Origin of the sequence: Selenomonas sp. FOBRC9 (genome assembly GCF_000287655.1) — a bacterium.
Classification (GTDB): Bacteria; Bacillota; Negativicutes; order Selenomonadales; family Selenomonadaceae; genus Centipeda; species Centipeda artemidis.
This window is the reverse complement of record NZ_ALJR01000026.1, coordinates 1-100,684: the sequence shown is the minus strand read 5'-3', so window position 1 is coordinate 100,684 and position 100,684 is coordinate 1. Positions and strand designations below refer to the sequence as shown.

The following is a 100,684-nucleotide window of genomic DNA, read 5'->3' as shown; positions in this document are numbered from 1 at the left end:
TCCCGTATACTACGCTCATCCTTATACGCCAAGTGAACGCGGAACTAATGAACGCCAAAACGGCATGGTACGACGCTTTATCCCAAAGGGGACCGATATTGCTTGCCTCACGCCGGACACAATTCAACAGGTAGAGGACTGGATGAATAACCTCCCCAGGAAAATCCTCGGATACGATACACCCAAAGAGCGTTTCGATTCATATGTTGCTCAATTCGCTGCCTCGTAACTTTTTCCCTACTTGTCCCACTTGCTATTGCAATTTAGGCATTCGATTTGATATTGAAATTAGGATTTATGATACCGTTGTTATATATGCTAAAAGCCGCATAGAAAGCTCTTCCTCGCTATGAACTTCAATATCCGCTGTAATTTTTGTATCGTCCGGTTTGATGCGGTGTCGATGGTTGAACCACAGTGTATGCCATCCGGCATGACAGGCACCCGGTATATCGAGGGCAAATGCGTCTCCAACGTAGAGGAGACGCTCTGCGGGAAGATCCAGCCGACGCTCCATCTCTCGAAATATACGTACATCGGGCTTGCGAAAATCATGATCGCCGGAGACGATGACATGTTCTGCGGGAATCCAGTGTGCAAGATTCAACGATTTGATTTTTTCACGCTGATGTACGGAGTTGCCATTCGTGATAACACCCATTTTTACATTCTTTTCCCGTAATGTATCAAGAATATGCTTCATCGTATCGGTGAGACGAATCCGGTATTGAAATTCCACATAACGGCGCTGAAACTCCAACACCTCCTCATCAGTGACGGAGACCCCGTATTCCTGCATAGTCATGCGAAGACGATAGGCATAAAGTGCCTCCATCGACATCTTCCCGGTTTGCGTATCGTCAAAGCGTTCGTCACTGTAGCGACGAAATAAGAGGAACAGATCGTTCGTTGGAAACGGATACCGCGTGCCATAGAGGGATTGGTAGGCACCCAAAAAGGGAATAGACATATCGTATAACGTATCGTCAACATCAAAAACTACGCCATAGTTTTTCATCATATCCTCGCTTTGTATTGAAGAGTCTATCGCTATTATAAATAAAATTATGCCCCCGCGCAATGCGTTAGTGCAGGATTTTGTGCGCCGTATAGGTTTCCACCTTAAGACGGCTGCCGTCGGTGCGAAATACGATTGCCCCGTCATAATCCGTTCGCAGCGTTTTTATGCCTTGTTTTTCGTATCGATCCGCCACCTCCTGTTTCGGATGCCCAAATGTATTATCTCTCCCCACCGAGTATACGGCGTATACGGGATGTACGGCGGCGATAAATTCCTCTGAACTCGATGTATTTGAACCGTGATGCGGAACTTCTAGGACTGTGCTCTGTATGTCCTTATGAAGTGCAAGCAGCTTCGCCTCGTGTTCTTTGACCAAATCGCCGGTAAACAAAAAGCTCGCGCTGCCATAGTGCACACGATAGACATTCGACACCTCGTTGCCGGTTGCGCTGTCCGACGGATCATAGGGCGGCGCGTAGACGGTATCGATAGTGACGCCGTCCACTGTGATTCGCCTTCCCTCTTCCGACTTGCTAAATTTTAACAGCAGTGGATCGCTGTCTCCCATATGCATACTTCTCGCATATTCTGTAACCCCCTCATCCGCAATGAACACGTGCTTGACCGGCATTTTTGCAAGAATCGCATGTGCGCCCGCGGCATGATCCGCATGTGCGTGTGAGAGAAATATATAGTCGAGCTCGCGCACGCCATAGTGCAGCAGATACGGAACATCTACCCGTGCGCCAATGTCAAACGCATCGTCTCTCGTTCCGCCGGTATCAAACATCATCGCATGACCATGCGGCGTAATTAGAAGAACCGAGTCCCCCTGCCCTACATCAATAAAGTGAACCGATAGTTCGGCAGGCTGTGCAATATAGCGAAAGATGAAAAAAATAAGCAGTACGCCGAGGGAGACACCAATAGCCTTTTGTTTCCCCTTGATAAATTCTATCAAGTGGTCACGCAGTTCTTGCGGTGCAAATATGAGCAGCAGCAAGGTGTAATAGGCACATCCGACACCAATCTCCGGCGTCGGAACAAAAATTTTAGAAGCCGGCAGCGCCGCCATAAAGCGTGTCAATTCAAACGATATGCCAAGCAATATGCTGTCAAACGCAAATACAACTTTCCCCGCTAGAGGGATGATCCACGCCGTAATCCCGCCCAAAAGCCCGACGATAATGATGATGTCCACAATCGGAACGACAATAAAATTCGATAATAAAGACGACAGCGACACCTGATTGAAATACCATGCGAGCATGGGGAGCGTCGCGAGTTGCGCTGACATTGTGATGGATAAACTGCCTGCGGCAAATACGGATATCCCTTTCATACGTTGAAACAGTATGGGCGCAATAAAAAGTAGCCCCGCCGTTGCAAGAAAGGACAATTGAAAGCTGATATGGAAAAACAGCAGCGGAGAGACGAGGAGCATCAAGATCCCCGTCACAATCAAGATACGCTGCGCGTCCCGTTCCTGCCCTAGAACAAGTCCGACAAAAGCAATTCCGCCCATAATGCCAGAACGTACGGCAGGCGGCACGAATCCTGCCAATACGACATAGGCTGAAATGACAAAAATCACAGAGATTGCCCGCGCCCATTTGGGAAATTTCAGAATTATAGAGAACCATGCCGTCACGGCGGCAATCAAGCTGATATGGGAGCCGGAAACAGATAAAATATGTATAATTCCCGTTGTGGTAAAGGCTTCTAATAGTTCCGGTCGTATGCCTTCGTATCCTCCAAACAGCATTGCAAAAATCGCCGCTGCATCGCTGTGCGGCATCACCTCCGACATGCGATTGATATAGTGTGTACGCACATCTGCCGCAAATTGGATGATATTCTGAAATAACGAATATTTTTCTGCACGCTGAAAAGAAAGAGAATCTTGGCTTGTGTGAAGCCGCGCTGTAATTCCTTGGCTGTGCAAAAGGAACGCCGTATCTATCTGCCCCGGGTTTTGATAACTGTGCGGTCGGCGCACTGTTCCTTCGGCAGAAATATGATCCCCGATATGCACTTCAGGCAGGTCGTCTCCGGCACGCGCGCGGGAATAAATAAGTATATTCCCTTCTCCGACATGTTCTTCTCCTTTGGAAAATATAGATGTTACCTGTGCCGTATAACGCAGATGAACCCCCCCATCCGGATCTGCGGTAATACGAGGCGGTTCTGTAACGACACCTTCGACCTTGGCATCTTGTCCCGCGTAATTCGAAATATCGGAAGCCGGAAGATCATAGACCGCCGCGAATCGAAGCATCCCCAATACGAAAAAAAGCCCGACGAAGACAATCCATGTCTTTGGGCTTTGCCGATATATCAGGAATATCGCCGCGCCGCTTCCAATCAGCAGTACGGATAAAAAATACGGCAGCGCGGCAGAAAAAGAAATATCAAAATATGCGCTGCAGAAAATACCGAGACAAAGGGAAAATAACAGGGCGATAAGAAACGTGAGCTGATACTGCCCTGTTTTCATATGGTCACCTTGTCCTTTAGTTTTTCAAATTTTGCGTTGCCGATTCCGCGTATCTTTTTTATATCTTCAATCTTCTTGAAGTTCCCGTTTGCTTCACGATACTCCACAATACGTGCCGACATCGCGGGACCGATGCCGGGAAGCTCCTGCAGTTCCTTCTCGTTTGCTGTGTTGATGTTGATCCGCCCGTCTGTATCGTTCCCCGCGGGCACGGCGGTCTTACTGCCGAATTTTTGATTTTCCGGTACGCGTATATGCATTCCGTCTTCAAGCAGCGCCGCCATATTCACGCGGTCAATGTCTGCCGTTTCTATCACGCCGCCGACTTCGTTCACGGCATCGGCGACACGTTTTCCTTCGGGGAGTATAACGAGTCCCGGTTTTTTTACCTCTCCCGAAACATATACGGTCACGGAACGCGGCGGTTCCGGCGGCATGTTCGTCCCCGCGTCAAGCGCCAATGTTTCCTGTTCCGAATAGTAGCCGTACATTGTGCCGCCTATAGCGGCGGCAACGAGAATGAGCAATACGGCAAGGGACTTTTTGAACATGGGCATACGAACATCTCCTAATAGACGTTGCGTCCGCTGAAGATCTCTATCATCTCGCGCCGAAGACTGGTACTGATCAGCAGTCGTGTCTTTGGCGGGATTTCATCGACATCTGTATTAAAGAGATAATTTTGTAATTGCGGCTCCTTGATGAGCATACGCGTATGAAAAAGGCTGGCCTGATAGAGATTGATGTCCACCGCATCGTATTCGTCCAGGGTTTCTTGCTTGATAAACTCTTGGATCGAGGTCATTTTCGAATCCATGAACAGCTTGCGCCCCTGCAGATCTCTCGTAAATCCGCGCACACGATAGTCCATCGTAATGATATCCGAATCAAACTGGCTAATGAGGTAATCGAGTGTTTGCAGCGGCGTGATCTCTCCGCAAGTCGCAACATCGATATCGACGCGGAACGTCGCGATGCTCGTATCCGGATGGAACTCCGGATATGTGTGAACGGTCACATGGCTCTTGTCAAGATGCGCCAGTATCGTTTTGGGCGCTGCGGCGGCTCTGTTGACGGGTTTCTTACTGCCGGATATGACGGCGGCTTCTTCCGCAACCAGCATCGTCACGCTCGCCCCCTGCGGCTCATAGTCCTGCTTTGCAATATTGAGAATACGCGCCCCAATCATATCCGTCACTTGAGAAAGTATCTTGGTAAGTCGGTCGGAATTATACTGTTCGTCAATATATTTGATATAGTCCCGCTGTTCTCGCGCAGATTTTGCATAGCAAATATCATAAATATTGAAACTCAGCGCTTTCGTGAGATTGTTAAATCCATATAGTTTCAGCTTTCCATCCAACGCCGGGATTCCTGCCTTTCCTGTTCAAAAAATAATACACATCGACTGTAACAATATATTTTGATATAGCGGCATACGTCTGCATCATCTAGTTTTTACGATGCGGCGCATGGTCTGCTCTCCATTTCTTAATCGCGTCCAGACGCTCGCGGAATCGTCCTTCGACGCCTTGATCCGTCGGGTGGTAATATGTTCGATCCGCAAGTGCATCGGGCAGACACTGCATATTTGTGATATGTTCCGCCGCATCATGCGCATATTGATAGCCTTTGCCGTAGTCTAGCTCCTTCATGAGTTTGGTCGGGGCATTTCGAATGACAAGCGGTACCGGTTCGGCAAGCATCGTGCGTGCATCCGCTGCGGCAGATAAGTAGGCAACTTCCATCGCATTCGATTTCGGGGCAAGCGAGAGGTAGATCACTGCCTCGGTGAGATGTACGTTGCACTCGGGAACACCGATATACCGGCATGCCTGATATGCCGCGACGGCGATCTCAAGCGCACGCGGGTCGGCAAGACCGACATCCTCCGCCGCAAAACGCGTAACTCGCCGCGCAACATAAAGAGGATCTTCCCCTGCTTCGAGCATGCGCGCGAGCCAGTACACGGCGGCATCGGGATCGGAATTGCGCATCGACTTATGGAGCGCCGAGATCAGATTATAATGTTCCTCCCCCGTCTTATCATAGAGGAGTGACTTGCGGGAAATGCATTGTGCGAGATTTTCTTCCGTCACCGTAACAATGCCGTCTTTTTCCTCCGCATTGAGGATCAGCATCTCAAATGTGGAGAGTGCGCTGCGTGCATCTCCGTTGGCAAAGCGTGCAACCGCAAGCACAGCGTCCTCCGATATGTCTATCTTTTGACCGCCGAGCCCGCTCGGAAGTGCCGCCGCGCGCAATAGGAGCTTTCGAATGTCCTCCGTTTTCAATCCTTGCAGTACGAATACGCGGCAGCGAGACAAAAGCGCGCCGTTGATTTCAAACGACGGATTTTCCGTCGTCGCGCCGATGAGGACGATACTCCCTTTTTCCACAAAGGGCAAAAAGGCATCCTGCTGTGCTTTGTTAAAACGATGAATCTCATCGACGAAAATGATGACACGCTGACCGTAGGAACGCTTTCGCTCGGCTTCCTGCATGACGGTTCGAATGTCCTTGATGCCACCGGACACTGCGGAAAACGTAATAAACTCCGCCTTTGTCCGCGCCGCAATGATCTGCGCCAGCGTGGTTTTTCCAACGCCCGGAGGTCCCCAAAAGATCATTGAAGTAATTTGATCGCTTTCGATGAGGCGACGCAGAATTTTTCCTTTCCCCAGAAGGTGCTCCTGTCCGACAAAATCCTCCAGCGTATGTGGACGAACACGTTCCGCAAGCGGTCGGTGCAGAGCTTGTTCAAAAAGCCCCTGCTGTTCATCCATTTGCCTCATCCTCCAAGCACAGTATATCTCATATTGAATTATCGCATAAAATTAAGTCTTAGGCAATAGAAAAAACGATTCGGAAAAAATTCTCCGAATCGTTTTTATCGTTTCGCAGGCGTTACAGAATAAACCGCGACATGTCGTGATCTCGCGCGATGTCGGCAAGGTAACGATCCACATACGCCGTATCGATGACGATGTCTTTTTCGGTCAGATCGGGTGCATCGAACGACAGATTCTCAAGGAGTTTTTCAAGGAGCGTATAGAGACGGCGTGCGCCAATATCCTCCGTCTGTTCGTTAACCGTCTCGGCAAGCTCTGCCAAACGCCCGATCGCATCGTCTCCAAAGGTCAGCGTAACGCCCTCTGCCCCGAGGAGCGCAGCATACTGCTTGATGAGCGCGTTCTTTGGCTCCGTGAGAATGCGCTCAAAATCCTCTTTGACAAGTGATTTCAGCTCGACACGGATCGGAAAGCGCCCCTGCAGCTCCGGAATAAGATCGGAAGGCTTTGCAATATGGAACGCTCCCGCGGCGATAAAGAGGATATGATCCGTCTTGACAGGACCGTACTTCGTAACAACGGTCGATCCCTCCACGATCGGCAGAATATCCCGCTGGACACCCTCGCGCGATACAGCCGCACCCGAACTGTGTCCGTTGCCGACGGCGATCTTATCGATCTCATCAAGAAACACGATACCGCTGTATTCCGCGGCATATACCGCCTCCTCTGCAACGACATCCATATCGACAAGTTTATCCGCCTCTTCGGCGGTAAATAATTTACGCGCCTGACGGACGGAAACCTTTCTCCTGCGGCGGCGCTTTGGAACAAGAGAACCGATCATCGACTGTAAATTATCGCCGACTCCCTCGAGCGATGATCCGGCGAACATTCCTGCCATGGGACGGGAGGATTCCTCCACATCGATCTCAATCATCTCGTCTTCGAGTTCTCCCGCGTGCAGACGCTTGCGCACCCAGTCGCGTCCGGCTTGATATTTCGGCGGTTTCTGCTTCTCTTCGGCGGGTTCTTCCTCTGCGCCAAAGAGTTTGCCGAGCGGGTTCACCGATTTCTTTGGCGCAGGAACAAAGACGTCGATCAGGCGTTCCTCTGCGTTTTCCGCCGCCTTTTCCTTGACCTCTTCCAGTTTCTCCCGGCGCACCATACGCACGGCTGTCTCTACGAGATCCCGCACGATGAATTCAACGTCGCGTCCGACATATCCGACCTCTGTGAACTTCGTCGCCTCGACCTTGAGAAAGGGCGCACGGACGAGACGGGCAAGGCGGCGGGCGATCTCCGTTTTGCCGACACCCGTAGAGCCGATCATGAGGATGTTCTTCGGAATGATGTCCTCGCGCATATCGGTATCGAGCTGCCGGCTGCGCCAGCGGTTGCGCAGGGCGATGGCGACGGCGCGCTTCGCTTCCTGCTGGCCGACAATATATTTATCCAGTTCTGTAACAATCTCGCGCGGTGTCTGTTCGTTCACGCCGATAGAACTCATGATTCCAGCACCTCCACCGTAATGTTATGATTCGTATAGACACATATGTCCGCCGCGATGGCGAGTGATTCCTTCGCGACGGCAGGAGCGTCCATGTCGCTGTGCAGTGTGAGGGCACGCGCTGCGGCAAGAGCGAAGAAGCCGCCCGATCCGATGGCAGTGCAGTCGCCGTCCGGCTCGATCACTTCGCCGTTGCCCGAGATCATGAGGATGCCGTCCTTGTCCGCGACGAGCAGGAGCGCCTCAAGTTTGCGCAGTACCTTGTCCGTACGCCAATCCTTTGCCAATTCTACAGCCGCCCGCTGGAGGTTTCCACTGTAGGATTCGAGCTTTGCCTCAAATTTTTCAAACAGGGTAAATGCGTCCGCCACCGATCCCGCGAATCCCGCAAGGATCTTTCCGTGATAGAGCCGACGTACTTTGCGTGCGGTCGCCTTCATAATGGCGCGCTCTCCAAAGGTCACCTGTCCGTCTCCGGCAATCGCGACCTTATTCCCCTTCTTTACGGCGACGATTGTGGTCGCATGAAATGTCATGGCGATTCCTTTCCGTTTTCTTGCAGGAAATCATCTAATGCGGCAAGTGCGCGGCGCGCGGTCAGCAGCTTTTTTTCCGGTTTCCGCGTACGGCGCGGCAGATCTTCGAGCGGCGGCAAGAGTCCGAAATTGATATTCATCGGTTGGAAATGTGCCGGGTCACAGGTCGTAATATAATGCGCGAGCGCGCCGTGACACGTTGTCTGCGGAAATACGACAGGTGTCCGATCTGCCGCGATGCGTGCGGCGTTGATCCCCGCCGTAAGGCCGGAAGCCGCCGACTCGACATACCCCTCGACGCCCGTCATCTGTCCGGCGAAGAATAGTGTATTCTCCGAGCGCAGCTGAAAAGTCGGGCGCAGATGCCGCGGTGCGTTGATAAAGGTGTTTCGATGCATTACGCCGTAACGCAGGAATTCCGCATGAGAGAGTCCCGGTATCATCCGGAATACGCGGCGCTGTTCCGCCCATTTAAGGCGCGTTTGGAATCCGACGATATTGTAAATCGTCCCCTCCGCATTGTCTTGTCGGAGCTGAACGACGGCATACGGACGCTCCCCCGTCTCCGGATGCTCCAGCCCCATCGGTTTGAGAGGTCCAAAGAGGAGCGTGTCTTTGCCGCGCGATGCCATAACCTCAACGGGCATACATCCCTCAAAGAAAATCTCTTTTTCAAAATCATGCACATCCGCTTTTTCAGCCGCTGTGAGCGCCTGCCAAAACGCTTCGTATTCCCTATCGTTCATGGGACAGTTCAGATAGGAGGGTTCGCCTTTCCCGTAGCGGGATGCTCGATATGCCTGTGTCATATCGATGCTCGCAGCATCCACAAGCGGCGCCGCCGCGTCGTAAAAGTACAGTGCGTCGTCGCCGAGCAAGGCATGAATTTCATCGGCAAGCGCACCGGACGTGAGCGGTCCCGAGGCGATAATAACAACGGCGTCTTCATCACGCGGAACGGTCTTGATCTCTTCTCGCCGGATGCTGATGTTGGGATGCGCGGTGATTTGCTCCGTAATATATCGGCTGAACCCCCTGCGGTCTACGGCAAGAGCGCCGCCGGCAGGAACTGCGGTTGCGTCCGCCGCTCGGATGATCAGTGAATCCATCCGGCGCATTTCTTCTTTCAGTACGCCGACGGCATTTTCAAGTCCCGCGCCGCGCAGAGAGTTGCTGCATACCAGTTCCGCAAAATCATCCGTCTTGTGTGCGGGAGAGGTACGTCCGGGGCGCATCTCGAAGAGCGTCACCTCTGCGCCCCGACGTGCTGCCTGCCACGCGGCTTCACTGCCTGCAAGCCCTGCGCCGACAACGATGACCTTCTTCATGTATTTGATCCTTTTTTACTGGAGGCGGTACGCTTTGCACGCGTCTTTGTATTCGTGTCCGCACTTACATCGGCATCTTTGCTTGTCTTGGCGTTGGCACGCTCTTTCTGGCGTGCGAGTTCTTTTTCAATCGGGCTGCCGATGCGGGATTCACATTGTTCGTTGCTGCAATAGAGAATGGTACGCCCCGTGCGGTAGCGATGCTTTTGCATGAACGAACCGCAGACCTTGCAGGTCTCCTGCTGCGGCTCGTCCCATGTCGTATAGTCGCAGTCAGGATAGCGGTCGCAGCCGTAGAATGCACGTCCGCGGCGACTCTTGCGTTCGACGATTTTACCGCCGCATTTGGGGCACTGTACGCCCGTATCGCGCAGCAGGGGCTTCGCATTGCGGCACTCGGGGAAGCCGGGGCATGCCAAAAATTTACCGAACCGTCCCTGTTTAACAACCATCATTCTCCCGCATTTATCGCAGGGAATGTCGGTGATTTCCTCGGGCAGATCGACGGTGCCGATGATCTCTTCCGCCTTTTTGAGAGTTTCGTCAAAGGGGGTATAAAATTTTTGCAGCAGTTCGTTCTTGTTGAGCGAACCGTCGGCAACCTCGTCCAGTTCGCCCTCGAGGTTCGCGGTGAACTTCGCATCGACAATATCCTTAAAATATTCGCCCAGCATATCCGTAACGATGAAGCCGAGCTCTGTCGGGCGAAACTGCTTTTCACGGCGTTCCACATATCCTCGTTTTTGTATTGTCTCGATGATGGGCGCATAGGTGCTCGGACGTCCGATCTCCATGTCCTCGAGCGCTTTTACCAAGGACGCGTCGTTATAGCGCGGCGGCGGTTCCGTAAAATGCTGCTCCGGGTCGAGCGCGGTGAGGGAGAGCATATCCCCTGCGGACAGCTCCGGAAGGATCGTATCCTTTTCCTTTTTAGAGCTCTCTGCACCCGCATAGACAACGGTATATCCTTTGAATTTAATCTTCGATCCATGTGCGCGCAGCTGGTAGTCGCCCGCCTCGATTTGAGCGGATACGGTATCGTAGACCGCCGCCGTCATTTGACATGCGGCAAAACGCTGCCAGATAAGCGTATAGAGCCGCTGCTGATCCCGGTTGAGATACGGCTCCACCTCGGACGGCAGGCGCAGGATGCTCGTCGGTCGGATCGCCTCATGGGCGTCCTGTGCTTTTTTCCCGCCGGCGTAGATGTTGGGCTTTGCCGGCACATAGTCCTGCCCGTACTCCTCGCCAATATAGCCGCGCGCCTCCTCGATCGCAAGATTTGAGAGACGCGTCGAATCGGTACGCATATAGGTGATGAGACCGGTCGCACCTTGACGTCCCAGCACAACGCCCTCATAGAGCTGTTGTGCAATCATCATTGTGCGCCCGGACGTAAAGCCGAGCTTTCGTGCGGCATCCTGTTGGAGGGAACTCGTCGTAAACGGCGCCGCCGGTTTCTTGCGGCGTTCGCTCTGCTTGACTTCCTTGATCTTAAATTCCTGCGCGGCGAGATCGTCCGTGACCTTTGTGGTCTCCTCTTCGCTGTGCAGAGACGCCTTTTCTCCACGGATGTGCGTTAGTTCGGCAATGAATGAGCTCTTATCTTTTTTGACCTTTGCCTTGACCGTCCAATATTCTTCGGAGTGAAAGGCTTCAATCTCTTTCTCTCGGTCGCATATGAGGCGTACCGTCACGGACTGCACGCGCCCTGCCGACAACCCCTTGCGGACTTTGCGCCAGAGCAGAGGAGAGAGTTTATATCCGACGATGCGGTCGAGCATACGGCGTGCCTGCTGTGCGTCCACCTGCTCCATGTTGATGGGGCGCGGATGATGGATCGCTTCGGCAATGGCGGGCTTTGTGATCTCATGGAAAACGATGCGGCAGTTCTCCTTTGGATCGACGCCTAGGATAAATGAAAGATGCCAAGCGATCGCTTCGCCTTCGCGGTCGGGATCGCTTGCCAGATAGATCTTATCCGCTTCTTTTGCCTCTTTTTTGAGCGCACGAATGAGATCTCCTTTTCCGCGCACATTGATGTACTTCGGCGTGAACGCATCCTCCACGTCGATGCCGAATTGACTCTTTGGGAGATCGCGCAAATGCCCCATCGAAGCCCTGACGATATAGTTCTTTCCTAAATATCGCTCAATGGTCTTTGCCTTCGCGGGCGACTCCACAATAACAAGCGTTTTTCCCGCCGACTTTTTTTTGTTCGTCTTTTCATTGACTGCTTTTGTCTTGCGTACAGATGATGTCGTAGCCAATCTGTCAGTTCCTTTCGAGGCGCCGATAGGCGTGCATTTCATTTTCTGTAATAATTCCCTTGAGCTGCATCTGAAGGAGGAGCAGCGGAATATTTGCCGTTACGGCATCGGGCAGGCTCTCCAGTATCTCATCCATTGTCAGCGGATGATCGCAGGAGAGCACCTTATAAATACGAGCTTCTTCCGGAGTCAGGCGGTCTTTCACAGGGCGTTTGGGCAAAGGGACGATATTCATATCTTCGAGGATCTCATGAGGAGATTCTACGAGACGCGCTCCGGCGCGGATGAGATTGTGACAGCCGCCGCTCTGCGGAGAGTATATGCTGCCGGGAATCGCATATACGTCGCGCCCTTCGCTGAGCGCCATTTCCGCCGTGATGAGGGAACCGCTGCGCCGCGCGGCTTCAACGACCAAAACGCCCTCAGAGAGTCCGCTGATAATGCGGTTTCGCGCGGGGAAAAATGCGGGGAGCGGCTGCGTTCCCGGTGCATACTCCGAAAGGACGGCGCCGCCTGCGTCGATGATTTGTGCAATCAACCGCCGATTTTCCGGCGGATATGCAATATCCACGCCGCAGCCGAGTACCGCCGCCGTCCTGCCCGCACGCAGCGCCCCGCGGTGCGCACAACTGTCGATCCCGCGCGCGGCGCCGCTGACTACCGTCACCCCCGCCGCGGCGAGCTTATCTCCAAACTCCATTGCGGCGGCTTCTCCATACGGCGTAAACTTCCGTGCGCCGACGATGCCGACGCGTCGCGCATCGGCAAGCAGCATACCGCGATAATACAGCACGATCGGCGGATCGAAGATTTCCTTGAGGATGATCGGATAAAGTTCCTCGTCTATCGTCACCAGCCGAATGCCGCGCTTTTCGCACTGCTCCTCGAGCTGCTGCGGAAGATCGGGGTGCTCGTGTGTGTGATGCGCAAGTTTTTCAGCTAATAGAGAGGAAAGTCCTCCGATGTTTTGCAGGGCCGCCGCATTCATCGACCAAATCTCCTCCGGTGAGGAGACTCTCGTACGCAGGCGGCACATGCGCACGCTCCCGATATTATGACACTGCATCAGCGCCGCTAGGTACCACCGTTCTTCCATGCGATTTACACGCTCCTCATCTTACCGAAAAACATACGGGAATGCAACCGAAAGCATTGATTTTATAGGAATAATATTTTATCGCGGGAACAGTTCGTCTCCAAAAACGTAATAGACCATTAGGAAAATCAGCAGGATGAGAAAGAGATCTGCCATCGTATTTCTCCTATGAAAAAAGAGGGGCTATGCCCCTCCCAAGATTTTGCATCATCACATAATGCGGCGTGCGCCGATATAACATGCGCCCCAGTAGCCGCCGCGCAGATTGTCAATCGCAACCCCGCGGCTCGACGAAGCGTTGATGAAGTTGCCGTCGCCGAGATAGATGCCCACATGTGAAGGTCCGTATTCATAAGTCGAGAAGAACACGAGATCACCGGGAACCATCTCCGCGGAGGAAACCGGATAGCCGACATCATACTGTGCATCCGCCGTACGCGGCAGGTAGATGCCCGCGTTTGCAAAGACGTAGCGGACAAAACCGGAGCAGTCAAATCCGGAGGGCGTTGTTCCACCGAAGGAATATGGAACGCCCAAATACTGCATCGAATCCGAAATTACGCGGCGAACGATATAGTTTGATCCGCGGCTGACCTGCGGCATCGTTTTTCCAAGAAGCGCCTCATAGGTCGAAGGACCGACCATGCCGTCTACGGCAAGACCGTGTGCTGCTTGGAACTCCTTGACCGCCTCTGCCGTCGCGGGGCCAAAATCACCGTCGGCGACAACATCATATCCTACGCTCGAAAGCTGCCCCTGAATCTCGGCAACGTCCGTTCCTTGATCTCCAATTTGGAATGACTCTGCACTCGCAATGGATGCGGAGCAGAGAAGCATTGCGGATAATGCAAGAATCTTAATTTTCTTTTGCAAGCAAACACTTCCTTCCACTAGATGCATTATGATATTGGCTACGAGAAACCAATAAGCCGAGTTCTGTTCCGCCTTGCGGCGGCGACAATCATTTATCTAGGCCGACGGTTGCCCGCAGGCTCAAGCGACTCTACCCGGAAGGTCGACGGGCCGCCTTTGTCCTTCCCTATTTGGTCTTGCTCCATGTGGGGTTTACCAAGGCCGACCGGTTACCCGATCGCCGGTGCGCTCTTACCGCACCTTTCCACCCTTACCGGCAAAGCCGGCGGTTTAAATTTCTATGGCACTGTCCCTAAGGTCACCCTCGCCGGACGTTATCCGGCACACTGCCCTGTGGAGCTCGGACTTTCCTCATGCATCGCAAAAACGATACAGGCGATTGTCTCGGTTTCTCATACCAACGCAGAGATTATACCACATATGGCTGTCAGGTGTCAAAAGTCCCCCTAGCCCTTGTATAATATAGAGAATTCAGAAATCACCGAACATGTTGTCCATATTTCTAAAAAATATTTTAGAAAATTATTTTTCCCATATGACATGAGACCTTCATCTGAGCAGCTTACTCCATATGTGCCGCGCCGACAATCTCGTTGATGTGAGAAATGTCATGTTCTTCCATATAATGGAGAAGTCCGTCGCAGATCTTCATCATGATTGCAGGATCGGTGAAATTCGCGGTTCCAACGGCAACGGCGGAAGCCCCCGCGAGGAAAAACTCTACGGCATCCTCCCATGAAGCGATGCCGCCCATTCCGATGATCGGCACGCGTACGGCACGTGCCACGTCATAGACCATCCGCACGGCAACAGGTTTCACGGCGGGACCCGAGAGCCCCCCTGTGCGGTTGCCGAGCACTGGCTTTCCTGTTTCTATGTCGATGCGCATACCGATGAGCGTATTGATGAGAGAGATCATATCGGCGCCCGCCGCCTCGACCGCGCGCGCCATCTCCGTAATGCTCGTGACATTCGGGGACAGTTTCGCAATGACGGGCTTTTGCACAGTGCGCCGCACTGCCCGGACGACAGAGGCCGCGGCATGGGGATCCGTGCCGAACACAATCCCCCCCTCCTTCACATTGGGACAGGAGATATTGATCTCGAGCGCGGCGACATCCGGCACATTCAGCCGTTCTGCAACCGCCGCATAATCCTCGACGGAACCGCCTGATATATTGACGATCACGTTCATGCCGTAGTGGCGAATGCGCGGCAGGATTTCCTGCAGGAACACATCGACGCCCGGATTTTCAAGACCGATGCAGTTCAGCATTCCCTGCGGCGTCTCCGCGATACGGACGCCGTCGTTCCCACGCCGCGGGTGCAGTGTCGTCCCCTTGACCATTACGCCGCCAAGACGCGAAAGGTCGACAAAATCCGCGAACTCCTCGCCGAACCCGAAGGTGCCGGATGCCGCGAGCACCGGTGTGCACATATCAATGCCCGCAAGCGTCGTATGCAGGCGTTTATCCCGTTCATGATGCGTCATAGTATACCTCGTCGGCGGAAAATACGGGGCCGTCCTTGCAGACCTTGCGTCGCCCGTATTTTGTATCAACGGCACAGGACAGGCATGCACCGAGTCCGCACGCCATATGCCGCTCCAGTGAGACCTCGCAGGGGACATCGTACGATGCCGCAAGTGCGGCGACGCGCTGCATCATGACGGGCGGCCCGCAGACGGCGATGCCGTCATAACTCTCCTTTGCGAGCAGCTCCGGCAGGAGTGTCGTCACGAAGCCTTTCGTGCCATAGGAGCCGTCATCCGTCGTTATAAACACCTCATGAACATAGGGGGCGTAAATATGCTCCCAAAAGAGTTCGTCTTTCGTACGCCCGCCCATCAGCACACTTGCCGTTCCCCGGCTCTCCGCTGCAAAAAAGAGGAGTGGTGACAATCCCATACCGCCGCCGACGAGCAGGGGGCGGCGCAGCTGCGTTCGAAACCCCTTCCCGAGAGGTCCCAGCACGGAGACCCGTGCGCCGGGACGCGCTGCGGCAAGCGCCTGGGTTCCCTGCCCCACTATGCGGTAAATGAGCCGAATCCATCCCTCCGTACGCGACACCTCGGCAATACCGAGCGGACGGCGCAGAATGCTCGTGCCAAGAGGAACGGAGACATCGACGAACTGCCCCGGAAGCGCCTCTGCCGCAATGGCAGGCGACATTAGCGTCATGATATATACCCCTGCACCGGGGCTCTCATGCGCCGCAATGCGGGCTTCCTCGACGAACTTAGGCAAGGTCATCCCCTCCGCCCACATAGTCTTGAAGCGCAAGCGCATAAACGAGACGCCGCTTGCGCATAAATTCCAGCACCCGCAGAACCTCCCACGCCGTATCGAGCGAAGTCAGACAGGCGATGCCGTGTTCGACCGTCGCACGGCGGATCTTAAATCCGTCGCGCGCAGAATGCTTGCCCTGCGTCAGCGTATTGATGACCATGTTGATCCGTCCGCTCTTGATCATCTCGATGATGTCCGAACTGCGCTCATGTACTTTGCCGACCACATCGACGTCGATGCCGAGCGCGGCGATCGCCTTTGCCGTCCCCTCGGTCGCAACGATTTCAAAATCAAATTCGGAGAACGCCTTAGCGAGCTGTTTCATCTCCTCCTTGTCCTTATCCGCGACGGTAAAGAGCAGTCGCCCCTTCGTCGGGATATTGAGTCCCGAGCCGACGATCGCCTTGTACAGCGCGCGGGCATAGTGATAATCGATGCCCATGACTTCGCCCGTGGACTTCATCTCGGGTCCGAGAGAAATATCGACGTCCGTCATCTTTGCAAACGAGAATACGGGAGCCTTTACCGCAACGTATGGACGCGGCGGAATCAGCCCGGAATGGAATCCCATTTCCTTGAGCGAAGCCCCCATCGCAACCTGCGTCGCCACACTGACCATATTGACGTTTGTAATTTTCGAAAGGAACGGCACGGTGCGGCTCGATCGCGGATTCACCTCGATGATGAACACCTCGTCGTGCGCGACGACGAATTGGATGTTCAGCAGCCCCTTGACGTGGAGCGCGACGGCAAGCCGCTTCGTATAGTCGATGATGGTATAGATGACACGGGCGGGAAGCGTCTGCGGCGGATAGACAGCGATGCTGTCGCCCGAGTGAACCCCCGCGCGCTCGATGTGTTCCATGATGCCGGGAATAACGACGTCGACGCCGTCGGAAATCGCATCGACTTCCACCTCCGTCCCCTGCATGTAGCGATCCACGAGGACGGGGTGATCCGGCGTGACCTTTACCGCGCGCTGCATGTAGTCGCGCAGCTCGTCCTCATTGTAGACAATCTCCATCGCGCGGCCGCCGAGCACATAGGAGGGGCGCACCATCACCGGATAGCCGATGCACTTTGCCCCTGCAACGGCATCCTCGAGGTTTGTGACGCTGATTCCCTCGGGGCGGGAAATCCCAGTCTGCGTCAGCACCTCGTCGAACCGCTCGCGATCCTCGGAGCGATCGATGTCGTCGACCGACGTTCCATAGACACGAAGCCCCGCGCGCTCCAAAGCGGCGGCGAGGTTGATCGCCGTCTGCCCGCCGAACTGTACGATAACGCCGTCCGGCTTTTCCTTATCGACGATATTCAAAACATCCTCGACCGTCAGCGGCTCAAAGTAGAGCCGGTCGGAGATGTCAAAGTCCGTACTGACTGTCTCCGGATTGTTGTTGATGATGATGGCTTCGATGCCCATACTGCGGAGCGCCCAAACGGAATGTACCGAGCAGTAATCGAACTCCACGCCCTGCCCGATGCGGATCGGCCCCGAGCCGAGCACAATGACCTTCTTTTGATGCGATACGGCGACCTCGTCCTCGGTACCGCGAAAGGTAGAATAGTAGTACGGGGTCGCGGCTTCAAACTCGGCGGCACATGTGTCGACCATTTTGTAGCACGGCACAATGTTGTTCGAACGGCGCATACTGCGAATCTCATCGATCGTCTTGTGCGTGAGTTCCGCAATCGAAACGTCGGCAAGTCCGGTCCATTTTGCCGCGGCAAGCAGCTTCGGCGTTAGCGGAGACGAGGCAAGCTCATTCTCCATATCGGCGATATGCTTCAGCTTATGGACGAACCATTGATCGATCTTCGTGATCGACGAAATGTCCTCAACCGATAATTTGCCGCGGCGCAGTGCTTCGGCAATGAGAAAAATCCGCTCGTCATTGACGAACGAGAGGTGTTTTTTTATGAGCTCGTCGTCCCATGCGTCAAACCGCTCCATGTGCAGCCGATGGACGCCGATCTCGAGCGATCGTACCGCCTTCAGGATTGCCCCCTCAAAGCTGCGGTCAATCGACATGACCTCGCCGGTCGCCTTCATCTGCGTCCCAAGCGTATGATCGGCGTAGATGAATTTATCGAACGGCCAGCGCGGGAACTTGACCACGCAATAGTCGATCGTCGGCTCAAAGCAAGCCTTTGTCTTTTGTGTGACGGAGTTCACGATCTCGTCGAGCGTATAGCCGATGGCAATCTTCGAGGATACTTTCGCGATGGGATATCCGGTCGCCTTCGAAGCGAGCGCGGACGATCTGCTGACGCGCGGATTGACCTCGATGACATAGTAGCGATCGCTCTGCGTATCGAGCGCATACTGTGCGTTGCAGCCTCCCTCGATGCCGAGCTCCCTGATGATGCGCAGACTGGAGCTCCGCAGCATCTGATACTCGTGATCCGTCAGCGTCTGTGCGGGAGCTACGACAATGCTGTCTCCTGTATGGACACCGACGGGATCAAAATTCTCCATACTGCATACGGTGATGCAGTTGTCACGCCCGTCGCGGATCACCTCGAACTCGATTTCCTTCCATCCCGCAACGCTGCGCTCGATGAGCACCTGCCCGATCATGGAGTAGTTAAGTCCCTTGATAACGATAGCAATGAGCTCTTCTTCGTTTTCCGCGATACCACCGCCGGTGCCGCCCATCGTGTAGGCGGGGCGGACGATAACGGGATAGCCGATCTTATTGGCAAACTCGACGGCGGAATGCACATCCTCCACGATGGTGCTTTCCGGGATCGGCTCACCGAGCTTTTCCATCGTCTCCTTGAACCGCTCCCGATCCTCCGCCTTTTCGATGGCGTCGAGCGAGGTGCCGAGGAGTTCCACACCGTGTTGCTCCAATATCCCCCTCTCGGCAAGCTGAACGGCGAGGTTCAGCCCCGCCTGCCCGCCGAGGGTCGCAAGGAGACCCTCGGGCTTTTCCTTTGCGATAATCTCCGCCAAAAAATCGACGGTGAGCGGTTCGATATAGACGCGATCCGCAATATTCGTATCCGTCATGATGGTCGCGGGATTGCTGTTGACGAGCACGACCTCAAGACCGTCCTCCTTGAGGGAACGGCAGGCTTGGGAGCCGGCGTAGTCGAACTCTGCCGCCTGTCCGATGATGATCGGCCCCGAGCCGATGACCATAACCTTCTTCAAATTTTCCTTGCGCGGCATCGTTTACACTCCCTTCATCAAATCCCAAAACGTATCAAAGAGGTACATATTGTCGTCGGGACCCGGCGCCGCCTCCGGATGGTACTGTACGGAAAATATCGGGAGCGACGTATGCCGCAGTCCCTCAATCGTCTCGTCGTTGACGTTGATATGGGTTACCTCGAGAGGCGTTCCGGCAAGAGAGGCGGGGTCGACCGCATAGCCGTGGTTCTGCGCGGAGATATGTACCTGTCCCGTTGTTAGCGTCTTTACGGGTTGATTGCCGCCGCGATGACCGAATTTCATCTTGTACGTCTTTGCACCGAACGTCAGCGCGAGCAGTTGATGCCCAAGGCAAATACCGAAGATGGGCTTCTTGCCGACAAGTTTTTGAATCTCCGCCACGATCTCCGGAACATCCTGCGGATCTCCCGGGCCGTTGGAGAGGAACACGCCGTCCGGATCTAGCGCGAGGACTTCCTCGGCAGTGGTATGAGCGGGAACGACAGTCACCTTTGCGCCGATACGATTGATATTTTGCAAAATACTGCGCTTAACGCCAAAATCCATAGCGACAATATGCGGAGCATTTGAAACGTCGGTCTCAAGCACATAGACTTCGCGCGTCGTTACCGTATCCACATGATCGTGCGGCAGCTCGATGGCTAGGAGCCGACGAACCTCTTCATCGGAAGCATCGGACGGAACAAGAACGCCCTTCATCGCGCCTGCAGAACGAATATGCCGTGCAACAGCTCTTGTATCTACATCATATAGACATGGAATGTGGTATTTGTGTAAAAAATCTACAAGTGTCCCCTCGGACTGCCAATTATTCGGAAGATCGCAGAGTTCGCCAATGACAAAACCGCGCACAAAGGGCTGCGGAGCCTGCATGAATTTCTCCGCGACACCGTAATTCCCGATGAGCGGATAGGTCATCGTCAGGATTTGCCCGCAAAAAGACGGGTCGGTAAGGCACTCCTGATAGCCCGTCATACAAGTGGTAAAGACGACTTCTCCCACCGATGCCGCACTGCCTTGGAGCAATGTCCCGGGAAAAATTGCGCCGTCTTCTAGGATCAGGTTTCCTTTCATTTAACGACCACACCGTCCTTCATAACGATCTCACCGCCGACAACAGTGAGCACAGCTTTCCCCTTGAGCTTCCTTCCGACAAAGGGGGAATGGCTTCCTCGCGTATAAAACTTTTCCGCCTCCACCGTCCAAAGGCGCTGCGGATCGATGACGACGACATCGGCGGGAGCGCCCTCGTTCAACGTGCCGGCATTCAGCCGGAAGACGCGTGCCGGTGCATAGCTCATGCGCTCGATCACTGTCTCCATATCCATTTTTCCCGTATGAACGAGATCGGTCAGGACGACGCCGAGTGCGGTCTCAAGCCCCGGAAAGCCGCTCGGCGCATAGACATACTCGCGATCCTTATCCTCGCGCTCGTGGGGCGAGTGATCCGTGACAATCATATCGATCGTTCCGTCCGCAAGCCCTGCCACCATCGCATCGACATCCTTCTGCGTACGCAGCGGCGGATTGACCTTCGTAGAGCTGTCGACGGGATTGACGCATTCGTCCGTCATGGTCAGATGATGCGGCGTGACCTCGGTCGTCACGCGCACACCGCGCGCCTTTGCCTCACGCACGATCTGAACGGCACGCGCGGAGCTGATATGCGCCACATGGACGTGCGCACCCGCGTACTCCGCAAGCATGACGTCGCGCGCGACGGCAATATCCTCGGCGACCGTCGGACGCCCGTTAATCCCGAGCATCGCGCTCCGATGTCCCTCATTCATCGCACCGTCCTCCACGAGGGAATTGTCCTCCTCATGGTTGATGATCGCCTTATCAAACGGGACGAGATAATCATAGGCGCTGAGGAGCACCTTTGCCGACGGGTCAAAATGTCCGTCGTCGGAGAACGCGACAGCGCCCGCTTCCACCATATCGCCCAGTTCCGCAAGCTCCCTGCCCTCTTGATTCTTCGTCACGGCGCCGATGATGCGGATATGGATCACCGACACATCCTCGGCGCGCTTTTGCAGACTTCGCACGAGCGCGGCAGTATCAACCACGGGACTCGTATTCGGCATCGTAGCAACCGTGGTATAGCCGCCCGCCGCGCCTGCGCGCGATCCGGAGGCAAAATCCTCCTTTGCCTCCTGTCCCGGCTCGCGGAAATGGACATGCATATCGATGAGCCCCGGGGCGACGATTTTCCCCGTGGCGTCGTAGACCTCGGCATCAGGAGATTTCAGGTTTTTACCGACTTTTTGAATGATGCCGTTTTCGATGAGAACATCGGATACTTCGTTTCGTTTTGAGCCGGGATCAATCACTGTTCCGCCTTTTAAGAGCAGCGTACTCATTCGTGTTTTCCTCCCATCAACGTCAGCGTAAAGAGCGCCATACGGACGGCGACTCCGTTCCTCACTTCTTCTTGAATCCGAGACTGGACATGATAGGCAACGGACTCCGAGATTTCCCAGCCCTTGTTCATCGGTCCCGGGTGGAGCACGATGGCGTCCTTGTTCGCAAGCCCCAGTCGAGCTTCATTCAGCCCGTAGATGCGCGCATATTCGCGTGTCGACGGGAAGAGTCCGCCCTTCATGCGCTCCAACTGGATGCGGAGCACCTCGACGACATCCGCACCTTCCAGTGCGTCCTCTACCCGGTCGTGCACGGTAATCCCCTCTTCTTCGTGCAGGAATCGCGGCAGGAGAGGCCTTGGTCCCGCGATGTGGACGTCCATCCCCATCTTGCGCATCCCCTGTATATCGGAACGCGCCACGCGGCTGTGCAGGACATCGCCAAGGATTGCGACCTTGAGCCCCGCGAGTTTTCCTGCATATTCTTCGATCGTATAGAGATTGAGGAGCCCTTGCGAAGGGTGTGCATGTGCTCCGTCTCCCGCATTGACGATAACCGGTGAAACAACGGATGCCGCATAGGCGGCGGCGCCTTCCGCCTTGTGCCGCATGACGATGGCATCCACGCCCATCGCCTCGATCGTATAGAGTGTGTCGCGCAGACTCTCTCCCTTGACGATGCTGGAGGTTCCCGACGTAATATTCACGACGTCGGCGCCGAGATATTTCCCCGCAAGCTCGAAGGACGTGCGCGTCCGTGTGCTCGGCTCGTAGAACAGCGTGACGATGGATTTCCCGCGCAGTGCGAGCACTTTTTTAATATCGCGCCCGACGATGTTCTTCATCTCCCGCGCCGTGCTTAGAATCAAACGGATCTCGTCTGCGGAAAAATCCTCCAGCGCAAGAATATCGCGCCCTTTCAGCGATAGCTCCCGACTCATATTCGCCCTCCTTCAGCAATAAAAAAGCTCTTCCACGCAAATGCATAGAAAAGCCTGTATTCTAAAAATGGATAAACGGATTGTGTCTTGCATGTCATTGAAAACTCCTTTAAGGCCTCACGGGACCTCTTAAAAGGTAATATCGTTCTTCATATTATACGTTTTTGCAGATGAAAAATCAACTCTATGCGCGATGTCAATTCAAATTTTTTCTGTAAGCCGTTCCGCCAGCAACGTATAGCGGCGCCGCGTCCGGTCGTTACTGACCGCGGTATAGAGTGCGGCACGGTCGCCGACGATGATCACTCTTTCCTTAGCACGGGTTACTGCGGTATAGAGCAGATTGCGCTGGAGCATCACATGATGGGCGCGCACGAGCGGCAGAATGACGACCGCGTACTCGCTCCCCTGACTCTTGTGAACGCTCATCGCGTAGGCGAGAGTGAGAGACGAAAGTTCGTCACGCGTATAGGAGACATCCATGTCCTCTGCGAACCGGACGACAACATGCTCACTGTCTATCCATGAGACCGTTCCAATGTCTCCGTTGAACACGCCTTTCGTATAGTCGTTGCGCGTCTGCATCACTTTATCGCCCATGCGCAGCCATCCGATTTCCGCCTTGTCCGGCGCGGGCGGATTCAGTGCGGCTTGGAGACGCCCGTTAAGCATATCCACGCCGCACGCCTCTCGGCGCATGGGGGAAAGAACTTGTATATCCATGATAGAGGAGCCGCCGCGCTTGCGCAGCAACTGTTCCGAAAGTCGAACGATTTGCGCCGCCGCATCTTCGCTTGAGACCGAGGGAAAAAAGGAGAAGTCCGCCGCGGAAAATGTAGGGATGCGCCCGGCGTTGATGGCATGTGCGTTGAGCACGATCGTTCCCGCACTGTTCTGCCGGAAAATTTCGGTTAGGCGTACGCTCGGAATGACACCCGCACGCAGAATATCCTTGAGAACGGATCCGGGGCCCACCGCCGGCAACTGATCCACATCGCCTACAAAGATGATATGTGTCCCGGGGAGAACGGCAGAGAGAAAATGGAACATCAGCACAATATCCATCATCGACACCTCGTCGATAATGATGACATCTGCCTCGAGCCGCGTCTCGGCATCACGCCCAAAGTGCGTAGCGCCCTCCTCGCCGCCCTGTGCCTCGAGCATTCTATGAATGGTCGCCGCTGGTTTTCCCGTCGCCTCCGAGAGCCGCTTTGCCGCGCGCCCGGTCGGCGCACCGAGCAGAATCTCCAGTCCCTGCTCTTCCAAAATATCTATGATGCTCCGGATGACCGTTGTCTTCCCCGTCCCGGGGCCTCCTGTCAGCACAAGGATTCCGTTCGAGAGGGAGGCGATCACTGCCTCTCTCTGCGCCGCGGCGAGATGTACCTCATGCACTTCTTCCCACGCAGCAACACGTGCCTTGGCGTCATCCATGTGGATATACTCCGCTTCCCGCTGAAGTGTCAGCAGCATCCGTGCGGTGCGTTCCTCGGCTTGGTAGAGGGGCGTCGGGTAAATTAGACGCTCGCCCATCTCATCCACCGCATGAAGACGTCCCGCCTTTACCTCGCACGCGAGGACATCCATCACTTCTGAGCGCGATACACCAAGACGCTGCGCGGCTTTATCGGTCAAAATACGCTCAGGAATACAACAGTGTCCGCCGGATGAAATCATGGACAGCTCATAGGTAATACCGGCAGCAATCCGCTCCGCCGCATTTTTTTCCCATCCGGCGGCGACGGCGATAGCGTCCGCCGTCATGAAGCCGATGCCGTCAATATCCTGCGCAAGCCGATAGGGAGATTTTTCCAGCACCTGCACGGCGAGAGAGCCGTACGCCTTGAAGATGCGCGCCGCATAGCCGCCCGTAATACCGTGATCCTCAAGCCACAGCATAATATCGCGCAGTTCAGATTGGCGCATATAGGACGACACGATTTTTTCCAGCGTCTTGGCGCCGATGCCGGGGACTTCCTTGAGCCGATGCGGCGCCGTCTCGATGATGGCAAAAGATTTCGCGCCAAATCTGTCCACGATGCGCCGTGCCATGGCGGGGCCCACGCCGTCGATGACGCCGGACGCCAAAAAACGCTCCATCCCCGCCGCATTGGTCGGCGCGGCGACGCGCATCCGCAGTGCCTGAAACTGGCGTCCAAAACGCGGATGCGTTACCCAAAATCCTATGAGCCGCACCTCCTGCCCAACCAGCGGCGCGGCGCCCTTGGTCGTGGCGGTGCATTTTCCCTTATTGTCCAAACGCAGACGAAACACAGAGAACGCGCCGTCATTCGATGAAAAAACAATATGGTCGACGGTTCCCGTCAGCTCGTCTTCTTCGGAACGAAATCCAAGGTTTTGCCCGGTGTCCATGTTATTCCTCCATCAATCGTTCCCATCGCGCATAACGCTCGGCAATCTCTCGTTCCTTCGCCGTATATTCCTCGGCAATCGCACCGCTCCGCACAGGATCTGCCTGCGTTTCAGGTCTATTCATCTCGTATTCCAGTCCTTTGAGCTCTGCCTCTGCCATGGCGATCTCCGCTTCCGCACGATCCGTTAGTTCCCTGCGTTTGGCGTCGCTCATACGCGTCGGATACGATGCGTTTGATTTCGTAGCGGTACTCGCTTTTTCGGATTTTGCAGCGGTCGGCGGCTGAACCGCCTTTTTTTCGTCCTTTTCCTCATCGGCGGATGCGGCTTCCGCCTCCGCTTCTTTCTTCATCAGATAGTAGCTATAGTTGCCTAGATACTCGGTAATTTTTCCGTTCGCGAGCTCTAGTGTACAGTTGGCGACCTTATCGAGGAAGTAGCGGTCGTGCGAAACGGCGATGAACGTCCCCGGAAACGCCATCAGCGCTTCTTCCACCGCCTCGCGCGCGGGGATGTCGAGATGGTTGGTCGGCTCGTCCAGCACGAGGAAATTTGCTCCCGTCAGCATGAGCTTCAAAAATGCCACACGCGCCTGTTCTCCGCCGGAAAGCGCGCCGACGAGCCGCAGTACATCGTCGCCGCGGAACAAAAACGCGCCGAGATACCCGCGTGCATGTTCCTCGTCGATACCGAACGTGTAGCAGATTTCGTCCAACACCGTTTTCGCTGGATCAAGCCCCTCGTGCTGCTGAGAGAAATATCCGATTTTAACGCGGCTGCCAATTTTGATTCTGCCGCTTGCTTCCAGCTCTCCAATGAGGATTTGCAGGAGCGTCGTCTTCCCCGCGCCGTTTTCGCCGATGAGCGCAACGCCGTCTCCTTTGCGGATGAGGAGGGAGATGCGGTTCAACACGGGATGATTTTGATAGGAGAACGAAATATCCTCCATCTCCGCCACACGCTGCGCACATTCCGGCGGCGGACTGAACGCGAAGTAGTTGAACGCCGCGGCTGCAGGCGGCAGGACGATGCGTTCCAGACGGTTTAGTTGGCTTTGCCGTCCGCGCGCCTGTTTCGCCTTGATTCCAGCCTTATAGCGTCTAATGTATTCCTCCGTTTTTTTGATATGTGCCTGCTGCTTTTCATAAGCGCTTTGCAGCGCCGCGCGCCGCTCCGTCTTGACGCGCATAAAATGCGTATAATTACCCGTATATGCGGTCACTTCCCTGTGATCAAGTTCGAGGATGCGCGTCGTCACGCGGTCGAGAAAATAACGATCATGCGATATGAGAAGCACGCCGCCGCGATAGTTCTGCAAAAACTTTTCCAGCCATTCGATCATGCCGATGTCGAGATGATTCGTCGGCTCGTCCAAAAACAGGAAATCCGGCTCCCGAAGGAGTGCCTTGGCAAGACAGATGCGCGTCGTCTGCCCGCCGGAAAAATAGCGGACGTTCTTTGTAAGATCCTCCTCGGAAAATCCCAGTCCAAACGCTACACGCCGGATGCGGCTCTCGAATTCATAACCGTCCAGCGCCTCAAACCGTGCGACGAGGTTTCCGTAGGCGCTCAGCTCTTCTTCCGTCGCTCCCGCTGCGATGTGCCGTTCCATCTCCTCTTTTTGTGCGCCGAGCGCGATAATGTCCGAAAACGCGCGCCGAAATTCCTCATACAGCGTGCCGTCCGCGAACTCTGCCTGCTGCTCCACATAGCCGACCGTATCCGCACGGTCGATGAGCACCTGCCCCGCATCGGACTCTTCACGCCCGAGCAGGATGCGCATCAGCGTTGTTTTTCCTGATCCGTTCGCGCCGACCAGACCGACCTTGTCGCCGGGCATCACTTCGAAATTCACCTGTGAGAACAGCGTACGGATGCCGTATGATTTTTCAAGACCGATAACCTTTAGCCGTCCCATATTATTCTTCGATACGCCCCTTTTTCTTGGATGGATCTCCGCCGTAATCTTTCCCTATGATGACAATCGCCTGCCGGTCACCCGCGCCGTCCACCGGCATAATAACGCACGGAAACGGCATGCCGTAAAACAGATCAACATGCGCCTGCGCCGTCATAATCGCAGTCTTTGGACGATCCGAGGATCGTCCCGTCTCTACGCTTGAAATCTGAAATCCTTTCGCGCGCAGTACATCGGCAACCGCCGCCCCCGCACCGTCGATACCGCTAGAATTGATGACCATAACGGAAATATCGTTCTGCTTATCTTCCGTAGCAGATACTTTCGTTTCCTGCGTCTCTTTTGCCTCATTCTTCTGTGCTGATTTTTCCCGGTTTGATTTCTGCTCTGCCGCGCGGCGCGCTTCGATTTCACGATCACCTTCGGCAAGGAGTTCGTCGGAGGACGGAAGTACGTCCTTGCCCGATGGTTCCGTCATTATGCGTAAACGCTCCGGCATATCCGAACGGTACGCCGCAGCGTCAAGCGCTGCCTGCGCCCTCATATCCTCCGGAAAATCGAGTCCATTTTCTTCAAACAACGTTTTGCGCGTTTCCTCAATATCCGGAATCCAGTAGCTGACATCTCCTAGGTAAGCGGGCGTCCCCTCCACCGTCTGCATCTTCAGCCCTTCCGTGCCAACGTCTTGAAACCGCCTGACAGCCGTTATGAGCTGACGCGGCGACAAATCCGTCTCGACCGCATGTGTCAGCTCGTCCATCAGCGCGGCGAGCCGCGGGAACACCTGCGGCGAGATGAGCTGCGCGAAAAACGCACGCATAAATGCCTGCTGACGCGCGATGCGCCCAATGTCCCCCGTACCGTCCCGATAACGCACATATTGAATCGCATGAGCACCGTCCATATGCTGTAGTCCCGGATAGAGATCAATGACGAGCCCTCCGTTATCATCCCACGGATCTTCATAATGCATCCGCTTTTCAACGTCGATATCGACGCCGCCAACGGCATCTACAATACGTTCAAACGCAGAAGTATCCACGAGAATATAATGTGTCACAGGTACGCCGAGCAGTGCACTGACCGACGAGAGTGTCAGCTCATGCCCACCATATGCGTAGGCATGATTGATCTTATCGTAACCGTAATTCCCCACCTTTATGCGTGTATCGCGCGGGATCGAGAGCAGAGACGCGTGTCCATGCGCTTCATCGATGGCAGCGAGCATCAGCGTATCACTGCGCCCTGCATCACCCTCCCTGCGGTCGACGCCCATCAATAAGACATATGACAATTGATCTTTTTCACCATATCGGGATACCGTCGTATCGCCCAGCGACTCCGAAAGATAATCCCCCCCCATATAATAAAGTGCACATACAACAACAAAGGAAAATGCGAATACAACACCCGCATATTTTATAAAAAGTATATGGTTTCCTTTTTCTTCTTGGTCGGTTGTATCAGATTTTTTCATAACGGCGTACGGCGTCCCTTCATCGTAAAGAAATTATGCTTCAGTATAGCAAAAACGGGCGTTCTATGCAAATTGTCCTCTTACATGAAAGGCACTTTACAAATGAGAGCAATTCATGTAAACTTATTATAAATATTAGTTTGATATACTTATTAAGTTATATGTGCGAATATAGATGCTCTAGGGAATGTCCGGTAAGAGCATTGTATCGATGGCACAAGGGTGAGGGAGAGGACTATGCTGCGACTTCCCATATCGAAACTTGAGGACGGCATGATTCTTGGGCAAAGTCTCTTTAATACTGCCGGCGGAAGCTATCTTGTCAAGGGACGACCCGTGACTATTGAATATATTCGTAAACTTCGACAGCTTGGTATACAGACCGTGACTGTCACGTCGATGGATCCGCGCCACCGTGTCGCACCGCCGCCGGACGTCATTGAGGAAAAGACACGTGTCAAGGCGATCAGTGCCGTTTATGATACCTTTCAATCGGTCACAGAAAACGGGACACTCGATGCCGCACCACTCGAAAAAGTTGCTGATGCCATTGTCTTTGATCTTTTCAATAATCGTGAAAACCTCGTGCAGTTGACTGATATTCGTATGCACGATGCATATACGTTTGCGCACAGCGTCAATGTCGCTGTTCTCTCGGCAATGATGGGAATGCTCTGTCATCTGCCGAAAGAGGAGCTTTCTCTTATTACATTGGGGGGGCTGCTGCATGATCTTGGGAAAATCGATGTGGAGTACGAAATACTCAATAAGGATCGTAGTCTTACACAGACAGAATTCGAGATGATTCGGCAGCATCCAAGTGCAGGTGCACGCCGCATCGTTAAGATGCATAATCTTCCAAAGACGAGTATTTTAGCGGCAATCGCAGGACAGCATCACGAGCATATCGACGGGACGGGTTATCCGCGCGGTATCAAGGGGGATGAGATTCACCGCTTTGCAAAGATAACGGCAATCGCTGATGTCTATGACGCATTAACAAGTGAACGCCCTTACAAAAAAGCATATATGCCAAATATCGCCTATAACATTATGCATAACATCAATAAAGGACAGTTTGACCAGAAACTGATTGATAAGTTCTTTAACAATGTAGCTCTCTATCCGGAAGGGGTCGTTCTAAAAACGACTTTTGGATTTGCCGTCGTGAAGGAGAGTCGGTTTGGACGAACCAAGACGCCGATCATCATCCGATTCGCCGATACGAATGGAAAATTATTGAATGAACGCACGGAAATCGATCTTTCAGAAGTAGATCATGGAGCAGAATCCATTCAAGTCGTTCCAACGGGCAACGAACTCTATCATTTCATCCATGAGCTCGGCGTCGATCCCTCCTATTATTTGGAAGAGGCGCGTGCAAAGGATAAAGAGGCAGGAATCGTCTCCTCGGGCATAAAGGCTCCACCGCGCATCAATTAATCAACTGCATAAAAATAAAATGTGCATACAAAAAGCCGGACAGCGATGATCCGGCTTTTTCATTTATTTTTTTTCCGCGCGAGGATGCGAGCTGCCATCTCCTCCACGGACGTGCATCCGGCGGTATCGTATCCCGCTGACGCAAGTTTTTTCCCGAGCGTCAGGATATGTGGCGCACGCAGCGACGTACGTTCCAGAAGTGCATCGTTGAGAAAGAGCTCTTGCGGCGCACCTGTACCAATCACTTGTCCCGCTGCCAGCAACACAAGATGATCCGCCACGCGCAATATATCCTCCATACTATGAGAAACGAGGATGACGGTCATGCCCCGTTCACGATGCAGCATAGTGAGCAGGGACAGCAGCGATTCTCTGCCGCAGGGATCAAGCCCCGCCGCAGGCTCGTCCAGGATGAGATACCGGGGCGCGAGCGCCAGCACACCCGCGATGGCGGCACGCCGTTGTTCCCCGCCCGAGAGTGCAAATGGAGAACGCGCTCCGTAACTTTCGTCAAGTCCCACGAGCCGCATCGCATCCTTAACGCGCGCATCAATCTCTTCCTCTGCGAGTCCTTGATTTTTAGATCCAAACCTGATGTCTTCGTACACCGTCTCTTCAAAGAGCTGATGCTCCGGATATTGGAACACCATGCCGACGCGCAGACGCGCTGCTAACGCCGGCTTGCGCTCCTTGCCGGACGCACCGAACAGAGCCGTATCGTCAACAAACACGTTGCCCTTCGTCGGCGTGACGAGCCCCCCCATGATCTGCATCAGTGTGGACTTGCCCGCGCCCGTCTCCCCCGCAATCGCCGTAAAGGAGCCGTCGGGGATGGTCAGCGAGAGCTCATGGAGCGCTGTATGCGAGAGCGGCGTATCCTCCATATAGGTATAGGAAACGGATTCTACTCGGATAGACAACGGATCAGCTCCTCATCTCGTAATATCCCATGCGGGAGGTTAATCCCGCCGCAGCGCAGGCGTCCCGCGAGCTCAGCCGCGAGTGGAACGTCCAGACCGAGCGATCGTACGCGCTGCGGATCGTCAAACACTTCCTGCGGGGTTCCGTCCATCACGATCTGCCCCGCGTTCATCAGTACAATACGGTCGGCAGCAACAGATTCCTCCATGAAATGTGTGATGTAGACGATAGTCATTCCGTATCGTTCGTGCAGCATCCGTACCGCGTCCAGGACTTCCGCACGCCCCCTCGGATCAAGCATCGCCGTCGGCTCATCAAGCACCAATACGCGTGTCTGCATCGCGAGCGCCCCCGCAATCGCAACGCGCTGCTTTTGCCCGCCCGAGAGCAGGTGCGGCGCATCCTGGCGCCGCGCCTCCATCCCGACGAGCGAGAGAGCTTCGCTTACACGCCTGCGGATTTCCTCGGGCGGAACACCGAGATTCTCAGGGCCAAAGGCAACGTCGTCCTCGACAGTTGCCGCAACGAGCTGATTGTCCGGATTTTGAAATACCATACTGACATCCCGGCGAATATCGATGCACAAATTTGGATCGCGCGTATCTCGTCCCCCAATATAACACGCCCCCTCCGTCGGGAGAAGTAGCGCGTTCAGATGACGCGCAAGCGTTGATTTTCCGGATCCGTTCGCCCCCAGTACCGCGACAAATTCTCCTGACTTTATGGACAGCGAGACGTCGCTGAGTGCGTGGTGCGCCTCGTTCTCTCCTCTCATATAGGTATGCGTCACATGTTCGAGGCGGATCAATGTCTCATCCTTCATCGTATCAATTCCCAGCACAACTTTTTACCCTGTATATATGGTATATGTTTTATCTAGCTTTTGGTTTTTTCTTTCAGGCGCACATGGAACGTCGTGCCTTCGTTCACAGCACTTTCGAGAGAAATTTCGCCGTGATGCGCCTCCACAATACCGCGTGCGATCGCAAGTCCCAGTCCATTCCCGCCCATGCGGCGCGAGCGTGCCTTGTCCACGCGGTAAAATCGGTCAAAGATGCGCTCCCGATGCTCCGGCTCGATGCCGATACCGTTGTCAGCAACGGTGAGGTGTATCTCCCCTTTCTCCGCCATGAGCGATACCTTGATCTTTCCATGTTCCTGCGTATACTTTACCGCGTTGTCCACAAGAATGAGGATGAGCTGGCGTATCTTTTGCTCGTCTGCATAGATCTCCAATTTCTTCGGCAGAACTTCCTCGATGACAATGTCCTTCTTCTCCGCAAAGGGGCGCATGATGCGCACTGTCTGACGGGCAGCGGATACGATGTCCATATGCGAGATTTTGAGCTGATTCGCCTTTCCGTCCGTTCGCGCGACCGTGAGGAGATCGCCGACGAGCTTCGTCATTTTCTTCACCTCGTCGCGCACGTCCTCGATGACTTGCTTGAGGAACGGCGAGGTAATGGACGTATCACTGCGCAGGAGATCGGCAGACGCGAGCACGACCGCGAGCGGCGTGCGCAGCTCATGGGAGGCATCGGCGGCAAATTGACGCTGGCGTTCATACGCCTCTCGGACAGGTTTCATCGCACCGCCCGAGAGCACATAGCCAATGCCCGCGGCAAAGGTGAGCGCGATGACACCGAGCACAGCGAGCGCCGAAGTTGCCTTCTCCATTCCGTTATACATCGCCGTCACGTCCTTGCCCACGAACACGGTTTGCGGTGGGAGCGGCGGGGCAAGCACTGCCTTTGCCGTCATCATCACCTTCGTCCGGTTGCCTCGCTCGTCCGTCTTCGTAAATACGCGTACCTCTCCCTCGGGTGCGTTCCACGCCCCGACAATATCGAGAATGAAGGACTCAATGCGATAGGAAGCGCGTGAGAATTTAATCAGACGCCCCTGATCGTTAAAGACATAGTAAAACAGGCGATCGTTCGTACTGCGGTACAGATGCGCCTCATCAGCGTCGCCCTCTGCGTGGAGCTCCGCATAGATCTGCGATTCCGCGATGCCGTTGCTCGTCTCGAGCAGTTCACGCGCCTGCTCCGACGTAATCGCCCACTCCATCGTTTTATGCATGGCAAAGAGGAGGACAATGACCAGTCCTCCCATCACAAGCGCGTAGCGAAGCATGAGCCGCAGGCGGCTGCGGCCAAAGACATTCTGCTCGCTCAATGCGACGCCTCTAGTTTATAACCGACGCCGCGTATCGTCTTGATTGCCTCGCCCTCGCTCGCCGCATCGAGTTTTTTGCGCAGCATTTTCATATAGGAGTCGATATTATTGGAGCTGACATCGGACTCCAGCCCCCAAATACGATCTAATATGATGTCGCGCGGCACGACGATGCCGATATTCTGCGCCAACAGGTCAAAGAGCTGGAACTCACGCGGAGAGAGCTGAATCATCTTTCCGTTTTTTTCAAGGATATTGGCAGTGCGGTTGAGACGGAATCCGCCGATCTCGTCCACCTCGTGCTGGATCTTCTGCGTCGACCGTCGCCCAAGTGCGCGCAGACGTGCAAGAAGCTCCGAGAACTCGAACGGCTTCACGAGATAGTCGTCCGCACCCGCATCCAGTCCCGTTACGCGATCCTCTACGGAGTCGCGCGCCGTCAGCATGAGAATGGCACGGTCATAGCCGTTCTTGCGCAGACGCGCACACGCGTCCACACCACTCTCGCCGGGCATCATCCAATCAAGGATGAGAATATCGTACTCCGTATACGTCGCGTACTCATAAATATCGTCCCCGTCTGTGACCCATTCTACCGTAATGTCGTTTTGTTCCAACATATATTGGATCAACTTTCCGAGACGCAGATCGTCTTCGGCAAGCAACACCCGCATAATATCATCCTCCGGCACATATCAAACATTATGTATACCGCAACTAAAGTATACGGAAACGATGTGAAAGATAGCTGAAAATCCTATACCGCACGGTGCTCCGGGGCGATCATGGAGAAAAACACGAGAGCCCCGAGCGCATACAACGTGACCATGATGATTGCCATCGGCAGTGCCGTATGATCTCCTACGATGCCGACCACGGGCATCATACAGGCGCCGAGGAGCATTGAGGAACAGCCGATGAGCGCGGATGCGCTCCCCGCGTTCTTCCCCTGCCGTGAGAGCGCGAGGGAAAAGCTCGCGGCGCCCATCACCGAAAGCGGAACCACTGTCAGGAAGAGCAGCAACACGATCACGAGCAGCGGCGCGGTAAAATAAAATTCCGTCAAAAGCAGAATACTGCCAAGGAGTGGGACAAGCACCGCATATTTCAGCAGACGCACGTCCGGCACGCGTCCCGCAAGACGCGCGGGCAGGACTCCCGTGACGAGAAGCCCCAGTCCAATAGCCCCAAAGATCAAGCTGTACGCCTGTGGCGATACCGAGTAGATATTTTGAAAGATAAAGGATGAGCCCGCAAGATAGCAGAAGAACGCGCCGAATACGAAACACTGCACGAGACAATGCCCTAAGAAGTAGCGATTTTTGAGAAGTATCGGAAATTTCTTCAGCGAGTCCGTCACATTGCTGCTGCGCGCCTCTTTCGCCAGCGTCTCACTGTAAGCGAGCGTCGCGGCGGCAAGCCCCACGCCGATGAGTGTCAGCAAGACGAACGTCGCGCGCCACGATGCAAAGAGCAGGATCTGCCCGCCGATAACAGGCGCCAAGATTGGGGCGAGACCGTTGACCATCATGAGTACGGCGAAGAACCGCGTGAGCTCCGCGCCCTCGCACACGTCCCGCGCAATCGCACGCGCGATCACGATGCCGCTTGCCCCCGCAAAACCCGCGAAAAAACGGAAGAACAGAAAATAATCGATGTCCTCGGCAAGGACGCAGCCGAGCGTTGCCCCGATAAAGACAAGCATCCCGATGAACAGCGGTTTTTTGCGTCCCCACAAATCACTGAGCGGTCCCGCGAGGATCTGCCCGAGCGCCATCCCGAGTGTCGTCATTGTGAGCGTCATCTGGATGAGAGACGTCGACACACCAAAGTCCGCCTGCACCTCCGGCAGTGCCGGCAGGTACATATCCGTCGAGAGCGGCGCGATCGCCGTCATGATTCCTAAAAACACTGTAAGCCAAAGGCGGCTGCGCCCGCGTAAAGCCATCGTATCCCCGCTTCCCCGTACGTTATCGCGCGCACGCATCCCCCGATATGTGCGCGTCCTTCTTTTTATATGACAACAAGCGGTCTTTGACTGTCTCCCATATCGCCGTTGCGATGACGATGCCCGCAGCGATGGAGACGGCATAGAGGAACGTCTTGATGCTCTGCATCCCGAATTTTCCCCAATCACCGGATACTGCATAGAACATCGTTCGGTAGAGCGCGCCGCCCGGCACCATTGCAATCACGCCGATGATGAGGAACACCGTCGCGGGACATTTATAGACCCGAGCCAATATCTCCGCCGCGATCGTCGCAAAGACCGCACCCGCGAAGTACCCGGCAAATTCGTTCCAATCGAGCGCAACGAACAGCATGGTAAAGCCCCACGCACCCATGCATACGACTGCGCCCATCCCCGCGTCTTTGATATGCCCGTGAAAGAGCATATGGAAACAGAAGCCGCCGACGAGCGAGGTGAGCAGATAGACCCACCACAGCGTTTCGAACGCAATGATTGTGCCCGTCGCGCTGAATGCAAACCCCGCCGCGATGAGCAAGCTCAAAATAATCGCCTCCGCACTCTTGAGCAGCCCCGAGATCGTCTCCTGACTGAACATATCGCGAATTGAGTTCATCAGCGCGAGCCCTGGAATCACGGGCATGATATTGCCCATATTGATGGCGGCAGGATGGATATCGAACCCGAACCATAGGAACGAATTGGCAAGCATCCCTCCGAGGAAGCTCAAGAGGACGAGCGAGCAGTATGCGTTCAGCTTCGTACGGCTCAGAGCGTATTGTATCAGGCGCAGGAGCGCCCCCACAAGCCCGGCGCAGACCGCATCCTCAAACCGCCCGCCGAAAAAAGCGGAAAAACTCGCCGCAATCATCGCCCAATAGAATACGGACGCCCATAGCGATGTCTGCTCCATCGTATCGATCGCACGGATGCGTTCCTTGATCTCATCCGACGTGCGCGGCTGCGCGCAGATCTCCCGCGAAAGCTGATTGAGCGCCTTGAGCCGCTGAAAATCAAAGTTCTGCGGCGGAACGCGCCGCATCTGCGTCAGGATGCCGATGTCCGCGCCGCGGATCGTCACGATGATGCTCGAGGTAATCACCATCACGTCGACATGACGCACACCGTAGGCACGGCATATGAAGTTGATCGTACGCTCTACGCGGCTCACCTCAGCCCCCGTGACGAGCATCCGCTGCCCGATGTCGATGGCACGCTCGAGAATATTGTTGATGTTGATGCGCTGTTTCTCATTTATCATAATGAGATAGTTATAACATGATTACGCACGCTTGTCACCCCTTTCATATAAAAACAGCAGAGTAAAAGCTCTGCTGTTTTTATATGGGAACCGTAGCTTATTCAACCGTGACCGACTTCGCGAGATTGCGCGGCTTATCTACATCGCACCCGCGCGTGATAGCGGCATAGTAGGAAAGAAGTTGGAGTGGGATCACTGAGAGAATCGGCATGATGAACTCATCCGTTGCCGGCACATAGATCACATGATCCACATACTTTTTCAGCTCCGTATCGCCCTCGGCAGCGATGCCGATGACTATAGCGTCACGTGCCTTGACTTCTTTGATGTTGGAGAGCGTCTTTTCGTAGACGTTGCGCTGCGTCGCCAACGCGATCACGGGAACGCCCTCTACGATCAGCGCGAGTGTGCCGTGCTTGAGTTCCCCTGCCGCATATGCCTCCGCATGGATGTAGGAAATCTCCTTGAGCTTCAGCGCGCCCTCGAGCGAGACCGAGTAGTCCAGTCCGCGCCCGATATAGAAAACATCCTCGTTAAACCCGTACTGCTTCGCAAACGTCTTAATCGGTTCCACATCGGAAAGAATCTCCGAGACCTGCGTCGGAATCTCGAGCAGTTGCGTGACAAGCTGCGCCGTGCGCGCGGGTGCGATAGCCCCCTTGATTTCAGCCATATAGAGCGCAAGCATAAAGAAGAGTACGAGCTGCGTCGTATACGCCTTCGTCGATGCGACTGCGATCTCGGGTCCCGCCCATGTATAGACCACCTGATCCGCCTCGCGCGCGATGGACGAACCGACGACATTCGTGATCGCAAGCGTCTTTGCCCCGCGCCGCTTCGACTCCTTCAGTGCAGCGAGCGTGTCGCTCGTCTCACCCGACTGCGAGACGACGACGAGCAGCGTCTTATCGTCCACGATCGGATCACGGTAGCGGAACTCCGAGGCGACATCGACCTCTACGAGGACACGTGCCAGCTTTTCAATATAGTATTTGCCGACAAGTCCCGCATGATACGCCGTTCCGCACGCAACAATGTAAATCTTATTGAACGAATTGAGGTAGGCCGCGTCCCACGCAAGTTCCTCGAACGAAATCGCCTTCTTATCGCCTGTAATGCGCTGACTCATCGTATCGCGCACAGCTTTGGGCTGCTCGTGGATCTCCTTGAGCATGAAATGCTCATAGCCGCCCTTCTCCGCCGCTTCCGCATTCCACGTCACTTCAAAGACTTTCTTTTGCACAGGTTCGCCCGCGCGATTCGTGACCTCGATGCTGTCCTTGCGGACAATCGCAAGCTCACCGTCACCGAGAATATAGGTGCGGCGCGTGCGCGAAATGATGGCGGGAATATCCGAGGCGATGAAGTTTTCCCCCTCACCGAGACCGATGATGAGAGGATTGTCCTGTTTCGTGCAAATGAGCATATCGGGATGCGCCTTGCTCATGAACGCGAGCGCATACGAGCCCTCGATGCGGCGCAGTACCTCACGCACTGCCGCAACGAAATCACCCGCATACACCTCTTCAAGCAGGTGGACAACGACCTCCGTATCCGTCTCGGACTTGAACTCGTGTCCCTTCGCGATGAGTTCTTCCTTGAGGGACAGATAGTTCTCAATGATGCCGTTGTGGACAATCGCAAAATTTTTATGACAATCCGCATGGGGATGCGCGTTCACATCGGACGGCCGCCCGTGCGTCGCCCACCGCGTATGACCGATGCCGAGCGTGCCGACCGGGACGCGCCCCTTGATCTGCTCGCGCAGCGCCGCGAGACGCCCCACGCTCTTCTCAATGCGGATCTCACCGTCCTCATAGACCGCAATCCCCGCCGAATCATAGCCGCGATATTCCAGTTTGGACAGCCCGTCCAAAAGAAACTCCGCCGCCTGACGATTTCCGACATACCCGACAATTCCACACATAAAAATACCTCCCGATTGATAGAACATATAGAACATCTCTCAGGGATTCCGCTCCGTCTGCGGCTTTGTCCACGGAGTCGCCCCCATGATTTGACCGCAGACTCTCGACAGAGCGTGCCGGAAGGCATCCGCCGACGGGTCGACAACCTTCTCCTCGTTTTCTGAAATATATTCCGTACCATTTCAGAACCGGCGCTAAGAACTTCGTTCTTTTCAATAAAAGAAATCCCTATGTATCCATGATACACAGGGACATTCTATCCGAAATAGCCACAGAAGTCAATTGCAGGTTCCGGTATCTCCTAAACGTCGCGCGTAGTCTTTTTCTTTCGCGGATTGAACCGATTCATCGCCATATCCACCCCGTCTGTTACGAGGTATTCGACCGCGGGTAGGAGATACCCAATTGCTTCACCTACGAGAGAGGCATCATCGGTCGAGAAAGGCGTGAGGACATGATTGATGACCGTCCAACCTACGGGCGGGCGCCCGATGCCGATGCGTACGCGCGGGAATTCCTCTGTACCGACATGAGAAATGATTGATTTAATTCCGTTATGACCGCCCGATCCGCCCTTGGTTCGTATTCGCACTGCCCCCGCAGGAATATCCATATCGTCGTGAACAACGATGAGATCTTTCGTATCAATTTTATAATACGACAGCATCGGTCCGAGCGCTGAACCGCTGTCATTCATATAGGTCTGCGGCTTGACCAAGAAAACTTTCTCGCTGCCGATGCGCACCGCGGCGACGAGTGAGGAAAAGGCTTCTTTCCATGCGGATACGCCTAACCGCTGCGCCAGTGCGTCCACGAGCATAAAGCCGACGTTGTGTTTCGTCTGCGTGTATTCCGCGCCGGGATTACCGAGCCCCGCAATGATTTTCATCGGACGCCCCCCTTAGGTCGGATCGCCGACCGCGAACAGATACGCGAGTACGACGACGCCGAGCGCAATCCGATACCAACCGAACGCCGTGAAATCATTCCGCTTGATGTAGCGCAGGAGGAAGCGAATGGAGAGAATGGACACGATAAACGCCGTCACCATTCCGACGGCAAGAATGACAAGTTCCGCCCCCGTATAATGAAAGCCAAATTTCACCAGCTTTAGAAAGCTCGCGCCGAACATCACAGGAATTGCGAGGAAGAACGTGAACTCCGTCGCCACATAGCGGCTCGCGCCGAACAGGATACCGCCGAGGATCGTCGCCCCCGACCGGCTTGTCCCCGGCACGAGAGAAAGTACCTGAAATACTCCGATGATAAATGCCGTGCGATAATCGAGCTGTGAAAGATCCTCGATGCGCGGCGTACGCACGCGATTCCAACGCTCGACAATGATGAAGAGAACGCCGTATAAAATCAGCATAGACGCAACAACGGGAGCATTCATAAAATGCTCTTCCATATACTTATTCAGCGCAAGCCCGATCGCCCCTGCGGGAATGCAGGCAAAAATGACCTTTCCCCAAAGATCAAACGTCTCGCGCCGCTCCGCATTTGATTTTCGGCGCAGAAACGGGTTGAGCTTCCCTGCATTCAGCACGACGACGGCAAGAATGGCACCGAGCTGGATCACTACAAGGAACATATCCATGAAAGCCTTTGTCACATTTAGTTGGATGAACTCGTCCACGAGAATCATATGCCCCGTACTGGAGATGGGGAGCCACTCGGTCAGCCCTTCTACAATGCCAAGAATCACTGTCTTCAATAACTCCATCAGTGTTATTTCCAAAATGCTAAGCTCCCCTCAAATTTCAAATGGTAAAATCCCGCCCATTATATCACATTTCACGGTTTTCTGCATAATGAACCGCCGGAATTATAAATAATGTAAAAAAGACTGCCGAAGCAGTCTTTCATCAATTCTAATTTATGGTTTTAGACAAGCCCCTGTGCGAGCATCACGTCTGCGACCTGTGCGAACGCCGTAATGTTTGCACCGGCGACAAGATCGTCCGGATCGGCATAGAGTTCCGCATTCTTTTTCGAATTCTTATAGATATTCTCCATGATACCCTTCAGCCGACCATCCACCTCCTCGAACGTCCATTGCAGGCGCTCGGAATTCTGCGACATCTCGAGTGCCGAAACCGCAACACCGCCCGCATTTGCCGCCTTTGCTGGCGCAAAGAGTACATGATGCGTCTTAAAGTATGCAATCGCCTCGAGTGTCGATGGCATATTTGCGCCTTCGCCGACCGCCTTCACGCCATTTTCCACAAGCAGCTTCGCAGAATCAAGATCGATCTCATCCTGCGTTGCGCACGGCAGAGCAACATCGCACGGAATCGACCAGACGCCGCGGCACCCCTCATGATATTCTGCATTTGGATGCGTCGTGATGTATTCCTTAATGCGGGCACGGCGCACTTCCTTGATGTCCTTGAGCGCCGCGAGGTCAATGCCGTTCGGGTCGTAAATATAGCCGCTCGAATCCGAGCAAGTGACTACTTTCGCGCCGTATTCCTGTGCCTTTTCAATCGCATAGGTTGCAACGTTTCCGGCGCCGGAGACAACGACCGTCTTGTCCTTCAGATCAATGCCCTTTGCATCGAGCATATTCTTCACGAAGTAGAGAAGGCCGTACCCGGTCGCCTCCGTACGCGTCAGGCTCCCCCAGAAATCGACACGTTTTCCGGTCAAAACGCCCGCATCATAGGAATCCCGAATACGCTTGTACTGACCGAAGAGGTAGCCGATCTCACGACCGCCGACGCCAATATCACCTGCGGGGACATCGACATTCAGTCCGATGTGGCGGTAGAGTTCCGTCATAAAGCTCTGGCAGAACTTCATCACCTCGTTGTCCGACTTGCCGTGCGGATCAAAGTCCGAGCCGCCTTTGCCGCCGCCGATGGGAAGTCCCGTCAGCGCATTTTTGAACACCTGCTCAAACGCGAGGAATTTCAGAATATCAAGCGATACGCTCGGATGAAAGCGCAGTCCGCCCTTATAGGGGCCCATCGCGCTCGACATCTGCACACGATAGCCGCGGTTGACCTGAATCTCGCCCTTATCGTCCACCCAAGGCACGCGGAACGATATGACGCGCTCCGGCTCGATCATACGCTCGAGGATCTTATGCGCCTTGTACTCCGGATGCTTTTCGAGGAGCGGCACAACCGAGGTCAGAACCTCTTCCACCGTGTTCTTGAAATGCGCCTGATCCGGGTCACGTTTGGATACGAGATCGAGAATATCATTGACATACTGCTTCATGTTGGACATGATAAATCCCCCTTTTCATGTGGTTCGATTGACTCTGCAACGAACGTGACTGAGTATAGCACAGGGCGAAAAGCTTGTATAGAGATTCATTGCATGAATACAATATGCAAATAAAATACAAAAAGAGAGGCTCTGCCGGATGCAGATACCTCTCCCGGGGCTATAGGTGATATGGTTCCCTGCGATTGATCTTAAAGACGCGATAGATCTGCTCCATCAGCATAAGCCGAATGAGCTGATGCGGCAGTGTAAATCGGGAAAATGAAAGCCGTAAATCGGCTGCGCGGCGTACTTCGTCAGAGAGTCCAAAGGGGCCTCCGATGAGAAAGACGATATGACTCTTCCCCGCGACACAGATCTGCTCAACATGTGCTGCTAGTTCTTCAGAGGAAAGTTCCGTGCCTCTGACGTCCAGTACGATAAGATATGCCCCTTGTGGGATCTGTGCACAGAGACGCACGCCTTCTCGGCGAAGCGTTTCCTGTTTCTCCGCCGCAGATGGAGTCTCCTTCATTCGTTCCTCAGCAATCTCAATCGTGCGGAGATCAACGTATGGACGCAGCCGCTTGGCATATTCGGCGATGCCGTCGTGCAGGTACTTCTCTTTGAGTTTCCCTGCGCATAGGACGGTGATCCGCATTTTATTTATCGTCCTGCGGCATCTCTTCGAGAACGACGTCGGCCTTATGTTTCGTACCGTTACGATCATAGGTAATCGTTATCGTGTCACCGACCTGATACGAGGCAATTTTGTTGCGCAGATCGGTAACGCTGTTGATCTCCTCACCGTTAATCTCAAGGATGATATCACCGCGCTGGAATCCTGCTTTGCCGCAGGGACCATCGAGTGTGAGTCGGAAAATGTAGACGCCCTTGTCGATGTTGAGCTGATAGCCGTAACGCTCTGCCGTCATAGGATCAAAGACGGACACGCCGAGATACGGACGCGCAACATAGCCTTTTTCGATCAGTTCATTGATGACTGTCTGCACCGTGTTGATGGGAATGGAGAAGCCCATCCCTTCGACTCCGCTTGCCGCTACCTTTGCACTGTTGATGCCAATGACTTCGCCGTCTGCGTTGACAAGTGCGCCGCCGGAGTTTCCGGGGCTGATGGCGGCATCGGTTTGGAGCAGCTTCACGCGTTTGTCGCTGATGTCAAGAGTACGGTTCAGTGCGCTGATCACACCGGCGGTGACACTTCCTTGGAACTCAAGCCCCATCGGGTTGCCAATGGCAATGGCAGGTTCTCCCACAACAATATTGTCGGAGTTCCCAAAGACGGCGGTCGGCAAATCGTTCGCATCTACCTTGACGACGGCAAGATCTGTAAACTCATCCTTACCGATGAGCTTGCCTTTGAGACTGCGTCCGTCCGAGAGAGAAACGATAATCTCCTTTGCACCACTGACAACATGGTTATTGGTGACAATATAGCCGTCTTTACGGAAAATGACGCCCGAGCCGACACCTTCGGTCTCTACGGGATTATTGAACCAATCTCGTGCAACCGCTTTGTTCGTGATCCCGACCACGGCGGGGCCAACTGCCTTTGCTGCACGCACGACAGGCGTATTCCGGGCCTCAGAGAGTCCAGAGGTATCTGCCGCCTGTATCGACTTCATTCCCCCGACACTGTTGTCGGCTGCCGTTCCCATGGAGCACCCGCCAAAGACAATGACGGACGTGGCGGCAAGCGCAGCTATGACTGCCACGCTCTTTCGGCGCCGCAAGACAGAACGGATATTCATAATAGCATCTCCTTTGTTATATAATCGTCGATACCCCGCCCTCCGGGAGACAGGCTTCGACATCAATCAGAACACCATGGCCAGAGAGAATTTCCTGCACAGTATCATGTGCGAGTGCGGGGCGGTTGTTCTCCTCGGAGAGGTGCGCCAGATAGACTTTGCGCGGGCGCTTCTTCATGCGCATGAGCGCCCACGCCGCTTCGTTATTGGCAAGATGACCTCTGTCTGAGAGAATCCTGCGCTTGAGCGTCCACGGATAGCCGCCGCGCCTGAGCATCTCCGGATCGTGGTTCGCCTCAAGGACGAGCACATCCGCCCCCTCGATCGCCGCCTGTACGCCGTCGGTCACGACGCCAAGATCCGTGGCAAGGGTAAAGCAGGAAGAGCCTTCAATGCGAAATCCGCAGGGTTCCGCGGCATCGTGAGAGATCGCAAACGGCTGAACGCGCACCTCGCCGATGGAAAAATCGCCCGTCACGACATGCATGTCATCGGCAAACGCCGCTCCTCCGTCGATATTCTCCAGCGTGCCCTGCGTAGCGAGAATGGGCAGACGGTATTGCTTGGACAGTGTCTTGAGCCCGCGCACATGATCGATGTGTTCATGGGTGACAAGCACCGCATCGATCGACTGCAAATCGACGCCATGCCGGTCAAGCCCTTTCTTAATCCGCGCCGCCGAGATGCCGGCATCGACGAGCAGACGCGTCCCGTCGAGCTCGACGTACACGGAGTTTCCCTTGCTCCCGCTTGCCAGTATGGATACCTGCAATCTACCGCCCCTCTCTCCCGCTCATGATATTCCGTTTGCCTGTAAAATGTCTGCAAAATTCATATGAGTAAATTTAGGACATGCTCTTGAGGTCGTCCCGCATCGCGGCGATGCGCGCCATAATTTCGTTCGAAAACGCATCCAGAGATTCTTTGCTCTTGCGGTCGCCTTGAAAGGAAATCGGCGCTCCGTACATGATGCGAAGCGCGGGGATTTTTCCGCCGTTCGCGAAAATTCGATGCGTGTTGAGGATCGCGACGGGGACGATGGGCGCGCCTGTCATTGCGGCAATCAGAGCGACGCCTGCCTCCGGCTTTTTGAGTTCGCCCGTCTTGCTGCGCGTGCCCTCGGGGAATAGTCCTAGGATGCGCTTTTCCTTGAGCACCTGAACGGCAGTTTTGATCGCGCCGCGATCCGACTCACCGCGTTTGACCGGAAACGCATGACAGCGGCGGATGATGCCGCCAAAAATGGGGTTCTCAAACAGTTCGATCTTTGCCATGTAGCTGACGGGGCGCTCGATTAGGCTTGCCATGAGCGGCGGATCGGCGTTGCTCGCATGGTTAGCCGCCAAGATGACCGCGCCTTCTGCGGGGATGTTCTCACGCCCATAGACCCGTGTTCGAAAAATGACATAAAAGATAAATCGAAAAAGATATTGGAAAAATCCGTATACCATATGCCCTCCTCGTCTATGCGCAGAGCGCAAGAATCCGAGCGGTCACTTCCTCGATCGACAGCCCGGTCGAATCTATGAGGATCGCGTCGTCGGCTTGACGCAGCGGGGAGATTTCGCGTTCGCTGTCCTGTTTGTCACGGGCGGCGATTTCTTTTTGCAGTTCGGCGAGGTCGACGTCGTATCCTTTTTCCTGCATCTCTTTATGGCGGCGGCGCGCCCGCTCCTCGACCGATGCGCTGAGGAACACCTTAACGTCCGCGTTGGGGAGGACGTTCGTCGCGATGTCGCGTCCGTCCATGACGACCTTTCCCGCGCCTGCCATCGCGCGCTGGAGGTCAACCATCTTGGCACGCACAGGGGCGAGCGCCGCAACGCGCGAAACGATCCCGGTCACCTCGGGCGTGCGAATCTCCCCCGTCACGTCGGCGCCGTCAACGGTGACGCGCGTCCCGCCGTCCGTACAGGAAAGGCGCACGTCAATATCCGCAGCCGCTCGGAGGATCGCCGCGTCCGTGACCTCCTCGCCGCTGCGGAGCGTTTTCCATGCGACGGCGCGGTACATCGCGCCCGTGTCGATATAGATATAGCCGAGCTGCTCCGCCACGCGCTTGGCGATGGTGCTCTTTCCTGCCCCCGCAGGTCCGTCGATGGCAATAATACTTTTCATAGAACTTCCCTCCTATGCTCCGGCGAGCCGGTCTAACTGCTCAAAAAATGCCGGATACGAAATCTGAACGCTGTCCGGTTCCTCGATCTCCGCACCGTCCGCCGCCGCGCCAAGGACGGCAAGCGACATCGCCATGCGATGATCGCTGCGGCTGTGCACGCGTGCTTTGCAAATCGGACGTTTCCCCCGGATGATCAGTCCGTCCTCCAGCTCCTCGATGCTGCCGGGCGCCATTTTCCCAAACTCGTCCGCGATCGCACGCAGACGATCCGTCTCCTTGACGCGCAGTTCTCCCGCGCCGGTGATCACGGTATCGCCCTCGGCAAATAATGCCGCGGCGGCGAGAATGGGGATCTCGTCGACGAGACGCGGCATGATTTCCGCGCCGACTCGTACGCCGTGCAGCTCCGCCGTCTCCACGGAAATGTCGGCAAGGGCTTCGCCGCCGCTCGTACGCTCATTTTTCACCGCAATATGTGCGCCCATCTGCGCAAGCACGTCCAAAATACCGGTGCGCGTCGGGTTGATGCCCACATTTTTGAGGAGAAGCCGACTGCCCTTGATGATGCTCCCGCCGACAAGGAAATACGCCGCCGAACTGATGTCCCCCGGCACCGTGATTTCCTCGGGCGCTATGTAATCCTCCTCCCGCGTGACCGGATATACGCGTGCCGTGCATCCTTCGCGCTCTACGCGAACGCCGAATCCCGCGAGCATCCGCTCGGTATGATCCCGCGAGACGAACGGCTCCGTCACGGACGTGGGCGCATCCGCATAGAGCCCCGCGAGGAGGATCGCGGATTTCACCTGCGCGCTGGCAACTGGACTGTCGTACGAAATGCCGCACAGTTTCTTTCCTGCGGGGACAATGCTGAGCGGCAGATTATTGTTGTCGTTCCTGCCGTAGATCCGCGCGCCCATTTGTCCGAGCGGCAAGAGGACGCGCCCCATCGGACGGCGCAAGAGCGACGCGTCTCCCGTAAACGTCAAGAAAAAGGGCTGCGGGGCGAGCAGTCCCATCATCAGCCGCAGCGTCGTTCCCGAGTTCCCGGCGTCGAGCACGGACGCCGGTTCGGAGAGTCCATGGAGACCGCACCCCGTCACAACGAGTTCGCCGTCCGCGGGAAACTCGACGCGGACGCCAAGCGCGCGCATCACGCCGACCGTCGACAGACAGTCCGCCGCATGGAGAAAGTTCTGGATGTGAACCGGCGTACGACCAAGCCCCGCGAGCATCACACTGCGGTGCGAAATCGATTTATCGCCCGGAATCACAAGTTCTCCCCTCCATCCGTGGACGGCGGGGGCAATGATCTTCATCTCCGACATAGATTTCACTCGCTTTCCGTATCGTCGGCGCTGTATTTCCCCGCAGCATAGCCCATGGAAAACGCTGCCTGCAAATTATAGCCGCCCGTGAAGCCGTCCACATCGACGACTTCCCCTGCAAAATAGAGCCCGCGCACGATTTTTGACACCATCGTACGCGGATCGATCTCGCGCGTCTCTACGCCGCCCGCCGTCACGATCGCCTCGGCGAGCGGGCGCGTCCCCGTGATCGTGAGCGGCAGTGCCTGCAATGTTTGCGCGAGGCGATTGCGCTCTTTTGCCGAAACCTGACCCGTCGTACGTTCCGGGGAAATCTGCGCGGCGCCGAGAACAATGTCGATGAGCCGCTTTGGCAGGAGATCGATCATGCCGTTGCACACCTGCTTGCGCTCGTATTTGGAAAAATCGCGTTCAATGCGCACGCGCAGCACCTCATAGCTCAGGGCGGGCTTGAGATTCAAGTACAGCGTCAGTGTATCCGCGCCCCCGTTCATCAGCTCTGCGGCACGTCTGCTGAGACGCAGGATGATCGGCCCCGTCACGCCAAAATGGGTGAACATCATCTCGCCGAACTCTTCCGCCTGTTTTTTCCCCGCACTGTAAAGAGCGGCACGGACGTTGCGCAGAGACAGTCCCTGAACGTCCCTCGTCCATCCTTCCGCCGTACAGAGCGGCACGAGCGCGGGAAATATGGGGACGATATGATGCCCTGCATCCCGTGCCATCGCATAGCCGTCGCCCGTCGATCCCGTCAGCGGATACGACGCGCCGCCGACCGCAAGGACGACGGCATCCGCCGCGACCGTATCGCCGCTCTCTAAACGGACGCCGCGAATCGCACCGTCCGTAACAACAAGCGCCCGCACGGGCGTATTTGTACGAATCTCCACATGCAGATCGTGCAGGCGGCGCATCATGGCGTCCACCACGTCCACGGCACGATCGCTCTGCGGGAATACCCGATTGCCGCGCTCCACTTTGAGCGGCACGCCGGCATTTTCAAAGAACGTCATAACGGCGGTGTTGTCAAATGCGCGAAGGGCGCTGTTCAAGAAGCGTCCGCTGCCCGGAATGTTCTTGATGATGTAAGCCGGATCATCCCCACTTGTGACGTTGCAGCGTCCCTTCCCCGTGATCATCATCTTGCGCCCCGCGCGCGGCATCTTCTCGAGGAGCAGCACACTGCCCCCATGCTCCGCCGCGGCTGCCGCCGCCATCATGCCCGCGGGTCCCGCCCCCACGACGACGATCCGTTTCACCGCACAGCCCCCCCGGACAGTACCTTCAGCTCCCGGATCTCCTCTGCGCTCAGCGGACGCGACGCGCCGCACGGGAGATCCTTCAGCGTCAGCATCGCAAAGCGCACACGGCGCAGACGGCACACGCGACATCCGACGGCGGCAAACATGCGGCGCACCTGTCTGTTGCGCCCCTCATGGATAACGATTTCAACGGTCGTAACCGTGTCGTCTGCGGCAAGAATACGCACGCGTGCGGGCGCGGTGATACCGTCCTCGAGCAGAATGCCGCCGCGCAGCAGCCGCAGTTTTTCCTGCGTCAGTCCCCCCTCGACCTCCGCGCGGTATACCTTGTCAATCTCATAGCGCGGATGCAGGAGCCCCTGCGTCATAGCGCCGTCGTTTGTGATGAGCAGCAGTCCCTCCGTATCGGCATCAAGGCGCCCTACAGGGTAAAGGCGTGTAGAAGTATGAGGCAGGAGGTCGAGCACGGTCTTGCGCCCGCGGTCGTCGCGTGCCGTGGAGAGATAGCCGACCGGCTTATTGAGCAGGAGATAGACGCGCTCCGTTTCTTTCTGCACGGGAATCCCGTCCACGGCGATTTCATGCCGCGCAGCGTCGTATTTGCGCCCGAGCTCCGTCACGCACACGCCGTTCACCGTCACGCGCCCCGCGCGAATCATCTCCTCGGCGCTGCGTCGCGAAGCGATCCCCGCATTGGCGAGTATTTTTTGCAAACGCTCTTCCATCATTCTCCTCTATCGAATACGCACTGAAGTCTCGCCCAAAAGCGTACTGAGCTCCGCCCGTACCTCGGGCGTGCCATCAATCCAATAAGTCTCGTCCAGTCTGCGCCATCGCCCGTCACTCTGCACGTAGACTGGATGATCTCCGGTGTGTGCGGCAAACACGTCCTTCATTTTCTCCCATAGTGCGGCGCGACCCGCATCTTGGGGCGGCGTCAGATAATACGACGTCCGATAATCGTCAATGCGCCAAATCTCGTCGGCAAGCAGTTTCGGCGTCTCACCTGCCGTATCGACGTGCCCCTGCATAACCACGACCCGATCCGGCTCCAAGTCGGATACATGGGCATAAAAGACACGCGGAAATACCGTGACCTCAAGCGTTCCTGTGAAATCCTCCAAATCCGCAAAGAGCATCGTGTCGCCCTTCTTCGTCGTAAAACGCTTCGTGCTCGTGAGGATGCCGCCGACGCGCATAAGCTGGCGATCCCGCTGCACTGCCGCGGCGATTTGCCCGATTGGCTGCAAATGCGAAAGCGTCTCTTGATAGTCCTCCAGCGGATGCCCCGTGATGTAAAATCCGGTTGCCTCCTTCTCCCAGGTCAAACGCTCGCGCGGCGTACAGAGCGGAACATCGTCGAAATCACCGATCTGCTGGACTTCTGCCATGGCGTCGTCGCCAAAGAGACCAATCTGGCCACTCAGTAAATCACGCTGCCTGCGTGCCGCATCCGTGACGGCGGCATTAAGTGACGCCAGGAGATGATTGCGATCAATTCCAAGGCTGTCAAATGCACCGCATTTGATGAGACTCTCGATCGCCCGTTTATTCAGTATTCGTAGATCGACACGCGTGCAGAAATCCACCAGAGAGCGAAAAGGCCCGCCCTCTTCGCGGACATGCTCCAGCACGGCAATCGCATTCTCGCCAACATTGCGGACCGCTGCAAGACCGAATCGTATTGCGCCGCTTTCGATACTGAATGTTGCCGCACTAGAATTGATGTCCGGCGGCAGTATCCTGATTTTCATCTGATGACAAAGCCGGATATAGACGGGAATTTTATCCGTCTTATCCATAATGCTCGTGAGGACGCCCGCCATGAACTCTACGGGGTAATGTGCTTTGAGATATGCTGTCTGCCATGCAAGGAGTCCGTAAGATGCACTGTGCGATTTATTAAACCCATAATCCGCAAAATGTGTCAGCAAATCAAAGATATGGTTCGCGAGGGGGGCGTCGATGCCGTTATTCGCACAACCAGCAAGAAAAGATTCCTTCTGAGCCATGAGGAGCTCATGCTTTTTCTTGCCCATAGCACGCCGCAGGAGATCCGCCTGACCGAGCGTAAATCCCGCGAGCACCTGTACGATCTGCATGACCTGCTCTTGATAGAGTACGACCCCGAACGTCTCCTTTAGGATCGGTTCGAGAAGTGGGTGCATGTAGACAACTTCTTTTTTTCCATGCAGTCCGTCGATGAAGTCCGTCACCATGCCGCTGCCGAGCGGTCCCGGGCGATAGAGCGCGACCGTCGGGATCAGATCGACGAATCCCTTCGGCTGCAGATCCTTGACAAGATTCGTCATACCCGCAGATTCCATCTGAAACACTGCGCCCGTATCGCCATCGCACAGCATTTGTGCAGTCAGATCATCTTCGAGTGGAATATTGTCGATATCAATGTCGATCCCGTGGGACGTGCGGATATTTTTAAGTGCATCTTCAATGATGCTCAACGTCCGCAGCCCTAAAAAATCCATCTTGAGCAGACCAAGTGCCTCGACATCGTCCTTATCAAATTCGGTGACAAGAGTTCCTTCAGATATCCATACGGGAACGTGATTGGTCAGCGGCTCCTTCGCGATCACAACGCCCGCCGCATGGATGGACGTATTGCGAGGCAGTCCCTCAATCTTGCGCGCAAGATCAATGACACGACGTACCGATTCATCCTCGTCATAGAGACGGCGAAAATCCGCGGATTCCTTTAGTGCGCGGTCAATAGTAATGTTAAGTTCGCTCGGCACAAGCTTTGTAATATTGGACACTTCTGAAAACGACATTTCCAGAACACGCCCAACATCGCGAATCGCCCCTTTTGCTCCCATCGTACCAAATGTAGCAATCTGTGCGACATGATCTTCCCCATAGCGCTCTTTGACATACGAAATCACTCTGCCGCGATTGATGTCGTCAAAATCGATATCGATATCCGGCATGGACACGCGTTCAGGATTCAGGAACCGCTCAAAAAGGAGCGCATATCGGAGCGGATCAATATTCGTAATCTCCAGCAAATACGCGACGATGCTTCCTGCCGCTGAGCCGCGCCCCGGACCTACGGCAACACCGTGTCCTCGTGCATAATTGATAAAATCCCAGACGATTAAGAAGTAACTGGCATATCCCATCCCGTGAATGACACCGAGCTCGTAGTCCAGACGCGAACGAATCTCATTAGTAATTTCCGAATAACGCTCCGGCAGCCGTTCTTCACAGAGTGTTCGTAAATACGCATCATCATCAGCAAATTTTTCTGGAATTGGGTAAAACGGCAGCTGCAATTCTCCAAAGGTAAAGTCTACACGGCACCGCGCGGCAATCTTTGCAGTGTTTTCAACAGCGCCCGGATAATCGTGAAAGAGCGCTGTCATCTCGGCTTCCGATTTCAGGTAGTAATCGGGTCCCGAGAACCGCATCCGATTGGGATCGTTGATCGTTCGCCCCGTCTGTACACAGAGGAGTATATCGTGAAACTCGCTGTCCTCTGCTCTCACATAGTGGATATCATTGGTCGCAACAAGTCCGATGTCGTGTTTTTTTGAAAGATCACGTAAGGCATGATTGACAGTCTTTTCCTCAGGGAGCCCATGATCCTGTAGCTCTAGAAAAAAATTGTCTCGACCGAATATATCCACATATTCGGCAAGAATCTCGTCAGTACGCTCCGGATCCCCGCGCAGGATGGATCGCGGAATCTCCCCTGCCACACAGGCAGACAACGCAATGATTCCTTCATGGTATTGACGAAGCAAATCTTTATCGACACGTGGCTTATAATAATATCCCTCGATATTTGCGAGGGATACAAGGCGAACGAGATTACGGTAGCCGATTTCATTCTCCGCAAGCAGGATGAGGTGATAATAGCGAACACCGTCCACCTCTGCACGTTCATGTCGTGACTGTGGCGCAACGTAGACCTCGCAGCCAATGATTGGATGAATCCCTTGTGCCATGGCTTCCTTATAGAAAGCAATGGCTCCATACATGACGCCGTGATCCGTGATGGCAATAGAGTCCATCCCCAGTTCTTTCGTCCGCTGCACCAACTCCTTGATGCGGCTTGCACCGTCAAGCAAGCTGTATTCCGTATGTACATGCAGATGGACAAACGACATGTATGTTTCCTCCTCTCATCTTTTGGATCCATTCCTATATGGACTGTTTTGCCCCTATGTCACAGAATTTCTTCCAAATCTCCACATATGCGTCTTCCAAAGCGTGCATATAAGACTGCATATCCATCAGTGGGGATCGCTTCATATTCGTCCGAAGCCCCGCGTGATATGCCTCAATTAGTTTTGGCGACTCCGCCAGTTGAACGGCGCGTCGTACATAATTGATATCGTTTTCTACGACGAGTTCACGTACACCGGCATTGGTTAAAATAGACGCGCCAAAACGTGCGCCGTGTGTACGACCGCGTATTGAGATCACGGGTACTCCCATGTAGAGTGCCTCACATGTGGTTAATCCGCCGTTGTATGGCGCCGTATCAAGTGCAATATCAATATCGCGATATTGTTCGAGATAATCTGGACTGTAGGGGCGCAGCTCGACACGCGTCATATCATAGCTGAGCAGTGACAGCCGTTTCTTTAGAAAATCCTTGCCGGCATCAATGCTGCAAATTTTTCCTTTTATGACAAGCCGCGAATCATGAACAGATTCTAAAATACCACGCCATAGTAGTAAGGTTTCATCCGTTACTTTGGCAAAATTGTTAAAGCTGCCAAAGGTCACATAGCCGTTTCTGCGCACAGGAGCTTCAAAGCCTGTCTCCGGCATCGGGCGAATTTCCTCCGGCGCATAACAAAGATGCGAATGTGGCATTCTTAGGATTTGTTCTGTAAAACCTGATTCCGCTGTGGTGTCTCCATAGGGAATACAAATTTCATCCGACAAGAAATAGTCTATAGTATCTACCCCTGTCGTATTTGTATAACCGATACCGGAGATCTGGATGGGTGCAGGACGATAGGCCATAATGGGCAGCGCGTTATCCTGAGAATGCCCGGAGAGATCAACAAGGATATCTATTCTATCTTCATTGATAAGACGTGCGGCTGTCCGTGGGGATCTGCTGCGTAAATCACGCCAGGTCACGCGCCGTGAACGCAAACGATCCGTAACTGCATCGTTCCGCCCCGTCGCATAGCAAAAAACCATGAACTGCTCTCCGTCAAAATGGCGCAGCAGCGGCGTTAAAAAATATGCGACCGCATGCTCACGAAAATCCGGTGAGATGTAGCCTATCCGGAGCTTTCGATGCTCTGTAGGCAATGCATTTTCATGTGTGTAAGATGTCACAGCAACCATATCGTTATAGAGCTCTGCTTTTTGCCGACCTTCGCGCGCTCCGAGATAACGATAGTTCCGCATAAACAAGTATTTACTGTAGAGTTCCGCCTCTTCACTCGGCTCCTTAGCAAGGCGGCTGGACATCAGCAACTCATGAGCTGCACCTTTTGCCTCTCCGCCAAGATAGAACGCATCCGCAAGCCAGCCGCGCGCACGCCGAAGCATTTGATAATATATGCTGTAGGCAGGATCGTCTTCACCAAGAATTTTTGCTTTGTAGGAAAGCTCTTCAATTAGATCAGCCAGCAGAGAGATTTCGTCCCCAAGGCGAAATTCGAGTGCGGCAAGCCCTGCCCGTACCATGCGGGCACGCGGATGGCGAGGTGACACGCGGAGTACTTGCTCTGCAAGTTGCTGTGCCTCTTCAATACTGCCACTATAGAGCGCTGCCTCTGCATTGACCGCCACAGCATCGACATCCCCTTCTGCAAGTTTGTCGACTTCCTGAGCGCAGGCACGCATCCCCCTCAAATCGCCGTCTGCAGAAAATTTTGCAGCCAGTTTGAGCCAATTCATCTTTTCTTCGGCTTTGTGTTCATTCTGCGGAGGCTGCTCTTGCATGTAGGAAGCCCTCCTTTCTTTAGATTTTACACTTCGGGGTTCAATTCAGAGCCGTATTCTCGGAGGAATATCTTTTGATAGCGTTTGTAATCAGGTGAAAGCGGCTTTTCCTGCGGACAGTGGATACACCAAAAATTTTGTTCTTGATTTGGCACCACTGACTTAAAATCATGCCGACGAACTTCCATGCACATAGACGTATCATAAAAATGCCATCCTGTAAATAAATCGTCCCGCCAACGTATATCATACTGCATAGCAATGAGAAGCCCATCCACTGCTTCCACCTCAATATGGTCTCCATCCGGTTCCATACAATGAGAATCCACAACACTTTCGGATTCACAATGATGCAAAACCCTGCCATAGGTACGCAGACCATCCCACCAAACACCGGAATGCGGCAAACTACGGCACCCGATCATGCCGATAAGCGCAGTCTCCTCGTCCCGGAAGAGGGAAAAAAGATCCTGAATGAGATTCTTATTGACTACGAGCACATCCTGATGCAGGTACACCTTATATCGCGCATTTGTTTTGCGCGCGCCCTCGTTATAGCCTGAACACATTGATGATGCCCCGCGTACGGGAATATATTCGACCGATATGCCGTGCGGAACATGCAATGATTTTAAGTACAGCAGGCATTCACCATACATATCCTCATCGTTGACGCAGGAAATAAAGGCAACCTTATTGCGATCAAGTTCGGGCATATAAAATCCCTTCGTTTCCATGTTCAGCTTCCTTTTGGAGTGCCGCAAAAACTCTGCGCATCGAAGGATCAAACGCTTCTCTCGCACTATATGCAAGCATTCGAATGATAAAATCCTGCCGCCTGAAAGAATGTACAAGCAGCCGTCGGTAGAACGCCTCCTGATGCATAACGGTTTCTTGAATAAATGAAGCGAGATAATCCGAAAAAATATTCAAAGTCTCTACCTTGAACCACAGTGTTCGGATAGATTCCGGGCAGTCTACTTCATACTCGATGCGATGAATCAGCCGTGATAACTCCTGACGATCCGCCCCTGTATACATGGATTTAAGCAAGGAGAGTTCCGGCATAGAACGATCAGCACGAACAAGGTAAAATTCCGTCTCAAGATCCTTGTGTTCATTTTCAAAGCCCGCCGCAACAAGATGATCGATCAATTCGCCGGAAGCCTCACGAAGCTGTCTTCGAACGCAAACATTCTTATAAAAGGACGCGTAAAGCAGATTTTCAAACTCGGGTCGTGCAAAAAGACGTGAGACAACACCGTAATAATGTCCCTCCATGAGTTTCTGTAATACAGACCAATGTCGAATGTTGCGAAAACTTGTGAGTAAGGCTCCCGTTTCTTTCAAAAATGTAGAAAACCCCGCCGCTATGTCCTGAGGATTAGCAGCACACTCCAATGTGAGATCTGAGATGATGTAGTCAAAATAATTTCGTGTATATGGTAATGGAACAGAAAGATAGTCAAGAAATTCCCAATGAATTCCTTCAGGAAAAACGGATATTTCTTGATCCAATTCGGCGGTCACAGCATATAGTTCCGCTTGGGGAAACATCTCTTTTAGTTTAGTTAAGTAAGAGAGACTCTCCACGACAAGAATTTTCAGAGGCATCATGCCCGGGTGTAAGAACGAGAGAAGTTCAGGACGGATCTTCTCTGCCACAAACACATCTCCTTCCTAAACTGACAAATAAAAAAACATGTCATATTGACATACTTTCCCATTATACCATAATCTCCAAGGAAGTTGTATATCTGGTGGAATTTACACTCAAATTCCACCGATGAGCGGCAGTGCATAGATCGCGGGCATCTCATAGGGATGTACGGCACGGATGACGGCAACCGTCTCCTCCATGCGTTGCGCCGCAACACATAGTTCCACCTTCAACTCGGGCGCTTCGCATATCTCTCCGACCGTCCCCGCATACGGGTGCGCCCCCTCGAGCGGGCGCCACGTTCCTGTCACGCGGCTATACGCAAAACAGGAATCGTAATCGCCCATATGCCCGGCATCTACGGACTGCAGAGCCGTACGAAGCGCAGGAAGATGCGTCTCGGGAATGAAAATTTCCAGTTTGACATATTCCGAATGATTACACACGCTATTCACTCCGATATTTTTAGTCGATATTGAGACCGATATCGCTGCGCAACTGAATCGCCTCGGCAATATGTTTCGCCGCGATCTCCTGTGCGCCGTCTAGATCTGCGATCGTACGGGCAACCTTGATGATACGGTCGTGCGAGCGTGCCGAAAGATTGATCCGGTGAAACGCCGCTTCTAAAATGCCCTCGGCATCCGATTGCAGCCGGCAGTATTTTTTGATCATGCTGTGATTCATCTGCGCGTTGCAAAACAGATCGTATGACTTCAGCCGCACACGCTGCGCTTCCCGTGCGGCAACGACGCGGGCTCTTATCGCCGCCGAGGACTCCGCGCGCTGCGTCGTATGCAGGTCGTTGTAATCCACACGCGACACGCGGATGTGAATATCGATGCGGTCAAGCAACGGCCCCGAGATTTTGCGCGTGTACCGCTTGATCTCCCCTGCACTGCATTCACAAACATGGTTCTTATCTCCATAATATCCGCATGGACACGGATTCATCGCGGCTACCAAAATGATACTAGAGGGAAACGTCAGTGTTGCGTTGGCACGCGACACCGTAATCTGGCGATCCTCAATCGGCTCGCGCATCACCTCAAGCGTCTTCTTGCTGAACTCCGGCAGCTCATCGAGAAAGAGTACGCCGTGATGCGCGAGCGTCACCTCGCCCGGACGCGGAATGCTCCCGCCGCCGATCATCGCCACCGTCGAGGATGTATGATGTGGACTGCGGAAGGGCCGCGTGGTCACAAGCCCCGTATCCTTGCCGAGCAGTCCTGAGATGCTGTAAATCTTCGTAATCTCGATGGCTTCTTCCTTCGTCAGCTCCGGAAGAATCGAAGGCATCCGGCGTGCCAGCATCGTCTTGCCCGAGCCGGGCACACCGACCATCAGAACATTATGCCCTCCCGCCGCTGCAATTTCAAGCGCACGTTTCGCCTGATACTGTCCCTGCACATCCGCGAAGTCATCCGAGAAAACGGCGTCCTTTTTCTGTTCTGTAGCTTGTGGCACAGCAGGAGTCAGCACCTCTGTGCCAGTCAGATGACGCACAAGCTGTGCCAGATTCTCGACCGCATAGACCTTCAGCCCGTCAATCAGGAGTGCCTCGTCTGCATTGGAGGGAGCAACATAGAACTCCATCAACCCATGCTCCCGTGCCGTAATCGCCATCGGAAGAATGCCGCTGATCGGTCGGCAGTTTCCATCGAGGGAAAGCTCCGCAGAGAAGAGCGCACTCTGCACCGCCGCCTCGGGAATCATACCGTAGGATGCGAGGAGTCCGACGGCAATCGGCAGATCAAGCCCGGAGCTGTCCTTTCGCACATCGGCAGGTGCAAGATTGACCGTCACTCGCTCCTGCCGCAGCTGAATGCCGGAGTTACGGATTGCCGTGCGCACACGTTCCTTCGACTCCTTCACCGACGTATCGGGAAGCCCGACCAGCTCAAAGCCCGGCAGCCCCGGCGACACATCCACCTCAACGTCGATAATCCGTCCATCTATCCCGAGGGTCGTCGCACCATAGGTCTTTGCAAACAACGGCCTTCCCTCCTACGTTTCAAATATAAGAAAATTATAACACAAGATAGGGGAAGTTGCCTAATGATTCTTTGCAAAAGAAAAGAGATTCCAGGCGCTAAGTGGAGCGAATGGAATCTCTGTGGTGAGAAATCTTAGTAAAATACTGATAATAAAGTTCAACCTTGCTATTTGAACGCTCTACTACTCCCACTGGAGAATTTTCCACAGAAAATTAAGCGATTAAAATAATAGCTATTTTTCGATAGGAAAGTAGTCTGCCGGAACGGGGGCAAGGATGCCAACGAAAATGAAGTCCTCTGTGCCTGTGTTCTTCATGCCGTGGCACATCCCCTTTGCAGAGACGATGACATCCCCCTTTTCGATAGGGCGTTCCTCGCCGATTGCTGGATAGAAAACGCCCTCACCTTGAATGCAGATCCAGATATCGTCCGCTTTGGCGTGTCCGTGCGGCTTGATTGTTTGCCCCGGCTTTAGCACCCAAACAACCCCGCTCGTCGACTCCGTCGCGTAGATCGGTGTGCGCGTCGCGACATCGCCCGATTTCGCCACTTCGGCGAGACGATAACGGCGTGTCTCGAAATCGTTTGTAATCGCCTTGCTCATCACGTTTTCTCCTCTCGTACAATCATTGGTTGAAATATTCCATGTTATTATAATTCGCCATATACCCTGTTCCTCTCATATCTACAATATCGCGTTGTTTCTTCCTCTTATTGTAATCTTTCGGAGCGTTAATTGCAAGAGCAAGTTGAACAGCAAGTTTATTAAGAAACATTATCAACAGTGTATACTTCATCCAAGAAAGTACTAAACAGTTCTGCCGGTGTTTGATAGCCGAGGGCTCGACGAGGGCGGCTGTTTATCTCATCCGCTATGTTCAGGATGTCCTCGTCACGGTATCCGTCGATGTCCGTTCCTTTGGGGATATATTGGCGGAGGATGCCGTTGTGACGCTCGTTCTGGGGGCGTTCCCATGAGCTGTAGGGGTGAGCGAAGTATACCTTTGTGCCGAGGCTCTCGAGCTGCGTGAACGTCTCGAACTCTGTTCCGTTGTCAACGGTAATCGTCTTGAACACCTGGCTGAAACGTGCCTCTCCATATTCCGCTTTCAAATGGGCGATGGCTTCTTCGATACCGGCACACGTGCGCCCCGAAATGCGGATTGCGATGTAGTCCTGTATCACCTTTTCCACAGCGGTAAATACGGCCGCGCCGCGCCCTTTTCGCGGTCCGACAACGGTGTCGGCTTCCCAGTGTCCGATTTCCGTGCCTTCGTCCACAATGGCAGGACGATCCTCTATGCTGCGCCCTTTCAGGCGCTTGTTCTTGCGGTTTCGCAAGCGCTTGCGCTTTCGTCCGAGCGCTTGCGGGACATCGAACAGCGTCAACGGAATCCTGCCCGCCCACAGCATATTGTAAAGCGTCTTGGTGCATGGGATGCCTTCCTCGTCGAACCGTTTGTTCGCCCTGGCATCCCCGACGCACATATCGATCGACCACTTGTCCTTGCGTATTTTTTCGGTCATCCAACGCAGGAACGGAGCACAGACTTCGCCGTCAACCTTGTACGGTCGTTTGGAACTCTTTCGATGCGCGAGGTAAGCCTGCTGCCCGCGTTTTGCCGTATATTGCTGAGACCGCCCGCGAGCAGATCGGCGTTCAGGCGTCCCACGTCTAAGCTCATAGTGGATCGTTGTGTGCGAGCATCCAACCCGTGCGGCTATGGCGCGAAGCGAGAATCCCTCGCGGTGAAGTGCCTGTATTTGCCCTCTTTCATCAAGAGTAAGGTGCTTTCCCGATTTACGAACGACCTCCGTTGTGGTAGAATGGGTGTGATCCATAGTGATTGCTCCTTTGCTGATGTTTTGTAGCAGAACCATTATAGCACGGGAAGTCACTATGGATTTTGTTTAGCTGTTCAACTTCATTTTACAACGAACAAACGTTCCATATCCACTCAAATGTCGCGTATAAAAAATTGTTACATGAGGACAAAATAGTCTACGTACAACAATCAGATTTTCATAGGATAGGACAGTTTGTGAAAAACAGAGACTTCCCTCTTAATGCATCAAATAAAGAGACACAAGTATGGGCATCTGGGCGTTTTCCCATATTCGTATCCCCTTGTTGTTTATTTACGGCGTTCATTCCGGTGCTTTTTCCAGTAGCATGAGATATCGCTCGAAAATGCGTCGCAGTATTTTTTTCACAGCCTGAAGACCTTGTGCACCAGTACAAGTAGTCTGGTTCCCCCCAACGCGTTCTCACGCCCATTAATGAGAAACCATCAAAATCCCCAATCTATCTTGATCTGCTCAATCCCCCTTCTACTTGTATGCTCCAATTCATACACAGAACACTCCTCTACATGCTCAGAAACCGAGCAAGATTCTCCTCCCATTTCTGCTGGAATATTTTCGCGACCTCTAGGTGTTTCCCACACACAACCATTGGTATCTTCCCGCAATTACCGTGGGTGGACAGATGGGAACGAACGGATGGTATTTAGAAATGAGCTCTCGACACGGTTTCCGAAGCAAAAGGCAGAACTCTATCTGGGGCTTGATATCGGCGCGGTCTACGGCTATGGCACGGAGGTCTACAATGGGCACGTGATTGCGGGCACGGTACTCGGGCTGCCCGGCGCGATGGATGCCCTCTCCTATGACGTATTCGCCGCCGCACCCATACAAAAACCCGAGAGTTTCCGTACGCTGGATGTGACGTATGGATTCTCCCTCGGGGTGAAGTTCTAGAAAAAGTTATTCTCCAACACCAATCTCAATCCCGCCCTTGAAAACAACGACCACCTCGCCATCCTTCTTGACCTCAATGTGATCGAGCAGCCCGCCCCATAGCTCCTCATCAAACGCAACCTGCTCCCCGTCGATACCACATACCGCTTGAATCATGCCCTCCAAGTTGTTTCTCTTACTCTCCCTCTCGGCAATTCGCTCGTCCAAACTCGCCAGATGCCCCTGCTTTTCCACATAGAGTCTACGAATCTCATTTTCCTGCTTCAAATACGCCGTCTGATCTTGTGCCACCCGTGCATTCTCACGAATCAGGTTTTCTAGCTGTTCTGTCAAAACACGAAGTTCCTGCTCTGCCCTATCGTGTTCCTCGATCAGTTCCTCCGTCCGGCAAATGCCGTCAATCAGAGACCGAAGTTCCACAATCACATTCTCTTTGACTTCTACCAAGGAGTTCAGAGCCTTGACAAAAATTCGTTTGATTTCCTCTTCTGTGAGATGCCTCGTGCTGCACGGTTTCCCTTTGTGGGCATATTTCTTGTTGCAGCGATAGATGACTCTGCGGTATTTGTCGGTCGAGTGCCAGACCTTCGCGCCATACCAACCTCCGCAGCAGCCGCATTTGATTTTGTTCGAGAAGATGCTCACGCTGCTGTGCTTACTGCCGTTTTCCCGCGCCTTAATTTCTGTCTGCACAAAATCGAACAAGTCCGGCGGGATAATCGCCTCGTGATGTTCCTCCACATAATACTGCGGAATCTCACCCGTATTCTTCCGTCTCGTCTTATCGAGGAAGTCCGCCGTATACTCTTTCTGGATCAGCGCATCGCCACGATACTTCTCGTTGGTGAGGATGGAGCGCACTGTGGAAATGTACCACTTGTCCTTTCCCGATGGGGATTTGAGGCCGCGCTTCTCCAGTTCCTTGGTAATCGCATAGAAGGATCGCCCGCCAAGGAAGAGTTTGTAGATGAGCTTGACCACTTTCGCCTGTTCCTCGTTGATTTTGAAATCCTTGTCATAGCCGAGAAACGCGCTGTAGCCCACACTGGTCTTGCCCTCGGCGAACTGCTTGCGCTTGCCCCATGTGGTGTTTTCCGAGATGCTGCGGCTCTCCTCCTGAGCCAGGCTGGACATAATCGTTATAAGGAGTTCTCCGCGTGTGTCGAACGTCCAGATGTTCTCTTTTTCAAAGTAAATCTCTACGCCGTTTTCCTTGAGCTTTCGGACGTTCTGCAGCGAATCCACAGTGTTCCGCGCAAAACGGCTGACGGACTTTGTAATGATAAGATCAATCTTGCCTGCAAGGGCATCCTCGATCATCTGGTTGAAGCCGTCACGCTTCTTTGTGTTGGTGCCGCTGATTCCCTCGTCCGAATACATGCCGACGAAATCCCAGTCTGCACGGCTTTCGATGTAGTTCTTGTAATGCGCCATCTGCATTTCGTAACTGGAAGCCTGTTCTTCATGATCGGTCGAAACTCTGGCATACCCCGCCGTTCTGCGCTGCCTTGGTTCTGCCGTAACCTCAGAACGAAAGATTTTAGGGCTTGCTGGGATGACTCTTACTGTCTTTGCCATCGGTATGCGCCTCCTTCTTTGAGTTGAAATATGACCTCATCGTCGGATATGGTGATCCGCTCGACGTTCTGCACAATCTGCCCTTCGCAGGAGTCGCCGAAGAAGGATGCCGCAGCGTCCCTTAGCTCGGATTCGGGCAATCTTCTCAGTTGGCATTTTGTGCGTGGCTGACTGCACGCCCACACCTTATTTCCCTTCGTCCAAGTGTCACGCTCACATTTGCTGCCGCAGGAGGCGCAGTACACTTTGTTGGTGAAGGGATTGCTGCCGCGCTGCCCGTTATAGATGCGGGCAGTCTTTTTTATGCGGCCATTTGTTAGGTGAAACTCTACGCAATCAGCGTGAATCACAATTTTTGAGACTTTGCGTCTGAGTTCTGTGGCATCGAAATTGTTCTTCTCCATGACGGCTCTGACCGCAGCCACAAGCTCCTCCTCCTTGATCGGACGACTGTCACAGGATTCTCTGCCTTTCCGCTCTCTTGTGTTGCAGCCCCATCGTCTGTACTTCCCTGCAGTTCTTCTGCTGAAGCCGCCTCCGCAGCATCCGCATTTCACCATTCCGGAAAATGGAAGAAGAACAGGATTCCGATTCACAGCCCGTTCGGCCCTCAGTTTTCGCATCTCCTGTGCCTTGTCGAAATCTGCCTTTGACACTAGAGGCTCGAACACTCCATCCACAAGATACATTGGAAGTTCACCTTTATTCCGTTTGCGGACACGACCCTCGTTGATGTAGTTCTTCTGCAGTGCCATCGTGCCCGTATAGGAGATGTTGGAGAGAATATCCTTTACTGTGGTCTGCTCGATTGGTCTCCCCTGCCGCCCCGTGATTCCACGTCCCGCGAGACTCTTCGCGATGGCGTAGGCAGATTCCCCGGCAAGGTATCTGCGGTAAATTTCCTTGACGATCTTGCCCTCAGCAGGGATAATGCGAAACATCTCACCGTCCCATTGGTAGCCGTACGGTGCTTTATGCCCGTTCGGAATCCCCTCTGCGAACCGTCGCCGCACGCCCCACCGAATGTTGTCGCCGATGCTTCTGCTCTCTTCCTGTGCAAAAGATGCGAGCAGCGTCAAGAGGAGTTCTCCGTCTTCGGATGTGGAATCAATGTTCTCGCGCTCGAAGCGGACGGCGATCCCCTTCTCTTTCAACTGTCGGACGGTATGAAGGCAATCCACGGTGTCACGGGCAAAACGGCTGATGCTTTTGACGAGTACCAGATCAATCTTCCCGGCATCGCAGTCCGCAATGAGCCGCTTGAACTCCGTCCGATGCGTGGTACTCGTGCCTGTGATACCTTCATCTGCGTACACGCCGGCGTATTCCCATGTGGGATTCTTCTGGATGAGAGTGCTGTAGTGACTGACCTGCGCCGCAAGAGAGTGGTGAAGCGTATCCACAGAAACACGGGCGTATGCCGCCACACGCAGCTTCGGCTTGAGCGTGGTATTTTGAGGTTTGAGCTTATGAATCTTCAAGGCAATCCCTCCTTTCCACTCCCATATTCCCGTACTATCCGCACGATAGCAAGTCAATATCTGAAAATAGAAGCCCGATGACGGGACGATATTTCTCGCGCATTTTCGCTTCAAACGCAAGATACTCGTCCTCTGACAAAAGCCCGCTCTGAAGCATTTTCCATGAAGCACGCATTACCATCTGATACGTCATTTCCCGTATGCCTTCTTCCCTCGTCATTTCATTCCATCTCCCTTCATGGTACAGCAGACAAAAACGTCTCTTGTGGTCACCTTTTCGGGCAAAAAAATAACCCGACGATAATTCGCCGGGCGTTGAAGTTGTTATGTATCCTACTGATTTTTAAGGCTGTGCATCATGTCCTGCAATTTCTGTGGGACGGGAAGCCCCATCCGTGCTGCGTTCTCGATGATCGAGATCCCCTCATTCGAGATGTAGAAGAAGATTACGGCAGAGCGCAGGACGCATCCGCTCCCGATGATGTGGGTATCGAGGACATTCGCCACGCCCACAAGGGTAAAGATGCAGACCTTCTTGCAGATCCCCTTGAAGCCTATCGCACTGGACAGTTTCTTTTCCACAATCGCACGGAGAACTCCCGTGATGTAGTCCGTTGCCACAAACACAACGAGGGCATAGAGCAGATCGTCGAAGCTGCCAAGGAACTCACCGACCACGATGCCAATGCCCGCCGCATACAGACGTATTGTCAAAATCTGATCCATATCAGACCCCTCCTGCCTTTTTCCATTTATTGAGATTGCTCATCCTGCGCAGACGGTAGTTGTAGCATCCGCGCATCAGTTCCGTAAGCTGACCGTCTTCCCATAAATATAAGGGCGATCCCGTGCTGACCAGGCATTTCCCCTGCCCCAGAGGGCAGAGACTTGTGCGGGCAGTCGGATTCGTTTCCAGTTCCATGAGCAGCTCGTCCTTTGCACTGTAAATCTTTGAAATATACTTTTTCCCGGAGATAAGGTAATCCAGATTTGCGGGAAAGCGCATATACATTCCGTCATGGAGCGGATAGCGGACACTGTAATCCTGTGCGCTCCATCTGCTTTCCGAAGTATGGGATTCCCCTGTAACAGAGTCTTTTGACGTTGTTTTGGTTTTCTCCATCCAAGGTTCCATGTTCTGACCGTCGAAGAACACATAACGGTCGGTGCTGACATGGCTTCCGTCTCCCCCATGCTCTGATATGGAGTGCCATATCATCACTTTGAAGTTCCCAGCTTTATCCACCCGCCCGCCTTCTGTTTGACAGCTATAGAGGTCAGTGGGACCGGATACGGCGGGAGCACCAAACATCTGCACAAGATCGTATGCGGCAATAATCTCTCCGTTGCGTTTGACAGAGAGAACACTGTCACGCTGATCTGCCCCAATGAGCGGGAACACGAGAACATTCACAGCTTCGAGGGTATAAAGATTCCCTTGCTCATCCATTTCGGCATCGAGCATTCCATAGCCTGTAACATACGCGAAGTAGCGATTGCTGTTGACCATCCATATATCCTCTTTGGAAAAGCCGAGCGGATGAATTTTTCCTTTTGCATAGTACGAATGGAGCATCTGGTTTTTTTGATCCTTCCACTTTATTTGGAGGAGCGGTATGCCGGAAAGGACATTCGTCGGAATGTAGCTGTTGCCGCCCTCGGATTCATGCCCGTAGACGCAGCGACCGTCCGTCCAGACCCACTCTCCCTCACGAACCGTTCGATTCCCTATGCAGGTAAGCCACGATCCGTCAGCAAGCACCTTATTCCCGCGCACAGCTTTCACCATCGCCCTGTGCATACACATCACGCTCCCACGATAACGGCGATACCGCCCTTTGAAATCTGTACCCACACTAGACTGCCGTCTGACGTATTGCAGTCCACTGCCGCACGAAATGGATACGACCGCTCGCCGATATGAACACGTCCATTCTGAATCCTGCCGCGCTGTGCCTGTGATTCACCCGTCCGTGCGTTCTTTATCCCCGCCCGTATTGCTGCCGCAAGTCCAAGAATGCCATTCATCCGTACCACCTCACCATCTTGATTGTCTGCCGCAAAAGGCGCGGCGTGAGTTCCACTGTGTTTGACTGCAAGAAATACTCATGTCCCTCGAATCGGATGCGCTCGGTAAAATCGACGACGTGGTCAATGTCGGAAACGCCGCAACGAATCCGTGCGCGAATCTCCACCGTAACAGTCTCCTGTGTCCTGCGGTTCAGCCATTCGATTTCCCGCGTCAGTGCCCGTAAATACTCCGTACCCACAACGGGAAATTCTGTGTCGATGAGCGAGGAATATGGGAGTTCCCCATTTCCCCTGTACTGTGCGCCGAGACTGAGGTTCGACTGCTCTATCGTGAACTGACTCGCCTTGCCGCCGGGCTTTCCCTGCGACAAACTACTCCCCTCCAATGCGCCATCGACATAAACCGTGGTTGCGTACCATCCATAACCGAGCGGTGCATGATAGGTGATGCGCTCCGTGCCCTTCTCTCTGTTCCAGTCCTCCCAATCGTATTCTGTGTGTTTCTTCCCGTCATTGACCGCCTCGGTGGTACGCTCCCACTCCTTGAAGAGATACACGTCACGCCCTGTGGAGGCGTATGCGTAATCCGTGCGGCTTGTCGAGCCGTCCACATTGTGTGTGCGTTTTTCGGCAAGATACTCCCCGTCATAGGAATAGGTGCTGTAGCCGTTCTCATTTGTCTCGCGAACGAGGAAACCATTATAGTAAGTGCGGCTGATCTCTTTGAATGAAATCGTGCCAGTGAAAGGGATAGGTGCAGTATCCTCCTCGTTGTGCGCTCCACTTTCAAGATTGTTATTCGCGCTGTGCCAGACAGAGCGCACGAGTTTCCGTTCGATAGTCGGCTGCGCGTGCGGCCAGTGCGTGATGTCGACAACGGATTCCTCCATCCCGCGCTGAATGATATGGAGCGTGTCGCCCCGTATGAACACATTGATCTGCCGCTGCGGCAGTTTTGCCGTCCATCCGAACAGTGCGGAGATAAAATCATGGTAGGTCATGCCGCTGCCCTCAAAGTTCTGCGACGGCGTGAAATCATCGGTCAGACGATGCAGCCGAAGCCCAAGTGCCGCCGCGATCTCCGCAGCATAGCGCGACACCTTCGCCCGCTCGACGTAGATATGGACGGACGTGTAGAGGAGCGTGTCCTTACTGTACGTTCCCTTGACGGACTGCACGATGCCACGCTGACTCGTTTCCTCCACGAGAAAACGGAAGGCATAATCCAACACGCGCCCCTGAACGCTGTCGCCGATGGAAAGCGGCTGGACGGTTTCGAGTTGGATATTGTCGGAAAGCGTAAGCTCGCCGAGTGTCACGGAGAAGGAGCGAATCCCCCGCTCCTTGAACTCTGCGTAGGTAAGCGTATGAGGAATCTCGATTTTCGTGTCTGCAAGAATCCGTGACTGCTTGACGAGAGTCCGCTTCGTATCTACGAGAACTGTACCACAGTGACCAACGCGCCGCTCGGTGTCGCCCGTTACCGTGATTTTCTTGACGATCCGAATGTCACGCAGGGTATCTGCACGCATGGCGATGGATGTGTTGAGACGGCGCGACGTATCTCCGCTCACCTGCACGGGCTGACGGAATACGGGAATCACCGTGGCGTATATGACTGGTTTTAGGTGAACGCGCCCGAACGGCAGCCATGCGATGCAGACGGCGGGTTTCAGCTTGATGCTCATGTTCCCGCTCTCCATCCGAACTGCCGCCCCGTGAGTTCTTCAATCGTCATGGAGACAGTGCGCGTGTCCATCACAACTGATGTTGGATTCTGTTCGGCGATATGTCTACCGTGTTCCGTGACAGTCCCTCCGCTCTTTTCAATCGCCGTCAAAGCGCACAGTCCTTCTGCCGTGCGGTAGGCAGGATTTCCGATAAGAGAAATCCCCGTCACACGCGAATCCACTCCGTACTGCGTGGATAGGGCGGCAACATCCACAGATTGCAGAATCTCCTGATTCGCAGCCGTCGCCTCATAATTCCCGTCCCCACAGTCGATCATGTTCGTCTGTGTTGCCTTTACAGGCAGCATGATGACCTGCTCCCGTGGGCTGATCTCTTCATCCGAGAGGATGAGATTTGAGATAAGGACGTCCTCTGTTCTGCTGTAAAGCGTTATGGTCTTTTCACTGGAACTGTAGGCGTACCAAAAAGAGCAGTCCTGCTTGTTATAAACCTCACGTTCGTTCAGGATTGCCCGAAAGATACCGTCATTGTTCTGCCCCGGTTTGACATGAAACCACAAGGTATTGACTGCATTTACACGAATGCTGTCGGAAGTTGCAATGGTATCGTTATTGTTGTTTCCCTTCATGCGCCACCTGCTCCAGGACGTTTCCGCGCTAACGATGATGTAGCCACCAATTGCAAGGGTAAGTTTGGCACGGTCTGCATTCTCCGGTGCTTTGAAGTACAGATCCAGTTTCCCGTAAAGCTCTGCAGGGAATTCTGAAATCGTCAGCCCTTTGTCACTGGTCGGCTGCCAGAAGGATATGCCTGTTTTGCTGTACTGCTCCCCTGTTACCGTCGTGCCACCACCAACTGAGAGCAGCTCCGCATAGCCCGGATTGATGTATTTGAACGCCATACAAACCTCCTCAGTCCGACACAAGCAGCCCCTCTGCCTGAATGTCTACGCTCGTATCCTGCTGCGGCTGTTCATCTGCACTGCTGAGTGCCTTGACCCAGAAAATCGTATTCTTATCAGCAACATTGGATAATGAGATACTGTCTTTCCACTCGGCGGACTCCAATACCGTTTCGGCAGTGTATCCGTTATGCAGAGCGATCTTCCACTTGTTCGCATGAGCACCGACAAACTTGATCGTCAGTTCCCCGTCGATGTGGAAGCCGCTCTCGCACCGCACGGCACATTTGACGGCGTTCTGCTCGCCCTTGCCCGCATCGAGCAGGACGGAGATGGGCGCAAGTTCCGTGCCGGAGCTGACCTCCGTCCCGTCCTTGCCGCCCACGGTCGGATTGTTCATATAGATATGCAGCAGTTCTGCCATTGTCACACCCTCCAAAATTCCAGAGACAGTTTATATACCTTCGGGAAATGCGCCATATACTCGTAGGATTTCACCACAACACGCATAGAGGGCAGGATGTTCCCGCCCTCGTCCGTTACGGACACCATTGTACGGCTGTCCCAGTAGCCCTTGATTTTCTCCCAATCGGCGGCAGTCACAACAACGGCGCAGGAAATGCGGTCGCCCTCTGCAATATGCCCGAAATCCTGCACGACCGCTCCGCCGACAATTTCCAAAAGCTGTTGACGGTCGTCGGGAATGGTCTGCCAGTTTTCAACGGATAATGTCCGCACCTCACCAATGTGAATATGAATTGGAATCACCTCCAAGGGCATTTTCAACAGCGGGACGGATACGGTCGGCGACGTGATCGGCGAGCATACGCATCCCCTCGTTGTCCTCCGTGACGGCGTTCTCGATTTGCACCTGTATGTGGATCTGTCGATTGTCCGTCATGGATGGCGATGTCTGAGTATCAGCCCGTGAGGGAGGGGAATTCTGTCCCCCACTTGAAACAATATGCGCCTGTTGCCCCAATCCTGCCATCATTTCCGAGTATGAGAACTCCTGCCCATTGACACGGATGCGGGAACTGTCTTCACGCTTCTCGGGAGCAAAATTCGGCAGGAGATTCTCCATCGCCCATTTGCGCCCGGACTGGAACTGTTGAAGCAGTGCCGGTGTCAGCCCCAGATCCTCTGCCGTAAATTTATTCTTCTTGCGAAGATACTCCATCAGCCCGACTTGCCCGGACTCCTTGAATACCTTCAGCTCCTCCTTCTGGGAGCGCAGGACTTCCAGAGCAGCGTTACGCTTGGCATCGAGTTTTTCCTTCTCTGCCCACCGTGTCGCCTCAACCTCATCCAGTCCCTTCTGTACCCACGCTTCCTTCTCACGCTCAATCTCCGCAAGACGGTTTTCAAGTTCGGTTTTCCAGATGGAGTCAATATTGGAAGCAACGTCACGCCCCCACTGCTCCATCACTCGCGCTTTGCTCTCACTGAGCCAGTTCTGCGTCTGTACCTCATCCAAGCCCTTCTGGTGAAAGGCATCGGCTTCACGAGCGATGGAGTCCAGCTTGTTCTGCAGGTCGGTCTTGTAAAGCGCATCCGCCTTGTCCACAACGTCCCGCTGAAAGTCGGCATAGATTTTCGCTTCCTTTGCCAGACGGTATTCGTCGATGAGGTGCGGATCGGCGCCCTTCTGGAAGAACTCGAAGGATTCACGATCCAGAGCGTGCAGGCTGTTCTGGATGTCCGTGTGTGTCAGTGTATATAAGCTGTCCGTCAGCTGTGCGGTCGCTTTTGCGGATTCACTGACCGTCTTTGCAGCATCTTTCTCAGCCGCCGCACGGATCACCGCAGCTTTGGCATTCTGCTCCTGTGCCTTGGCGTTCTTCTCCGCTTCGGCACGTGCCTTCTCCTCTGCCGCCGCTTTCTCTTTTGCAATCTTCTGCTGTTCTTGGTATTGCTTGTATTCGTCCCCGTAGAGAGCATCGAGAACGCTGCCGCCGAGGAACGGAACAGCAATCAGCGGAGATGCCACGGGGTGATTCTTCATGAGCCATGAATTTGCTTCTGCGTGTTCATTGACCTTGTGAATCTGCTCGCCGACAAAGCCCGCAAGCTCCGCGACGGTCTTGAGTGCTTCGCCCCAACCGAGGACGGCGTCCTTGATCTCGTCCTTATTGTCACGGATCGTTTCAACGAGAGATTCAAACCCATCATTGATCTCTGGCATGAGTTCCTCGGCGACAGGAAGGAGCGCAGCACCGAGGGCAAGTTTCAGCTGCCCCGCTTCCATCTCCATCGCACGCCATTTGAGATACGTCTCGTGCGCCTGTGCGGGGTCGAGCAGACCTGTGGTCTTGACGCGAGATGAAATCGTCATCAGATCGTCATACTGTTCGAGAATGGGGATGAGTGCCGCACCACGCGCACCAAGGACTTCTGCGGTATACGCCTCCTCCATGCCCGCTTCGCTTGCGGTTTTGTAGCCCTTGGCAAGCTGCGCCAGCTGCTCATTCAGAGGCAGGAGATTCCCTTGCTTATCTTTGAGTGCGATCCCGAAGCGCGATAGGGCGTGTGTGGTATCGTTGCCGCTCTCCCCCGCAGCAGATACCTGTTTGTCAAGACGAGCGATCAGCGGTATGACGCTCTTGATGTCCGTATCCGCAAGCTGAAACATACGCCCCAGTTCAGCGGCTTCCCCCGCAGAGACGTGAAGTCGTTGCGTCAGCTTGTAGACGTTCTCACCCGCAAGCATCGCGTCTTTTGTAATGTTGAATAGTCCTGCACCTGTTGCCGCAACAGCCATAACTGCGGCCATCTTTGCGGAGAGGACGTTGAATCCGCTCGTTAGATTCTTGACACCCGCCTGTGCCGCCGTCATGCCCGCTGAGATGCGCCCACCGAGCGTGCCGGAGAGGACGGCGCTCTCTTTGAGCCGTGCATTCAGTTTCCGCACCTCGGCTTCGGTCTGTGCGACGGTTCGTTGCTGACGCAGGAGATTGCTCTCCGCACGGCGATAGGCGGCACTGTCCACACCATCATTCTTTTTCGCAGACTGCAAAACGGCGGCAAGAATCTGTTCCTTCTGCCGCTGAATGTCCAGTTCGCGATTGATCGCCTGATGGCGCACCTTGATCTTGTCAAGTTCCGTACCCACACCGTCGAGTTTGGCAAGATCGGCATCCAGTTTCAGATGGATGTTGTTTGCCTTGCTGTTCAGTCGTGCGATGGAATCCGAGACGGTCTTGCCCGCCGTGTCAAAGTCCAGCTGCAGCTGTGCAATATTGAGACCGATGTCGAGATAGAGTTCATCAATCTTCTGTCCGCGCTTTGCCACTCCATCTCCCTCCCTACATCACGTCGTCAATAAAGCGTGCGGATTCCTGCTGTTCGCAAAGTGCCGTCACGACAAGCTGATCGAGTAAAAATGAAACCTCATGCTCGTCGATTTCCTGCATTGTCCACCCGTAGGCGGACTGGAGCCGCTCGTAGTAGCGCAGTAAATGCTGGTACGGAGAAAGAACTACACCTCTTTCCCCGTCTCCTCGTTTGGGAGGTTCACCAGTTTGGAAAAGGTCAGCGACTGAATCCAACGGAATAGTGCGCGTGTCAGTGGTACGATATCCGCGACATCCACATTTTCGTCGATGACTTCTTTTGTGACATCATCACGTCCGAATCCGAGAACGATTAGACGGACGTGCTCGTCCAGAAAGTCCTCAAGATCCATGTCCTGTTTCTCTGCATCAAAAAAAGCAAGGAACTCGCGCCAGACCTTCATCTTCGGAGGATTCGGCACGATCTCCCTGCCCGCAATATGCAGTATCGGTGTATCCATCGTAACCTCCCTCAGACCTGCTCGTACCACTTCGTCCCCGTCTCAGCGGCAAAGCCCGCCGCCTCCTCGTCCGCCTTGGCGTAGGACAGCCCGTCCGAGAGTCGGTAGATCGCCTTTGCCGTCAGCGTCGGCGTGTCGAACTGGATGCTCTCCTGCTTCGAGTTGCCGCTCTCGGAGGGTTCCGTGAATTGGACTTTGTAGAATTTAGTGAAGCGTTTCTTCCCGTTCCTCTTATCCGACTGGAAGAGGACGGCGAAGTACGGAGCGACATCGTCCTTGCTCGCCTTCATCACGCCGTTCTCGATACTGTGCCCCAGAAGGTAAGCCGTATATTCGAGCGGCAATGCGGCAGTGTCGAAGGTAAGGTCGTAAGATGCGGTATTGGATGCCGTATCCACGGACTGCCCGTCGGCAAAAAGCTCCGCCTGATTCGTCTGCGGCTTGATGTCCACCTTGCGCAGAAGTTTTCCGAGCGGAATCGGAGCTTCGTAGGTCGCCGCCCCTCCTGCCACATCGGTGAGCATCTTTGCGATATGAAGTTTCTGGATGTTGATGAACTGCCCGCTCGTAAGATTCGCGGCGGGCTTTGCTATTGGTGTTGGACTTGGCATTTTATTCTCCCTCCACTGCTGTTCTGTAATCTGTAATCTCAACGAAAATATCCTTCTCAAAGAACTCCTGCGTCTGCGCCCGTACAAAGCCGAGCGGCAGGAGCACACTTTTTACGGCTTTATGGATTTCCCGAAACCGTCCGTCCTTCGTCAGAATGTGGATACGCACTGTCACACGCCGTTCCAGTTCCGCGCCGTCTGCCGAAAGCACGGGCACATCCGAGATCACGGAATAGACAATGACCGGATACGTTCCCGCATCGGGACTGCGCCCGTGGTAGATGCCCTTTCTCCCATGTGCGAGAAGCTGCGTCAGCTCCTTTGAGCGTACAAGTGCCTGATACACCATCCGTGCCGTAGTCATTTCCCTCTCCTCCGAATGGCAGACCTTACGGCATCGACGATAGCAGAACGGATCCCGTCCTTCTTGGCGTCGAGCGCGGGATAGAGAAACGGCTTGTTGATGCGCGGGCTGAACTCGACAAGCACACCGTAGGGAACGCCATCCTGCGATTCTGCATCTGCTGCGATCCTCCAAACGGAGCCGTCCTTCCTGCGGAGACGTTTGTGGATGGAGTCCCGCAACGCACCTTTGACCACGCGCTTATCCGTCCCTGCATAGACGGGACAGCGGTTCTTTGCCTCTGCAACCACATCGTCTGCGCCGTGTGCGAGGGCTTCCTTTGCCGCAGCCGTCGCCTCCGCGCCGAGTTCCGAAAGGACCTTCTCGGCAGAGACGAAACCTCTATATCTAGCCATCTTCCACCAACTCCCTGCATTCCAGAACGAGCCATCGCTTCTTCCCGCTGAGTGGATACGGCGGCGCAATCGGCGTGAGCGTTTTATCTCCCCAACGGATACGATCCGTCACGCGCACATCCGCACGGTAACGAATGACGATGCGGTAATCCACCTCCTGCACCTTTTCAGCGTACCCGTCGGAGATTTTCGCGGCAAAGGGCAGAACAAGCGCCCACGCCTTTGAAATCTCCTGCACCGACGATGAGCGGATATTCCCCTCATCATCCGTATCCGTCACGGGGCGCAGGATAGAAATTCGGTGACGCAGTTCGCTCATAGACACCTTCATCTAAAAGACCTCCTTCCGCACACCAAAGAGGAGCGAGCGCAGCGTCAGCGCAAGCCCTCTGTGATCCGCTTCCTCTCGGTGTTCGTAGAGATAGGACACGGCATAGAGAATTGCAACGCGCACAATCGCCTGATCTTCGACCTTGGACAGCTTCTTCACGCGCAGTAACGCTGTACAGATTTGTTCTGCCGTTTCCGTAAAGTGCGTGAGAAGGTCATCCTCCTCATCCCCGTCAATTCGCAGATATTGTTTCACTGCTGCAAGCGGCACAAGCATAGAACCACCTCCCCTCTTTGCCGCAAAACATAAATCAGCCCTTCATCTTGAGTGTCTGCACCGCTTCCTCAAGAACGAGCTTGCCGTCCACACGCTCCTTCATGACGTAGCCGACCATGCCGTTGCCTGCGAACAGCTCCTTCAGTTCCTGCAGGGAACGTGTCCCACGGTCGCCGATGTTGTAGTAGGAGTAATCGCCGAATGCAATGACGGTCTTGCCCGCCTCGACAGCAGGCATATATGCCGAAGAGTACACGGGATAGCCGAGCAGACGGTCGGGTTCGCCCATCTGGTAGGACGGCTGCCAGAAGTATGCGCCATTCGCATCCTTGAGCTTTCGGATGCTTGCAAGCGTCTGGTCGTTGACGATGAACGCCGCATTCTTGCGGTAGGGACGCTTGAGGCTGTAGACGAGTGTCACGAGTTCGTCCGCCTTGATGTCGGCACCTGCCGTGGTGACGGATGTCTTTGCCAACACGAGAAGACCCTTGGGCTTGTGCGTCCCATCGCCACTCAGGAATGCGTCCTCCTCTGCGTTGCCGAGTGCCTTGCCGAACTGCTCGATGAGGTAGTTCTCAAGGTTGAAGGCGTTGTCATAGAGAAGTTCCTCCGTCACCTTGACCGCAACGTGCAGCTTGTGCGCGTCGAGGACGATCTGGTCGAAGGTCGCGTCCCCAAAGGTAAGAGGTGCGCCTTCCTCAATCCACGATGCCGCAGGTTTCGTGGCGGCGATGTTGATCTTGTGCTCCCCGCTCGTTGTGATGACCGTCGCAAGCGGACGCAGGACGTTCTCCTCATCTAGAACGTCGATCAGACGCTGATCGTATTCCGCGGGAACGAGATAGCCGCCGTTTGCATCCACGCCTTCCTGCAGGACGTTCTCCACCTGCCGAAAGTTCGTGCGAAGTGCCTTGAGCATTGCTGCACGATATGCCTCGCTTGCCCGTCCCGTCTTTTCCGCATTGAGCGCAGCCCCCGGAATGTTGGTGATTGCCGCCGTCACGGGCTTTGCAAGCTGTGCATCGAGAATCGCCTGACGCTCCATGCGCTCAATGTCCTTGCCGAGCGCGAGCACCTCGTTCTCCATCTGCTCATACGCCTTGGCATCTTCGGCTGTGAGATGCCCATCCTTTTCGTGAGAATCCAGAAACTGCTTTGCCTGTTCCCACATTTCTGCACGCTTCTCGCGCATTGCCATGATCTTATCCATGTTCTTGTCCCTCCGTTAATGTGAAATAGAAAAGAGCCGCTTCTTAAACGGCTCTGCATCGACATTGTGTGTTCCCTGCCCGAATTTCGAGAGCAGGGAGTTCGTGACAGCGGCACGGGAGAAGATCAGTCCGTCTGCCGTGTCTGTCACAGGACGCTGAACGTCCGTATAGAGAACGGAATCCGCAAATCCAAGCTCCACGGCTTTCTTTGCATTCATCCACGTCTCGGCATCCATCAGCCGTGAAATCTTCGCACGGGACAGCCCCGTCTTGATCTCGTAGGCGTTGATGATACTCTCCTTGATCTCGGCAAGGAACGTGATCGTCCGCTCCATCTCATGTGTATCACCGATGGAGACGGTCATGGGATTATGGATCATCAACATCCCCAAGGGAGAAATCTCAACGGTCGTTCCTGCCATTGCGACGACGGATGCGGCGGAAGCGGCAATCCCGTCAATCTTAACGGTGACATTTCCCTTATACTCCATGAGCATATTGTAGATCTGTGCCGCCGCATAGCAGTCCCCGCCTGGTGAGTTGATCCAGAGGTCAATATCTCCCTCGGCGGCGTGAAGCTCAGATCGAAACATCTGAGGTGTGACTTCATCGCCCCACCATGTTTCATCTGAGATTTCACCGTCCAGAAGCAAGATTCGCTTCTCTCCCTCGTTCCGCCCCCAGTTCCAAAATTTACGTTTCATCGCCCTCTCCTTTCTTGTTGGCGAATAAACCTGCGTCCCTCAGTTTTGTCATGTTCCCGTTGATGAGATAGAGATCGCCGCCCTCCTCCGCTTCGATGGGATTCATGTCCTCAAGCCTGCGGATGTCGTTCGCGGAGAGCCATCCGTTCTGCCGCCCGATGGCATATCCCTCCATGCGGCTCTTGTAGTCCCCGCGCAGAAGACCGTCCACGTTGAAGCGAATGAAGTAATCCTTCCGCTCCTTGTCCGTCAGCAGTGCTTTCTGCAGCGACTGCTCCCATCGCATGACCCACGGATTCAAAGTGTATTTGACGAACTCAAGCGACTGCTGCTCGATATTCGAGAAGCTGGACTTCTCCAAATCCCCGACCATATGCGGCGGCACACGGTAAAGCCGTGCAATCTCGTCGATCTGGAACTTCCTCGTCTCTAGGAACTGCGCCTCTTCGGGCGGTATGGCAATCTGCTGATACTTTACACCTTCCTCGAGGACGGCGATCCTGCCCGTGTTCATCGTGCCGCCGTAAACGGCGTGCCAACTCTCACGGAGCTTTGACGGGTCTTTCAGAACACCCGGATGCTCAAGCACGCCGCCCGGACGCGCACCGTTCCTGAAGAATGCCGCGCCGTACTCCTCTGTCGCAAGGGCAATGCCGATGGCGTTCTTTGCCATAGCGATGGGACTGTAGCCGACCAGACCATCGAAGCCGAGTCCCGGAATGTGGAGGACATCCTCGCGTCGCAAACGAATCTGCCCCTTATCTTTGAAGTTCGGATTCTCCTCCGTGCTTCTCGTGTAGGTGTAGTAGAGTTCCCCCGTGCGGCTGTCACGACCGACCTCCATCTTGTCCGGGAGCAGCGGATAGAGACCAAGGACACGCCCTCTGCCATCTCGAAGTATCTGGGCATAAGCATTTCCCCACAGAAGGAGATGTGCCATGAGAGTCTCGCGGAATACGAAACTCGTCATCTCAGGATTCGGCGCATCGTGGAGCAGGAAATACAGCGGATGCTCCGGTACACGTTCTTTGCCCTGCCCTTTGTATGCGTAAACATGAAGGGGCAGCCCTGCGATGGATTCGGCAAGAATACGGACACAGGCATAGACTGCCGTCATCTGCATTGCAGTACGTTCGTTGACCGCCTTGCCCGCCGCCGTCTGCCCAAACAAAAAGGACAAGCCGCCGAGATGATTCGTAGGCTTGTCCCGCGAACGAAAGAGTTTGCTGAATAGGTTCATATGTTATTCTCCTTGCACAATGATAGCTTTTATGCTATCATCAAAGTGTCTTTAAGAGGGAGTATAATATGTATCGAATTGAGTTCTACGAGAAAAGAAACGGGACATCCGACGTATGGAATTTTCTCGAGGAGTTACGTGAAAAAAGCAAGACGAACAAAGATGCGCGGATTCAATATGATCAGATCATCTTTTACATCGATCTTTTGGCACGCAACGGAACGAGATTACCGAGTAAGATCACAAAATATCTGGAAGATGATATATGGGAACTTCGCCCCGGAAACAACCGGATCTTCTACTTCTATTACGCAGACGGTCAATATGTTCTGCTGCACCACTTTCGGAAGAAAAGTATGAAGACACCGCCGCGCGAACTAGCCCGTGCAAAAGAAGCACGAACCGATTACCTTCGTCAGCAAAAGGAGCGAGGAAAATGAAAACATGGGAAGATTACAAGAATCATGTAAAATCCATTGACGCAGAGAGCCGTCGAAGTATGGAGGAGATTGAAGAAATTGCAGCTATTGTTTCTTCGATGATTGAGCGGCGCACCGCCCTTGGCATCAGCCAAAGAACGCTTGCGCAGCGTTGCGGTCTGCCGCAATCCTCCGTTGCACGTATCGAATCTTTCAAAACGACACCAAAAATCGACACCTTGCTCAAACTCATGCAGCCGCTTGGACTGAAACTCCAAGTTGCCGCACTCTGATTCAGACCCCGAATCACAGCAGCAAGATTCCTCGCTCGTCATAGACAGATGCGGAGGTATCATTCCCACAGCGAATCGCACGATCCAGAGCCATGATGAGCGCAATCACGCCGTCGATCTTCTCTGTGGACTTCTCCTTGTCTGCCTTGATGTTGCCCGCAGGATCGGTGCGAATGAAGATGTTGTCTGCCATCCAGCGCATGACGGGATGCCCGCCGTGCGCTATTTTCTTTTCCAGCGTCAGCTTCATCAACTCCTTCGTCGGCGGGCTCATATCCTTGAATCCCTGCCCGAACGGAACAACGGTGAATCCCATCCCCTCAAGATTCTGCACCATCTGCACCGCGCCCCATCGGTCAAAGGCAATCTCGCGGACGTTGTACTTCTCGCCCAGTTTCTCGATGAACGTCTCGATAAATCCGTAATGCACAACATTCCCCTCGGTGGTCATGAGAAAGCCCTGCTTCTCCCACACGTCATACGGTACATGATCGCGGCGCACGCGAAGGTCAATGTTCTCCTCGGGAATCCAGAAGTACGGAAGCACGGCAAACGGCTCATCCTCCTCGGTCGGAGGAAACACGAGGACAAATGCCGTAATATCCATCGTGGAGGAAAGGTCTAATCCGCCGTAGCAGACGCACCCCTCCAAGGATTCCGCATCCACAGGCAGAGCGCACGCATCCCACTTGTCCATCGGCATCCACCGCACGGACTGTTTCACCCATTGATTCAGACGCAACTGACGGAAACTGTTCTCCTCGGCGGGATTCTGCCGTGCGGAATCGCAAGCCGCCTGTACCTTGTCGATGCCGACCGTGATACCGAGGGACGGATTCGACCGCTTCCAGACCTCGGGGTCTGTCCAGTCCTCATCCTCCTTCGCTCCGTAGATCACGGGATAGAAGGTCGGGTCGATCTTTCTCCCTTCGAGAATGTCCTTCGCTTTCTGATGCGTCTCATAGCAGATGGACTGCGTATCCGTCCCCGCCGTAGTGATGAGGAAGTAAAGCGGCTGCATACGCGCATCGCCGGAGCCTTTCGTCATAACGTCAAAGAGCTTGCGGTTCGGCTGTGTGTGAAGTTCGTCGAATACAACACCGTGAATGTTGAAGCCGTGCTTTGAATATGCTTCTGCCGAAAGCACCTGATAGAAGCTGTTCGTCGGCAGATAGACCATCCGCTTCTGTGAGGCAAGGATCTTCACCCGCTTACTGAGCGCAGGACACATCCGCACCATATCTGCTGCGACCTCGAACACGATACTCGCTTGCTGACGATCAGCGGCACAGCCATACACCTCGGCACGTTCCTCCCCATCGCCGCAACAAAGGAGAAGTGCAACGGCGGCGGCCAGCTCGCTCTTCCCGTTCTTCTTCCCTATCTCGATATACGCCGTGTTGAACTGCCGATAACCATTCGGCTTGAGGATACCGAAGACGTCTCGGATGATCCGCTCCTGCCAGTCGATGAGTTCAAAGGGCTTTCCTGCCCACGTCCCCTTCGTATGGCACAGGCACTCGATAAAGCCCACGGCATAGTCCGCAGCGGCTTTGTCATAGTGCGCGTTTTCTGCCATGAACTCCGTCGGCTTATAGTCCGTCAGTTTTCGCAAGCAATCACCCCCCATCAAAAAAGAGCCGCTCTCAGCGACTCACAATATCTGAAACGAGAAGCAGCCCCGAAGGGCTGTTTTTTATTTGGCGCGGCTTAGATGCGCTTCATGCACCAAGCCATCGCGTGCCCGCCGTCCTCGAAAAGCTCGGTGGCGACTTCGACGAGGTTCAGGCGGCATTCGATGTCCGCAAATCCCGTCTCCTCCGACGTTTCGACCATCTCGTAGACGGCTGCGTGGAAGCCCCAGCATTCCATTCCGACGACAAGGATCTGCTCGCCGTAGCGAAGGATCGCGCCGCTCGTCCCGAACCGCATCTCATCAAGGTGCTCCATCGTGGTGGTCTTCGGCCATCTTGCTTCTGCACTTTTCATTTTGTGTTCCTCGCTTTCTGTGTGTAGGTTGTTCCCTTCGTCATGTGTATATATGCCTCTAAACGCAGGATATAGCAAGTCTTATTTTCGATAAATCACACTTATTTTTCGAGAGAAACACAGCCCCGAAAGGCTGTGCAAGAAGCCGTAAAACTTACTCTTCGCCCGTGAGGATAAAGCGAATATATGCGGCGCGGTCTTCCTCGATGAAGCAGACCAGTTCGTAGAAGCCGCTCTCGAATGCCACCCGCTGCACGGAGGGAATGTCGAACATATTCACCCGCTCGGAGTCGCGAATGTCCATGATCTGCGTGAAAATCGTCTCGTTCATGACTGACTGCCTTTCTCTGCGATGCGGAAGGAGTCCACGCCGGGGATCAAACTGAGCGAGGAGCCTGTCGCCCATCGGACGAGAAGCTGTCCCGCATCGTCAACGCCTAGAATCTCGCCTATCGTCCCTTTGGGTGGTGCTTGCGGATCGTCCATGCCGAGGAGTTCCACCTTCGTCCCGCGTGGGTATCGCTCTCGAAGTGCGGCGATCTGCTCCCTACTCGGAAAATGCATGGCGCTCATCTCCTTTCCGATGTCCGCTCTTAAAGGCGCTGCTGCCCGTGAGGTTCTGCAGAAGAATCTTGCGCGACTCTTTGTAGGCATTTCCGATCATGCCAAGGCGCAGGAGGAAGCAGCGGAATGCGTATTTCTCGTTGTCCACAATCTTCTCCTTTGCCGTGACGCGCTTTTGTGTCCGCGCCATCAGGCAGAGCTTGCTGATGAATTCGGCGTATGCCTTTGCCGTCTCATCGGTGATCGTGCCGTGCAGCCATGCGAAGGTGATGCGATCATCGGTCAGTGTGTAGGTCGCCTCGCGGATGTCGAAGGCATGGCGAATGAGCTGCCCCTTGCTCCGAAGGAGTGCGTCCAGATTCTGCAGCGCCGTCTCGGTGAAAAGGCTGCGTGGGAGACTGATCGAAAGGCTGTCCTCATCGGCTTCTGCAATCGCTTCCTCTGTCGGAGCAGGTTCTGCCGGTGTCAGATCATCCACTGCCGCTTCCGTCAGGATCGACTCGTCTGCCCCTGTATCCGCGCAGGAAGCCTCGTCCTCCCCATCCTCGGACATGAAGCCCTCCTCGCGCAGTGCCGTGCGCACACACGCAACGGTCGCTTCGTCGGTGGCATCGTCGAAGCAAAGACATCCGTCCTTCGTGATCTCGAATGCGCCGATCTTGTAGGAAAATGTCGGTGCGCCGCAGTAGACGGGCTTTTCGCCGAGCACCTTGCTGATGATCCCGACCATCGCCTTGCGCTCTTCCTTTTGGATGTTGTAATTGACCTTCATGGTGACTACCTCCTTCATGTACTTTGGTCATTACATTCATCACTCACGTGGGAAGAATTAGCAAGCGGATTCTGTTGTATACACCAACTCTATCTCATCAAATAGATCTTATGCCCATCATTTCCCTGCCAAGGATACCGTCATGCGCTCAAGCATCTTGCCTGTCACCCAGATCGCCCCGTCGATGACAAGCGGCAGGAAGATGCGGTCGCGGAATCTACACCATCCTGTCTCCTTCTCCGCGCTCTCCTTCAGTGCCGCCGTGTACGCCGCCGACACCTCACGCGCTGCGGGAAGCCCCTTCTCGTGCATCCAGAGGACGGTCGCTTCCTTCGCTTCCGTCCGTACAAAGTCCCCCACATGGTTCTTCAATTCGTTTTGAATGTATTCCAGTTTCATCTTCAACACTCTCCTTCATAGTCCGTTACCCCACGCGCAATGGCGCGGGCAAATTCATCCTGATGCGAACGCAGAAGCTCTGCATCGCCCGCATGGTCAATAAACGCAAGCTCAACGAGGACGGCAACTGCGTCGGTGTTGTTTAAGACGTAAAGTCCGTTGACACCGGGCTTTGCCCCCTTCACGCCCCGATCCACGGTTCCGAGTGCATCCACAATCTGATTCTGGATGCACTGTGCCAGTTTCTCTCCCTCTCCGCTTCCGTAGTAGTGCCAGACCTCCGTTCCGTTTGCCGTGCCGTTACAAGCGTTGCAGTGAACAGAGATAAACACATCGGCATCCGCACGATTGGAAGCCGAGACGACTTCATGCAGACTGTCCGACTGCAAACATCCAACAACTTCTACACCTGCGGCACTCAGATACCCCGCCACAAGGTCAGCGACATTCTTTGCAACGTCGCATTCCTGCAGTCCGTACCCGCACGCGCCGGGGTCTGGATTGCCGTCCGGGGCATGACCCGGATTCAAAAACACACGCATCAAGATTCCTCCTTTGGTTTCGGCACATCCACATACGGAATGCGCTCACCGTCACGTTCCAAAAACACATCTTCGGCATTCCCGTCTTTGCTCTGAATGTACCGCTCGACAGCGACATCCACGAACTTCGGCTCAAGTTCCACGCCGTAGCAGATACGGTTCAACTGCTCACAGGCGATGAGCGTTGATGCAGAACCAAGGAAGCCGTCAAGAACGATGCCATTCCTCTGCGTACACTGCTTGACAAGGTACGCAATGAGCGGCACTGGCTTCGAGGACGGATGACCGCAGCCGTCCTTCTTCGAGTCCTTGATACGGTCAAATGCAAAGACAGTGGTCTGCTTCTGATCGCCGTACCACCTGTGCCGTCCGTCCTTCCTCCATCCCCAGATAATTGGCTCGTGGATGTACTTCCAGTCCGTGCGCGTAAGAACCAGTCGGTCTTTCTTCCAAACCAAGCCCGCGCCAACTTTAAAGCCCGCATCCTCATAAGCGTCATGAAAGATACGGGCTTTTGCCGTTGCGTAGAAAACGTAGATGGAAGCGTCTGTCGCCATTGCCGAGTGGAAGGCGGTAAAGGCAGATTTGAGGAACTCATAGGCGTCCTTGTCATTCAGATCGTCGTTCTTTATTTTCCCCGATGTGCTTTCAAGCTGGATCATGTATGGGGGATCCGTGCATACGAGATTTACCTTCTCACTGCCGAGCAGACGTTCATACGTCTCCGGCAACGTGGAATCTCCGCAGATAACACGATGCTTGCCGAGATGCCACACATCACCCGATTGAGCAACACAGGGTTTTGCGAGTTCCGCATCCACGTCGAAATCATCTTCCTGCGCTTCACCATCATCCAGTGAGAGCAGATCGGCAATCTCGGATTCGTCAAAGCCCGTGAGCGAGATGTCAAAGTCCATACCCTGCAAGGCTTCCATCTCGACGCGCAGCATTTCCTCGTCCCATCCTGCGTCAAGTGCGAAACGGTTGTCCGCGAGGATATAGGCTTTCTTCTGCGCTTCCGTCAGATGATCGACGAATACGCACGGCACGCTCTCCATCCCCTCCGCCCGCGCCGCCGCAACACGTCCGTGTCCTGCGAGGATGCCGTAGTCCTTGTCAATAATGACGGGACTGACGAATCCGAACTCCCGCAGACTGCCGCGCAGCTTGTTGATCTGCTCGGGCGAATGCGTCCGTGCGTTGTTGGCATATGGCACGAGTTTACTGATCGGAACGAGCTTCATTTCCGATGTTGTTTTGTTCAAATGACTTCCCTCCTTACTTCCTCGAACGCAGCAGCCGTTCCATCCGATCCTCTTGCGGAGAGCCGACGAATGTGGTGGTGCAGTTCTGCTTTACGATGTCGAAAATCTCATACCAGAGCAGATTCGACTGCTTCTGGAATGCCTGCCCCATCTGAACAAAGGGGCTTGCTATTGCCCCTCCGGTGGTCGGATGCTTGCCGATGAGCCCGTATTGACTCATTGCCTCCTCACACTGGATGAAACGGGCAAATGCCTGTGCGTAGCTTTCAATGAGCCGTGGATTCACAAGCCGCTCACAGCCGCGCTCCTTCAGCCACAGCCATGTTTCACGGAAAATCTCATCCGCGCCGAGCGGCTTTCCGTTCCGCTGTCGCGCAGACAGGAACTCGCTCGGCGTTGGCATCTCCTCGCCGTAGAGGTCGGCAGCATCCACAAGATCTGTGCCGTCCAGTTCCGTCATGGGGAACTCCATGATGTGCGCCGTGCGCCCACCCGCGATTTTATCTGCGAGTGGTTCGGGTTTATCTCCCGCCCGGATGCGCCGTCCACCGCGATTTGTTCCGTCCCGCGCCATCTTTTCGCCCCCTTCCTTTAATACCCCGTTTGAACCGACGTTTTTGTGCGTACGCCCCCTCCCCGGTCCAGTAACGGCGCGGTTTTAGGGATTTGACCGCCCCCTATGGGGGATAAGAACGTATTGCATTTGCTTCACTTTCGCGTTACAATAAGCAAAAGGAGGTTATGCATCATGTCCAAGACGGCAACAATCAATATGCGCATTGAGCCGACAATCAAAGCACAGGCTGAAACCGTTTTTTCTAGTTTCGGTATCTCCGTGACCGACGCCATCAACATCTTTCTGCACGCATCCATCATGGAGGGAGGCTTTCCCTTCCAACCGAAACAGCCCCGTTATAATAGGGAAACACTTCTTGCCATGCAGGAAGCACGCGACATCATGGATGGTAAAGTTGAGCCGAAGCGTTATCCGTCACTGTCCGCACTGATGGATGATCTGGATGCGGAGGATGCCCATGCTTGATCTCGTCACCACCACGCAGTTTCGCAAGGATTTAAAGAAGCTGCGTAAACGTGGAGCAGATATACAAAAGCTGGATGATGTTCTGCAAATGCTCTGCGCGGAAAAACACCTGCCCGAAAGGTATCGGGATCATGCGCTCGTTGGTGATTACATTGGTTTTCGCGAATGCCACATCATGCCGGACTGGCTACTCGTATATGCCATCGACAAAGGAAAACTGATTCTGACCGCTTCCCGCACGGGTTCACATAGCGATCTCTTCTAGCCGATTCATTGGAGTCGGCTTTTTATTTTGGTGTTCTCCGCCGATGAATCCGCTCATGACACGATACGCAGAGCGACATCAAATTGCTCTCGTCATGCGTGCCACCGTCGGCGAGAGGTCGAATATGATGCACAAGCGTCGCGAGAACGTATCTGCCCCGCTCCTTGCAACACTCACACAGCGGATGCGCTGACAAGTGACGGTCGCGAATCCTGCGCCATGCACTGTCGTATCTCTCGTGCTGATCGTACCCACGCGTGAAGTGGTCATAGTGCCGCTGCATCGTTTTCTCGTGCTCCTCGCAATAACAGCTTTTTCGATCTGTAAGATTCGGGCATCCTGTCATGCGGCAGGGGCGCTTCGGCTTTCTCGGCATCGCGCACCTCCTCGATGGCATCAAAAAAGCCCTCGCAGAGAATTGCTTCTCCGAGAAGGCTGATTCCATATCCTATTCTTGCTGAGTCTATCATATCACTGTCAACCCTATGAACGCAACGTGAACCTTTGTGAACTTATGTGAACTCAGATGCACTTTGCTGTCTTTTTTCCAAAATTTTTTCAACATCATCCAGAGCCTTGGCATGAATCTTATGCACCCATCGAATGCTGACGCTCATATCCGCTGCAATATCTTCCCATGATTTGAAGCTGTGGTAGCGACGCTCTAGCACCATCTGAGAGTTTTCATCCTCAACTTGCCAGATCGTATTCATGATCTCGAGTTTCAGATTGATCAGACGGTCGATGTCAGCATTGATCTCATCTTCCGTGTCGGTCAGACGAGCGATGATAGTTTCCATCCGCTGATTGTTCGGACTTGGACTCTTTGGCATGTCGCTGATGACGGCGCTCACATTTGTTGCCATGTCACGCAGCCGCGATACATGGGCGACCTTATCATTGATGCGTCGGTCAATGTTCCATGCCTGACTGAGATATTCTTTTGCTGTCATGCAAATTCCCCCTCCAACTTTTCAAGCAGCCACTCTCCGTCTATGCTTGTCAGCTGTCCGAACCATGCGGAACGAAAGAACCGCTCTGTCTCAGAACGCATCGCTGTCGCTACAACATTCTCTGCGTCTTTGCCGAGTGCCGCCCTAGCCCACCGATAATCCTTTGCCGCCTGTTCGACGATGGCATTTGCCAGAATCTCATAGTTCATGATGTTACCTCCGCTTTGACGGCTTCAATCAGTGCCGCCTGTGTCTTGTCCTTCCGTTTCAAGGCACGGAGGATTCTCTCGTCAATCGTGCCCTCGGCAATGATGTGCTGCACCACCACAGTGTTTGCACTCTGTCCCTGCCGATAGAGCCGTGCCACGGTCTGCTGATAGAGTTCCAAACTCCATGTGATACCGAACCACACCAAGGTCGAGCCGCCGCTCTGAAGGTTCAGCCCGTGTCCCGCACTTGCAGGATGGATAAGTGCGACGGGGATTTCGCCGCGATTCCAACGGGCGATGGCATCATCTGTATCGAGTCGGACACATGGCAGACGCTTTTCGATGCGATCTGCATCATGCCGAAACCAGTACGCCACGAGGAGCGGCTTGCCGTTCATGCTCTCTACGATGTCCTCCAAGGCATCGAGTTTGCGGTCGTGTATATGCAGTGTAGTCCCACCGTCAGTGTAAACCGCACCGTTCGCCATCTGTGCGAGTTTCCCGGACAGGACACCGGCATTTGCCGCCGTCACCTCATCGCCCTTCATCTGCAAAACCAACTGCTCGCACATTTCGGTGTATATCTTCTTCTCAGCCTCATCCATGCGGACGCTGTATTCGCTCTCGATCAGCTCCGGCATCTTGAGGTGGTCGGCGGCTTTCATGGAGATGGTGATGTCGGAGATTTTCTCGTAGATCCGCTCCTCGGCTCCGGGCAAGGGAACGTAGGAGAACACCACCTGCCCGTTGCGCTTGTCCGGCACAAAGTAATCTTGCCGATATTTCGTGATGAATCGTCCCAGACGCTGTCCCATGTCCAGAACCTTGAACTCTGCGAACAGATCCATCAAGCCGTTGCCGGATGGCGTTCCCGTCAGTCCGATGACTCTCTTTGCCAAGGGGCGAACCTTCATAAGTGCCTTGAAGCGCTTACTGCCCCAATTCTTGAAGGACGAGAGTTCGTCAATCACGATGGCATCGTAGGAGAAGTCCGTTTTCTCCACGAGCCACGGCACGTTCTCGCGGTTGATGATGTAGAGGGAGGCTTGCTTGCGAAGCGCATCCCGACGCTCTTTCTCCGTTCCGACTGCAACGGAATAACGGATATGGTTCAGATGCTCCCACTTACCGATCTCCTGCGGCCATGTGTTTCGTGCCACACGGAGCGGCGCGATAACGAGAATGCGGGAAATCTCGAATCGGTCAAACAGCAGGTCATTGAGGGCTGTGAGAGTAATTACCGTTTTTCCAAGTCCCATATCAAGGAGTACGGCGGCAGTCGGATGACTTTCGATAAAGTCGATGGCGTACTGTTGGTAATCATGCGGTATGAACTTCACGGGGCATCACCTCCAATCTCAACGGAATTCATTACCGAAACACTTCCTGCAGCACATCCACATGATAGGTGTTCACCATGCCATATTTGGCATCGTACTCCTTGCCGATGTGGTAACCCTGCTTTCTGGACATCGCCGACGCTCTGTGTCCAAGTCTTGCGGCGGCATCCCGACTCACGCCACGGATTCCCGTGAGGTTGGCATAGCCGATGATGGTGTAGTGGTGCTCATCGATAGTCATCTGCTTGGACTCGACCTCAAGAAGCCGCTCGTCCACCTTGTCGATGCGGGCATTTGCCGCCTTGATTGCCTTCGCCTGTTCCACCATTCGCTGTGCGCTGTAAAGGAGAAACTCCTCGGGTGTCATGTTCCTCATGGGGTTGAAATAGCTTTCTTCCAGCTCATCGAAAACATCCCATGCCCGCTCGGTTCCCAGCATCTTGCTGTGGCGCGCCGCGCCTTGTTTCGTCCAAAGAATCAGAGACGGTGCGCGACTCCCGACAACTGACTCGATATTTTCGAGTGAGTCCTTGAAAGCCTTGAGATCAGCACCTTCAAGTTTGAAGTAATGCTTCCCCTCAACGAATCGCTCCCTGTTGTTCTTAAAATTCTGCTGGATATGAATTGCCCTGCATCCATACGCCTCGGCAAGCTGATCCGTGGTCATGACACGAATGCTGTTGTGTTCCAATACCGTAAGTTCATTCATGGTCGATTTCCTCCAATACGCTGTCAATCTGCTCGATTCCGTCAATCACATACACCTTGAATCCAAGCCGTCGGAGTAGCCTATGACGGGCGAGCTGCAAGGCTCTCGGCTTCTTCCCCGGTGTTTTCAGTTCCACAAAGCCCATTCTGCCGCCGGGCAAAAGCACCAGTCGGTCGGGCATTCCATCGAATCCCGGCGAGGTGAACTTCGGAGCGATACCGCCCATTGCTTTGACTCTTGCTGCAAGTTTCTGCTCAATCGTCCGTTCGTACAACTTTTCCTCCTGTAACATGAGGTTGTATCACCTCTAAAGCCAGTCATATCAACGGATTCACGTTGTTTCTTGTTACAAGGCTACAGAAAATCCCTATATACGCATATATGCGCGTATTCGCGTTTTTCATGTACGGAATTATTATGTTTCTATTTACATATATAAATCTTGTAACTTGTAACAAAGCCTTATGGTACGGGCTTTGCTGCAAGTTACAACTTCCGTACAAGTTACAAGCGGCGATAGATCCTCTGCAGTCCGTAAATTGCGATACGTTGGGGTGTGGGCTGTTTTTCCCATTCAGGAAGTCTGGACATGATGGCTGCTATCGCATAGCTGTCCATGGAACGCAAATCCTCTTTTTTCCTGCTGAAGCACTCACACCAAATCTCCATGTTGCTGACAATCACGCGCACGTCTGTCCCCACGGGAGTCGTATCATCGCCCCGCAAAAACTCCCGCCGCTGATAGAGATCCATCTCGTCCCAGTTGGCGGGAAGCAGCGTATCGAGATAGAGACGCACCAGACCTTCACGCTCATCGTGCTCCATCGCTTCCCGCTGCTCCTCTTTGGCATATTCCTCCAAGTCCGGGGGCAGATACAGCTTTTCTCCGGCATCGGCGAGAATCATCACCTCCGCCCAGATTTGCTGCACAAGCTCCGAGGTCATCTGCCAGGGTCTATATTTGCTGCTGCCGCTCAGTTTGATGTTCCAATAACGGCGGTTTCCTGTGATGTCTCTCAGATACCCATTCTCGCTGTTGGTCGTGCCGAAAAACACGCACTGGCGCGGATGGGATGTCACACGTCTGCCGAAACTCGCCCGATACTTGTCGTCCACCCGCGACACAAAGGCTTTCACCTTATCGAGGTCGGCTTTCTTCATGCCTGCCAATTCGCCGATTTCAAGAATCCAGTACCCCTGCAGCTTTTCGGCGGCGGTCTTGTCATTCATATCCGATAAGGTCAGACTGTCGGAGAACCAATCCATGCCAAGATTGGCGATGAAGGTGGATTTTCCGATGCCCTGTGCGCCGTTGAGAACGGGCATATAGTCAAACTTGATGCCCGGCTCTTTGATGCGTCGATAGGCGGCACACAGCACTTTCCGACTGACGGCACGGGTATATGCGTTGTCGGCTGCGCCCAAGTAGTCGATAAGAAGCGTGTCCACTCTCGCCACACCGTCCCAAGGAGGCAGTGCGGCAAAATACTCCCGTATCGGGTGATAACTGCGATCATCCACGGCTTTCGCGACGGCGATGTCATAGTTCCGCGCCGAGAACGTGCCGTAGTTGTCATCCACATAACAGATAAGCTGGGCATCGTCCGCATCCCGCCAGAACTTACCGGGATGTGACCACGGCACTTCGCCCTTGATTTCCATGCCGTCTGCCAGCTGATTAAAGACAATGTTTTTCATATAAGGATCGTTTTGCATGATGAGCTTGATGTTGTAGAGGGAGTTTTCAATCTGTGTGGACTTTTTCTGCCGCACCAGCTTGTCCTTCCAATCGTCCTCCTCGGCAAAGTCCTCTACCGCCCGTTCCTGCCGCTCCTTGAGTGCAAGGGTACGTACCTTTTCATCCTTGGCGGCAAACTCAGCCATCTGAGTGAAATCGCCGTCAAAGAGATGCATCCCTACGAGGTCGTATACATTGCACAGCTTCCCGTAGGCAGGATCGGAGGCATGGTGACTGTAGGCGAATTTGCCATCATAAATCATCACACCGGGGATGCTCGCCGATTTCGTATAGCCCCACCGATTCTCATCTGCAGTCGGCTCATACACATCGGAGAGAAATGCCTGCATAGCTTCTTGGAGGGGATAGGCACGGCAAAACGCTCCTACAATGCCCTCCTTGGTCAGAGGATCAGCTTGTCTTTTGCGCTCCCGTTCCACCGCTTCTGTTTCACCCGGTGCAGTCGGCAGAGAGCTGCAGTCCTGCCAGTTCGGATGCGCTGCCAGAAATGCGTCGGGGTCGAGCCAGTTGCCCTCATACCTGCGGCAGATGTACTCCCCGTCGGAAGAGGAGGTCGGCCAATACATCAGCTGATTAATCTTGAAGGAACAGAGATCAACCGTATCCATGCCGATCTCGTCCGCAAGATAGCGGGCGATGGCATTGTATTCGTCCGGTGTGACATCCCGCGTCAACGGTACGAGGATTCTCGCCCGTGGGGCTTCCGGGATATGGCTATGGGTGGTGTAGACGATGGTGCAATGTTTGAAGGCAAAATCATCGAAACAGCCCTGCTCCAGTCGATCATGATCTAAGGTAATCATGGAGCGGCTGATAACCTCGGTCGCCCGCCGTCGCGTCCCTTTCAGCGTTCCCGCAAAGAATCCGCCTTTGTCCTTCACGACATCCCGTTCGCACTTCTTCATGGAACGGTATTCTGCAGCGGTTTCGGCAGTACGGATGGGATTCTGCAATTTTTCCCAAAGAGCGTCCATCGTCATTTTTCCTGGATGCCAGACAAGAGCCGCACGGCTGTTGCCAAGACAAAATGCTAATTCTCTCATACGCGCACCTTCCTCACCCTCGGTGTCTGTCCATATTCAAATCTTGCCTGCCGTGCCAGCTTGAACGCCTGTACGGTGGAGGCATCGTCCCTGTCCATCGTATAGTTGCTGTCATCTCCGAAAAGCTCAAATTTGCCCTGTTTGTTGATGCTGGGATGAGCAACGTAGTAATCTCCGTCGATGGTCTGAAAGTTGAAGGGATAGGGTCCGCCGCCAAAGCTGGGGAAACCGTAACGCCCCCACTCGCGGCAGTAGGATTCAATATCTCCAATACCGTCTCCGTCAGGAATCCCGGGAACAACGAGGAGCGGGTGCTTACCTTGGCTGAACTGGTTGATTTTGGCGGCATCATCCTTGGTCATCTTCCCTTTGACCTCCACATGGAGATCCCCGCCTGCTCTTCCGTCAACATCGTGGAGCAGGAAGTCCGGCAAATAGCATTGACCGTTATTGAGCACATACCCCTCCGGCTCGTACTCCCAACGAACACCGCAGGCATCAAAGAACACTGCCCACCGCGCCTCCAAGCGTGAGCGGAAAAGATAGCCCTTGTATTCTGTCTCTATTACCTTCATGGCGAAACCTCCTCGCACTTCGTTGTGAAATAGCGGATGTTCTTCTGCAGCCGCTCGGCATGAGCAATCTCCGCTGCCATGCCCTCGGTGATTCGCTCGCCGAACGCCCAAACCTCGCCGCACAGCCTCAGAAGCTCGAAATTCATATCCATCGCTTTCTCCCGCTCATCTACCTCCAACAGAAACTGAGGAAAGTACAGATGCGGCGCGAGTGGTATCCGCCCCCTGCCCACAGCAAATTTGCAGTACTGCCGCGCCCGCATGACGTTGACGCGCGGATTGTCCCGATAGGGCGAACAGATGTAAGTGAACAGATTCTGTCGGAGCACCTTCGTGAGAGCTGCGTGCGCCGTAGGGTCGGCATATCCCTCGTGATTTCTGAACTCGATCATTTCTCGCACCTCATCTTCCTGCTGCATTCCGTGCAGCAGATCGCCGTGCCGAAGAGGTCGAACTCCGAATCGCCGAAGAATTCATTGAGATCAACAGGCACTTCCGCTCCGCAGCGCGGACAGTGACAGAAGACATTCTCATCGTTGATTTCCACCGTGACCTCCAGAGTGTCATTGATGTTTTCCTTGACATAGAACATAAGATTTCCTCCCTTTGAAAACTGATTAGTTCCTCTCATCAGTAAGAGGACGAACAGGGAGGTTTTGGTCACCAAAAATCCTCCCATTTTTCACGGGAGGATTGAAGTCAATCTTTCTGATAGAATTGGCACTCGAAACCATCGGCACGGAGCGGGAGTCCGTCTGCCCAAGGCGGGGTTCGCGCCATCTGCTCACAAATGGCAGAAAGAGAAACTCGCTCGTCGCATTCGATGATGAGTTCATCATGGACGTGTGCAACAATGTCCATCGTCCGCAGCGTTTGCATGGCATAGCAGAGAATGTCGCGACTGATCGCCTGCGTGACATTCTCCACGAGCTTCGGTCCGTAAGATTCAATCCGTGCCCACTTTTTCGAGAGATTGAGTCCCATGTAAGTGACGGATTCGCCGCCAAACTGATTCTCCCCAATGCGCGGCTTCACATAGGCAAGCCTGCGCCCACACGGAAGCTCGATGAACATCATGCTGCCTTGATAGATGAACCGGATGCCATGGGTAACCTTTGTGCTGCGCTCCTTGATACAGTCCTTCGTGGCGCGATACACCGCCCACCAGAAGTCCACGATGTTCGGATTTGCTGCACGCCATGCATCCACGAGCGGATTCAGCTCCTCTTCCTTCATCCCAGACTCCAATGCACCGAATGCTTTCAGCGCACCAACGGAGCCGCCGTATCCACTCGACAATTCTGCTAATTTACCATACTGCCTGAGATGCCCGTTCTCTCCATGCTTGACCACATTGCAATGGAACATCCTGCCCGCTGTAGCGCAGTAGATGTCGCCATCATTTGCAAAAACGTCCATGCGCCATCGTTCCTTGGCAAGCCATGACAGTACCCGTGCTTCAATGGCAGAGAAGTCCGCGACAATGAATTTTCTGCCCTCCTTGGAAATAAAAGCAGTACGGATAAGCTGTGACAGGACATCCGGCACGGATTCATAGAGCAGTTCCAGTGCCGCAAAACTTCCCTGCCGCACGAGACTGCGGGCGTATTCGAGGTCGGCGAGATGATTCTGAGGAAGATTTTGTAATTGAATGTGGCGTCCCGAAAACCGCCCGGTACGGTTCGCACCATAGAACTGGAACATCCCCCGTGCACGACCATCCGAGCAAACGGTATTCTGCATTGCCTGATATTTCTTCACCGAGGATTTTGCAAGCTGCTGCCGAAGTTCCAGTACTTCCTTCAGCGGATCGGGAACATTGGCAAGGAGGGCAGTCACGGACTTCTTGTCGAGCGACTCGGTTTCAACTCCCTGCTCCTTGAGCCATGCCTTCATCTGCGTGACACTGTTCGGGTTCTCAAGGCTGGTCAAAGTTTTCAGCCTGTCCGTCAGTTTTTCCTTGGTTCGCACGTCGATCTGGACGGCGTTCTCCACCAAGGGCATATCCAGACGTATCCCGCGGTCATTGATCTCCTGGTCGAGTACATACTCCTCCCACACCGACTGCGGCACAGGATATTTGGAGAGACGCTTCTGAATCGCCATCTCCACTTCGACATCGCGGCGGTTGTAAGACTTGAAGAGGTCCCACTTCGCTCCCGTGGGTTCGTGGAACGGAGGCGTTGAAAAATAGCGGATCAGAGCCTTACCCTCGTTCATTTTCTGCTCTTCCAGTCCAAGCACACGTCCAACGCCGGCAAGTGAGAGCGGCAGTCCCATGTAGGCAGACCAGACCATTGTGCATCGCCAACTGTGGGGACTCAGAAAGCGGGCACACTCCGTAGAAAGTGGATGATTGTCATGGAACGGATCGAGGGCTATCCCCAAGTCCGACAAGTAACGCGACAGGCACACACGTTCAAAGTTGGCGTTGAATGCCCACTTGATGACGCTCTCATCGGTCAGAGCATCCAGAATTTCCTGCGGAATCTGTTCTCCGTTAGCAATGTCAATGACCTGCACAGCACCGCCGTCCACGGAATATCCAAAGAGCAAGATCGCGAAATCCTCTGCCTCTGCGTATCGATAAACACCACTTTTCCCAATATCCACACTGCTTCGCGTTTCAAGATCGATAGATAATGACTTCATGTATGTTCTCCTTCCGTGACAAAGGCAGCGAGGAAGAATCCCCGCTGCCCGTGTCGGTCAACTCTTATTTAGCTGAGAAAATCCTCGTCTTCGTCTGCGAAGTCATCCTCGGCGCGGGTCTTGCCCCCGAGCGGCTCACCGTCGGAAATCTTCTGCAGGTTGTTCAGTCCGCAAGCGATGCCCTTGTTGCCGTTCGAGTTGAATGCGTAGAAGTTGATGCTTGCTCGTCCGTAAACGCCGGAGTAGACCTCCGAGTGCTCGATGATCGGATTGCGGGCAGCATCCACGATGCCGGGCGCGGTCGCAGAGTTTGCGTTGATGAAGTAGCTGTCCTTATACGCCTCATCGTCCGGGCGTTCCACATCGCCGTCACGAAGTGGGTTCTTGATCGCCGTGAGTGCGGGCACGGACTTGCTGCTGCCCTTGAGCTTTGATTGCCCTTCCTCGTATGCCGCCTGAATGGCGTTCTTCACTGCCGTCACTGTCTTGGTGTCGCTCTTCGGTATGATGAGCGACACGCTGAACTTCGGCGCACCGCCGTTAATGGACTTTGCCTGCCAGACGTTGGCATAGCTCCAACGTGTCTTGACACCCGTGATCACTTTTGTCGGATTGATAACTTTTGCCATGATGTGTTTTCTCCTCAACTTTCCTTGAAATCTTCTGCTGCGGTATTCATCGCCGGCCGCTTGTCGCTCATGGGAGCAAGTGTAGGTTTCCCCTGCGGCTTGACAACGAGGCTGCCGAGCAGTTCCTCAAACTTACTTTTTCCGAGCAGACCAGTCATCGCCGTAATTCCGAGCAGTTTTTGCTCATACGGCTCAAAGCCTGCTTCTTTGACGGTTTTGGCGACAGCCGCCTCATCGGTGTATTTCCGATTCGAGCGGCCTTCCACCAGTTTCCAGTCCGTCCACTGTTTCCCTTGAATCGCCCGCTGCAGGGCGTATTCCTTGATGTCGCTGACCCATGCGGCGAGTGTGTCAGCCTTTGCAAGCACCGCTTCTACTTCCGAATCTTCCAGTGTCGGTGGCATTTCGAAGTCATACCGGGCGAGTTCCAGATTGTACTCTGCCCGCTTGCGGCAGGTCGCCTTGATTTTGCAGAACTGGCAATGTGCTCCGGCGCAGAACACTCCTTCTCCTTCGTGTGCCAACTTTGCCGCAGGTACAAGCGTATCTGCCGCCCATGCCAGAAGATCAGCTTTCGAGATGATGAACTCCGAGATGTTGGCGAGACGAGGCTGGAAGATCACCATCCGCACCTCTTCGATGTCGTAGAGACCGTCGAACATCTGGACGCAGCCAAGCGCGTAGCACATCATCTGCGGATTGTGGTCAGCACTGACCTCGATGCCTTTGCCGTGTTTGTAGTCCACGATGCAGACGGTCTTGCCGGAGATGATGAGCGTGTCGGCTGTGCCGAACCCATCGGGTACAAAGTCCGAGAAGTCCACACGCTGCTCCACGGACACCATCGTATCCTTCGACTCCTCGCGGAACTGCGACACAAGCCCCATAACGAACTGGGCATAAAAGTCTGCACACTCTTCCATCTCACTGTCATAGGAGGACAGCTTCTTGGTCGGATCGCGCACCCGCTCCCCAAGAGCCTTGCGGAGTTTGTACTCGCAGAGCGTATGCGCGTCTGTCCCTTGGGCGGCATACTCACTCGGCGTGTCGGGTTGCTCCGCATTGAGCCGCGCCGACGGCGGACAGGCAATCCAACGTGCGGCAGAGGATGCCGAGAGGACGGCATGTTTACGTGCCAATCTTCTCAGCCTCCTTCAAGAGTGCCGTATAGTACTCCGGCACAAGCTCGCTGAGTTTTGCCGCGCCGAACTTGGAGATCAGTGACTTGACTGCGGCACTGTGCCCTTCGACAGAGAGCTTCGCAAGCACGGTGCGTACCTCCTCAAGTGTCGGCGCGGCTTCCTCCGATTCCGAGACCTTCGGTTGCTCCTCGCCTTGAGAACTCTGTACGATTTCCTCAAGGACATCGACGAGCCGGCGCAATGTCGCCACAAGCTCTGCTGTGACTTCATTCTGTTCCCGCATAGGTATCACTTCCTTTCGATTAACTGCGGGCATCTTCACCTTCCTATAAAGAAGAGGACACCTGCCCGCAGTCTGGTCACCAGATTTTACAAAATATCCTCAATCTGCTCTTGCAGTCTGGGCATGAATTTCTTCATACGCTTACGAACACTTTCTTTGGATTTGAAGCCGACAGCACCAGCAATCTCGCGTTCAGACTGTCCCGCCGCCCTGCGGATAAGAATTTCATGGTCGATGGGATCGAGTTTGGCGAGAGCCTCGTACAGCGTGCGATTACGCTCCTCGCGGACTGCGGTGTCGGCGACATCCTCATGGACGGGAAGTGCCGGGTCATTGACCTCCACCGCACGTTCTAAAGAGATTGTCCGATACACGGGATGTGAGCATCCATCACAGCTGCGGTTGGCGCAGCAGGGCTTTCCTTCATAGATACAGTGTTGCTCACGCTTTTCCCGCTTATCCTCCCGCCAGATTGGGCGCATGACGACGGAGTATTGATTAGCATCGACAGGTGCATAAATTGCCCGCCCCGACGCCTTGAAGAACTTTTCTCCGGCAGCCTTCCGCCGGACGAGTTCATCCATGCCCGTATCCCGGATTCTTCCGTTTTCGTGGATCTGAATCGGGACGGGGACATACACGCCCAGCTTCTTACTGTGCTGAAAACGATGTCCCTGCTGCAGGAGTTCCTTGACCTCCTGCGCGGAGTAGTCTTTGATGATACCGTTAAGCTGGATTTTCATAGTTTTGCGTTCCTTTCGTTCTTGCCGAACGGCAGGATGCAAAACTACACACGGGCTTCACTCCAAAAATGGGCATAAAGAAGCACGGTGGGAGCATAGAAATACTGACAAGCTCGTATGCTGTCAGAATCCCTGTTTGCATCCCGCCGTCCTATGGCCATCTTGGACAACAGATTGACTTACTTAGGGAAACCGAATTTGATTCTTCCTACCACATCCTTAAAAAAATCTCCCTCTACAAAGAAACGGACACATACATCCGATTTGGTCACCGCTTTTTGATTAGAATTTTTTCTGTTTTTTTCTCACAAAAGCGAGAAAAGAAACTCTTGCTCGTGTTATAATTTAGATGTACTAGATTTCCTCTGCCCCCGGATAAAACGACGAAGGTGCAAGGACTGTCTTGGAAATGTGTTATAATAGTTCTATGCACTATCTTCACAGAGAGATTTCATATGCTGTGCTTGATGAGGACTTCTACAAAATCAACTTACTAATAGCAGTTTAGCAAAATAGCTTATTTAAAAATCGGACTGGACGGACACTCCCGGACGCTCTCGGACAGAAAGGAAATCTTCAAACAGGAGGAATATAAGTCATGACTTTTTCTGAATATGCTACAGGTCTTTCAGCCTATATTTCATATGGAAAATCGGAGTATGACTATTTCACTGAGCTGATCGGGAATTTCATACAAGATGCTGCAATGGACGCCTGTAAACTACTGAAGAGACAGAATGACACAAAGTATCGATACATCAAAGGAATCCGCCTCATTCAAGTAAAGGATGCACAATATCTCTATGACCACCGTGATAAGGAAAAATTCTCGCATTGGATATGGGAGAGAATGGATGATACATCGTCTTATGACAAGATATCAGCTTGGTTGGTCAGACATAACATTTCAAGTAATGATCCAGCCACAGCATGTGCAGACCTGTTAGAGTCTATAATCTTAGACATCATCAACAATATTGCCTCATCTCCCCCCTCTCAAAAATCTGATTTAGATCTGACGCTGATCAATGACATCCAAGAAAAAATAAAGTCGCTCCCCCGTCCGGCTAATGTACCGGTTCCTAAGGAAGCGACTCAAAATGAGGAAACATATATTGATGAGTTGTTTTTAGCATACGGCGATGCCGAGGGCATGGATGTGTTTTCAAGGAATGACCTTATATCATTTCCCGACTATGAGGAGGATTTAAATGGTCGCCGCATCGATTTTTATGCGGCTGAAAGCATACGGCGCGGAGTATTAGAGTTGGGCAGTGGCAGTCTAACAGATCAATTTGACGTCTTGAAATCCGAAACTCTTGTCGGCGTGACAGACACAGCAAAACGAGCACACCCGAATGGTTATGAGCGTATGCTTGCAGTAATGGAGCAGGCAGTCACCACACCGATGACAAACTATGTTCTCAGCGCATCTCCATATTGGATCGGTGGAAAAATCAAAAAAGGTGTATGCCATCATCTTGTGAACGACGGTAAACTTGCATGGATAAGGAGAAGAAAGAAGCAATGAGTGAATCCGCCCTTGGCTCAGTCTTTGAAATTTCTCTCCGTATTCTTCTCATGCTGAAAGAGTTGTTTCCTTCAAAATTAGATGAACAACAAGTCAGTGCATTAGATTTCATCTCTGTTTACGCATCAGACTTTGGTCTACTGGACGAAAACCTGCATGGATATGGCGATTACAGATTTAGTGAATATCCAGCAAGAAAGCATATGGTGGATTCTGCTTTAAAAAACCTTGTACTGGATGGATATGTTCGCCTATCTCCCACCCCAACCGGGTACAGATACTCCATTACAGAGCTTGGAATGGCGGTCTGTAAGCAATTTGACAATGACTATGCAAAAGAATACATTATTGCGACTCATGCTGTACTTAGTAAGTTTAATGGAGCAAATGCCAAGGCGATGTTGAAAGAAATAAACAAGCTTACTGTTCAATCACTAAAGGAGGTCGGACATGAATAGATTTTATATTGAAAAACTGATCGTGTCCGGTGGATGGCACAAAGACACCGTCATTGATTTCAAACCTGGTTTGAATTTTATATTGGGGCCTTCCAATACAGGAAAAAGCCTCATCATGGACTGCTTGGATTATGTATTCGGATTCTCCCCGAAGAAAAACCGACCTTCAAAAATTGTTGATAACCAATACGGCTATGAGTATGTCACGCTCCATTTGGCAACAGGCACAGGAAGCGTTATTCTGAAGCGCAAAATAGCTGATTCAAAAATTCTCGTCAGCGGCACAGATCCAACAGTTGAGCATGGTACATACAGCGTAAGTCATAACGCCAAGAAGAATATCAACGCTGTCTATCTTCATTTGCTTGGAATTGATGAACCGCATGTTATTCGTTCGGCAGAAACAGGCACTAAAACTCAAGATCTAACATGGAGAAGTATGCTCCATCTGTTTTTCATTCGACAAGGAGATGTTGCAAGAGAAAGCTCAGCGTTACTGGCGCCCAATAGCCCGGGTCACACGGCATCAGCATCCGTACTGTTATACTTATTAACTGGGAAAGATGCCAATTCCCTTATTGCAACAGAAGATCCTAAAATCAGTGAAGCAAAAAAGAAGGCCGTGATTGGATACATCCAAGAAAAAGTAAAGGAACTCACTGCCAGACGAGAAAAACTGGAAGTTGCTCTCTCATCCTCAAGTATCACAGATCCTCGTACGAGCGTCGAGCGTATTCGAAAAGAGATTTCTGACCTGCAGACACGAATGGATGCTGCTGCAAAAGAAAGTCAGCAGATTATGTCGGAAATCTATGCATGGAATGGTAAACTCTCCGAATCAAAAACTGTAGAACATAATCTTTCTGTCCTACACCAACAGTATCAAGCTGATATCAGGCGAATCGAGTTTATTGTTGATGGCGCAGCGAGTATCTCACCTATCCGAAAAAAAGTTAAGTGCCCTATCTGCGGTGAATATGCAGAACGTGTACAGAGCACATCTTTTATTGAAGCATCTGCAGCTGAGCTTGAAAAAATTAAACATCATCTATCCGAACTGAATATTGCTCAGAAGGACGTCAATCATCAACAAAAAACGATCATTACCACAATCAGAGCATTAGAAGAAAAGAAGGATACTATTGATACTCTGATTACTAACCAATTACAACCTCAATTAAGTTCTTTTGAAGAAAAACTTGAACAACATCTAAAACTGATACGACTTTCAGGAGAGCTCGATTTTGTCCGTCAAGACGAAATACAGTACAGTAGTGAGTTGTTCAACAAGGAAACAGAAGAAATATCGCGCCCCTCGAAGTATAATGTGTTCGAGGATTATGACTACGATCTCATCAAAGGCTTTGAAGAGAAGCTTCGTCAGATTTTGAAAGCCTCCCATATTGGAGGAGCGAATTCAGCAAGACTTAACATGGAAAACTTCGACATTGAGATTGATGGGCTAAAAAAATCTGTCTCAATGGGCGGAGGCTTCTGCGGGCTACTGAACACAATCACAACAATGGCGATGAGTTCATACCTCATTGATCTTGGAAGGAATGCTCCCGGCTTCTATGCAGTCGATTCCTCCTTGACGCAGCTCTCTGAAGCGGAACATAAAGAACAAAACGATACCATAAAACAAAATTTCATAAAGTATCTCATCTCTAATGCCCACGAACGACAGGTCATCATTGTTGAGCAAACAAAACGTATGCCCTTCATTCCCACTGACAGTGAGGAAAATGCTGTCCATGTTATTCAATTCTCTAGAAACAAAGAAAAAGGTAGGTATGGATTTTTGAATGATGTGTATAATGCGGAAGATCAATAATTCTTAGTTACTTTTACAAAGCACTTGCCCTCAATCATAATTTCTAAGTATCCCCTTACTCAACTATAACAAAGTATGTTTTGGTCTTGAGATAGAAGAACGGAGGGAGAAGAACCGATATTGCTAGATGATGACATATATCGTACGGATTTTAAGGAATCGCTGATAAAATGAAGGCCGTCAAATGGGCGTAGCTCTTTTCGTCCGAACAAGGAAGAAAAAATGCGTCAAGATGGTGGCAAATTGTAAGTTTAATTGTCGCAAGTTCTCGTTAAACTTTTAGCAAATTATAAAATCGCAACATACATATCGTTTGGGCTCTTTGTCAATAGTTACGGAAAATATTTACGGCTATTTTTTAGGGAAACACTGATAAATTCTTATGTTGCGCAACTCTGCCTCGAAAGATTACAATAGAGAAAGACAATAAACGATGAGGGAGAGACAAAAATGG

At 53.6% G+C, this 100,684-nt stretch carries 100 protein-coding genes and 1 other RNA gene; 10 read left to right on the top strand and 91 right to left on the bottom strand.

Annotation, left to right across the window (positions count from 1 at the left end):
* On the top strand, positions 1–229 hold a 229-nt coding region (locus HMPREF1147_RS12280), incomplete at its 5' end, for a transposase (protein ID WP_369791744.1).
* A gap of 66 nt (positions 230–295) precedes the next feature.
* On the opposite strand, the gene HMPREF1147_RS06510 is transcribed toward HMPREF1147_RS12280, so the two are convergent.
* From HMPREF1147_RS06510 to HMPREF1147_RS06415, 21 genes are all read right to left on the bottom strand, one after another.
* Positions 296–1,021 (bottom strand): HAD family hydrolase, encoded by a 726-nt coding sequence (locus HMPREF1147_RS06510; protein ID WP_009658179.1) that lies wholly within the window; start codon positions 1,019–1,021, stop codon positions 296–298.
* A gap of 64 nt (positions 1,022–1,085) precedes the next feature.
* A complete protein-coding gene (locus HMPREF1147_RS06505; RefSeq protein ID WP_009658170.1) occupies positions 1,086–3,518 on the bottom strand; it encodes a DNA internalization-related competence protein ComEC/Rec2 in 2,433 nt (810 codons plus the stop codon).
* Positions 3,515–4,075, bottom strand: a complete 561-nt coding sequence (locus HMPREF1147_RS06500) for a helix-hairpin-helix domain-containing protein (RefSeq protein WP_009438523.1) — start codon at positions 4,073–4,075, stop codon at positions 3,515–3,517. The genes HMPREF1147_RS06505 and HMPREF1147_RS06500 overlap by 4 nt, the downstream gene beginning before the upstream one ends.
* 11 nt (positions 4,076–4,086) lie before the next feature.
* Complete coding sequence (gene speD / locus HMPREF1147_RS06495; RefSeq protein ID WP_009658194.1) at positions 4,087–4,881, bottom strand: adenosylmethionine decarboxylase; 795 nt, start codon at positions 4,879–4,881, stop codon at positions 4,087–4,089.
* Between the two features lie 88 nt (positions 4,882–4,969).
* Positions 4,970–6,304, bottom strand: coding sequence for a replication-associated recombination protein A (locus tag HMPREF1147_RS06490; protein ID WP_009438349.1), 1,335 nt, complete (start codon positions 6,302–6,304; stop codon positions 4,970–4,972).
* 121 nt (positions 6,305–6,425) lie between these two features.
* A complete protein-coding gene (gene hslU, locus HMPREF1147_RS06485) occupies positions 6,426–7,820 on the bottom strand; it encodes an ATP-dependent protease ATPase subunit HslU (RefSeq protein ID WP_009658130.1) in 1,395 nt (464 codons plus the stop codon).
* On the bottom strand, positions 7,817–8,356 hold the full coding sequence (gene hslV, locus HMPREF1147_RS06480; RefSeq protein WP_009438474.1) for an ATP-dependent protease subunit HslV: 540 nt from the start codon (positions 8,354–8,356) through the stop codon (positions 7,817–7,819). The genes hslU and hslV overlap by 4 nt, the downstream gene beginning before the upstream one ends.
* Complete coding sequence (gene trmFO, locus HMPREF1147_RS06475; RefSeq protein ID WP_009658162.1) at positions 8,353–9,684, bottom strand: methylenetetrahydrofolate--tRNA-(uracil(54)-C(5))-methyltransferase (FADH(2)-oxidizing) TrmFO; 1,332 nt, start codon at positions 9,682–9,684, stop codon at positions 8,353–8,355. The genes hslV and trmFO overlap by 4 nt, the downstream gene beginning before the upstream one ends.
* Complete coding sequence (gene topA / locus HMPREF1147_RS06470; protein WP_198002981.1) at positions 9,681–11,996, bottom strand: type I DNA topoisomerase; 2,316 nt, start codon at positions 11,994–11,996, stop codon at positions 9,681–9,683. The genes trmFO and topA overlap by 4 nt, the downstream gene beginning before the upstream one ends.
* Positions 11,959–13,050: a DNA-processing protein DprA gene (gene dprA / locus HMPREF1147_RS06465; RefSeq protein WP_009348775.1), complete on the bottom strand. Its 1,092-nt coding sequence runs from the start codon at positions 13,048–13,050 to the stop codon at positions 11,959–11,961. Before dprA ends, topA begins: the two co-directional genes overlap by 38 nt.
* A 210-nt stretch (positions 13,051–13,260) precedes the next feature.
* Complete coding sequence (locus HMPREF1147_RS06460; RefSeq protein WP_009438357.1) at positions 13,261–13,923, bottom strand: C40 family peptidase; 663 nt, start codon at positions 13,921–13,923, stop codon at positions 13,261–13,263.
* A gap of 37 nt (positions 13,924–13,960) precedes the next feature.
* An RNA gene (gene rnpB / locus HMPREF1147_RS11435) (RNase P RNA component class A) lies at positions 13,961–14,318 on the bottom strand.
* 167 nt (positions 14,319–14,485) lie between these two features.
* Positions 14,486–15,415, bottom strand: a complete 930-nt coding sequence (locus HMPREF1147_RS06455; RefSeq protein WP_009438343.1) for a dihydroorotate dehydrogenase — start codon at positions 15,413–15,415, stop codon at positions 14,486–14,488.
* Positions 15,402–16,190 (bottom strand): dihydroorotate dehydrogenase electron transfer subunit, encoded by a 789-nt coding sequence (locus HMPREF1147_RS06450; protein WP_037350210.1) that lies wholly within the window; start codon positions 16,188–16,190, stop codon positions 15,402–15,404. The genes HMPREF1147_RS06455 and HMPREF1147_RS06450 overlap by 14 nt, the downstream gene beginning before the upstream one ends.
* Positions 16,162–19,389: a carbamoyl-phosphate synthase large subunit gene (gene carB, locus HMPREF1147_RS06445; protein ID WP_009658199.1), complete on the bottom strand. Its 3,228-nt coding sequence runs from the start codon at positions 19,387–19,389 to the stop codon at positions 16,162–16,164. Before carB ends, HMPREF1147_RS06450 begins: the two co-directional genes overlap by 29 nt.
* 3 nt (positions 19,390–19,392) lie before the next feature.
* Positions 19,393–20,466, bottom strand: coding sequence for a glutamine-hydrolyzing carbamoyl-phosphate synthase small subunit (gene carA / locus HMPREF1147_RS06440; RefSeq protein WP_009658163.1), 1,074 nt, complete (start codon positions 20,464–20,466; stop codon positions 19,393–19,395).
* Positions 20,463–21,755 carry a dihydroorotase gene (locus HMPREF1147_RS06435; protein WP_009658145.1) on the bottom strand — a complete coding sequence of 431 codons (1,293 nt, stop codon included), beginning with the start codon at positions 21,753–21,755 and terminating at the stop codon, positions 20,463–20,465. Before HMPREF1147_RS06435 ends, carA begins: the two co-directional genes overlap by 4 nt.
* Positions 21,752–22,696: an aspartate carbamoyltransferase catalytic subunit gene (locus HMPREF1147_RS06430; protein ID WP_009658148.1), complete on the bottom strand. Its 945-nt coding sequence runs from the start codon at positions 22,694–22,696 to the stop codon at positions 21,752–21,754. Before HMPREF1147_RS06430 ends, HMPREF1147_RS06435 begins: the two co-directional genes overlap by 4 nt.
* Positions 22,697–22,897: 201 nt before the next feature.
* The gene (locus tag HMPREF1147_RS06425; protein ID WP_009658164.1) at positions 22,898–25,072 is read right to left on the bottom strand and encodes an ATP-dependent RecD-like DNA helicase; all 2,175 of its coding nucleotides are present in this window, start codon (positions 25,070–25,072) and stop codon (positions 22,898–22,900) included.
* Position 25,073: 1 nt separating this feature from the next.
* The gene (locus tag HMPREF1147_RS06420) at positions 25,074–26,990 is read right to left on the bottom strand and encodes an ABC-F family ATP-binding cassette domain-containing protein (protein ID WP_009658152.1); all 1,917 of its coding nucleotides are present in this window, start codon (positions 26,988–26,990) and stop codon (positions 25,074–25,076) included.
* Position 26,991: 1 nt separating this feature from the next.
* Complete coding sequence (locus tag HMPREF1147_RS06415; protein WP_009658128.1) at positions 26,992–28,467, bottom strand: LCP family protein; 1,476 nt, start codon at positions 28,465–28,467, stop codon at positions 26,992–26,994.
* A gap of 237 nt (positions 28,468–28,704) precedes the next feature.
* On the opposite strand from HMPREF1147_RS06415, the gene HMPREF1147_RS06410 reads away from it, so the two are divergent.
* Positions 28,705–29,910, top strand: a complete 1,206-nt coding sequence (locus HMPREF1147_RS06410) for an HD-GYP domain-containing protein (protein ID WP_009658144.1) — start codon at positions 28,705–28,707, stop codon at positions 29,908–29,910.
* 59 nt (positions 29,911–29,969) lie between these two features.
* Here the strand turns inward: HMPREF1147_RS06410 and HMPREF1147_RS06405 are convergent, their stop codons facing one another.
* From HMPREF1147_RS06405 to HMPREF1147_RS06275, 26 genes are all read right to left on the bottom strand, one after another.
* Entirely contained in the window at positions 29,970–30,830 is an 861-nt protein-coding gene (locus HMPREF1147_RS06405) for an energy-coupling factor transporter ATPase (protein ID WP_009658157.1), read from the bottom strand.
* A complete protein-coding gene (locus HMPREF1147_RS06400) occupies positions 30,815–31,654 on the bottom strand; it encodes an energy-coupling factor transporter ATPase (RefSeq protein ID WP_009658123.1) in 840 nt (279 codons plus the stop codon). Before HMPREF1147_RS06400 ends, HMPREF1147_RS06405 begins: the two co-directional genes overlap by 16 nt.
* A gap of 53 nt (positions 31,655–31,707) precedes the next feature.
* Positions 31,708–33,009, bottom strand: a complete 1,302-nt coding sequence (locus HMPREF1147_RS06395) for a cell wall metabolism sensor histidine kinase WalK (RefSeq protein WP_009658160.1) — start codon at positions 33,007–33,009, stop codon at positions 31,708–31,710.
* On the bottom strand, positions 33,006–33,683 hold the full coding sequence (locus HMPREF1147_RS06390; protein ID WP_009658178.1) for a response regulator transcription factor: 678 nt from the start codon (positions 33,681–33,683) through the stop codon (positions 33,006–33,008). Before HMPREF1147_RS06390 ends, HMPREF1147_RS06395 begins: the two co-directional genes overlap by 4 nt.
* Positions 33,684–33,766: 83 nt before the next feature.
* On the bottom strand, positions 33,767–34,957 hold the full coding sequence (locus HMPREF1147_RS06385) for a multidrug effflux MFS transporter (protein ID WP_009658177.1): 1,191 nt from the start codon (positions 34,955–34,957) through the stop codon (positions 33,767–33,769).
* A 22-nt stretch (positions 34,958–34,979) separates the two neighbouring features.
* Positions 34,980–36,239, bottom strand: coding sequence for a threonine/serine exporter ThrE family protein (locus tag HMPREF1147_RS06380; RefSeq protein WP_009658180.1), 1,260 nt, complete (start codon positions 36,237–36,239; stop codon positions 34,980–34,982).
* Between the two features lie 97 nt (positions 36,240–36,336).
* Positions 36,337–38,166, bottom strand: coding sequence for a glutamine--fructose-6-phosphate transaminase (isomerizing) (glmS, locus tag HMPREF1147_RS06375; protein ID WP_037351264.1), 1,830 nt, complete (start codon positions 38,164–38,166; stop codon positions 36,337–36,339).
* Positions 38,167–38,468: 302 nt separating this feature from the next.
* Positions 38,469–39,056 carry an aminoacyl-tRNA hydrolase gene (pth, locus tag HMPREF1147_RS06370; RefSeq protein ID WP_009658166.1) on the bottom strand — a complete coding sequence of 196 codons (588 nt, stop codon included), beginning with the start codon at positions 39,054–39,056 and terminating at the stop codon, positions 38,469–38,471.
* Positions 39,057–39,068: 12 nt separating this feature from the next.
* The gene (locus HMPREF1147_RS06365; protein WP_037349339.1) at positions 39,069–39,893 is read right to left on the bottom strand and encodes an undecaprenyl-diphosphate phosphatase; all 825 of its coding nucleotides are present in this window, start codon (positions 39,891–39,893) and stop codon (positions 39,069–39,071) included.
* A gap of 161 nt (positions 39,894–40,054) precedes the next feature.
* Positions 40,055–41,404, bottom strand: a complete 1,350-nt coding sequence (gene gdhA / locus HMPREF1147_RS06360; protein ID WP_009658149.1) for an NADP-specific glutamate dehydrogenase — start codon at positions 41,402–41,404, stop codon at positions 40,055–40,057.
* Positions 41,405–41,564: 160 nt separating this feature from the next.
* Entirely contained in the window at positions 41,565–42,044 is a 480-nt protein-coding gene (rlmH, locus tag HMPREF1147_RS06355) for a 23S rRNA (pseudouridine(1915)-N(3))-methyltransferase RlmH (RefSeq protein ID WP_009658200.1), read from the bottom strand.
* 1 nt (position 42,045) lies between these two features.
* Positions 42,046–43,155: a S1C family serine protease gene (locus HMPREF1147_RS06350; protein ID WP_009658175.1), complete on the bottom strand. Its 1,110-nt coding sequence runs from the start codon at positions 43,153–43,155 to the stop codon at positions 42,046–42,048.
* 16 nt (positions 43,156–43,171) lie between these two features.
* On the bottom strand, positions 43,172–43,927 hold the full coding sequence (locus HMPREF1147_RS06345; protein ID WP_037351263.1) for an MBL fold metallo-hydrolase: 756 nt from the start codon (positions 43,925–43,927) through the stop codon (positions 43,172–43,174).
* A gap of 73 nt (positions 43,928–44,000) precedes the next feature.
* Positions 44,001–44,606: a 1-acyl-sn-glycerol-3-phosphate acyltransferase gene (locus HMPREF1147_RS06340; protein ID WP_009348813.1), complete on the bottom strand. Its 606-nt coding sequence runs from the start codon at positions 44,604–44,606 to the stop codon at positions 44,001–44,003.
* Positions 44,607–44,619: 13 nt separating this feature from the next.
* On the bottom strand, positions 44,620–45,273 hold the full coding sequence (gene cmk, locus HMPREF1147_RS06335) for a (d)CMP kinase (RefSeq protein ID WP_009658137.1): 654 nt from the start codon (positions 45,271–45,273) through the stop codon (positions 44,620–44,622).
* 12 nt (positions 45,274–45,285) lie between these two features.
* Positions 45,286–46,602 (bottom strand): 3-phosphoshikimate 1-carboxyvinyltransferase, encoded by a 1,317-nt coding sequence (gene aroA, locus HMPREF1147_RS06330; protein ID WP_009658129.1) that lies wholly within the window; start codon positions 46,600–46,602, stop codon positions 45,286–45,288.
* 5 nt (positions 46,603–46,607) lie between these two features.
* Positions 46,608–47,861, bottom strand: coding sequence for an NAD(P)/FAD-dependent oxidoreductase (locus HMPREF1147_RS06325; RefSeq protein WP_009658184.1), 1,254 nt, complete (start codon positions 47,859–47,861; stop codon positions 46,608–46,610).
* Complete coding sequence (locus HMPREF1147_RS06320) at positions 47,858–48,577, bottom strand: pseudouridine synthase (RefSeq protein WP_304412059.1); 720 nt, start codon at positions 48,575–48,577, stop codon at positions 47,858–47,860. Before HMPREF1147_RS06320 ends, HMPREF1147_RS06325 begins: the two co-directional genes overlap by 4 nt.
* Positions 48,578–48,598: 21 nt before the next feature.
* Positions 48,599–51,991 (bottom strand): DNA polymerase III subunit alpha, encoded by a 3,393-nt coding sequence (locus HMPREF1147_RS06315; RefSeq protein ID WP_009658196.1) that lies wholly within the window; start codon positions 51,989–51,991, stop codon positions 48,599–48,601.
* A 34-nt stretch (positions 51,992–52,025) separates the two neighbouring features.
* The gene (locus HMPREF1147_RS06310; protein ID WP_009658204.1) at positions 52,026–53,795 is read right to left on the bottom strand and encodes a hypothetical protein; all 1,770 of its coding nucleotides are present in this window, start codon (positions 53,793–53,795) and stop codon (positions 52,026–52,028) included.
* A gap of 26 nt (positions 53,796–53,821) precedes the next feature.
* A complete protein-coding gene (locus tag HMPREF1147_RS11655; protein ID WP_369791743.1) occupies positions 53,822–54,532 on the bottom strand; it encodes a glycosyltransferase family protein in 711 nt (236 codons plus the stop codon).
* Positions 54,498–55,460, bottom strand: coding sequence for a hypothetical protein (locus HMPREF1147_RS06295; protein ID WP_009658183.1), 963 nt, complete (start codon positions 55,458–55,460; stop codon positions 54,498–54,500). Before HMPREF1147_RS06295 ends, HMPREF1147_RS11655 begins: the two co-directional genes overlap by 35 nt.
* Before the next feature lie 108 nt (positions 55,461–55,568).
* A complete protein-coding gene (cutA, locus tag HMPREF1147_RS06290) occupies positions 55,569–55,901 on the bottom strand; it encodes a divalent cation tolerance protein CutA (RefSeq protein ID WP_009438545.1) in 333 nt (110 codons plus the stop codon).
* 19 nt (positions 55,902–55,920) lie between these two features.
* Positions 55,921–57,450 (bottom strand): YifB family Mg chelatase-like AAA ATPase, encoded by a 1,530-nt coding sequence (locus tag HMPREF1147_RS06285; RefSeq protein ID WP_009658201.1) that lies wholly within the window; start codon positions 57,448–57,450, stop codon positions 55,921–55,923.
* Positions 57,451–57,684: 234 nt separating this feature from the next.
* Positions 57,685–58,056, bottom strand: a complete 372-nt coding sequence (locus HMPREF1147_RS06280; RefSeq protein ID WP_006696188.1) for a cupin domain-containing protein — start codon at positions 58,054–58,056, stop codon at positions 57,685–57,687.
* 161 nt (positions 58,057–58,217) lie between these two features.
* Positions 58,218–59,294 carry an IS30 family transposase gene (locus tag HMPREF1147_RS06275; RefSeq protein ID WP_009658168.1) on the bottom strand — a complete coding sequence of 359 codons (1,077 nt, stop codon included), beginning with the start codon at positions 59,292–59,294 and terminating at the stop codon, positions 58,218–58,220.
* A gap of 660 nt (positions 59,295–59,954) precedes the next feature.
* Between HMPREF1147_RS06275 and HMPREF1147_RS06270 the strand changes: the two genes are divergently transcribed.
* On the top strand, positions 59,955–60,212 hold the full coding sequence (locus HMPREF1147_RS06270; protein WP_009658191.1) for a ShlB/FhaC/HecB family hemolysin secretion/activation protein: 258 nt from the start codon (positions 59,955–59,957) through the stop codon (positions 60,210–60,212).
* 6 nt (positions 60,213–60,218) lie between these two features.
* On the opposite strand, the gene HMPREF1147_RS06265 is transcribed toward HMPREF1147_RS06270, so the two are convergent.
* The 20 genes from HMPREF1147_RS06265 to HMPREF1147_RS06170 form a co-directional block, all read right to left on the bottom strand.
* On the bottom strand, positions 60,219–61,790 hold the full coding sequence (locus HMPREF1147_RS06265) for a recombinase family protein (RefSeq protein ID WP_037351261.1): 1,572 nt from the start codon (positions 61,788–61,790) through the stop codon (positions 60,219–60,221).
* Positions 61,775–63,271 (bottom strand): recombinase family protein, encoded by a 1,497-nt coding sequence (locus tag HMPREF1147_RS06260; protein WP_009658139.1) that lies wholly within the window; start codon positions 63,269–63,271, stop codon positions 61,775–61,777. Before HMPREF1147_RS06260 ends, HMPREF1147_RS06265 begins: the two co-directional genes overlap by 16 nt.
* A gap of 34 nt (positions 63,272–63,305) precedes the next feature.
* On the bottom strand, positions 63,306–63,446 hold the full coding sequence (locus HMPREF1147_RS12410) for an SHOCT domain-containing protein (protein ID WP_315005647.1): 141 nt from the start codon (positions 63,444–63,446) through the stop codon (positions 63,306–63,308).
* Positions 63,447–63,604: 158 nt separating this feature from the next.
* Positions 63,605–63,997, bottom strand: a complete 393-nt coding sequence (locus HMPREF1147_RS06250; protein ID WP_009658142.1) for a holin family protein — start codon at positions 63,995–63,997, stop codon at positions 63,605–63,607.
* Between the two features lies 1 nt (position 63,998).
* Positions 63,999–65,072: a hypothetical protein gene (locus HMPREF1147_RS06245; protein ID WP_009658195.1), complete on the bottom strand. Its 1,074-nt coding sequence runs from the start codon at positions 65,070–65,072 to the stop codon at positions 63,999–64,001.
* A gap of 5 nt (positions 65,073–65,077) precedes the next feature.
* The gene (locus HMPREF1147_RS06240) at positions 65,078–65,299 is read right to left on the bottom strand and encodes a hypothetical protein (RefSeq protein WP_009658156.1); all 222 of its coding nucleotides are present in this window, start codon (positions 65,297–65,299) and stop codon (positions 65,078–65,080) included.
* Positions 65,296–66,990: a hypothetical protein gene (locus tag HMPREF1147_RS06235; protein ID WP_009658127.1), complete on the bottom strand. Its 1,695-nt coding sequence runs from the start codon at positions 66,988–66,990 to the stop codon at positions 65,296–65,298. Before HMPREF1147_RS06235 ends, HMPREF1147_RS06240 begins: the two co-directional genes overlap by 4 nt.
* The gene (locus HMPREF1147_RS06230; protein WP_009658134.1) at positions 66,987–67,895 is read right to left on the bottom strand and encodes a hypothetical protein; all 909 of its coding nucleotides are present in this window, start codon (positions 67,893–67,895) and stop codon (positions 66,987–66,989) included. Before HMPREF1147_RS06230 ends, HMPREF1147_RS06235 begins: the two co-directional genes overlap by 4 nt.
* 10 nt (positions 67,896–67,905) lie before the next feature.
* Positions 67,906–68,319 (bottom strand): hypothetical protein, encoded by a 414-nt coding sequence (locus HMPREF1147_RS06225; protein ID WP_009658172.1) that lies wholly within the window; start codon positions 68,317–68,319, stop codon positions 67,906–67,908.
* Between the two features lie 2 nt (positions 68,320–68,321).
* The gene (locus tag HMPREF1147_RS06220) at positions 68,322–68,663 is read right to left on the bottom strand and encodes a phosphoribosylformylglycinamidine cyclo-ligase (protein ID WP_369791742.1); all 342 of its coding nucleotides are present in this window, start codon (positions 68,661–68,663) and stop codon (positions 68,322–68,324) included.
* Positions 68,635–71,187 (bottom strand): hypothetical protein, encoded by a 2,553-nt coding sequence (locus HMPREF1147_RS06215; protein ID WP_009658161.1) that lies wholly within the window; start codon positions 71,185–71,187, stop codon positions 68,635–68,637. Before HMPREF1147_RS06215 ends, HMPREF1147_RS06220 begins: the two co-directional genes overlap by 29 nt.
* 186 nt (positions 71,188–71,373) lie before the next feature.
* A complete protein-coding gene (locus HMPREF1147_RS06210; RefSeq protein WP_009658203.1) occupies positions 71,374–71,688 on the bottom strand; it encodes a hypothetical protein in 315 nt (104 codons plus the stop codon).
* Between the two features lie 11 nt (positions 71,689–71,699).
* Positions 71,700–72,299: a major tail protein gene (locus HMPREF1147_RS06205; protein ID WP_009658135.1), complete on the bottom strand. Its 600-nt coding sequence runs from the start codon at positions 72,297–72,299 to the stop codon at positions 71,700–71,702.
* A 1-nt stretch (position 72,300) separates the two neighbouring features.
* On the bottom strand, positions 72,301–72,663 hold the full coding sequence (locus HMPREF1147_RS06200; protein WP_009658131.1) for a DUF3168 domain-containing protein: 363 nt from the start codon (positions 72,661–72,663) through the stop codon (positions 72,301–72,303).
* Entirely contained in the window at positions 72,660–73,058 is a 399-nt protein-coding gene (locus HMPREF1147_RS06195; RefSeq protein WP_009658205.1) for an HK97 gp10 family phage protein, read from the bottom strand. Before HMPREF1147_RS06195 ends, HMPREF1147_RS06200 begins: the two co-directional genes overlap by 4 nt.
* Entirely contained in the window at positions 73,051–73,389 is a 339-nt protein-coding gene (locus tag HMPREF1147_RS06190; protein ID WP_009658150.1) for a phage head closure protein, read from the bottom strand. Before HMPREF1147_RS06190 ends, HMPREF1147_RS06195 begins: the two co-directional genes overlap by 8 nt.
* The gene (locus tag HMPREF1147_RS06185; protein WP_006306686.1) at positions 73,390–73,665 is read right to left on the bottom strand and encodes a head-tail connector protein; all 276 of its coding nucleotides are present in this window, start codon (positions 73,663–73,665) and stop codon (positions 73,390–73,392) included.
* A 34-nt stretch (positions 73,666–73,699) separates the two neighbouring features.
* Complete coding sequence (locus HMPREF1147_RS06180) at positions 73,700–74,875, bottom strand: phage major capsid protein (protein WP_009658174.1); 1,176 nt, start codon at positions 74,873–74,875, stop codon at positions 73,700–73,702.
* 15 nt (positions 74,876–74,890) lie between these two features.
* The gene (locus tag HMPREF1147_RS06175) at positions 74,891–75,580 is read right to left on the bottom strand and encodes a head maturation protease, ClpP-related (protein ID WP_009658193.1); all 690 of its coding nucleotides are present in this window, start codon (positions 75,578–75,580) and stop codon (positions 74,891–74,893) included.
* The gene (locus tag HMPREF1147_RS06170; RefSeq protein WP_009658192.1) at positions 75,570–76,820 is read right to left on the bottom strand and encodes a phage portal protein; all 1,251 of its coding nucleotides are present in this window, start codon (positions 76,818–76,820) and stop codon (positions 75,570–75,572) included. The genes HMPREF1147_RS06175 and HMPREF1147_RS06170 overlap by 11 nt, the downstream gene beginning before the upstream one ends.
* 68 nt (positions 76,821–76,888) lie before the next feature.
* On the opposite strand from HMPREF1147_RS06170, the gene HMPREF1147_RS06165 reads away from it, so the two are divergent.
* Together HMPREF1147_RS06165 and HMPREF1147_RS06160 are read left to right on the top strand one after the other, a co-directional pair.
* Positions 76,889–77,260 (top strand): type II toxin-antitoxin system RelE/ParE family toxin, encoded by a 372-nt coding sequence (locus tag HMPREF1147_RS06165; RefSeq protein ID WP_009658190.1) that lies wholly within the window; start codon positions 76,889–76,891, stop codon positions 77,258–77,260.
* Positions 77,257–77,532: a helix-turn-helix domain-containing protein gene (locus HMPREF1147_RS06160; RefSeq protein WP_009439101.1), complete on the top strand. Its 276-nt coding sequence runs from the start codon at positions 77,257–77,259 to the stop codon at positions 77,530–77,532. The genes HMPREF1147_RS06165 and HMPREF1147_RS06160 overlap by 4 nt, the downstream gene beginning before the upstream one ends.
* Positions 77,533–77,545: 13 nt before the next feature.
* On the opposite strand, the gene HMPREF1147_RS06155 is transcribed toward HMPREF1147_RS06160, so the two are convergent.
* From HMPREF1147_RS06155 to HMPREF1147_RS06115, 9 genes are all read right to left on the bottom strand, one after another.
* Positions 77,546–79,147 carry a terminase large subunit gene (locus HMPREF1147_RS06155; protein ID WP_009658143.1) on the bottom strand — a complete coding sequence of 534 codons (1,602 nt, stop codon included), beginning with the start codon at positions 79,145–79,147 and terminating at the stop codon, positions 77,546–77,548.
* Positions 79,148–79,242: 95 nt separating this feature from the next.
* Positions 79,243–79,521, bottom strand: a complete 279-nt coding sequence (locus tag HMPREF1147_RS06150; RefSeq protein ID WP_037351259.1) for a hypothetical protein — start codon at positions 79,519–79,521, stop codon at positions 79,243–79,245.
* Between the two features lie 154 nt (positions 79,522–79,675).
* Positions 79,676–79,852 (bottom strand): DUF5049 domain-containing protein, encoded by a 177-nt coding sequence (locus HMPREF1147_RS06145; RefSeq protein WP_009658181.1) that lies wholly within the window; start codon positions 79,850–79,852, stop codon positions 79,676–79,678.
* Complete coding sequence (locus HMPREF1147_RS06140; protein WP_009658202.1) at positions 79,849–80,085, bottom strand: DUF4314 domain-containing protein; 237 nt, start codon at positions 80,083–80,085, stop codon at positions 79,849–79,851. The genes HMPREF1147_RS06145 and HMPREF1147_RS06140 overlap by 4 nt, the downstream gene beginning before the upstream one ends.
* Positions 80,069–80,857: a hypothetical protein gene (locus HMPREF1147_RS06135; RefSeq protein ID WP_009658169.1), complete on the bottom strand. Its 789-nt coding sequence runs from the start codon at positions 80,855–80,857 to the stop codon at positions 80,069–80,071. The genes HMPREF1147_RS06140 and HMPREF1147_RS06135 overlap by 17 nt, the downstream gene beginning before the upstream one ends.
* 117 nt (positions 80,858–80,974) lie before the next feature.
* Positions 80,975–81,256 carry a hypothetical protein gene (locus tag HMPREF1147_RS06130; RefSeq protein ID WP_009658153.1) on the bottom strand — a complete coding sequence of 94 codons (282 nt, stop codon included), beginning with the start codon at positions 81,254–81,256 and terminating at the stop codon, positions 80,975–80,977.
* A gap of 2 nt (positions 81,257–81,258) precedes the next feature.
* Entirely contained in the window at positions 81,259–81,798 is a 540-nt protein-coding gene (locus HMPREF1147_RS06125; RefSeq protein WP_009658173.1) for an N-acetylmuramoyl-L-alanine amidase, read from the bottom strand.
* Positions 81,798–83,063, bottom strand: a complete 1,266-nt coding sequence (locus HMPREF1147_RS06120; RefSeq protein ID WP_009658147.1) for a site-specific DNA-methyltransferase — start codon at positions 83,061–83,063, stop codon at positions 81,798–81,800. The genes HMPREF1147_RS06125 and HMPREF1147_RS06120 overlap by 1 nt, the downstream gene beginning before the upstream one ends.
* A gap of 13 nt (positions 83,064–83,076) precedes the next feature.
* On the bottom strand, positions 83,077–83,637 hold the full coding sequence (locus HMPREF1147_RS06115; RefSeq protein WP_009658197.1) for a P27 family phage terminase small subunit: 561 nt from the start codon (positions 83,635–83,637) through the stop codon (positions 83,077–83,079).
* Positions 83,638–83,811: 174 nt separating this feature from the next.
* On the opposite strand from HMPREF1147_RS06115, the gene HMPREF1147_RS06110 reads away from it, so the two are divergent.
* Positions 83,812–84,105, top strand: a complete 294-nt coding sequence (locus HMPREF1147_RS06110) for a type II toxin-antitoxin system RelB/DinJ family antitoxin (protein ID WP_009658132.1) — start codon at positions 83,812–83,814, stop codon at positions 84,103–84,105.
* Positions 84,098–84,370, top strand: coding sequence for a type II toxin-antitoxin system YafQ family toxin (locus HMPREF1147_RS06105; RefSeq protein WP_009658133.1), 273 nt, complete (start codon positions 84,098–84,100; stop codon positions 84,368–84,370). The genes HMPREF1147_RS06110 and HMPREF1147_RS06105 overlap by 8 nt, the downstream gene beginning before the upstream one ends.
* Before the next feature lie 22 nt (positions 84,371–84,392).
* On the opposite strand, the gene HMPREF1147_RS11650 is transcribed toward HMPREF1147_RS06105, so the two are convergent.
* The 15 genes from HMPREF1147_RS11650 to HMPREF1147_RS06030 form a co-directional block, all read right to left on the bottom strand.
* Complete coding sequence (locus tag HMPREF1147_RS11650; protein ID WP_006696281.1) at positions 84,393–84,746, bottom strand: HNH endonuclease signature motif containing protein; 354 nt, start codon at positions 84,744–84,746, stop codon at positions 84,393–84,395.
* 136 nt (positions 84,747–84,882) lie between these two features.
* On the bottom strand, positions 84,883–85,323 hold the full coding sequence (locus tag HMPREF1147_RS06095; RefSeq protein WP_009658151.1) for a DUF1492 domain-containing protein: 441 nt from the start codon (positions 85,321–85,323) through the stop codon (positions 84,883–84,885).
* Positions 85,320–85,532, bottom strand: a complete 213-nt coding sequence (locus tag HMPREF1147_RS06090; RefSeq protein WP_006696228.1) for a hypothetical protein — start codon at positions 85,530–85,532, stop codon at positions 85,320–85,322. Before HMPREF1147_RS06090 ends, HMPREF1147_RS06095 begins: the two co-directional genes overlap by 4 nt.
* On the bottom strand, positions 85,529–86,872 hold the full coding sequence (locus HMPREF1147_RS06085) for a DEAD/DEAH box helicase (RefSeq protein WP_009658165.1): 1,344 nt from the start codon (positions 86,870–86,872) through the stop codon (positions 85,529–85,531). Before HMPREF1147_RS06085 ends, HMPREF1147_RS06090 begins: the two co-directional genes overlap by 4 nt.
* Before the next feature lie 31 nt (positions 86,873–86,903).
* Positions 86,904–87,581, bottom strand: coding sequence for an ORF6N domain-containing protein (locus tag HMPREF1147_RS06080; protein ID WP_009658188.1), 678 nt, complete (start codon positions 87,579–87,581; stop codon positions 86,904–86,906).
* Positions 87,574–87,855, bottom strand: a complete 282-nt coding sequence (locus HMPREF1147_RS06075; RefSeq protein ID WP_009439038.1) for a VRR-NUC domain-containing protein — start codon at positions 87,853–87,855, stop codon at positions 87,574–87,576. The genes HMPREF1147_RS06080 and HMPREF1147_RS06075 overlap by 8 nt, the downstream gene beginning before the upstream one ends.
* 230 nt (positions 87,856–88,085) lie before the next feature.
* Positions 88,086–90,383, bottom strand: coding sequence for a virulence-associated E family protein (locus HMPREF1147_RS06070; protein ID WP_009658185.1), 2,298 nt, complete (start codon positions 90,381–90,383; stop codon positions 88,086–88,088).
* A complete protein-coding gene (locus tag HMPREF1147_RS06065) occupies positions 90,380–90,958 on the bottom strand; it encodes a hypothetical protein (protein ID WP_009658158.1) in 579 nt (192 codons plus the stop codon). The genes HMPREF1147_RS06070 and HMPREF1147_RS06065 overlap by 4 nt, the downstream gene beginning before the upstream one ends.
* The gene (locus HMPREF1147_RS06060; protein WP_037351258.1) at positions 90,955–91,350 is read right to left on the bottom strand and encodes a DUF4406 domain-containing protein; all 396 of its coding nucleotides are present in this window, start codon (positions 91,348–91,350) and stop codon (positions 90,955–90,957) included. Before HMPREF1147_RS06060 ends, HMPREF1147_RS06065 begins: the two co-directional genes overlap by 4 nt.
* Positions 91,347–91,550 carry a hypothetical protein gene (locus tag HMPREF1147_RS06055; protein ID WP_009439088.1) on the bottom strand — a complete coding sequence of 68 codons (204 nt, stop codon included), beginning with the start codon at positions 91,548–91,550 and terminating at the stop codon, positions 91,347–91,349. Before HMPREF1147_RS06055 ends, HMPREF1147_RS06060 begins: the two co-directional genes overlap by 4 nt.
* 107 nt (positions 91,551–91,657) lie before the next feature.
* On the bottom strand, positions 91,658–93,610 hold the full coding sequence (locus HMPREF1147_RS06050; RefSeq protein WP_009658176.1) for a DNA polymerase: 1,953 nt from the start codon (positions 93,608–93,610) through the stop codon (positions 91,658–91,660).
* 68 nt (positions 93,611–93,678) lie between these two features.
* Entirely contained in the window at positions 93,679–94,239 is a 561-nt protein-coding gene (locus tag HMPREF1147_RS06045; protein ID WP_009658138.1) for a DUF2815 family protein, read from the bottom strand.
* A gap of 14 nt (positions 94,240–94,253) precedes the next feature.
* On the bottom strand, positions 94,254–95,378 hold the full coding sequence (locus HMPREF1147_RS06040) for a DUF2800 domain-containing protein (protein WP_009658126.1): 1,125 nt from the start codon (positions 95,376–95,378) through the stop codon (positions 94,254–94,256).
* Positions 95,368–95,664 (bottom strand): hypothetical protein, encoded by a 297-nt coding sequence (locus HMPREF1147_RS06035; protein ID WP_009658124.1) that lies wholly within the window; start codon positions 95,662–95,664, stop codon positions 95,368–95,370. Before HMPREF1147_RS06035 ends, HMPREF1147_RS06040 begins: the two co-directional genes overlap by 11 nt.
* Positions 95,665–95,750: 86 nt before the next feature.
* Positions 95,751–96,407, bottom strand: a complete 657-nt coding sequence (locus HMPREF1147_RS06030) for an RNA polymerase sigma factor (protein WP_009658125.1) — start codon at positions 96,405–96,407, stop codon at positions 95,751–95,753.
* Positions 96,408–97,005: 598 nt separating this feature from the next.
* On the opposite strand from HMPREF1147_RS06030, the gene HMPREF1147_RS06020 reads away from it, so the two are divergent.
* From HMPREF1147_RS06020 to HMPREF1147_RS06010, 3 genes are read left to right on the top strand one after another with little or no spacing between them, the layout of a single operon-like run.
* Positions 97,006–97,938 carry an ABC-three component system protein gene (locus HMPREF1147_RS06020; protein WP_009658189.1) on the top strand — a complete coding sequence of 311 codons (933 nt, stop codon included), beginning with the start codon at positions 97,006–97,008 and terminating at the stop codon, positions 97,936–97,938.
* A complete protein-coding gene (locus tag HMPREF1147_RS06015) occupies positions 97,911–98,396 on the top strand; it encodes an ABC-three component system middle component 2 (protein WP_009440589.1) in 486 nt (161 codons plus the stop codon). The genes HMPREF1147_RS06020 and HMPREF1147_RS06015 overlap by 28 nt, the downstream gene beginning before the upstream one ends.
* Entirely contained in the window at positions 98,389–100,230 is a 1,842-nt protein-coding gene (locus HMPREF1147_RS06010; RefSeq protein ID WP_009658187.1) for an AAA family ATPase, read from the top strand. The genes HMPREF1147_RS06015 and HMPREF1147_RS06010 overlap by 8 nt, the downstream gene beginning before the upstream one ends.
* Positions 100,231–100,684 lie beyond the last annotated feature (454 nt).

Bases quoted from the DNA above. Each gene is read 5' to 3' on its own strand.
- HMPREF1147_RS06510 (WP_009658179.1), bottom strand. From the start codon at position 1,021: ATGATGAAAAACTATGGCGTAGTTTTTGATGTTGACGATACGTTATAC.
- HMPREF1147_RS06505 (WP_009658170.1), bottom strand. From the start codon at position 3,518: ATGAAAACAGGGCAGTATCAGCTCACGTTTCTTATCGCCCTGTTATTT.
- HMPREF1147_RS06500 (WP_009438523.1), bottom strand. From the start codon at position 4,075: ATGCCCATGTTCAAAAAGTCCCTTGCCGTATTGCTCATTCTCGTTGCC.
- HMPREF1147_RS06490 (WP_009438349.1), bottom strand. From the start codon at position 6,304: ATGGATGAACAGCAGGGGCTTTTTGAACAAGCTCTGCACCGACCGCTT.
- hslU (WP_009658130.1), bottom strand. From the start codon at position 7,820: ATGAGTTCTATCGGCGTGAACGAACAGACACCGCGCGAGATTGTTACA.
- hslV (WP_009438474.1), bottom strand. From the start codon at position 8,356: ATGACATTTCATGCGACCACAATCGTCGCCGTAAAGAAGGGGAATAAG.
- trmFO (WP_009658162.1), bottom strand. From the start codon at position 9,684: ATGAAGAAGGTCATCGTTGTCGGCGCAGGGCTTGCAGGCAGTGAAGCC.
- topA (WP_198002981.1), bottom strand. From the start codon at position 11,996: ATGAAATGCACGCCTATCGGCGCCTCGAAAGGAACTGACAGATTGGCT.
- dprA (WP_009348775.1), bottom strand. From the start codon at position 13,050: ATGGAAGAACGGTGGTACCTAGCGGCGCTGATGCAGTGTCATAATATC.
- HMPREF1147_RS06455 (WP_009438343.1), bottom strand. From the start codon at position 15,415: ATGACGCATCATGAACGGGATAAACGCCTGCATACGACGCTTGCGGGC.
- HMPREF1147_RS06450 (WP_037350210.1), bottom strand. From the start codon at position 16,190: ATGTGGGCGGAGGGGATGACCTTGCCTAAGTTCGTCGAGGAAGCCCGC.
- carB (WP_009658199.1), bottom strand. From the start codon at position 19,389: ATGCCGCGCAAGGAAAATTTGAAGAAGGTTATGGTCATCGGCTCGGGG.
- carA (WP_009658163.1), bottom strand. From the start codon at position 20,466: ATGAAAGGAAACCTGATCCTAGAAGACGGCGCAATTTTTCCCGGGACA.
- HMPREF1147_RS06435 (WP_009658145.1), bottom strand. From the start codon at position 21,755: ATGAGTACGCTGCTCTTAAAAGGCGGAACAGTGATTGATCCCGGCTCA.
- HMPREF1147_RS06430 (WP_009658148.1), bottom strand. From the start codon at position 22,696: ATGAGTCGGGAGCTATCGCTGAAAGGGCGCGATATTCTTGCGCTGGAG.
- HMPREF1147_RS06425 (WP_009658164.1), bottom strand. From the start codon at position 25,072: ATGGACACCGGGCAAAACCTTGGATTTCGTTCCGAAGAAGACGAGCTG.
- HMPREF1147_RS06420 (WP_009658152.1), bottom strand. From the start codon at position 26,990: ATGGGACGGCTAAAGGTTATCGGTCTTGAAAAATCATACGGCATCCGT.
- HMPREF1147_RS06415 (WP_009658128.1), bottom strand. From the start codon at position 28,467: ATGAAAAAATCTGATACAACCGACCAAGAAGAAAAAGGAAACCATATA.
- HMPREF1147_RS06410 (WP_009658144.1), top strand. From the start codon at position 28,705: ATGCTGCGACTTCCCATATCGAAACTTGAGGACGGCATGATTCTTGGG.
- HMPREF1147_RS06400 (WP_009658123.1), bottom strand. From the start codon at position 31,654: ATGAAGGATGAGACATTGATCCGCCTCGAACATGTGACGCATACCTAT.
- HMPREF1147_RS06390 (WP_009658178.1), bottom strand. From the start codon at position 33,683: ATGCGGGTGTTGCTTGCCGAAGACGATCTGCGTCTCGGAAAGTTGATC.
- HMPREF1147_RS06385 (WP_009658177.1), bottom strand. From the start codon at position 34,957: ATGGCTTTACGCGGGCGCAGCCGCCTTTGGCTTACAGTGTTTTTAGGA.
- HMPREF1147_RS06380 (WP_009658180.1), bottom strand. From the start codon at position 36,239: ATGATAAATGAGAAACAGCGCATCAACATCAACAATATTCTCGAGCGT.
- glmS (WP_037351264.1), bottom strand. From the start codon at position 38,166: ATGTGTGGAATTGTCGGGTATGTCGGAAATCGTCAGGCGGCGGAGTTT.
- pth (WP_009658166.1), bottom strand. From the start codon at position 39,056: ATGAAAATCATTGCGGGGCTCGGTAATCCCGGCGCGGAATACACGCAG.
- HMPREF1147_RS06365 (WP_037349339.1), bottom strand. From the start codon at position 39,893: ATGGAGTTATTGAAGACAGTGATTCTTGGCATTGTAGAAGGGCTGACC.
- gdhA (WP_009658149.1), bottom strand. From the start codon at position 41,404: ATGTCCAACATGAAGCAGTATGTCAATGATATTCTCGATCTCGTATCC.
- rlmH (WP_009658200.1), bottom strand. From the start codon at position 42,044: ATGCGGATCACCGTCCTATGCGCAGGGAAACTCAAAGAGAAGTACCTG.
- HMPREF1147_RS06350 (WP_009658175.1), bottom strand. From the start codon at position 43,155: ATGAATATCCGTTCTGTCTTGCGGCGCCGAAAGAGCGTGGCAGTCATA.
- HMPREF1147_RS06340 (WP_009348813.1), bottom strand. From the start codon at position 44,606: ATGGTATACGGATTTTTCCAATATCTTTTTCGATTTATCTTTTATGTC.
- cmk (WP_009658137.1), bottom strand. From the start codon at position 45,273: ATGAAAAGTATTATTGCCATCGACGGACCTGCGGGGGCAGGAAAGAGC.
- aroA (WP_009658129.1), bottom strand. From the start codon at position 46,602: ATGTCGGAGATGAAGATCATTGCCCCCGCCGTCCACGGATGGAGGGGA.
- HMPREF1147_RS06315 (WP_009658196.1), bottom strand. From the start codon at position 51,991: ATGTCGTTTGTCCATCTGCATGTACATACGGAATACAGCTTGCTTGAC.
- HMPREF1147_RS06310 (WP_009658204.1), bottom strand. From the start codon at position 53,795: ATGCAAGAGCAGCCTCCGCAGAATGAACACAAAGCCGAAGAAAAGATG.
- HMPREF1147_RS11655 (WP_369791743.1), bottom strand. From the start codon at position 54,532: ATGGAAACGAAGGGATTTTATATGCCCGAACTTGATCGCAATAAGGTT.
- HMPREF1147_RS06280 (WP_006696188.1), bottom strand. From the start codon at position 58,056: ATGAGCAAGGCGATTACAAACGATTTCGAGACACGCCGTTATCGTCTC.
- HMPREF1147_RS06275 (WP_009658168.1), bottom strand. From the start codon at position 59,294: ATGGATCACACCCATTCTACCACAACGGAGGTCGTTCGTAAATCGGGA.
- HMPREF1147_RS06270 (WP_009658191.1), top strand. From the start codon at position 59,955: ATGGTATTTAGAAATGAGCTCTCGACACGGTTTCCGAAGCAAAAGGCA.
- HMPREF1147_RS06265 (WP_037351261.1), bottom strand. From the start codon at position 61,790: ATGGCAAAGACAGTAAGAGTCATCCCAGCAAGCCCTAAAATCTTTCGT.
- HMPREF1147_RS12410 (WP_315005647.1), bottom strand. From the start codon at position 63,446: ATGCGTGCTTCATGGAAAATGCTTCAGAGCGGGCTTTTGTCAGAGGAC.
- HMPREF1147_RS06250 (WP_009658142.1), bottom strand. From the start codon at position 63,997: ATGGATCAGATTTTGACAATACGTCTGTATGCGGCGGGCATTGGCATC.
- HMPREF1147_RS06245 (WP_009658195.1), bottom strand. From the start codon at position 65,072: ATGCACAGGGCGATGGTGAAAGCTGTGCGCGGGAATAAGGTGCTTGCT.
- HMPREF1147_RS06240 (WP_009658156.1), bottom strand. From the start codon at position 65,299: ATGAATGGCATTCTTGGACTTGCGGCAGCAATACGGGCGGGGATAAAG.
- HMPREF1147_RS06235 (WP_009658127.1), bottom strand. From the start codon at position 66,990: ATGAGCATCAAGCTGAAACCCGCCGTCTGCATCGCATGGCTGCCGTTC.
- HMPREF1147_RS06230 (WP_009658134.1), bottom strand. From the start codon at position 67,895: ATGGCGTTCAAATACATCAATCCGGGCTATGCGGAGCTGCTCTCAGTT.
- HMPREF1147_RS06225 (WP_009658172.1), bottom strand. From the start codon at position 68,319: ATGGCAGAACTGCTGCATATCTATATGAACAATCCGACCGTGGGCGGC.
- HMPREF1147_RS06210 (WP_009658203.1), bottom strand. From the start codon at position 71,688: ATGGATACACCGATACTGCATATTGCGGGCAGGGAGATCGTGCCGAAT.
- HMPREF1147_RS06205 (WP_009658135.1), bottom strand. From the start codon at position 72,299: ATGCCAAGTCCAACACCAATAGCAAAGCCCGCCGCGAATCTTACGAGC.
- HMPREF1147_RS06200 (WP_009658131.1), bottom strand. From the start codon at position 72,663: ATGACTACGGCACGGATGGTGTATCAGGCACTTGTACGCTCAAAGGAG.
- HMPREF1147_RS06195 (WP_009658205.1), bottom strand. From the start codon at position 73,058: ATGGCTAGATATAGAGGTTTCGTCTCTGCCGAGAAGGTCCTTTCGGAA.
- HMPREF1147_RS06190 (WP_009658150.1), bottom strand. From the start codon at position 73,389: ATGAAGGTGTCTATGAGCGAACTGCGTCACCGAATTTCTATCCTGCGC.
- HMPREF1147_RS06185 (WP_006306686.1), bottom strand. From the start codon at position 73,665: ATGCTTGTGCCGCTTGCAGCAGTGAAACAATATCTGCGAATTGACGGG.
- HMPREF1147_RS06180 (WP_009658174.1), bottom strand. From the start codon at position 74,875: ATGGATAAGATCATGGCAATGCGCGAGAAGCGTGCAGAAATGTGGGAA.
- HMPREF1147_RS06175 (WP_009658193.1), bottom strand. From the start codon at position 75,580: ATGAAACGTAAATTTTGGAACTGGGGGCGGAACGAGGGAGAGAAGCGA.
- HMPREF1147_RS06170 (WP_009658192.1), bottom strand. From the start codon at position 76,820: ATGAACCTATTCAGCAAACTCTTTCGTTCGCGGGACAAGCCTACGAAT.
- HMPREF1147_RS06165 (WP_009658190.1), top strand. From the start codon at position 76,889: ATGTATCGAATTGAGTTCTACGAGAAAAGAAACGGGACATCCGACGTA.
- HMPREF1147_RS06160 (WP_009439101.1), top strand. From the start codon at position 77,257: ATGAAAACATGGGAAGATTACAAGAATCATGTAAAATCCATTGACGCA.
- HMPREF1147_RS06150 (WP_037351259.1), bottom strand. From the start codon at position 79,521: ATGAAAAGTGCAGAAGCAAGATGGCCGAAGACCACCACGATGGAGCAC.
- HMPREF1147_RS06145 (WP_009658181.1), bottom strand. From the start codon at position 79,852: ATGAACGAGACGATTTTCACGCAGATCATGGACATTCGCGACTCCGAG.
- HMPREF1147_RS06140 (WP_009658202.1), bottom strand. From the start codon at position 80,085: ATGCATTTTCCGAGTAGGGAGCAGATCGCCGCACTTCGAGAGCGATAC.
- HMPREF1147_RS06135 (WP_009658169.1), bottom strand. From the start codon at position 80,857: ATGAAGGTCAATTACAACATCCAAAAGGAAGAGCGCAAGGCGATGGTC.
- HMPREF1147_RS06130 (WP_009658153.1), bottom strand. From the start codon at position 81,256: ATGAAACTGGAATACATTCAAAACGAATTGAAGAACCATGTGGGGGAC.
- HMPREF1147_RS06125 (WP_009658173.1), bottom strand. From the start codon at position 81,798: ATGCGTGTGTTTTTGAATCCGGGTCATGCCCCGGACGGCAATCCAGAC.
- HMPREF1147_RS06115 (WP_009658197.1), bottom strand. From the start codon at position 83,637: ATGGCGCGGGACGGAACAAATCGCGGTGGACGGCGCATCCGGGCGGGA.
- HMPREF1147_RS06110 (WP_009658132.1), top strand. From the start codon at position 83,812: ATGTCCAAGACGGCAACAATCAATATGCGCATTGAGCCGACAATCAAA.
- HMPREF1147_RS06105 (WP_009658133.1), top strand. From the start codon at position 84,098: ATGCTTGATCTCGTCACCACCACGCAGTTTCGCAAGGATTTAAAGAAG.
- HMPREF1147_RS11650 (WP_006696281.1), bottom strand. From the start codon at position 84,746: ATGCCGAGAAAGCCGAAGCGCCCCTGCCGCATGACAGGATGCCCGAAT.
- HMPREF1147_RS06095 (WP_009658151.1), bottom strand. From the start codon at position 85,323: ATGACAGCAAAAGAATATCTCAGTCAGGCATGGAACATTGACCGACGC.
- HMPREF1147_RS06090 (WP_006696228.1), bottom strand. From the start codon at position 85,532: ATGAACTATGAGATTCTGGCAAATGCCATCGTCGAACAGGCGGCAAAG.
- HMPREF1147_RS06080 (WP_009658188.1), bottom strand. From the start codon at position 87,581: ATGAATGAACTTACGGTATTGGAACACAACAGCATTCGTGTCATGACC.
- HMPREF1147_RS06070 (WP_009658185.1), bottom strand. From the start codon at position 90,383: ATGAGAGAATTAGCATTTTGTCTTGGCAACAGCCGTGCGGCTCTTGTC.
- HMPREF1147_RS06065 (WP_009658158.1), bottom strand. From the start codon at position 90,958: ATGAAGGTAATAGAGACAGAATACAAGGGCTATCTTTTCCGCTCACGC.
- HMPREF1147_RS06060 (WP_037351258.1), bottom strand. From the start codon at position 91,350: ATGATCGAGTTCAGAAATCACGAGGGATATGCCGACCCTACGGCGCAC.
- HMPREF1147_RS06055 (WP_009439088.1), bottom strand. From the start codon at position 91,550: ATGTTCTATGTCAAGGAAAACATCAATGACACTCTGGAGGTCACGGTG.
- HMPREF1147_RS06050 (WP_009658176.1), bottom strand. From the start codon at position 93,610: ATGAAGTCATTATCTATCGATCTTGAAACGCGAAGCAGTGTGGATATT.
- HMPREF1147_RS06045 (WP_009658138.1), bottom strand. From the start codon at position 94,239: ATGGCAAAAGTTATCAATCCGACAAAAGTGATCACGGGTGTCAAGACA.
- HMPREF1147_RS06035 (WP_009658124.1), bottom strand. From the start codon at position 95,664: ATGCGGGAACAGAATGAAGTCACAGCAGAGCTTGTGGCGACATTGCGC.
- HMPREF1147_RS06030 (WP_009658125.1), bottom strand. From the start codon at position 96,407: ATGAAAATCCAGCTTAACGGTATCATCAAAGACTACTCCGCGCAGGAG.
- HMPREF1147_RS06020 (WP_009658189.1), top strand. From the start codon at position 97,006: ATGACTTTTTCTGAATATGCTACAGGTCTTTCAGCCTATATTTCATAT.
- HMPREF1147_RS06015 (WP_009440589.1), top strand. From the start codon at position 97,911: ATGGATAAGGAGAAGAAAGAAGCAATGAGTGAATCCGCCCTTGGCTCA.
- HMPREF1147_RS06010 (WP_009658187.1), top strand. From the start codon at position 98,389: ATGAATAGATTTTATATTGAAAAACTGATCGTGTCCGGTGGATGGCAC.